The organism is Natrinema longum (assembly GCF_017352095.1).
In the GTDB taxonomy this organism is placed as follows: domain Archaea; phylum Halobacteriota; class Halobacteria; order Halobacteriales; family Natrialbaceae; genus Natrinema; species Natrinema longum.
This window is the reverse complement of record NZ_CP071463.1, coordinates 1,632,865-1,746,733: the sequence shown is the minus strand read 5'-3', so window position 1 is coordinate 1,746,733 and position 113,869 is coordinate 1,632,865. Positions and strand designations below refer to the sequence as shown.

Genomic DNA, 113,869 nt, shown 5'->3' with positions numbered 1-113,869 from the left:
GATATCGGCCGCACCCGGGAAGATCGCGGGAAGATCGACGATCATGCGAGCTGGGGTGCCCGGGAGGGCGGCCGGATCCTGCGGGATCTCGGTGCGGCGACGGAGACGGTCGAACGCGTCCAGCACTGTATCCGCGCACACCGGTACTCGACCGCCACCGAACCCGCGACGCTCGAGGCGAAACTCGTCTCCGACGCCGACAACCTCGACGCGCTCGGAGCGGTCAGAATCGCTCGCGTGTTCACGTATGGCGGCGAGATCGACGAGCCGATCCACGATCCCACCCGGTCGATCGAGGCGGACGACACCGACGCCGGCGCGACGCAGTACAACCACTTCCACAAGAAGATTCTCGACCTGCCAGAACGGATGTACACCGATCCCGGTCGCGACCTCGCCGTCGATCGGGCGGCCTTCGTTCGGCAGTATCTCGACCGATTCGACGGGGAACTCTCGGGCGAGTCGTAACGGAGCCCGGCGCTCCCGCGATTCACTGTGAATAAATAACAAACTGTGGAAAGATTTTTCCTTCTCACGGTCCTATCGTGGCTGCCGAGGTGAGAGCGTATGTACGAGAAACCGATCGGCCATCCCGGCGAAAATCCGTTCGAGGCCCTGGTCGACGTTCTCACCGCGGTGACGCGGTACGATCTCCTGTTGGGGATCATCCCGCTCGCGTTCGCGGTTGCGCTGGTCACCGCGACCATGCTGGGACTGTCGGTGGTGCAGACGCTGCTGATCGCGGGAGTCGTCGGCGCGTTCGCCGTCGTCGACGCCTGCTACCTGAATCCGCCCGTCGACCAGGGTTCAGCGTAGCGGCACCGGCTTTCAACCGTTCGCCGACACGGACTGTTCTCACGAAGCCAGGCTCGCCAGCCGCCGGTGTCTCCCGGTTACTCGATGGTCGACGGCGACGAAGCGACCCCGAACCAATCGAAGCGGGACCTGACTGCCCGTTTACCCCCCGGAACCCTTTTACAACTCACTGGCTTATCCGTATCCAATAATGGGACTGGGCTCCGATATGTACCGACAGCAGATCCTCGACCACTACAAGAACCCCCGCAACTACGGGGAACTCGAGGATCCTACGTTCACGCACATCGGCGAGAACCCGATGTGTGGCGACGAGATTCGCATGGACGTCGAGCTCGCCGACGACGAGGAGACGATCGAGCGGGTCGCGTTCCAGGGCGACGGCTGTGCGATCAGCCAGGCTTCCGCCAGCATGCTCTCGGGCGAACTCGCCGGCAAAACGATCGAAGAACTCCACGAGATGGATCGCGACGACGTGATCGAGATGCTCGGCGTCGAGATTTCGCCGATGCGAGTCAAATGTGCCGTCCTCGCCGAGAAGGTCGCCCAGGACGGCGCGGAGATCTATCAGGGCGAACTCGACGTGGACAAGACGACGACCGAGGACTGACGCGGTTTTCTGCGATCGGGCGATCACCGTTTGCTCGCCTTTCGAGGGGGCGGAGCGCCGAGTCGAGCACAGTCACGACCTGTGAGAGCTTAGAGCGATCGCTCGATGTCGGCACGGGACTTCATCTCGAGGACGTTGTACGGAGCGCCGACGTCGGCGGCGACTGACCGAAACGAGGGAAGTGGATCGTGTGCATCCGTCTCTCCGTTGTTGTCGTGGAGATGGACGAGATGAATCCGGTCCTCGAAGCGGTCGACGAATCGCTCGTACTCGACGTCGCTGGCCTTCGCGTGGCCGACGTCGAGGGTAATTCGAAGCGCGTCCGATCCGACGCCGACATCCTCGAGGAAGGACGCGAGACGGTCCGGGGTCGCGGTGAAGCGTCGGACATCGGACTTGCATCGCTGGTTCTCTAGACAGAGCGGGACATCCACGTCTGCGGCGCGGCGGGCACACGCTCGAACCGTCTCGACGGCCTGAGAACGGACGTACTCGCGGACGCGGGTCGGGTACCGTGTCCGTGCGCCACCGCCGTGGAGGACGACGCCGACGGCGTCGATGGCGGCGGCGAACTCGAGCGCGTCCGTCGTCGCCTCGACGACGCCCGACCGGACGTGGTCGTTGATCGCCCCCGGTGCAACGTCGAGGTGTGGGGCGTGGACGGAGTAGGTTACGTCGTACTCGTCGGCCACGGTCCGGAGTGTCCGTGGATCGGGACCGTCCTCGCGGACGTCGAGATAGCCGGCGCGGAGTTCGACGTGCTCCAATCCCGCGTCGGTCAGAAAGGCGACGAACGACTCCACGTCCGTCTCGAAGCGGATGTCCATCGCAGCGCCGAACCGCGGGGTCGACTCAGACATCGGCAACACCCGCTCCGACGAACCGGTCCGCTTCGGTACGCAACTCCACGACGCTCCGTTTGCGACGAACTGCTGTGTCCATCGTCCGAATGCGACGCGCGCCGATAAGTAAGATCAACTATGAGACATATATATCTCACATGTCGGTAGTACAATCTATTGAACGGGGCCCTCCCGCCGGTTCCGATATGTAGCTCAATTATAAGATTACAAATACGAATCAGGGGACCACTGACCCGTACATGAGTACATCGACAGCTACGGAGAGTCGTTTTACGTTGGGCAAACACGACATGATGGTGTTCATACTCGTGATGTCGCTCACGGGACTGCAAAACGCCGTCACGGAGATCCTGCCGGAATTCACGCTCGGACCGCTCGAATTAGGGGTCGGCGGGTTCGTCTTCATTCCGATCGTGCTGGTTCTCCTGTTTCGGACCTACTGGGCGGCGCTGGCCGTCCCCGTCGGCGAGATCGTCTTCGGCGAGATTCTGCTTGGCGAGTTCGACGGGCTGGGCGCGATGGAAGGATTGCTACTGATCCCCGTCTGTTACTATTTCGCCGCGAAACTCCTGCAGGATCCCGAGAATACGACGCAGCTGGCGCTGGTCGTGTTCCTCGCGGAGGCTCTCGAGGAGTTCTTCGCGATGTGGATCGACATCGGAAAGATCTACGTCGGCGTCGAGGAACTCGAAGCGGTCCCCGGCCTTCCCGAGAGCATCCTCGTGCTCGAGGGGGTCGACTTCGTCACGCAGATGGCGATCACCGGGATCGTCTTCGGCGTGCTCCCCGCACTGTATCTCTATCCCAAGCTCCACGGAAAGGTCGAGCCGCTGCTGGGGATGGAGTCGTTCCGGGGCGAGCGCGGTGCGTCGATGGCCGGCGGCGTCTCGGTCAAAGCGCTCCTGGCACTGCTGATCGCCGTCCCGCTTGCGTTCGTGGCCGAGGCTGCGAGTGAAGTCGGCGGGGCCATCAACGTGATCTGGGAGCCCGAATTCCTCGACGTGTACGGCCAGCCCTTCATCGCGGTCCCCATCGTCGTCGCCGCGGCCGTCGCGGCTATCGTCTGGTACCGAGCGAGCAAGTCCCCACGAGAACGATGACGGAAACGCACGACGCTGGGATCGTCGTCGACGACCTCTCGTTTCGCTACCCGGGGACCGACGATGCCGTCCTGTCGGGCGCGGATCTGGAGATCGACCCTGGCGAATTCGTCGCGGTCGTCGGCGGGAACGGCTCCGGCAAGACGACGCTGTGTAAGTCGTTCAACGGGATCATTCCCCACTTTTACGAAGGCGAGATCGACGGACAGGTGACGGTCGCCGATCTCGACGTGCAGACGAGCTCGGTGTCGGAGCTGTCCCGCCACGTTGGCTACGTGTTTCAGGAATTCGACAACCAGCTCGTCAGTCCGACGGTGTTCGAGGAGGTTGCGTTCGCCCCGCTGAACTACGGGCTCGAGGACTATCGCGAGCGAGTCTACCGGACGCTCGAAACCCTCGACCTCGAGGGGCTCGAGGACCGGTTCGTCTGGGAGCTGTCGGGCGGCCAGAAACACCTCGTCGCGCTGGCTGCGGCGCTCTCGCTCGATCCCGAGATCCTCGTCGTTGACGAGCCGGCCGCGCAGCTCGATCCGATCAACGCCCGCGAGACGTACGATCGCCTCGCCCGGCTCAACCGGGAGCGGGGAAAGACGATCGTCACGATCGAGCACCAGACGGAGTTCATCGCGGAGTACTGCGATCACGTGGTTCTCGTCGACGACGGTGCCGTCAGCTGGAAACTCCCCGTCGACGAGGCGCTGAACAGGCTCGACGACCTTCGAGCGCAGGACGTCCATCCGCCGCAGGTGACCCGGATCGCGGATCGCGTCCTCGACGACGGCGATCCGCTTCCGGTGACGCTGACCGATGGCATCACTCGGTTCGCGGAACACGCGTCCGAGACGGCGGTTCGAACCGACGGCTCCGCCGCGGATGCGCCGCCGGCCGACCGGCGATCCGAGCCCGTGGTCTCGTTCGACGGCGTCTCCCACACCTACCAGACGCTCCGGAGCGGGACGCGAACGGTCCTCGACGACCTGTCGCTGGATCTCTATCCCGACGATCGAATCGCCCTCGTCGGGAGCAACGGGGCCGGGAAGTCGACGCTCTTGCAGTTGATTACCGGTCTCGAAACGCCCGATACGGGGACCGTAACCGTCGACGGCGTCGACACGGGGACGGTCCTCCCGGAACGGCTCGCCGACGATGTCGTCTACGTCCACCAGAACCCCGAGGAGATGTTCATCGACGACTCGGTGCGGGCCGACGTGGCCCACTATCTCGAGGACAGGGGCTATCCCGACGGGGCGGAGCGCGTCGACGACGTGATCGACTTCCTCGATCTCGGTGCGCTACAGGACCGCGACGGACGACTCCTCAGCGTCGGTCAGCAACGGCGTGCCTCGCTGGCGATCGGGCTGGCGACCGATCCGTCGATCATTCTGCTGGACGAACCGACCGGCAGTCTCGACCTCGCGAGTCGTGAAGAGGTCGGCCGGACGATCGACCGGGCTGGAACGCGCGTCGAGACGGTGGTCGTCGCGACGCACGACCTCGAGCTCGCGGCGGCGTGGGCGACCCGCATCGTCGTCCTTGACGACGGCGACGTCATCGCGGACGGCGCTCCCGAGCACGTCTTCGCGGACACCGATGTCCTCGAACGGGCGAACCTTCATCCGCCGCAGATCGTCCGTCTCGCCGCGGAACTCGGTCTCGATCCCGCACCGTTGACCGTCGAGGCGTTCGCGGACCGAGTCCGTGCCGACGGTCCGTCGCCGGCGTCGATCGGGGGGGACGAGCGATGAGATACCTCGACGGGCTCCGGGACGCGGCGTCGGTCGACGCGATCAAGACCGATCTGCTCCGGACGGCCTACGAAAACGAGGGCTCGTTCCTCCACCGCCTCGATCCCCGGGTCTTGCTCCTGTGGTACGCCGTCTTCTTGTTCGTCCCCTGGCTGTTCTACGACACCGGGGTGTTGCTGGGGCTGCTCGCGTTCGTCTCGATACTCGCGGTCCTCTCGCGGGTGAGCGTCTTTCTCGTCGGCGTGATGGCGTTCAGCGTCGCCTCGACCCTCGCGTCCTACGCGGTCGTAACCGCCTTCACCGGCGATCCGGTCGCGGCAGTCCAAGCGCTGATCCCGTTTACGCTAAAGCTGACGATCATCTCGGTCTCGAGTCTGGCCGTCTTCTCGAGCATGGGGCCGAAGACGCTCGCTCACGGCCTGCGCAGTCTCGGGGTTCCACGGCAGTTTACGTTTCTCATCACCTACGGCTACCGGATGCTCCCGGTGTTGTTCGAGGAGTATCACGACCTCGTCAACTCGTATCGATTGCGGAGTGCCGCGCCGGACTCGCCCGGACGGTTCCGCTGGCGACACTACGCGTACCTGCTCAAACTCTCGATGCGAGCGTTCTATCCGATGATCTTCAACGTCGCCAAACGGAGCCGGGTCACCGTCGAAGCGATGGAGACCAGGGGGTTCTCCCACTCGCTCCACGACGAGGCGAGCGCGGAGCTCCAGCTGGCGGACCTCCGGATCCGGCCGGTCGACGTGGGGTTCTTCGCCGGGTCGCTGGCCGTCGTGGCCGCCATCGCACTTCTCCTGTAGGCCACGAACCAACCAGTTTTCGATAGCGACCGTGGAAACACGTCGAGCGACCGCACTCCGCAAGCGGGACGTCGCCTCGTATATATAGCCGATTATAGGCGACCAATCGGCTGCATATCGCTCTTAGTTAGCCTATTATCCGCGGGTGGGAACACGGGCACATGAGCGTCGTTACCGACGATCCACTCGAATCCAAACTGCTAGAGACGATCGTTCCCTCGCGTGTGAGGATCCCCGACGATCCCGCACCGGGAAATTACGTCGTCATCGACGTCGCCCAGTTTTCGACGACCGTTCCCGAGCTATTAGCCAACGGTGCGGAGTACGTCTACATCACCGAAGAGCGGGGGAAGGAGCCGGCGTTCAAAGAGGAGCACCCGCGAGCGAAGATCGGTGGCGGCTCCGGCCCGAACTACGAGGGCGAAGCGGGGTACGACTTCTTCAATTCGCCGAGTTTCGTTCAGGACGTCGACGTGGCCGGGCGACCGACGGCGATGACGTCGACCAACGGCGGAAACGCCGTCACCGATCTCCGGCTGGCCGGCGGCGACGACGTGGAGATCTACGTCGGCGGTCTGACGAACGGCAAAGCCGTCGCGGACCACCTCCGGGACAGCGATCGGGAAACGTATTTCGTCGCCGCCGGCTCGAACGGGAAACCCTCGCCTGAGGACACCGTCGGCGCGCTGTATATCGCCCGCCACCTCCACGGCGTCCCCCCGACCGAGGAACAACGCGAGACCTACCGCGAGGTCGTTCAGTTCGGGAAGGGGCCAAAGTACGAGGAGAAACCGCAGGTCAAGCGAACCGACCTCTACGAGTACACCCTCGCGTTCGACAGCCGGGAGATCGTCCCGAAACTCGAGGGACAGCGCCTCGTGGACGCGGCAGCCTCCGCCGCGCAACGCGATGAACGCCCGTCGTAACTGTGGGAAACAGGTCCGCGATGCCGGTGGCGATCTGGTCTGCTGTCACTGGGTCCCGACGCATCCGCGACCCGCCCTGTGGGTGCGCCGGTACTGACTGACTGGAGTCCGTAGAATCGACGGTGGACGACACCCCAGGCGTCGTCGATCGTCGCGGTCCCGTGTGGTGACACGGGGGATCGCGACAGTAGACGGGGCGATCTTCCCTCGTATAGATGCGGCACCGATAGCGAAACCGAATCCGGCAGTCCGCAGCGAGCGGAACCGCTCTATTCGGGCTTCAGCCCTTCGTCCTGCACGCGCATGACGGCCTCGCCGTCGGCCAGGTTCGGCGCGTCGACCAGTCGGACGATCCGCTTGTCGCCTTTGGACTTGCGCAGATAGATCCGGAACGTCGACTTGTGGCCCAGAATGTTGCCACCGATCGGCTGGGTCGGGTCGCCGAAGTAGGAGTCGGGGTTCGAGGCGACCTGATTCGTGACGATGACAGCGGCGTTGTAGAGGTTTCCGACTTTGTCGAGGTCGTGGAGGTGCTTGTTGAGTTTCTGCTGTCGATCCGCGAGTTCGCCGCGGCCGACGTACTCCGCGCGGAAGTGTGCGGTCAGCGAGTCGACACAGAGCAGCCGAACGGGATACTCCGAATCCTCGTGTTCGCCCGCGAGTTCCTTGGCCTTCTCCGCGAGCAGCATCTGGTGGTTGGAGTTGAACGCCTTCGCGACGTGAATCTTCTCGAGGACGTCCTCGACAAGTGCATCGACCGCCTCCTCGTCGTCGGCCGACCCCTCGATCTCGCGGTCCTCGAGCGTCGCGTCGATGGCCTCGTCGGGCAGTCCCCGAACCATGTCGTCGATCCGCTCGGGCCGGAAGGTATCCTCGCTGTCCACGAAGATGGCGCTGCCGTGGAGGCCGCCGACCTCCTGTGGCAGCTGGACGTTGACGGCCATCTGGTGGGTGACCTGGGACTTGCCGGCACCGAACTCGCCGTAGACTTCGGTGATCGACTGCGTTTCGATCCCGCCGCCGAGCAGGTCGTCGACCTCGTCGATGTGCCAGCTCAGCTTGCCGATCTCGTTTCGTCGCTCCAGTACCGTCGAGCCGGTCTCGAAGCCGCCGATGTCGGCAGCGCCCCGGGCGGCGCGAACGATGTCCGCGGCCGTCGACTCGCCGACGTCGGCCGTGTTCGATAGCTCCGATGGCGCGGCGACGGCGAGGCTCTGATAGGAGTCGAAGCCTGCATCGTGGAGTTTGTCTGCGGTTGCCGGTCCGACGCCGGGGAGTTCCTCGAGATCTGATTCGGGCATACTCCCTCGTTGTGCCGGACCCCCCATAAACCCTCGTTAACAGGGAAGTGAAAGTGAAAGTGCCCGCGGGCGACGGGGTCGATCGAGGGGGAGGCGGTGAATTGAAGTGCGAAGGCGCGTCGAGGAAGGGGAATCGGAGACCGCGTCTCAGTGCAGTTGTTCGTCGGCGTCCCACTCGAGGCAGTAGAGTCGCCCGCCGTCGCTGCCGACGTAGAGCCGTTCGGCCGCGATCGCGGGCGTCCCGCCGATGGCGTCCTCGGCCGCGAACCGCCAGAGCGGTTCGGGGTCGTCGACGGCGACGCCGTAGAGCGACCCGGTCGCGTCGCCGACACAGAGCACGTCACCGGCGACGACGGGACAGGAACGGATCGGGCCGTCGAGTTCGACACCCTTCCGCGAGAACAGCCAGCCGCGCAGTTTGCGTCGACCGACGGTCGTGTCGGTGACGTGGAGGTAGCCGTCCTCGGCACCGATGAACGTCGTCTCGGCGGCCGCGAGCACGGTCGCGGACGTGGTAAACCCCGCCTGAATCTCGTAGGTGAACCACGACTCGCCGGTCCCGGCGTCCAGCGCGACCATCGTGCCGCCATCGTCGCCGACGTAGACCCGGCCGTCGGCGATCGTCGGGCCGCCGGCGACGGCACCGCCGACCGGCGCGGACCAGCACTCCTCGGCGGTTTCGGCCTCGAGCGCCAGCACCGTCCCGTCGGCGGTTCCGGCGAACACGCGTTCCTGAGTCGCCCCCCAGCGGTGCTCGGGATCCGGTCGTCGGTCCGCGTCGAGTTGGGACGGCTCCAGCGACTCGAATGTCTCTTCCTGGTCCCAATCCAGGGCCGAGCGGCGCTGCTCGCCCTCGCGCCCGTCGGCGACCGCCGGCGCGCCGACGACGGCCGATTCGGTCTCGTGGTTCCACAGTTGCGTTCCCGTTTCGGCCTCGAGCGCGGATAGCCCGGCCGAATGTCCGGCGTAGAGTCGGCCCGCCGAGAGGGCGAGCGCGGACTCGAGCGAGCCCGGTAGCTCGGCGCGCCACTGCTCCTCGCCGGTGGCGGGATCGAGCGCGTAGACGGTTCCATCACCCGCTCCGAGAAACAGTCGCTCGCGGGCGAGGATCGGCGTCGCGTCGGTCGCCGCCGCGGTCTCGACGGTCCATCGACGGCGACCGGTCTCGGCCTCGAGGGCGTAGCAGTTCCCGCGAGTCGTGCCGACGTAGACGGTGTCGCGATCGAGTATCGGCGACCCCACCGCACCGGCAAGGTCGGCCGTCCACGCCTCGCCCACGCGGACCGGTCCCTCGAGATCGCGCCGGAGTCCCGAATTGTGCGAATCTCCCTTGTACTGATTCCACTCGGTCACTGCGAAGGGGTACCGACCGAATCGCTATAACAGTGGGTGGGACGGCGACGCGCTGTCCCTCCGCCGCTCTCGCGTCGATAGCCGCCGCTGCTCGAGCCGGCGGCTCGCCACTACGGAAACGGGTGCGGCAGGAAAAGGGGGAGGCAACTGGTGTATGGCGCAGTTGTGATGATGTGGCTTCCTGCCGCGTACCTCTCGTTACGCGTGCCACTGCAATACCGGTGACTCCTACACAGTTTGGGAGAGACCTGCGAGGGGAGGACCGAAACACGAAGCGACAGCCGCCGCTACTGCCGTCTGCCTCCCCAACACCGCGTTCACTCCCAGGGATGGGTCCCGCGCTCGCTGGGCCAGAGCGGATACCAGTACTCCTTCTCTCGCTCGATCTCGAGTTCGCCGTCTAACGCCGACTCGAGGGTAAACTCCGCGCTCGAGTCCCGTTCCCGCCCGGACCGGGGAACGAACGGATAGAAGCGTCCGCGCCGGAAGGAGTAGATCCAGTAGGCTTCCCCGTCTCGGTTTTCGTAGGCGAAGACGGCCGCGAGCAACCGCGAGCCGTAGCCGTGCTCGATGAAGGTGTCCGCGGCGAAGTGCATGCTCGTGATCAGGTCCTCCGGGTCGTCGTCCGCGAGAATCACCCAGTGATAGCCGTGGTCGTCGGACGTGACCGAGAAGTCGGTGCCGGTCTCTTCCTGTCCGGCCTCGAGGATCGCCTCGACCTCGTCGACGGCGTCCCGGAAGTCCGTCGAGTCGACGCCGGAGAAACAGAGCGCACCGACGTCCAGCGACTCGTAGCCCAGATCGGCCTGCATCGTGAGATAGGCGGTGCTCATCCCGAAGAGGTCGTCGGGGTCGGCGTCGCGTCCGGCGTCGGCCTCGGCGCGCGAGCCGAGGATCGCGCGGAGTCCGTCGAGTAGTCCCATAGGTCGTGTGACGGAGCCAGTTCCTTAGAAAGATTGCATTTCGCGCTCGAGGTCCCGAAGCTGCTCGACGCGGCGCTCGGTCGGCGGATGCGTCGAGAAGAGCCGGCCGACGATGCCGGACTTGATCGGGATGATGAAGAAGGCGTTCATCTCGGCCTCCTCGCGCATGTCGTCTTTTGGGACCTTGTCCATCCGCCCGGAGATCTTCAGTAGCGCGGAGGCGAGCGCGGAGGGGTTGCCGGTGATGGCGGCAGCCCCGCGGTCGGCGGCGTACTCGCGGTACCGGGAGAGCGCCCGAATGAGCAGGTAGCTGACGATCCAGACCACCAGCGAGACGAGGATCGCGACGATGATACCGCCGCCACCGCCCTCGCGGCCGCCGCCACGACCGTGCCCCCCGCCGAAGAACGCCCCCCAGCGAACGATCATGAACGCGATCGTCGAGAGGAAGGAGGCGATCGTCATCACCATCATGTCGCGATTTTTGACGTGGGCGAGTTCGTGTGCCAGGACGCCGTCGAGTTCGTCCTGGTCGAGCGTGTTCACGAGTCCGGTCGTCACGCAGACGGCGGCGTTTTTCTGGTTGCGGCCGGTCGCGAAGGCGTTTGGCACGCTCGAGTCGACGACCGCGACCGTCGGTTTCGGGAGGTCGGCCTGCTGGGAGAGCCGTTCGATCGAGGCGTGGAGTTGCGGGTACTCGTTGGCCGAGACCGTCTTCGCACCCATGCTCTTCAGCGTCAGCGTATCGCTGAAGTAGTACTGCACGAGCGAGAACCCGCCGAACAGGACCACGATCATGAGCAGACCGCCGCCGAGATACAGGGTGAGCGCGCCGGCGAAAACGATGTACAGCGCAAACAGCAGGAACATCGTTACGAACATCCGAAACCGCAGCCCCCAATCCGCCTGCCAGTTCATACCTGAACTGAGGGGCTCCGGCGAGATAAGTACCCTGCCGAGACGGTCGCACATCGTCGCGTCCGTCGGCCGTCAGCGCTCCCGTCGGCTCCCGGGACGGCGTCACTCCTCGAGCGCCTCGTCGGGAGCCCAGATCAGGGTCTCCCCGTTCGCGTCGTCCTCGTATTCGATCCGGAGGTCGGCCGGTGTCACGTCGTCGGGAACCTCGAACGCGAGCGCGTTGTGAGAGACGACGCCCTCCGCACCACTCCCCTGTCCGACGGCGTACCCAGCCCTGATCGGTTCGACGACCGCTCCCGTCCGCTCGGGAGCGGAGCGGGGGTGGACGGGCCGACCGTCCGCGCGGACGCGGTATTCGTACGGATCCGGATACGCGACCAGCTCTCCGTCGGGTGCCTCGAGGACTTTCAGATCGATCCGGACGAAGCAGTACTGGGACCCCCGATCGGGCGTCCAGACGACGTCGTCGTCGTCGAACCGGTCGAAAACGACCCGATCGACCAGCCGGACCGACGACGGTCTGGTCGCCGTTCGCTCCGTCACTAGCCCCCACCGCCCGATCCGAAGCGCGTTCTCCGTCGGCGAATCGCCGTCGGAGCCCGCGTTCCCCGTGTCGTCCCCGGTCGGGCCCTCACTGCTGTTTCCGTTGCCGTTCGACCCCGTCTCGGTAGGTCCGAGTCCGGAACAGCCGGCAGCGAGCGAGGCGATGCCGACACAGCCCTCGAGATACCGTCGTCGGTCCATTTATTCACCGATCAAACTCGAGAACGATACGCGTTCCGGTCTGTCGAACGCTCCCGTCGGGAGACGACTCATCGGTCGCCGCGTTCGACCACTGTCTCGAGTCCCACCGGACGCCCGCGCGACCGATCGGGAATCTCGGCGGCGTGTTTAAGGGTCCGCCGCCGAAACTAATCCCTATGAGGAGTTTCCGGATCGGCTCCCTGTTCGGGATACCGATCAAGTTGGATCTGACCTTCCTGCTGGTGCTCCCGCTGTTCGCGTATCTCATCGGGAGCCAGATCGAAGACGTCGCGGGGATACTGAACGACGGACTGGCTGCGGGGATCGATACCGCCACCATCACCAGCGGCCTGATGCCGTGGTTCCTGGGATTGGCTGCCGCGATCGGGCTGTTCGTCGGCGTCGTCCTCCACGAACTCGGCCACTCGCTGACCGCCCGACGGTACGGGTTTCCGATCGATTCGATCACGCTCTGGCTGTTCGGCGGGATCGCCGCCTTCTCGGAGATGCCCGAGGACTGGCGACAGGAACTCAACATCGCCGTCGCCGGTCCGATCGTCAGCGTTCTGGTCGGTGTCGGCTCCTACGCGCTGTTCTTCGTTACCCCCGAGAGCCTCGGCGGCGTTCGGTTCGTTCTCGGTTACCTCGCCGTTTTGAACGTCGCACTCGCCGTCTTCAATATGCTCCCCGCGTTCCCGATGGACGGCGGACGGGTGCTGCGGGCGTTGCTCGCTCGCCGACGGCCCTACGCACAGGCGACCCAGCAGGCCGCCAGCGTCGGGAAACTGTTCGCGGTCTTCATGGGTCTGTTCGGCCTGCTCGCGTTCAACATCATCCTCATCGGCGTCGCCTTCTTCGTCTACATCGCCGCCTCGAGCGAGGCCCAGCAGGTGACGATGAAGGCGGCCTTCCAGGACGTCACCGTCGGCGACATCATGACGACGGCCGAGGACCTCCACACCGTCGAGCCCGAGACGACGGTCGCGGAACTGATTCAGCGGATGTTCACCGAGCGCCACACCGGGTATCCGGTCGTCGAGGGCGACGCGTTCGAGGGCGAGCGGCTGATCGGACTCGTCACGCTGAGCGACGCCCGCGAGGTCGACCCGGTCGAGCGCGAGGCCTACACCGTCGGGGACGTGATGACGACGGAGTTACAGACGATTTCCCCTGACTCGGACGCGATGACGGCCATCGAGCGGATGCGAGAACACGACATCGGGCGGCTGCTCGTGGTCGATAGCGCGGCTCATCGGTCGGCTGACCCTCAGCGCGGCGAGACGCTGCGAGAAGACGACGGTGATCTCGTGGGACTGATCTCGCGGACCGACGTGATGACCGCCTTCGACATCGTCCAGCAAAGCGGCGCGATCGCTCCCTCGAGTCGGCCGGGACGTGCGGACTGAGCGCGGGTGGGTGACGTTCACGAACACGGATTCCAGCGGCAGGTTCTGCGAACCAACGGTTTAACCGTAGCCGGGGCCGACACTGCATCGATGCCACCGGCCATCGAGACGGTCGATCTCGTCAAGGAGTATGGTGATCTACGCGCTCTCCAGGAGCTATCGCTGACCGTCGAGGAAGGCGAGTTCTTCGGCTTGCTCGGCCCGAACGGCGCGGGCAAGACGACGTTCATCAACACGCTGGTCGGCCTGGTCCGCAAGACCGGCGGCGAGGCGCGGGTCTTCGGCCACGATGTCGAAACCGAGTACCAGCAGGCCCGCGACGCGATCGGGCTCGCACCCCAGGAGTTCAACGTGGATCGGTTCTTCCCGATCAAGGAGGTCCTGACGCACAAGGCCGGTTACCACGGGATCCCCGAGGACGAGGCTGCCGACCGGGCCGACGAGGTCCTCAAGCGCGTCGGGATCTACGACAAGCGCGACGAGCGCTTCGACTGGCTCTCCGGGGGGATGAAACGCCGGCTCCTGCTCGCTCGAGCGCTGGTGACCGACCCGGACCTGCTCATTCTCGACGAGCCGACCGCCGGCGTCGACGTCCAGTTGCGTCACGACCTCTGGGAACTCGTGACCGAACTCAACGAGGAGGGGACGACGATCCTGCTGACGACCCACTACATCGAGGAGGCCGAACGCCTCTGTGATCGCGTCGCGATCATGAACGAGGGACGGAAGGTGACCGTCGCGACCCCGGACGAACTGAAAGGCCGGGGGACCGACACCATCGCCGTCCGCCTCGCGTCTGCTCCCGCTACCACACCCGCTCTCGGCGCGTACGCACACGAAACGACGGTCTCCGGGGATCGCCTCGAGGTTCGCGTCGACGACGGCGGCTCGACCGCGCCGCGACTGCTCAACGACCTCGAGGCCAGCGGTCACGAGATCGTCGACCTCGAGATTACCCGGACCTCGCTCGAGGAGATCTTCGTCGACCTGACGCGGAGCGAGGACCGGACCGTGACCCGGTCGTCGGCCGAGAGCGCGGACGGGGGCGACGACGGCCGTGACGACGCGTCGGCGAAACGCAAGCGCGAACAGGAGGGTGTCGCCTGATGCTGTCGGTCGGTTTCCGCGCGCTCTTTCGGCGGGAAATCTTGCGGTTCGTCCGCCGCCCGAAGAACACGTTCATGCCGCCGGCGATCACGAACGTCCTCTACTTCGCCGTCTTCGGCGTGATCCTTGGCAACCGGATCGACAAGATCGCGGGCTTCGATTACATCCTCTTCATCGTGCCCGGCCTCATCGTGCTGGGCGCGATATCCAACGCCTTCGAGAACGCCTCGTTCTCGATCTTCCACGGCAGATGGAACGAGTACATCCACGAGACGCTGACCTCGCCGCTGTCGTACGTCGAGATGGTCGTCGCCTACGTCGGTGCCAGCGCGGTTCGAGGGCTCGTCGTCGGGGTCATCATCGCCGTCGTCGGCCGGCTGTTCGTGTCGATCGGTATCAAGCACGGGCTCTACCTCGTGGCCACGATGGTCGTCATCACGTCGCTGTTCGCCGGCTTCGGCATCATCGGCGGGCTCATCGCCAGGGATTTCGACGACTTGACCGTCATGAACCAGTTCATCCTCCGGCCGCTGGTGTTCTTCGGCGCGGTCTTTTACTCCCTCGAGACGTTCGACTACGCCTGGCAGGTGAACCTCTCCCTGCTGAACCCGATGGTCTACATGGTCGACAGCGTCCGGTACGGATTGCTGGGCCACTCGGACCTGATCGGCGTCGGTATCTTGCCCGCCCCCTATACCGACTTCGCGCCGCTGGTCTCGCTTGGCGTGCTCACCGCGGCGACCGTCCTCGTCCTGGCGATCGACGTCTATCTGTTCAAGATCGGGTACGGACTCACCGACTGATCGAAAACGCGACCCGAACGCGGTTTCGGTCGACGCCGCGAGGTGGCCCATACTGCTGTCCGGTCGTATCAGCTGAACTTCTGGACGGTCACGTCGAGCGTGTCCAGGTCGACGATCGGGGCGAAGCCGGCGTCGGGGTCGATGTTGACGCTCTTCTGGAAGTCGGTCTGGGCCTGCCAGCAACCGGAGTTGATCGCGAGCACGTCGTGGTACTTGCCGAAGCCGAGTTTGTGGACGTGGCCCGTATGGAAGATGTCGGGGACCTCGTCGATGATGAGGTAGTCCTTCTCCTCGGGTGCCAGCCGGGTATGGCCCCCGAACTGCGGCGCGACGTGGCGTTTCTTGAGGAGGTGGTACATCGCCTTGTGCGGATCGTCGTAGCTGGCCTTCGCCTCGGGCAACTCGGCGATGACCTCGTCCAGCGAGACGCCGTGGTACATCAACACGGAGACGCCCTCGAGGGTCACCATCGAGGGGTTGCTCACGATTTGGGGGTCGTGTGCGGACATGATCTCCCGGAGTTCCTCGTCGAATCCCGGCTGGGGTTCGGCAAGCCGAACGGCGTCGTGGTTGCCCGGGATCATGACGACCTCGATGTCGCCGGGTATTTTCTTCAGGTGTTCGCTGAACGCCTCGTATTGCTCGTAGATGTCGACGATGTCGAGTTCCTCGTCCTGATCGGGGTAGACGCCGACGCCCTCGACCATGTCGCCCGCGAGCAGCAGGTACTCGACGTGCTGGGCCTCCGGGGTGTGGAGCCAGTCGGCGAACGCGTTCCACGCGTCGGCCATGAACTCCTGGCTGCCGACGTGGATGTCGCTGATCAGCGCCGCCTGCACGTGACGATCCGCCGTCGACGGCTCGTGGGTCCGCGGAACGTCCGGGAAGTGCATCGAGTCGACGAAAGCGATCCCCGAATCGTCCGCCAGCGTCCCCTCCATCGCCAGCACCTCGTCACAGAGCAACTCGTCGACGAGGTCGACGTACTCTCGGTCCTTCATCACCAGCCACGGGAACGTTCCCGTTGCGTCCTCGAGTTCGATCAACCAGTGGCCGCTGGCGGTCGATCGGATGTCGTTGACCAGCCCGACCATCGCCACCTCGCTGCCGCCCGGCATGTCCTGAATGGCCGTCGCCGGCCGATGGTTGACTCGCCCCCGAAGTTTCGCTCCGAGTCGATCCAACCGATCACGGAAAACCGAGACGAAATCGCTGTACTCGCCCGTTCCCGTGCTCTGTCCCGTCATATCGCCGACGATCTCGAGCGATCGCTGTGCCGGATCGGCCGAGCGGTTCGCGGTGGGTGACCCCTCCGTTTCGACTGGAGCCCGTCCCGCCGATTCACGCCCCAAAGCCGCGCTGGTTCCAGTTGAAACGGAGGGGGGAACATCGGCCGACGGGGATTCGTCGCCGCTGCCGGCGTCGGGCCCGGATTCGGAGCCAGCCGGACCGTCCGTCCCGGCCGTCGAGAGGGCCTTCCGTACGTGGTCGGTTCGAACAACGAGCGCGTCCTCGGGGACCGTCTCGAGGACGCGCTCGAGGGCCGCGGTCGGATCGTCGGCTGCCGCGAGTCGGGTCACAGCCTCCCGTTCCGCGTTGTACCCACGGCTCGTGAGTTCACTGACGATCCGAGCGGGAGCCTCGAGTGGCACACGAACGGATTCGAGGGCGAGAGCAAAAGGATAGCGGATTCCCGTCCGACGGGGCCCAGAGAAGTCAACGGACGAACAATATCGCGGCAGGGATCCGTCGAAGACGGCGCGGACTTGCCGGAAGGTTGATACCGTACTCCCCGAAATCGGCTAGTGATGGAGAGGCCTGACGACGGCGATCGGAACCGTGACCGAGCCGAATCCCGGGCACCGAACCCGGATTCCCCTCCGGCTCCATCGGACGACGCCGACGATCAGGGACCGACGGCCGCGACTCGCACCCGATCACCCAGCGACGAGGGGGTCACGATCGAGGACGACGGGGTCGTCCGCTGGCTGCTCGAGACCGACGATCGAACAGTCTCCGTCTGCCGGGACATCGCCGTGATTCTCGCGCTCGTCGGGGCCGTCAACATGCTCTTGTTCGCGGTCAGTGGGGCCTGGCCGCTGTTGGTCGCCGTCGAGAGCGGCAGTATGGAACCGAACGTTCAGGAGGGCGATCTGGTTTTCATCGTCGACGAAAGCAGGTTCGCGGGCGAGAACGCCGTCGAGGGGACCGGCATCGTCCCCCGCGACATCGGCCGCCAGACGGATCACGAACGGTTGGGTGCCGCCGGCGACGTCATCGTATTCATACCGGACGGTGATCCGACGCGGACGCCGGTGATCCATCGTGCTCACTTCTGGGTCGAGGAAGGCGAAAACTGGGTGCGGACGAAAGGCGAATTCCGTTCGCAAAACGAGGTGACCTGTGCGGAGATCGTCTCGTGTCCAGCACCCCACGACGGGTTCGTCACGAAAGGCGACGCCAACCCCGCCTACGACCAGCTCCCCCGTTCGGGTTCGGATACCACCGTCATCAGCCCGGAGTGGATCACCGGCAAGGCGATGGTTCGGATCCCGTGGCTGGGCCAGATCGGGCTGGGTGTCGATTCCATCCGCGTCCTGACCGGTGTCGGGTCGTCCGCCATCCTCATCGCGACGGGCGTGCTCGCGCTCGTCCTGCTCGGAACAGCCGTCGGCGATCGCGGCCCGTAGTGTCGCTGGAGTGACTTCGACGATCAGTTCCGAACGGATCGGGGACGAACAGAAAGTTGATTGGGAGGCCCGGCAAAACGAGTGACGATGAGCGGTCCTAACCCCGGGGAGCCACCCGGCGATTCCGGTGACGACGATTCCGAGCAGCACGATCGACGTGCCGAGCCTTCGCACCGATCACCTGCGCCCGAGGAATCGTCACGGGACGGGCCCGATGCCGACCGCGACCCGGTCACGATCGAAGACGACGGGATTCTTCGCTGGTTTCTCAACACTGACGACGAGACCGTCATGATAACGCGGGACGTCCTGAGCAGCGTCGCGATCGTCGCGGTCGTCGGGCTCCTCCTGTTTGCCGTGAGCGGGATCTGGCCGCCACTCGTCGCCGTCGAGAGCCCCAGTATGACGCCGAACATGCAGGAGGGCGATCTCATCTTCGTCGTCGACGACGACCGATTCGGCAACGACGCCGCCGTCGAAGACACGGGCGTCGTCACGCTCGAGAACGGCCGGGAAACCGGATACGAGAAGTTCGGCAAGCCCGGTGACGTCATCATCTACCAGCCCAACGGTGATCCGACGCAGACGCCGGTGATCCACCGTGCCCACTTCTGGGTCGAGGAAGACGAAAACTGGGTCGAGACCAAGGCCGACGAGGACGTCATCGGTGACGCGACCTGTGCCGAAGTCGATACCTGTCGCCCGGATCACGCGGGATTCGTCACGAAAGGGGACGCCAACAGCGGGTACGATCAGTACGGGAACGGGATCAGCGACGTCGTCAAACCCGAGTGGGTCACCGGTAAGGCGATGTTCCGGATTCCGTGGCTCGGTCACATCCGCCTGACCTTCGACAGGCTCTTCGGCGGAACGCTCGTCCCGACGTCGCCCGCGAGCCAGCCACTGCAGGGACCGACGCCGGCGACGGCCGGACCGATACCTGCAGGCCCGGGTGCCACAGGGGTCGCCGGTGTCGTCGGAATCGCCAGCGCGGGTGCCGTCGCTGTGATGGCGATCGGTCGGTCTCGTCGCTGAGACGGTCCCCTATCCCGCTGGCCCGGTGCAACCCAGGGCGGTTCGCGGGTGCGCCGTCACTGACGGACCCTCGTCCGTCCGAATCGGTCGCCGAACCGACCGTTCCGATCCGTCTTCTCCGTGTCCGTTCGACTCGTCGTCCGTCCGGTCGTTACGCTCCGACCGTCGGCGGCGCCGATCGACGGATCGCGTCCGCCGCTCTCGACGTCGAACGCCGGACTCGAGAGCGATGCCTGTCCGTAGGCCGGCAGAAACAGTCCAAAAAGCGTGTCCGGAGTGCAGTCGCGACGACAGCACCACCGTCGCTGGCCCGTCGGAACCGTCCGTTCAGTTCTCGAATCGGGCCTGTACGAACGGCTGGATGTCGTCGATATCGCTCAGCCGGGAATCGCTCACGAGGACGGCCTCCGTTTCCTCGAGGGGCACCGACAGGCTGATCTCCTTGGTGCGGCCGTATCGCCCCTTCGAGACGACGACGGCGTTGACGATGCCGAGCATGTCGAGTTCGCTGATGAGGTCGGTCACTCGCCGCTGGGTCAGGACGTCCGCGTCGATCTCCTCGCAGAGGCGTTTGTAAATGTTGAACACTTCGCCCGTGTTGATGCTGTGAACGCCGTTTTTCTCGAGCAGGATGATCGCGAAGAGGACGAGTTTGCTCTGGGTGGGCAGGGTTCGGACGACCTCCACGACGCGGTCGAGTTCGATCTTGTCCTGGGCCTGCCGGACGTGTTCCTCGACGATCGTTTCCGCCTGGGATCGTTCGGCCAGTTCGCCCGCGGTCCGAAGGAGATCCAGCGCGCGTCGCGCGTCGCCGTGTTCCTGTGCGGCGAAGGCCGCACACAGCGGGATCACGTCGTCGGAGAGCGCGTTGCCCTTGAACGCGACCTCCGATCGGTGTTTGAGGATGTCCCGGAGCTGGTTCGCGTCGTAGGGCGGGAAGACGATCTCCTCTTCGCCCAGCGACGACTTGACCCGCGGATCGAGGAAGTCGGTGAACTTGAGATCGTTACTGATCCCGATGATCGATACCCGCGAGTTCTCGAGTTCCGAATTCATCCGCGAGAGGTTGTAGAGGGTGTCGTCGCCGCTCTTCTCGACGAGCTTGTCGATCTCGTCGAGCATGATGACGACGACCCGCTCGTCGTAGTCGACGGCGTCGAAGAAGACGCTGTAGACGCGATCGGTCGGCCAGCCGGTCATCGGCACCTCTTCGAAGGATTCCTTGTCCTCCTCGAGTTCCGCGATTCGGTCGTCGACCTCGGCGCGCGTCCCGAACGGCGTCGACTCGAGGGGGTGGGCCGGTTCCTGCGGGGTCGCGTCGATGGCGGTCTCACCGTCGCGACCGGGGCCGTCGGCGTCTCCGGGTTCCGTTCCGGTAACTGGCGGCGATGCTGGATCCGAAGACCCCCTCGTTTCGGCTGGAGAATCGCCGGACTCGGCGCTCGATTCGGTTCCAGATGAAACGGCTGATCGCGACTCAGTCTCCTCGCTCGAGACGAAATCGAACGGGTCGGATGCCGTCTCCTCGGCCGTTCGATCGGTCGGATCGTCACCCGCGTGGGCGTCGTCGTCCGCGGTGGCGTCGTACTCCTCTGTGGCGTCTCGCAGCGACTCGAGTTCGTCGATTCGGTCGTCGATTCGCCCTTTGTTCTTCTCGATGAACTTGTTCGCGAGCTGTGCGAGGACGCGATACTGGGTATCCGTGACCTCGCAGTTGATGTATTCGACGTCACACGGGACGCTGTACTTCTGGGAGGTGCTCTCGAGTTCTTTGCTGACGAACTTGGCGCTCGCAGTTTTTCCGGTCCCGGTCTTGCCGTAGATGAGAATGTTCGACGGCGTTTCCCCCCGGAGTGCGGCGACCAGGATCGTCGCCATCTTGTTGATCTGATCGCTCCGGTGGGGGAGTTCGTGGGGCGTGTAGGACGGCCGGAGGACTTCCTTGTTCTCGAAGATCGGCTCGCCGCTGAGCAGGTCGTCAAACAACCCCTGGTTCGACTCTTCGTCGCCGAGGTCCGCGTCCTCGAAATCCGTCGAGAAGCCGCTCGTTCCGTCGACGTCGTCCGAACCTGTGATCTCCGAGTTGTCGTCTGACATTCGTCGTACAGCACCCCTCTATTTCGAGTGGAACCCGAACGAGTACAGCGGAATCCGACGGTGTGATAGCTTCCTGGAGAGGATACACCGTTCCAGAGACCCGATGCAGGTCCAGTTGATGCAAACGAAACAGAGGAAAAGCACGCTAATAAATGCTTCCCTTCCCCACCCCCTTTCGGAACGGGACCGGCGTGGGCCGGTCGCTCAACCGCGGTGGCTGCGGGTTACGGGAGGCTACTACCTGCCTCGGCGAGGTGCCCGAGCGGTCGATGCCCGTCCACCGTGAGGTTTCCGTCCGTGGTCGGCGTCTCCATCGAGCAGTGAGTGGCGAGCGTCGTCGGTTCGATGCCGGCCGAACGACTGCACGCGGTCGATACCGTACTCGAGTACGGCCTCGGCTTGTGGTGACGGACGGTGACGACGTGGGGCAACTCGTCGCTCACTGTCGACGCGACGATCTCGGCATCTCATCGGCTGAACCCCTTCGTTTCGGATGGAGACCGCGCGACGTAGTGTCGTCTGACGATCGAACTCGCGCTGCTGTATGGCGCGTGGCTGACGGGTTCGATCGGCACAACCCCTTTGTTTCGCGTAGAGCGACTCGAACGTCACGTGACGGAACCGATCGCCGTCCTCGCGGTCGGCGTTCGCTTCCGCGAACAACTGTCGTAGTCTACGAAGCGGCTTCGCCGCTTCGAGCCTTGCCTCGTGGTTCGAGAGACCAAGGGTCTCTCGTCATCACGAAACGGCTCCGCCGCTTCGAACGACGTTGCTCGGCAAGACGTCCCTCACGCGTCAGCTAAAGAGCTGACGCGCCGGGCAAGAGCTTCGCTCTTGCTGGCGTTCACTCGCTCACTTCGTTCGCTCGCGAAAACGTCGTCGACACCTCCTCGCACTCTGTTGTTCGCTTACGCGAACAACTGTCGTGCGTCTACGAAGCGGCTTCGCCGCTTCGAGCCTTGCCTTGCGGTGCTCGGCAAGACGTCCCTCGCGCGTCAGCTAAAGAGCTGACGCGCGTCATCGATGGCGTCGACCAGTTTGTCGACCTCCGCTTTCGTGTTGTAGACGTAGAAGGAGGCTCGAGCGGACGCCGCCACGCCGAGTTTGTCGTGGAGTGGCTGGGTGCAGTGGTCGCCGGCGCGGATCGCGACCGCGTGATCGTTCATGATCGAGGCGAGGTCGTGGGCGTGGACGCCCTCGAGGTTGAAGCCGACCAGCCCGCCCCGTTCCGGCCCGGGCTCGGGGCCGTAGATCTCGACGTCGTCTTCGGCGGCCAATTGCTCGTAGGCGTAGCGGGCCATCTCCTCCTCGTGGGCTTCGATGCGTTCCATACCGATCTCCTCGAGGTAGTCGATCGCGGCGACGAGGCCGACGGCTTCGGCGATCTGGGGCGTCCCGGCCTCGAACTTCCAGGGGAGTTCGTTCCAGGTCGACTCCTCGAAGGTGACCTTCGTGATCATGTCGCCGCCGTAGAGGTAGGGCTGCATCTCCTCGAGGATCTCCTTCTTGCCGTAGAGTGCCCCGATTCCGGTGGGGCCGGCCATCTTGTGGCCCGAGAAGGCGTAGAAGTCGGCGTCGATGGCCTCGAGGTCGACGGGCCGGTTGGGGACGGCCTGTGCGCCGTCGATGAAGGCCAGGGCGTCGTGGTCGTGGGCGATCTCGACGAGGTCGGAAACGGGGTTGACGGTGCCGAGCGTGTTCGAGACGTGGACCGCCGAGACCATCGCGGTGTCGTCGGTGACGAGCTCTCGCGCGTGGTCCATGTCGAGGCGGCCGTCCTCGTCGATCCGGATGTATTTCACGTCGGCTCCCGTGCGTTTGCCGATCTGTTGCCAGGTGACCAGCGAGGCGTGGTGTTCCATCTCGGTGAGGACGATCTCGTCGCCGGGGCCGAGCTCGTTGAGCCCCCACGAGTAGGCGACCAGGTTCTCGGCCTCGGTCGTGTTCTTGGTGAAGACGATCTCCTCGCGGCCGCCGCTCGCGCCGATGAATTCGGCGACGCGGTCGTGGGCCTCCTCGTAGGCGATCGAGGCTTCCTGGCTCAGGTGGTGGATGCCCCGATGGACGTTGGCGTTGTACTCCCGATAGTAGTCGCTCATCGCGTCGATGACCGGATCGGGCGTCTGGGTCGTCGCCGCGTTGTCGAGGTAGACGAGTTGCTCGTCGTTGAACTCCCGCTGGAGGATCGGGAACTCCTCCCGGATCGCCCCGACGTCGAGCGACTCGAGGTTCTGTTGACTCATTGGTGACTAGGACGGACTGCACACAAAACACTCCTTCGGTCCGGTGACGGCCGTGTTTCCGGACGCGTTCACGCGGCACGGATTGCCCGTTCGATGAGGTGATCGATGGCAGCGGCTGTGACCGTCTCGAGCACCGAGCCCAAAACGGGAGAGCGGGATCGGGTGGCGGGAGGCTCACGGCAGGGGAGTTGGTGGTGGGTGCTCCTGCCGCAACGCCGTCTTGGCGTGTCTCGGTGATACCACTGTTCCCAAACGATTGAGGGATCGGGACGACTGCGGCGTCCCCACCGTCGCCAGTCGCGGCGAACGACGTCGGCCGTCGGTGCTCTCCTATTCCGGCGGTTCGCTGAATATCGACGGTTGGGTGTCCCGAAGCAACAGCTCCGTGTACCGCGCGAACAGCCACGCGACAGCGTTGAACAGGTGGAGAACGACGAGTCCGACTAGCACGCCGATCGCCGAGAGGGCCAGCGCTTCCCCGAGCGAATCGATATAGAACGAGATCAGTTCGCCCTCGGCGAGTGAGAGGGGGACCGGAGAGACGACGTCGATGACCCAGCCGGCGTGTTGGTACGTGAGTTCGGGGACGAACTCGACCGGGCCGCCGAGGTGAATACCGACCAGTTGATTTCGGTAGTGAAGCGGCGCGGCGACCAGCACGAACGTGAACGTGACCCCGAACGCGAGGAGGAAAAACGTGGCCAACCCGAGCACGAACTTGCTACCCAGGTAGCCGACGCCTTTCCACGTCCCCCGATCGAAGACGAGCCGTCGTACCCGCTCGCGGAGCGTCGGAGCCGGGTCGGCCGTCGGGATATCGGTGTCGAGCAACCGATCGGCGAGGACTCGCTCGAGGGCGGTCAACTCGACCGAGGCGAACAGGACGACCAGGACGGTCGGAATGCCGATACACAACAGCACCAGTAGGAGGGGGATGCCGGCGATCAGCAAGGCGACGGGTTCCGTCCTCGCCATGTCGACGAGCCCGAACGTGAGGCCAGCCGGGATCGCGATGCCGGTCACGAGGACCGTGAAGTAGCCGATCCCGAGGGGAAACGCGAGCAGGAGGTACGCGACGTTGGCGTAGGTCCGTTTGCGAACGACGACGCCGACGAACCAGCGAAGCCAGCCTCGAAGGCGGTCGAGAGCGGTTCTCCCTGCGGCAAGCGGTGATGACGTCCGTGTGGATTTCATGCTGAATCAGGCCTCCTGAACGAGCGAACGATCGCGACGAGTCCGACCAGATGGCAAGCAGTGACGACGAGCAGGACGATCGCGTCCGTTACGTCCGCAACCAGATCGACCGCGTACGCGAGCACGAACGGGACGGCCGTCAGGAACGCGACGCCGATAGCCAGGAACAGCATCGGCCGACTGTCGTTGCGAGCGTAGCCCCGATAGGCCGTCCACGCCACGACCGTGCCGAGGGCGGCGCTGGCCAGTCCGGCGAAGAAGATCGTCGTCTCCTCGTCGAGCCCGAAGGCCGTCGGTGCGGCCTCGAGGACGGGGAGCGAACCGACGCCGAGGGCACCGACACCGACGGTCACTCTTCCCACCTCCGAGAGTCGGCTCGAACGGCGGCGATTCCGTTCACGGACGGCCGTAGACGGTATAGAGGATCGCCGTGAGGCCGGCGATCTCGCTGACGCTCGCGAGGACGGTCGTCGTCACCGACGACGCACCGAGCAGCGTCGGCAACAGGAACCGAAGGACCGTCGGGACCGCGGCCAGCAGCGTGATCCCGAGCGCGAGCCACAGCAGGGGCGTCCGGCGGACGTCCCGGTAGCCGTCGTAGGACCGCTTTGCGATCCAACACGCGATCACGAACGCGATAGCCTGTCCGAGGAAGACGGCGACGGCGACCGTCGTCGTTCCGCCTCCGCTTTCGACCGTTTGCAGTGGTGGTCCGAACATGTCGATCACAGGTCCTCGAACAGTCTGGTGAACCGGTCGGCGGGGTCCTCGTCGCGGCGGTACACGTCCATCTCCATCGAGCCCTCGGCGATCTCGATCGCCACGCGCTCGAGTCGCGTGCTGTAGGTCTTGTAGTGGTGTCCATCGGGATCGAGCTCCTGGTATTCGTCGAGGAACCCCTGATCCGCGAGCCGGTCGATCCGCCGGTAGATCGTCGGTGGCGAGGCGTCACAGCACTCGGTGAGTCGCTCGACGGACATGGGTTCCTCACTGGCGGCGATGAGGATACGGCGTGCATACTCGTCGTCGAGTAGGGCGAGCACTTCTCGGTCCTCATCGTCGGGCATTCGGTCGTTCGTATGACAGGAGGATATAAAAGAACCCACAGTTTCGCTGCGTGAAATCGTGGCTGGTGGTTATCCTTTCCGCTGTGGTAGGTCGTCGAGATGACCGCGATCGAGACGAGCGGCTTGACCAAGGAGTACGGCTCCCTCACGGCCGTCGACGATCTCGATCTGACCGTCGACGACGGCGAGGTGTTTGGCTTTCTGGGTCCCAACGGGGCCGGGAAGTCGACGACGATCAACATGCTACTCGATCTCACCCGCCCGACGGCTGGATCGGCGACGGTACTGGGCTACGACGCTCAGGCGGACGCCGACGCGATCAGTCCCCGGGTCGGCGTCCTCCCGGAGGGGTTCGACGTCTACCCGCGCCTGTCGGGCCGACGGCACATCGAGTTCGCCAGCAAGACGAAAGACGCCGACGACGACCCCGACGAGATCCTGCGACGCGTCGGACTTTCGGCCGAGGACGGCGCGCGGCCGGCCGGCGACTACTCCAAGGGAATGCGCCAGCGGCTCGCGACCGGTGTGGCGCTGGTCGGCGATCCCGACCTGCTGATCATGGACGAGCCTTCGACCGGGCTCGATCCCCACGGGATCCGCGAGATGCAGGACCTCGTTCGCAGCGAGGCCGAACGCGGCACGACCGTCTTCTTCTCGAGTCACATCTTGGAACACGTCGAGGCGGTCTGTGATCGGATCGGCGTGTTGGACGACGGCGAACTCGTCGCCGTCGATACGATCGACGGGCTCCGCGAGGAGCTGGGCGGCGGCGCGACGATGACGCTCACCCTCGCGGACCCCGCCGAGTGGGCTCGCGATCTCGTCACCGACCTTGAAGGGGTCGTCGACACGACGGCGTCCGGGCGAACCCTCGAACTATCGGTCGCCGATCCGGCGGCGAAGGCGAGCGCCGTCACCCAACTCGACGACGGTGGCGCGACGATTCGGGACGTGCGGATCGAGGAGGTCTCGCTCGAGTCGCTGTTTACCGCCTTGACGAACGGGGGCGAAAGCGAGCGAACGGGGGAGGCGGCGGAGTCCGGAACGAGCGATGGGGGCCCCACGGGGACGGAACCGGGGGTGGCGCAATGACCGGCCACGTTGCCACTGTCGCGCGAAAGGAGTTCGACGACGCCGGCCGCTCGAAACTCCTCTGGTCGCTGATCGGGTTGCTCGTCGGTCTCGTCGTGGTCGGCTACGTCGGGATCTGGTACACGGTCGACGACGTGACTGCGGCCGAGGCACTGAGCTTCCTCGGAACGCCGTTGCAGGTGATCATCCCGATCGCAGCACTGATCGCCGGTTACATGGCCGTCGTCGGCGAGCGTCGCTCGGGGAGTATCAAACTCCTGTTGGGACTCCCGCCCAACCGGACGGACGTCGTCTTCGGAAAGCTAGTCGGTCGCATGGGCGTCGTCGGACTCGCAATCGCGCTCGCCTTCCTCGTCTCGCTGGTCCTCGGAGCCGTTCTCTTCGGCGCGGTGCCGTTCGTCGACTGGCTGGGCTTTGGGGCCGTATCGCTGCTCTTCGGGACCACGTTCGTCGGTCTGGCCGTCGGCGTTTCCGCCGCCGTCTCTACCCGCGGCAAGTCGATGGCCATCGTCGTCGGCTTCTATATGGTGTTCGTCGCGCTGTGGGAGCTGCTCACCGCCGGCCCCTACTACCTCCTCTACGACGAGGGGCCGCCGGTCGAGGCCGAGACGTGGTACCTGGTCCTCGACCAGTTCAACCCGATCTTCGCCTACACGAACCTTGCCAGTAGCCTCGTCGAGGGATCGCTGTATCCGTTCCAGTTTCAGTACGGCCTCCAGTCGATGGAGGCATACGGGATGACCCCCGCCGAGCGCTACCCGGGTGACGCGCCGTTCTACCTTCAGGACTGGTTCGGCATCGTCGTCTTACTGGTCTGGCTGGTCGTCCCCGTCGCGATCGGCTACGTCCGGTTTCGGCGGACGGACCTCTGAGAGGGGCTGCTATTACTGGGCCCCGGCCCACACGCGAATCGGTAACGGGATCGCTCTCGCCGCGGTCGATCGATCGAACGCCGTTCGGGAACCGCTCGTCTTCCCAGCGCCGCTAACCCACGCTCCGACCGTCACTCGGCGATCGAAACGCCCGCGGAGTCGGCGAGCGACGCTCCGAAAGCGATCTCGATAGTCCACAATCGTGAATGTCAGAACCAAATGAATAAGCCGGATCCACCGGTAGATGGATTCACATGACGAATACGAATGCGGAACCCGCCGACGAGATCGCCGTCGACGAACTCGAGATCGCGCCGGAAACCGGATGGAACGCGCTGTATCTCGACGGGGAGTGGGTTCCCGCGGATGACCGTGACCTGATCGACGTCGAAAACCCCGCGACGCGGACGCGCCTGACGACGGTCCCCTCGGGGACCGAGGACGACGTCGACGAGGCGTACGCGATCGCGGATGAGGCACAGGCGGCGTGGGCGGAGCGGCCACCCCAGGAGCGCGCCAGTATCGTGTCCGAGGCCTGTCGGTTGCTGGGCGAGTACGCCGACGACCTCGCGACGTTGTTCGCGGTCGAGTGCGGCGGCGTCGAGCTGAAAGCGGATTTCGAGACCCAACTCGCACAGGGGACGATGGAGGTCGGCGCCGGGCTGGCGATGCGCGACGGCGGTCGCCGTAAGGACTCGGTTACCCCCGGGAAGGAGAATCTCCTCGTGCGCGAACCGGCCGGCGTCGTCGGCGTCATCACGCCGTGGAACTTCCCGCTGTATCTCTCCAGTCGCGTCGTCGCACCCGCCATCGCGCTCGGCAACAGCGTGGTGTTAAAACCCGACGAACACACCCCGATAACGGGCGGACTCGTCCTCGCGAAGGTCTTCGAGGAGGCCGGTCTCCCGGCGGGCGTCCTGAACGTCGTCCCCGGCTACGGTCACGAGATCGGCGACCACTTCTCGGGTCACTCGGTTCCGTCGGTGATGTCGTTTACCGGCTCTTCGGAAGTCGGACGCGGCGTCGGCCAGCGTGCCGTCGGTGCGTACACGGAACCCGCACTCGAACTGGGCGGAAACAACGCACACATCGTCCTCGAAGACGCCGACCTCGAGCGGGCGATCGACGCCGGCGCGTTCGGATCGTTCACCCATCAGGGACAGGAGTGTATTTCGATCAACCGCCATCTGGTTCACGAATCGCTGTACGACGAGTACGTGGCGGGACTGGCCGACCGCGCCGAGCAACTCCCCATCGGCGATCCCCTCGAGGAGGGGACCCTCGTCGGACCGGTCATCAACGAGAGTCAACGCGACAAGATCGTCGGCTTCCTCGAGGAGTCGGTCGAGCGCGGTGCGACGGTCGAGGCCGGCGGCGACTACGAGGGGCTGTTCGTCGAGCCGACGGTGCTGTCGGATGTCACCAGCGACATGCCGGTCGCCTGCAACGAACACTTCGGCCCGGTCGCGCCGGTCGTTCCCTTCGAAACCGACGAGGAGGCGATTCGGATCGCCAACGACACCGAATACGGGCTGTCGGGATCGGTTCACTCGGCGGATGTCGCCCGGGCGCGTGACGTGGCCGACGCGATGGAGACCGGCATGGTCCACATCAACGACCAGCCGTTGAACGACGAACCGCACGTCGCGTTCGGCGGCGTCGGCGCATCGGGAATGGGTCGGTACAACGACGAGTGGATCCTCGAGACGCTGACGACGGTGAAGTGGATCTCGGTTCAGCGCGAACCGAGAGAGTATCCGTACTGAGTCGGTCACCCCACGTTCCGGAACCGGTGCGATCGGTTCGAACGGCCCCGTCGTCGGTTACGACACGAGACCGCTCAGAGCCATTCGACGCGATACTCACAGCGGTGATCGCCGTCCGATCGACACTGATCGCCGACTTCCTCGACCTGCACGGGGTTGTCGGCGAACTTCTTCGCGACGCCCTTGATGAGTCCCTTGTCGAATTCGCACGGATAGGGGTTCTCACAGATCATCACCCCCTCGTTCGCTCCCTCCTGTCGGAACTCGTAGGAGCCGATCTCGCTGCCGCGGTGGTTCTGGTGGTAGGCCGTATCGATCGCCCGTAACGCGTTATCGACTTCGGAAAGATCCGGCGGAAATTCGACGTGCTGGGGGATGTTCTGGCCCATATTCCGCATCCTGACGTCGCCGTACTCGTCGCGCATGTCGTACAGCATGGCGAGCGGGATCTGGAGCGGATACCACTCGTCGGGTTCGATGTCCTCGAGTCCGTATTCGGCGAGTTTGAAAGAGACCTGTTTTCCCACGAACGACGAGACCGACTCGCCAGCAGCGACGTACGACAGGGGACTTCGACCGATCACTTCCGCGTCCTCGAGTGACGCCTCGAATCCGATTCGATCGTCTACTGCCTGCAGTTCATCGCTCGACTGGGACTCCTCGTCGGCGCTGCCGATGAGTCGCTTGATCCAACTGTTCAGTGTAGCCATAACGAGTACACGACATGTCCGATCTGACTAATAACTTTAGCTGCTGATCCGGTAAGATTATATACCTGGATCGATCGATCCGTCCTTCGATACAGGACTCGGGTCACGGCTCGGGGGCAGCGAATCGAACGAGGTGCCGACTGCCGGATCGTTTCGTCCGACGATACGATCGCATCGGAAGCGAACGGTCCTCGCGAACGGAAGCGCTACCGATCCGAACGCGACCGGATCCGACGCCAGCGTACGTCTCCGGCGACGAAACGCGCTGAAATCGCTTCGTTCCCCCTCGTCGTCGATTCTCGAGCCGTAACGCCGCGCGGAAACGGGTTGCTTAAGTGCCTCCGTCGGATAGCGACGCCCATGGCAAACGGCAAATACGCCGCGCGCAAGCTCAAGAAGGACCGCCAGAATCAGCGGTGGTCCGACTCTGACTACGCGCGCCGCGCCCGCGGACTTCGCGAGAAGTCCGACCCGCTCGAGGGTGCACCCCAGGCTCGCGGTATCGTACTCGAAAAGGTCGGCATCGAAGCCAAACAGCCCAACTCGGCGATCCGAAAGTGCGTCCGAGTGCAGCTGATCAAGAACGGCAAGCAGGTCACCGCCTTCTGTCCCGGTGACGGCGCTATTTCGTTCATCGACGAACACGACGAAGTCACCATCGCCGGGATCGGTGGGGCGAAGGGTCGTGCGATGGGCGACCTCTCCGGTGTCAACTACAAGGTCGACAAGGTCAACGGCGTCGCACTGAAAGAACTCGTTCGCGGGAACGCGGAAAAACCGGTGCGATAACCATGGCGGCAGAAGATCAACCGGATCCGGACGCCCCGGCCGGTGGCGCAGACGTGTCGGCGAAGCTGTTCGGAACGTGGGAGCTCGGCGAACTCGAGTACGCCGACCCCTCGACCGAGCGCTACATCACGGTGACCCCCGTCGCCCACACCGCGGGTCGTCACGCCGGCAAGCAGTTCAAGAAGTCCCAGATCTCCATCGTCGAGCGGTTCATCAACCGCCTGATGCAGACCGAGGAGAACACGGGTAAGAAACAGCAGTCGCTCAACCACGTCCGTGACGCGTTCGAGATCATCCACGAGCGCACCGAGGAGAACCCGATTCAGGTGCTCGTCACGGCCGTCGAGAACGCGGCTCCCCGAGAGGAGACCGTCCGCCTGAAATACGGTGGTATCTCGGTCCCGAAGGCCGTCGACGTGGCCCCGCAGCGACGGGTCGACCAGGCGCTGAAGTTCCTCGCCGAGGGCGTCTACAACGACTCGTTCAAGACGACGACCGACGTCGAGGAGGCCATCGCCAGCCAGCTCATCGGCGCGTCCAACTACGACGTCCAGACCTACGCGGTCAGTCAGAAAGAAGAGAAAGAGCGCGTCGCGGCAGCCGCACGCTAACGCGAGTTCGTCGATTTTTCTCCGGTATCGGATCGCTCTCCACCGAGCGCCGCTCGGGTATCGTCGCCCGCTCCGTCCGTTCGGCTCGAACGGCGCGTGTCCGACAGCCGGCTGTTTTCCCGTCTCAGTCGGCAGCACGTCCCTCGCTGCCGACGTACGAGCGGGTCGCGTCCACGAGGACCTGCCGGTAGGTGCTCGTATCGGGTTCCCGCACGAGCTCCCGGAATCGGTGTTTGAACCCCTCGAAGTCGATTTCGGGGGCGTCCATCGCGGCCGCGTGTGCGAGGTCGTACAAGCGGTGGTCCTCGTCGACGAGGTCGTGTCGTTCCGCGAGCGCCAACGCGAACGCCGCGTTGACGGCCGTGATCTCCGGATCGGCGCTCGCGGAGAGCCGCTCGAAGCCCGGTCGCGGCGGCGTCCCCGGGCGGTCGGCGACTGCCGTCGCGAGACTCGACTCGAGGAACGCGAGCAGTTTCTCGCCGGGGCCGACCGAGAGCGTGATGTCGTCGGCGTAGATGTCTTTCATGTGATTCGCGATCTGGTAACAGTGTGAGAGCTTGCGGCGCTCGACGCTTTTGCCCGCCAGCGCGAGATAGAGGACTTCTTCGGTCGACTGGGTGTGGGAGGGGTGTTGCTGTTCGTGGCGGGCCATGTGGGCGAACTCGTGGAGGGCGAGTTCGCGCGCCATCGCCGAGGAGGCGGCCTGTTTCGAGATGTTGAGGACGTGACGGTCGTCGTAGTGGGCGGCCCAGGTCCGTTCGTCGGGGTCGTCCCGGAGCTGGACGTGGACCGGCAAGGAGAGCTCCTGTTCGGTTTCGAAGAGATCGCGGGCACTGAGAAACGGTGCGGTCGGGCCCGATCCCTGGACGCGTATATCCATGTGTGATCTTAGCAAGGGGCCGACGGAATTTGACTCTTTTGTGCGGTCGTCCGGGGGACGTTCGCGTGTCCCCGCTGGTACCGGTTCCGTCGAACGGCGCTCGAGGGCCGTCGATCGAATCGGATGGCCCCATTATGAGACGGATTCACTCACTCAAATTGGATATTTCACCGTTCGTGACGGGAAACACGACGAAATCCGGCGGGGACGAAACACTACCCTTTTGACCCCGCTGGCGGTATTGGGGGATATATGGGCCGACGCAAGAAGATCGTACAGGAGTGTGAACGGCTGATGGACGACCCGGAGAACATCCGGAACATCGCCATCGCCGCTCACGTCGACCACGGGAAAACGACGCTGACAGACAATCTGCTGGCAGGTGCCGGCATGATCTCCGACGAGACTGCCGGCGAGCAGCTCGCGATGGACACCGAGGAAGACGAGCAGGAACGCGGGATCACCATCGACGCGGCCAACGTTTCGATGACCCACGAGTACGAGGATCAGAACCACCTGATCAACCTCATCGACACGCCGGGCCACGTCGACTTCGGTGGCGACGTGACTCGAGCGATGCGCGCCGTCGACGGTGCGCTCGTCGTCGTCGACGCCGTCGAAGGGGCGATGCCCCAGACCGAGACGGTGCTTCGTCAGGCGCTCCGAGAGGGCGTCAAGCCGACCCTGTTCATCAACAAGGTCGACCGCCTCATCTCCGAGCTCCAGGAGGGGCCCGAGGAGATGCAGGAGCGACTCCTCGCGGTCATCCGCGACGTCAACGAACTCATCCGCGGGATGACCGAGGACATGGACGACATCGACGACTGGACCGTCTCCGTCGAAGAAGGCACCGTCGGCTTCGGCTCCGCCCTCTACAAGTGGGGCGTCTCCATGCCGTCGATGCAGCGTACCGGCATGGACTTCGGCGAGATCATGGAACTCGAGCGCTCCGACAAGCGCCAGGAGCTCCACGAGCGGACGCCGCTGTCGGACGTCGTGCTCGACATGGTCTGTGAGCACTTCCCGAACCCGATCAACGCCCAGCCGCGCCGTATCCCCCGCGTCTGGCGTGGCGACGACCAGTCCGAGATCGCCGAACAGATGCGGCTGGTCGACGAGGACGGCGAAGTCGTCCTGATGGTCACCGACATCGCGATGGACCCCCACGCGGGCGAAGTCGCCAGTGGCCGCGTCTTCTCGGGCACCCTCGAGAAGGGCCAGGAGCTGTACGTCTCCGGGACTGCGGGCAAGAACCGCATCCAGTCCGTCGGCGTCTACATGGGCGGGGAACGCGAGGAGGTCGACGAGGTTCCCGCCGGGAACATCGCCGCCGTCACCGGTCTCAAGGACGCGATCGCGGGCTCGACCGTCTCGAGCGTCGAGATGACGCCCTTCGAGTCGATCGAACACATCTCCGAGCCGGTCATCACGAAGTCCGTCGAGGCGAAGAACATGGACGACCTGCCGAAGCTGATCGAGACGCTTCGACAGGTCTCCAAGGAGGACCCGACGATCCAGATCGAGATCAACGAGGAGACGGGCGAACACCTGATCTCCGGGCAGGGTGAGCTCCACCTCGAGGTCATCACCCAGCGTATCGAGAAGAACCAGGGGATCCCGGTCAACACTGGCGAACCGATCGTCGTCTACCGCGAACAGCCCCAGCGCGCGAGCGATCAGGTCGAGGGAATCTCGCCCAACCGCCACAACCGCTTCTACATCTCCATCGAACCGATGGCCGACGAGATCGTCGAGACGATCCAGCTCGGCGAGGCCTCGATGGACATGCCCGAGCAGGACCGTCGTGAAGCCCTGCAGGACGCCGGTATGGACAAGGACACGTCCCAGAACGTCGAGCACATGCACGGGACGAACATCCTGATCGACGACACGAAGGGGATCCAGCACCTCAACGAGACGATGGAACTCGTCATCGAGGGGCTCGAGGAGGCCCTCGACAACGGTCCGCTGGCCAACGAGCCGGTCCAGGGATCGCTCATTCGCCTGCACGACGCACGACTCCACGAGGACACCATCCACCGCGGTCCGGCACAGGTCATTCCCGCGACCCGCGAGGCCGTCCACAAGGCGCTGATCGACGGCCAGATCAAGATGCTCGAGCCGATGCAGGACGTCCGCATCGACGTGCCCAACGACCACATGGGCGCAGCCTCGGGCGAGATTCAGGGCCGCCGTGGCCGCGTCGACGACATGTACCAGGAAGGCGATCTGATGGTCGTCGAGGGCATCGCGCCCGTCGGCGAGATGATCGGCTTCGCGAGTGACATTCGCTCCGCGACCGAGGGCCGTGCCTCCTGGAACACCGAGAACGCCGGCTTCGAGGTCATGTCCGATTCCCTCCAGCGCGACAAGATCATGGAGATCCGCGAGCGCAAGGGCATGAAACTCGAGTTGCCGCCGAGCATCGACTACATATAACTCGCTGCTGACTCGCTTTCCGATCGCTCTCTATTCGTTCGAATCGGGCTCTCGAGAGCCCCAACTCTCGGTTCTCCGAGCTGGGCCGTCTCCTCCCGCCGGTGGCTCATTCGTCCAGAAACGACGACACCCCGCGTCGTTACGCTGTCAGGATCTTTACGTAGAGCGGAACCATCACCAGCGCAGCCAGCAACGCGAGTAACCACGAAAACAGGAACATCCCGAGGACGATCAGTATTCCGACGACGGATGCGATTACTTTCTGGTGGATACTGATGTGCATACGTATCAGTGCTGTCTCCGGAGTATAGTTTTTCCGCTGTCAGAACGGTGACCGTCGATCACGGCCCTCGCCGTGACATCGCGTTACGCGTCGACCGAAGCGGCGCTCACTCTCGCTCGCCTGCACCCACCGCGCTCTCGCCGACCTTCTCGTGGCCCTCGATGACCTCTTTCCCGCCCATGTACGGCCGCAGGGGCTCGGGGATCGTCACCGTGCCGTCCTCGTTCTGGTAGTACTCGAGGATGGCGACCATGACCCGGGGAATCGCGAGCCCGGAGGCGTTCAGGGTGTGTAGATACTCGGCCGATTCGTGGCGCTCGGGCCGGTAACGCAGGCCGGCGCGGCGGGCCTGGAAGTCCTCGAAGTTCGACGCGCTCGAGACCTCGAGCCAGCGGCCACCCTCGTCGGGGCCGTCGTCCATGTCGTCGCCGGGGGCCCAGACCTCGATGTCGTAGGTCTTGGCGCTGGCGAAGGTCAGGTCGCCGGTACAGAGATCGAGGATTCGGTAGGGGAGTTCGAGCCGTTTGAGAACTTCTTCGGCTTCCCCGAGGAGTTCCTCGAGGCGGTCGTAGCTCTCCTCGGGTTCGACGAAGTTGACGAGTTCGACCTTGTTGAACTGGTGGACGCGGACGATGCCCCGCGTTTCGGTGCCGTGCTCGCCGGCCTCACGGCGGAAGTTCGGGGTGTAGGCCTGGTGTTTCAGCGGGAGGTCGTCGTCCAGCAGGATCTCGCCGGCGTACATGTTGGTGACGGGGACCTCCGCGGTGGGACAGAGCCAGAGGTCGTCGTCCTCGTACGCTTCCTCGTTGCTCCCGCCCAGCCGGTAGGCGTCGTCGGCGAACTTCGGGAGCTGGCCGGTGCCCCGCATGGACGTGCTCTTGACTGGAACCGGCGGGAAGACGTCGACGTACCCCTGCTCGCGGTGGACGTCCATCATGAACTGGATCAGGGCGTGTTCGAGCTGTGCGCCCTCGCCTTTGAGGAAATAGAAGCCGGCACCGGTCGTCTTGGCGGCCCGTTCCTCGTCGATGATGTCCAGTTCCTCGCCGAGTTCGTAGTGGGGGGTGACCTCGTCGGGGAGGTCGTGGGGTTCGTCGAAACCCCACCGTCGGTCCTCGACGTTGTGGCGTTCGTCGACGCCCAGCGGAACGCTCTCGTGGGGGAGCTGTGGGATCTCGAACAGCCGTTCCCGGAGTTCGTCCTCGAGGGCTGTGCCCTCTTCCTCGATTTCCTCGATCTCGGCTTTGAGTTCCCGCGAGCGCTCGAGGGCTTCCTCGCGCTCCTCGTCTTTCCCTTCGGCGACGAGTTCGCCGATCTTTTTCGAGACCTGATTACGGTCGTGGCGCAGGTCGTCGCCGCGGGCTTTCAGCTCCCGCCAGCGTTCGTCGAGTTCGAGGAACTCGTCGATATCGACGTCAGCCCCACGGTCGTCGAGGGCCTCGCGTACCTCGTCGGGGTTCTCGCGCAGATAGGTCCGGTCGAGCATTGATCGTGCGTTCTTCGCGCCCGGGCAAAACCGTGTCGGAAGGGCGTCCGCCGGGCGCACCGCAACCGGCCGGCGGGAAACGCTTTTTTGGTCGGCGGGTCGACTCTCGAGGTATGGACCCGCTCGAGGGCGAGGCATCGTCGGCCCCGATCGAGTACGAGCCCGTCAGCGTCAAGGACGTGCTCGTCGAGATGAAAGACACCGCCGAGCTGTTGATCGACCTCTCGTACTCGGCCGTGCTCCACCGGAGCGAGCCACTGGCGACGGAGGTCCTCCGACTCGAAGAGCGGATGAACGTCCTCGAGCTTCGCGCGCGAATGAGCCTCCTGATGGCCGCCCGGAAGCCGGCCGACGCGGAACAGCTCGCCCCCGTGCTGGGGATCGTCGGGGCCGCGGACGCGATCAGCGACGCCGCAGGCGACATCGCGAAGATCGTCCTCGAGGATATGGGCCTGCCGGAGGCGATGCGGGCCGCACTCCCCGACGCCGCCGAAGCGCTCCTGCGGGGCGTCGTCGCGGCGGACTCCCCCTACGCCGGGCGAACGCTCGAGGACATCGATCTCGAGTCCGAGACCGGCGTGCGCGTGATCGCGCTTCGGCGGGGCAGCGACTGGCTGCTCAATCCCGGCCCGACGACCCGCGTCGAGGCCGACGATGTCGCACTCCTCCGGGGCCCCGACGCGGCGATCGGCGGCGTCTGCGAGACGATGACCGGCGAGGTCTACGAGGCACCGATCGCCGAGACGCCCGACATCGACGACCTCGAGCGGGCCGTGGACACGATCATCCACATGAAGGATTTCTCCGAGCTGGCGGTCGATCTGGCCTACAGCAGCGTCCTCTTCGACAGCGAGGAACTCGCCGAAGAGGTCCGCAATCTCGAGGTCGAGGTCGACGCGATGCAGTCGCGCTTCGAGGCCTGGACGCTCCGGGCGGCCGCCGACGCGCCGGATCCGGTCTCCCTGCGTGGACTGATCCAGTTGGGGAACTGTACGGAGCGGATCAGCGACGCCGCGATCGAGATCAGCGAGGGCGTCCTCCGGGATATCGACGTCCACCCGGTCGTACAGGTCGCCGTTCAGGAGAGCGACGAGATCATCACCCGCGTCGAGGTCACCGAGGGGAGCGATCTCGACGGTACCGACGTGACTGCGGGGGTTCCCGACGCCGAGTCGACGATGTCGGTGATCGCCATCCGCCGGCCGGACGAAGGGTGGCTGCTGGTCGCCGACGCCGACGCCGAACTGCGCGGCGGCGACGTGCTCATCTCGAAGGGGACTCGAACGGCCGCGGCGGCGTTTCGGGAACTCGCGTCGGCGTAACGCGGGCCGTCGACGACTGCCCGCTGCGGCTCCGCTTTAAGTGGTTCCCGTCACAAGGTGAAGATACGACGGGAGAACGTCCCTTCTCGAGCCATCTACTGCCCGCGAGACGCGAGTCGCTTCGCTTGGACCGTCGCCTCGTGCGTGTCCCAGCGGCCGGTCTCAGTTCAGGACGACGATCGCGATCCCAGAGAGGACGATCACGCCGAGGATGTCACAGAGGTTTGTCACGACCGGAATCGTCGTGTCGTCGGGATCGAGCCCCTGCGTGTAGGAGACGTAGGTCGCGGCGATACTGAGGACGATCGCGATCACGGCGAGCAGCATGCCGCTGATGACCGAGATGAGCAGGAGGTCAGTAAGTGCCATCGGTGCCGCGATGAGGTGGCCGACCAGCCAGGCAGTGATGCCAAGCGCCGTGAAGATCGTCGCTGCCAGTCCCAGGATCGCCAGGATGTTCGTCCAGAGAACGTCGTCTCGAGGATCGAACTCGAGGAGCCCCAGGTGGAGCCGCGTCGAGAGCCGCGAGGAGAGGATCGCGCCGAGGTTGCCGCCCATCCCGATCATCACCGGGACGAGCACCAGCAACGTGGGGTTCGTGAGGTAGGTCTCCTCGAGTTCCTCGAGGACGTACCCGGATCCCATCTCGAGCATCGAGAGGACGAGCAGGATGGGAAACATCGTGGCGACGATGCTGCGAATCGCCCAGGTGTCGGTCGGTTCGTCGGGACCGGTGGCCGCCATTAGAAGATCCCTCCCACGACGGTGATGGCGACGAACAGGAAGACGACGCCGAAGACGTCGCCGAGCGTGGTAACGATCGGTCCGATCAGGTTATCGGGGTCGAGCCCGCGCTCGTAGCTCGCAAAGACCAGCGCCAGCAAGCCGAAGATCAGCGTCGTCGAGGTCAGGACGCCCGAGATCAGCATGATACCGACGAGTTCGATCAACCCAGCGGAGTCTCGTCCCAGCACCCACAGGATGGCCCACGAGAGGACGCCGATGAACACCGAGATGCCGATCCCGTTGATGAAGGAGGCGGCGACGGCGTTGACCAGCCGCCGATTCCACGAGAACGACGGATCGATCATCCCCTGGTGGAGCCCACTCGAGATCCGCGCCCCCATCGCGCCGTAGACGTTCCCGCGGGTCGCGAGGAAGGCCGGGAGTAACAACAACAGCCCCGGAAACCGTTCGAACCCTTCGGTCATTCCCTCGGAGCCGAGTACTGACCCTGCGAAAATCCCACCAGCGAGGCTGACGATAAGAATCGGGAGTGACTCGCGGTAGATTTGCCACGCGTCTCGGCGAGCCTCCATGGCGGCGAATGACGGAGTCCAACCATAAACCTACCGTGGATCGAACGCGATCGAATCGCTCGAGACCGTGTGGGTCGGTACCACTTCTGAACGATCGCTAACGGATGCGCTTCCGTTTGCCGGTCGGTTTTCAACCGGGCTGTTGTTGCCGGGTCCCGGTCCACCCCACTGCGGGTCGCGGCTGGGCCGGCACTGACCGACAGTCGGCCGTCTCAGACGGGGGCGACGGCGACGACCCCCCACGCGAGGGCGATCGCCGAGAGCGACCCGGCGAGATTGGCCGTGGCGTTGCCGATCGCACGGACGCGGTCGCCGCGCTCGTACAGCCGAACCGTTTCGACGGAGAACGAGGAGAACGTGGTGAACGACCCACAGATGCCGGTTCCGACGAGCCGGAGCGTCGATTCACTCACACCGGCAAAGACGGCGAGGCCGAAGAGGAAGCTGCCGACGACGTTGACCACGAACGTCGAGAGGGGCAGGCGGTCGTTCGGGACCCGTCCGGCGATTCGCTGGCCGACCCAGTACCGGAGGATCGCGCCGATCGCGCCGCCAGTGCCGACGACGTGGGCCGGTTCGGGATCGAGGGTGACGAGCGCCGTGAGGACCGTTCCGACCGGACTCATGTTGGCTCACCACCTGCCAAGTGCGGGCCCGCGATTCGGCGCGCGATCCCTCGTCCCACGAGCACGCCGGCGGCTCCGAGTCCGTAGTTGGCGGCGACGATTCCCACCACCGCGAGCGGACTCGAGGCGAGCGCGGTCTGGAGCGCGAACGTGCTGTAGGTCGTCAGCGAGGAGAGAAACCCCGTCGTGAAGACGAGCCGGGTTCGGGACGTGAGATGACCCGTATACTCCGCCTCGTACACCAGCACGGCGAGGACGGCGCTCCCCACGGCGTTGACGATGACGATCGACGGCACGTCCGGGAACTGCCCCATCGCGAAGAACCGGAGGTTCGAGCCGGCGAAGCCGCCGACGGCGATCAATGCGAGCGTCTCGAGTCGAACGAGAGGGTGAGCGTCTGTCATGGCGGTGTTCGGCGGGAGCGTCGGCCGATCGACGCGTGACACGTGTTGCGTCGACCGGGGACGTGAGCCGGCACGACCCGCTTGGCGGGTGGATCGGGCGGCCCCCAGCGCCCAGTCGTCTGCTCCCTCTCAGCGGCTCGTCTTGATGATTGCGATGGGGCTGCCATCGACTCGAGGAACGGAACGAAAAGACCCAAGGTTAGACTGGCTCTAGGACCAGTCATGTCCGAAGCCGGTGGCGCGGACGGCGGCCGGAGTGCGTTCGCGCGGGCGTCGTGGGCGAACGTCCTCGGCAACGTCGTGAAGATCGTCGCCGAGGGAGCGGCGGGGTACGTCTTCGGGAGCGTCGCACTGCTCGCGGACGCGGCCCACTCCGTCGCGGATCTCGTCGCGAGCGTCGTCGTCCTCGTCTGGGGGCGAAGTGCGTTCGACGAACCCGACGATACCCACCCACACGGCCACACCCGAATCGAGCCCCTGACGGCGCTGTTCGTCGGTGCGGTGATCGCACTCCTCGGATTGAACCTGCTCTACCGGTCCGTCGAGGGGCTCGTCGCCGGCCCCGATATCGAGTTCAGCGTCCTGTTGCTCGTGGCGCTCGCGTTCTCGATCGCCGATATGTATCTGGTCTATCGCTACACGATCGGCATCAACGAGTCCCTGCAGTCGACCGCGCTCGCGGCGCTCGCGAAAGACTGTCTGAACGACATCTATACCTCGGTCGCCGCGATCGTCGGCGTCCTCGGCGTGCTGGTCGATCTCCCGATGCTCGACCCCATCGCGGGCGGGCTCGTCAGCCTGCTGGTCGTCTATCAGGGGGTCGAGATCGGCAGGGAAAACGTCGATTACCTCATCGGTGCCGCACCCGGCCCGCAGAAACGCGCCGAGATCACCGACTGCCTGGGAGGCCACCCCGCCGTCGAGGGCGTCCACGACCTGACCGTCTTCTACGACGGGACCGTCCTCGAGGTGGAGGTCCACGTCGAGGTCGACGGCGACATGCCGTTCCGGGAGGCCCACGACATCGAATCGGCGCTGGTCGACCGTCTGCGGGGGGTCGAGGACGTCGGAGACGCACACGTCCACCTCGATCCCTCCGGCATCGGCGAATGGAAGCAGTCGACCGAGGACTCGAGCTGTCGTAACCACTGAAACGGGGTCCAGACCGACCCTAGTGCCCTCCTGCGACCGGGTGTGTATCGACGTCGTTCGATCGGGTATTGACGTTGTGCGACCGGGTGTACAGTGACGTCCAGTCGCTGCGATCTGCGGCGGCGGTGCCGTCCACCGTGGCGCGTGGCAACGTCGCCACGAAGACGCGGCCTCGGCGAAATCGACGGTCGCGGACGTCGTCGTCGTCACGGGAGGTCGCCGCGACGCGAGCTTTTATGCTGTCCGATGACAGGCTACAGATATGGCAATCGGAGACGTTCGCGAAGTCACGGCCGGTGACTGTTCGGATCTCTACTATCTCGATACCGGAATGTACGACACGAGCGAATACGGGGCCGTCTACGTCCTCGACGACGACCGTCCCGCCGTCGTCGACACCGGCATCGGAACCAACTACGATTTGCTTCGTGACGCACTCGACGAGGTCGGGATCGCACAGGACGACCTCGAGGTCATCGCACTGACACACGTTCATCTCGACCACGCGGGCGGTGCAGGCTTTCTCGCGGCGGACTACCCGAACGCCGACGTCTACGTCCCCGCCCTCGGGGCCGACCACATGGCCGACCCCTCGCGGCTGGTCGCGGGGACGAAAAACGCCGTCGGCGAACAGTGGGAGTACTACGTGGAGCCGGAGCCGATCCCGGAAGAGCGGATCGTCGAGATCGAAGACGGCGACACGATCGACCTCGGGACCCACGACCTGCGCGCCCACGAGGCTCCCGGTCACGCACCCCACCAGGTCGTCTTCGAGGACCTCGCCAACGACGCCGTTTTCGTCGCCGACGCCGCCGGCATCTGGGTGCCCGAAACCGAGCAGATCAGGGAAACGTCACCGCCGTCGAACTTCGACCTCGAGCAGTGTCTCGCGGACCTCGAGACGCTGGCCGAACTCGATCCGAACGTGTTCTGCTACCCCCACTTCGGGCCGCGCTACATCGGCGACGACGTCGAGGGGGCACTCGAGGAGTACGCGACGGTCCTCGAGGAGTGGGTCGACGCGGTCGCCGCCAAGCGCCGAGAGCTCGCGGACGACGAGACGGTCGTCGACCACTTCGCCGAAGCGGCCGAGATGGACGACGTCTGGGGCGAGGAGAAGTCGAGCGCCGAGGCGAGGCTGAACACCCGCGGCGTCCTCGGCTATCTCGACCACCGGGAGTGACGCCGTTCCCGCTCGTCTCGACCACCCCCCGTCTGTCAGGTTCCGTCGACCGTCTGTCGGTTCCGTCGACCGTCTGTCGGTTCCGTCGACCGTCTGTCGGTTCCGTGGCCGTCGGTCCGTTTCCGTCACGTGGCCGAAACCGGCTATGACCGGGATTTTTCGCCGGTTCGCGGAAGGGTTATAAACGCTATCAACGATGCAACCAGTTTCATCACGTTTTATCGCACGGGAACCACTCGCACGCATATATGGACTGGCGGGATGCCGAACGAGAGTACGAGGACGAGGTCATCGGGGAGACGACGCTCGCACGGATGTTCGAGGACTCGGCCGAGCGTAATGCGAATCGGCCGGCACAGAAGTACAAAGGCGGCGTCTACGACCGGTCGCTCACCGGGTCGGTGCTTCCCGCTGCGACGTCCGGCGAGTTCGGAACGATCTCCTACGCCGAGATGCGCGACGTCGTTCGCATGCTCTCGGCAGGGTTTCGTGACCTGGGAGTCGAGGCGGGGGATCGGATCGGCCTCTTCTCGAACACCCGAATGGAGTGGGCCCAGTCGGACTTCGCCCTGCTGGGGGCCGGCGCAGTCGTCACGACCGTCTACACGAGTTCCTCGCCGAATCAGGTCCGATACCTGCTCGACGACCCCGACGCCGACGGCGTCGTCGTCGAGAACGAGGCCCTCCTCGAGAACGTCCTCGAAGTCGAGGCCGATCTGGACCTCGAGTTCATCGTCTCGATCGACGACTTCGACGGCTACGACGACCGCGACGATATCCTGACGCTCGGTGAGGTATACGCTCGCGGCGAGGAAACGTTCGACCTCGAGGCCTACGAACAGCGGATCGAGGAGACCGAATTCGACGATCTGGCGAGCCTGATCTACACGAGCGGAACGACGGGCCAGCCCAAAGGGGTACAGTTGACCCACAAGAACTTCCGGTCGAACGTCAACGGGATCCGAAAGCGGATCGGGCCGCGGCCGGACAAGGGCGACGACGTACCGGTGTTGGACGACGAGTCGCTGGCGATGTCGTACCTGCCGCTGGCACACGTCTTCGAGCGGACGGCCGGCCACTTCGTGCTCTTTGCGAGCGGTGCCTGTGTCGCCTACGCGGAGAGTCCGGACACGCTCCAGGAGGATTTCAGCACGGTCAGCCCGACGGCGGCCACGAGCGTCCCTCGCGTCTACGAGAAGATCTACGACGCCATCCGCGAGGAGGCCAGCGGATCGGCGATCTCCGAACGGATCTTCGAGTGGGCCACGGACGTCGGCGTCGAGTATCAGCGGACCGACTCGCCGGGAGCGATTCTGAACGCCAAGCAGGCACTGGCCGACAAACTCGTCTTCTCGTCGGTTCGGGAGGCGCTGGGCAGCGATATCGAGATCCTCATCAGCGGCGGCGGGAGCCTCTCGCCGGAACTCTGTCGGCTCTATCACGCGATGGGGCTCCCGATCTACGAGGGGTACGGGCTGACCGAGACGTCACCGGTCGTCACGAGCACCCCGCCCGAGGAGGTGAAGATCGGAACGATCGGTCCGGCGCTCGTCAACGTCGACCTGCGAGTCGACGAGACCGTCGCCGACCAGGAGGCGTTCGAAGACGACCCCGGCGAGGTCGGCGAACTCCTCGTCAAGGGACCGAACGTCACGCAGGGCTACTTGAACAAACCCGGGGCGACCGAGGGTGCGTTCACGCAGGACGGCTGGTTCCGGACCGGTGACATCGTCCACCTGCGGCCCGACGGCTACCTCGAGTTCCGCGATCGGGTCAAACAGATCATCGTCCTCTCGACGGGGAAAAACGTCGCACCCGGCCCGATCGAGGACGCCTTCGCCGCCAGCGAGATCGTCGAGCAGGCGATGGTCGTCGGGGACGGCGAGAAGTTCATCGGCGCGTTGCTGGTCCCCAACACGCCCCACATCCGCGACTGGGCCGACACGGAGGGGATCGATCTGCCCGACGACCCCGAAGCGATCTGTGACGACGACCGGGTCCGCGAATACGTCCAGCAGGAGGTCGACAGAGTCAACGAGAACTTCGAGAAACACGAGACGATCAAGCAGTTCGAACTCGTGCCCCTGGAGTTCACGGAGGAAAACGACATGCTCACCCCGACGATGAAGAAGAAACGACGCGTCATCCTCGAGCGGTTCGAGGACCGCATCGAACGGATCTACGGAGACGATTGAGCGTTCCCGGCGGGGTACGGTCGCGTTCACTCTCTCACGAGGTTCGAGCGGCTCGGTACTGGGTTGCCAACGACAGCACGGCCGGTTCTCACAGGAGTTAACCGGTTGGACTGAGTCTGTCGAGGCGAATGGACGGACCAGCAGCGTCAGTATGTCGACCGAACGCAGGGCGACAGCGACGACTATGACCGGGGCAGAAGGCGGTGCCGATTTGCTCCTCCTGGTCGCCTCGATCGTCGGTCTCGGCGTCGTCTCACAGCTTCTTTCGGCCCGATTCCGCGTTCCGAGCGTCCTCTTTCTCATTGCCTCCGGCGTCGCGATCGGACCGGAAGGGCTCGGCGTGTTGACCATCGACTCCTTCGGCGAGAGCGGACTCTCGACGATCGTCGGGCTCTCGGTCGCCATCATCGTGTTCGAGGGGGCGTTCCATCTCAAGATCGACAAGATCAAAAAGGCACCAGCGGCCGTGGTACGGCTGACCACGATCGGCGCGGCCATCGCGTTTCTCGGCACCGCCGGCGCGGTCCGGTTCTTTCTCGGTGCCAACTGGGACATCGCGCTGTTGATCGGTGCGCTCCTGATCGCGACGGGACCGACGGTCGTCACGCCGATTCTGAAGGTCGTCCCCGTCCGGGATCGGGTCGCAGCAACTCTCGAGACGGAGGGGATCGTCAACGACGTGACGGCGGCGATCCTCGCGGTCGTACTGTTCAAAGCGATGACCGTTCAGGAGACCCACGCCGATATCTACCTGCAACTGTTCGCTGAGCGGCTCGGGACGGGACTCCTCGTCGGCGTCGTCGTCGCCGCGGTCGTCTGGTCGGTGCTCCAGTACGTCGATCTCTCGCCGGACAACGCACCGCAAAACGCCCGGTTGCTCACCCTCGCGGGAGCGATCGTCGCCTTTGGGGCGGCCGATTACGTCTTCTCGGAGGCGGGCGTGGCGGCCGCGGCCACGGCCGGACTGATCCTCGGCAACGCCGGACTCCCCTACGAGGAGGAGATCGAGGCGTTCAAAGGCGACATTACGCTGATCGTCCTCTCGTTCGTCTTCATCACGCTCGCGGCACTGCTCGAGTTCGAGCAGTTGTTCGCGCTCGGGCTCGGCGGCGTGGCCGTCGTCGTGGCTGTGATGTTCGTCTTGCGACCGCTTTTGGTCTTTCTGACGACCCGAGGCGACCGGTTTACGTTCCGGGAGACGCTGTTCATGAGCTTCGTCGGCCCGCGGGGTATTATCCCCGCGTCGGTCGCGACTCTGTTCGCGATCCGGCTGCAGACCGGGGTCTCGGAGGGCGGTGCCCCGCCGACGAACCCGCCTGGCGCGGACCTGCTCGTCGGAACGGTCTTCCTCGTCATCCTCGTGTCGGTCGTCCTCGAGGGCGGCCTGGCCCGGCAGATCGCGGAGAAACTCGACGTGATACCCATGCGTGTACTCATCATCGGCGGCGGCCGCGTCGGTCGCTCGCTGGCAGAACGGCTCGAAGCGCGCGGCGAAAACGTAGTACTGATCGAGGAGGATCGGTCGGTCCTCGAAGAGCTTCGCAACGACGGATTCACTGCCCGCGAGGGCGACGGGACCGATGTCGATGTGTTACGCGGGGCCGGTGCGGAGAACGCCAGAACCGTCGTCGCGGCGACCGGCGACGACGACGCGAACCTCCTCGTGGCACAGCTCGCGCAGTCGAACTTCGACGTCGAGAACGTGATTGCCCGGGCGAACCAGCCGTCGAACGCGTCGGCCTTCGAGAATCTCGGCGTCGAGACGATCTCGGCGGCCGAGTCGACCGCGTGGGCGATCGACAACCAGATCGAACGCCCCGCGCTCTCGAACTGGATGTCCGAACTCGGTCGTTCCGGCGACGTACAGGAAATCGAGGTCACCAACGAGGCCCTCGTCGGACAGCAGATCGTCGATCTCGGCGGGGAGCTCCCGAACGGCGTCCTCATCGCCCTCGTGAGCCGCAACGGGACGAGCGAAGTGCCGACCCCCGACGTCGAACTCCAGCACGGTGATCACATTACGCTCATCGGCCGGACCGAGGCGGTTCGCGAGGCGATCGAACAGTGTGGCAAACCGGTATAAGCGTCAGCTCGAGCTGAGCGCGTCGGTGCGAACGCTGCTCAGGAGTCGTCTACGGGCAGGTGTTCGGCTTCGCCGGGCAGGATATCTCCCAGCGAGCCGCCAAGCGCCATCGCGGTAAAGACGACCGAGACCTGACAGAGATTGATCCACGGCTCGTCCCAGGTTACCCGGCCCCACAGCGTCAGCAGGCCCGCAGCGGTCGCGAACGCGATGAGCAACACCCAGACCGGGCGACGCGGAACCAGACCGAAGTAGGGGTTGTGGATCTGTACCTCCCGGAAGTCGGCGACGTAGAGGATGCCGATGACGAGCGCGACCGTGAACGCGAGGTTCACGACCAACAGGGGCGGGTGGGTCGCGAGGAACGCGCCGATGCTCATGACGCCGTCCTCGACCAGCATCGGGAGGCCGATGACGACGCTGCCCACGAACGCCTCTGCCTTGTCCTTCCGGGTGAAGCCGGTGATGACCTTTCCGACGGTCGGGTTGTGTGAGAGCCGACTGACCAGCCGCATGGTCCGACGGACCTCCGTCCGTTCGTCCGACGTATCGACCGTCTCCTCGAGCGTCTCGAGTTGCTCGTAGATGTCGTCGATGGTCGTCGTCTCGGTCGATTCGTCCGGCTGGGACATGCACGGGACCAGACACCACGGGTAGATAAAGACGCCCACATATCACCGATAGCCGTGGTTCCCCGCTCTCAGAACCTATCATATATCCGTTTTGTTGAGGAGACGCGCCGGAAAAACCGATACCGTTTTGCGGCCGTGTCGATCACTATGGTACTATGAAACACGTACGGGGACCGCTGTGTTCGATCGACGTCGGCGAGCGAACTGCGGAGACCGAGGAGATCGACGGCCTCCTCGAGTCGTATATCGGGGGGCGGGCGCTCGGGACGAAACTCGCACACGATCGGATCCCGTTCGACGCCGATCCGCTGGGGAGCGACAACCGGCTGTACTTCGCGACGGGGCCGATGCAATACTCGACGATGAGTTTCACCGGTCGGATGTCGGCGACGGGTCTCTCGCCGCTGACCGACGGGTTGCTCTCCTCGAACGCCGGCGGGTTCCTCTCGCGGAACTTCACCGGCACGGGATACAGCGCCGTCGAGATCACCGGCGCGAGCGACGAACTCGTGATCGTCCACGTTACCGACGAGGGCGTCGAGTTCGAGGCGGTCCCGGAACTCGAAGAAGCGACCGTTCCCGAGACCTGCGAGTACCTCGAGGACGAACACGACCTCGGCTCGGAGCACACGACGGTTATCGGCCCAGCCGGTGAGAACGACGTTCGCTTCGCCTCGATCATGACCTCCGAGGAGCGAGCCTTCGGCCGCGGTGGGCTCGGTGCCGTTCTGGGCTCGAAAAACGTCAAGGCGATCACCTTCGACGGCGACTCGACCACCGAGATCGAGATCCCGCCGCTCCAGATGGAGATCCACGGCGAGGCCGCCAACTCCGACAGCCCGATGCGGGATCAGGGGACGACCTCCGTCGCCGAGTACGCGAACATGGTCGAGGCCCTGCCGAGTTACTACTTCTCGGAACTCTCCTTCGAGGGCATCGAGGGCGTCAGCGGCGACCGCGTCGAGGAGAAGAAGTACAAGAAAGGCACTTGCTCGTCGTGTGCCTTCGCCTGCAAACTCCCGACGCGAGACGAGGAGTCGGGCCTCGAGACCGAGGGCCCCGAGTTCGAGACGCTGATGGCGTTCGGACCGAACTCGGGCGTCGACGACATCGTCGACGTGATGAAGTCGAACAAGCTCTGTGACGTGTACGGGCTGGACGCGATCTCCTGTGGGGACACCGTCGCGGCCTACCTCGCCAGCGAGGACGAGTTCGGCAACGTCGACCTCATTCACGACCTCGTCGAGAAGATCGCCTACCGCGAGGACGTCGGCGACACGCTCGCGGAGGGCGTCGACCGCGTCCACGAGGACCTCGGCGTCGAGAACTGGTCGGTCAAGGGCATGGAGTTCGCCGCCCACGACGGCCGCACCTTGAACGGCCAGGGACTGGCCTTCGCCACCTCGAATCGCGGTGCCGACCACATGTACGCCGAGTTCTACCCCTACGAGTACCCGCTCGTCGACGCCGACGACGCCTTCGACAAGGACGGTCTCGAGGGCAAGCCACCGAAAGTCGTCGAACTCGAGAACATCAACGCGATCAAGGACAGCGCCGTCTTCTGTAAGTTCTCGCGGGACTTCCTGAGCGAGGAGCGCATGGAGACGCTGCTGGACGCCGACTACGACGAGTTGCTCGCACTCGGCGGCGAGGTCGTCGCGATGGAACGACACTTCAACAACCAGCGTGGGTTCGACCGTAGCGACGACCGACTCCCATACGAGATTCCGGCGTTCGAACAGGGGCTCGACGAGTACTACGCCGAACGCGGCTGGAACGACGACGGCACCGTCCCCGAGACGCGGTTCGAGGGCGGAAGCGGCGCTGCACCGGCCGACGACTGATTTCGACGGCGATTCTTTTCCCGACGAACGGCCGGTCGGCTGCTCGCGGGTGCGTCGAGTACCCGTGACACAGCCCATCTCAGTCGATCGGAATTCGAGTGACCGTTCGATCGGGCGATCTGATCGGAACGATCGGCCGCGGCTCGTCGTCGTGGACCGCCAGCTCCTCGAGCCGTCGCTGGATGCCGTTGTGGTGGCCCGCGCCGATGACTGCGACCACGTCCGCGCCCTCGCGGCGGAGGGCGTGGAGTCGCCGTGCCATCGCTCGATCGCGTCGATCGATCACGACCGCCGCGATCTCGGGGAACAGCCGCCGCAGGTGGTCGATCGCCGGCTGGACGTCGTCGCCGCTCGTGATCTCTTCGAACGGGAGCGCCAGCAGGTCGAACTGCTCGGCGTACTCCTCCGGTCCCATCGACTGCATTCGGACCATCGTTTTCGGGATCGTCAGCGGCCCGAACCGACGCGCGAGGGCCGACACGATCTCGTCGATCGGCTCGTCGACGAGCGCGACGTCGAGATTCCGTTCGGCGGCAGTCTCGATGGCTGCCTCCATGTCGGTCTGCTCGGGATCGAGGCCGTACGACCGGACGATCGTGCGCTGGAGTGCCCGTAGCACGCCGGACGCGGCCGCGGCCGGTGGTGGCAACTGACGGGTCAGGTCGTCGAGAGCCGGGTCGGCGGCGCGCTCGAGGCGCTCGAAACGGGACTCGTCGAGTTCGACGGCGACGAGGTCGGGCTCCGCCTCGCGGATCGTCTCCCGGACGCGACGGCGATGCGTCGGCGAGAAGTGAACGCTGGGGACGAGGGTGATCGTTCCGTGGGTGGACATCACGGTGTTCGTTCGTTCGCCAGCGGCTTGAATCTCCGACCCCCTGGCGGCGCTCGAGCCCGGCCCCTGTCCTCCCTCGAGGGTTACTCGTCGTCTCCCTCCTCGGCCGGCGAGAGCCGGTCGTCACCGCGTGAGGGCAGTGACGTGTCGTCGGCTCGCGAGGGATGAATGTTGACGTTGTTCCCTCGGTACGGATCGTTCTCCGGATCGTACGACAGCTCGCTGCGCTCGAAGAGGTAGATGAAAAAGCCGATCAGCGGGATACAGAAGGTGATCGCCGCCCACTTTTTCGGCGGCTCGAGGCCGACCCGGCCGGCGTCGTAGTAGGCTACGGCGGTCAACCCGAGATGCCAGGCGAGCGGGATCCCGACGAGGATCGCGAGGAGACCCGTGTTCATAGGTGGGCGTAGGACTCGAGCGTATAAAATGACCGGCCACGACGTGCGTTCCGACCTCGAAGTCGGGGAGCATCGCCTTCGAGCCGACGACGTGAACGCCCGTGTCGCATCGAGCGTTGGGACGGACCGGCTGTCGTCGCGGCCGTGAGAGCCGCCGGTTCGGGGCAGTCGTCCGTCGATGGGTGTGGGTTGCCACACCCTCCCCAACCGATTCGCTCGCTCCGGAGTCGCTCGCTCATCCCTCGCGCGGCTTTTTCGGCCGCCCTCGGTATCACTCGGGCGGCCGACAGCGCGCGCCACCACGTGCTTTCGTCTCGCTCGTCACACCGCTCACGGGTCACTTCGTTCCCCGTCTGCTCGCGGGCCGACGGCCCGCTCGCATGGTCCGAGGGACGCAGTGCGGCCCTCGCTATTCGCGTTCCGCGGTTCTCACTCGCTTCGCTCGTTCCGAACCGCGCTCCTCGCTTGCAAAACCTGGACCAAAAGGCCCAGATCAATCGTCTCAGTTGACGTCGAACTCGATCGCCGCACCCTGTCCGAAGCCGACACACAGCGTCGCCAGCCCGAGGCCGCCGCCGCGCTTCTGGAGTTCGTGGATCAGGGTGACGGGGAGGCGAGCGCCCGAGGCCCCCAGCGGGTGGCCGAGCGCGATTGCGCCGCCGTTGACGTTGAAGATCTCGGGATCGATGCCGAGTTCGTCGCGGGAGTAGATCGACTGGCTCGCGAAGGCCTCGTTGAGTTCGACGAGATCGTACTCGTCGACGTCGCGGCCGTTGCGCTCGAGCAGGCCCCGCGTCGCCGGGACCGGGCCGATTCCCATGACGGTGGGGTCGACGCCGGCGACGTTGTTCCGGCCGACCTCGGCCATGATCTCGAGGTCGTGTTCCTCGGCGAAGGCCTCGCTGGTGATCAGCAGGGCGGACGCGCCGTCGGAGATCTGGGAGGCGTTACCGGGCGTGACGGTCCCGTCTTCCTTGAAGACGGTTGGGAGTTCGGCGAGTTTCTCGGGGGTCGTGCCCGGTCGGATGCCCTCGTCTTCCTCGACGGTGCCGTCCTCGGTTTCGATCGGGACGATTTCGTCGTCGAACCGGCCGTCCTCGGTCGCCTCGGTGGCGCGTTGCTGGCTGCGGGCGGCGTACTCGTCCTGTTCCTCGCGGCTGACGCCGTACTCCTCGGCGACTTTCTCGGCGGTCATTCCCATCTGGAGGTCCCCGAGGTCGTACAGCTCGGAGATCTTCGGGTGGATGTGGCCGTAGCTCTCGCCCATCGCGACGCGGCTCATGCTCTCGACGCCGCCGGCGATGATGGCGTCTCGGTTGCCGGCCGCGATGGCGTCGGAGGCGGAGATGACCGACTGCATCGAGGAGGCACACCAGCGGTTGATCGTCGTCGCCGGAACCGACTCGCCCAGCTCGGAGAGCAGGGCGATGACGCGGGCGAGGTTGTTGTCTTGCTCCTCGCGTTGCTGGGCACAACCCCACATCAGATCGTCGATCTCCTCGCCGGAGAGGCCGGTTTCGGCCAGAATCTCGTCGATCAGCGGCACCGAGAGGTCTTCGCTGCGAACGTCGGCGTACACGCCGTCTTCTTTCCCCTGTGGCGTCCGTACTGCCTTGACTACGACTGGCGTCTGTGACATATACTACCGCATGCCCCTCACGAACTTAAATCCGGTCGAACTCTCGAGGGCGGGAAAAGCGTTTATCGGTTTGAACGGCGACGAATGGCCGGCTTTCGCGGTGCGTCCGTCGCCTCGGTGAAAGTGTCCTTTCACCTAGCGGTGCCCCCTTGTTACGGGGCCCGGTGTACGGGAATATGGCAAGTCGACGACGGCTGATCGCGGTCGCCCTCGCGGCGCTGCTCGTGGGATCGGTCCTCGGGGCCGGTCTGACGGCGCTGACGGACGAGGGCACTGCGGGAACCGACGACGAGCGAGCCGGCAGTCCGATCGACGGTGCCGGCGAGCCCGAATTGACGACGTTCGCCTCCGACGAGGCCTTTGCAGCGTACTTCGACGACCAGTCACGAACGGGTCGAGTGAGTGGGCCCTCGCCGATCACTCGCGGGGGTGGGCCCGACGTGACGGTCGAGACCGAACAGGACGTCGCGATGGAGGCCGACGACGCGGCCGACGGCGGGTCGGGCGTCACTACCGCACCCTCGGGCGACGGTGGCGGCGGGGAGCCACGATACTCCGAGACGAACGTCCAGGAGGCCGCGCTGGACGAACCGGACGTCCTGAAAACCGACGGCGAATCGGTCTACTACGCGGGGTATCGGTACGCCTCGAGCTGGGAGGAGACGAGCGTCGTCGACGTGAGCGATCCCGCCGACCCCGAAGCCGTGGGCTCGATCCCGCTGTCCGGGGAGTTGCTCCTGACGGGCGAGACGCTCGTCGTCCTCGGCGACGAGGCGGCCGCCGGCTACGACGTGAGCGACCCGGCCGATCCCCAGCGGGAGTGGCGGACCGACCTCGAGGCGTCCGTCGAGACCGCCCGCCTGTTCGACGGCGACCTCTATCTCGTCCTGGTCGACCGGCCGGGCAGTGACCCCTGCCCGATCGAGCCCTACGGCGACCGGGCCATCGAGTGTACCGACGTCGTTCGTCCGGCCGCCGACGCGGACGCCGACGCCGTCTACACTGCCGCCCGCGTCGACCCCGAGACGGGGACCCTCGAGAGCGAGGAGAGCGTCGTCGGCTCGCGATCGCTGTCGGCCACCTACGTCTCCGAGAACGGGATCTACCTCTCCTACACTCGCTCGACGGGACAGTACGAACTGCGACACTCCTACCTGACGAGCGAGAACGGCACTGCGCTGGTCGACGCCGAGACGCGAGAGCGCGTGGCCGCCCTCGAGTCGCTCGGGATCTCCGACCGGGCGAAAGCGGTCGAACTCCGGGCGATCCTCGACGACTGGTACGCGGGGATGGACGACGAGGAGCGCGACGCGGCCCGCCGCGCGTTCGAGGAGGGGCTGGCGGCCCACGCCGAGGCGAATCAGCGCGACCTGACGACGACCGGGATCGTCCGCATCGACATCGACGGCGAGTTGACCGCCGACGCGAGCGGGGAGGTCCCCGGAACCCCGCTCGATCAGTTCTCGATGGACGAACACGACGCCCACCTGCGGATCGCGACGACGATTCCCCGAACCCACGGGGCCGACTCGGAGAACGACGTCTACGTCCTCGACTCGGACCTCGAGACGGTCGGGTCGGTGACCGGGCTCGGGATCGACGAGCGGGTGTATTCCGTCCGCTTCGACGGTGACGAGGGCCACGTCGTCACCTACCGCGAGATCGATCCCTTCTACACGCTCGATCTCTCGGATCCGACGGACCCCGTCGTCGAGGGGAAACTCAAACTGCCCGGGTTCTCGGAGTACCTCCACCCGCTCGAGGACGATCTCGTGCTCGGGGTCGGCCAGGAGGATCGCCGGCCCAAGGTCACGCTCTTCGACGTGAGCGATCGCGAGGACCCCGTCGAACTCGATTCGAAGATCCTCGAGGACGAGCGCTACAGCGACGTCAGTCGAACCCACACGGCCTTCCTGCAGGACGAGGACCACGGCGTGTTCTTCGTTCCGGGCAGCGACGACAGCTACGTCTTCGACTACCGGGGCGGCGACCTCGAGGAGGTCGCCCGCGTCGACGTCGGCGGTCGCGGCACTCGCGCGATGTACGTCGACGACTACCTCTCCGTCTTCGGCGGCGACGAGGTCGTCGTTCTCGACGAGCGGACCTGGGAGGTGGCGTCGCGGCTCGACCTGTAACCGGATCGTCCCGGCCGCGGACTGTTTCCGGTCGACCGGCGGACCGCTCACGGGGGAGGGGAACGCTTTTGGCCGCCGTTTGGCAAGTCAATCCCATGGATGGCAACGAGGCGGTCGACCGTTCCGACGCCGACCGTCGGGAACGGACCGACCAGTCGGCCGGAACGGACGACGACTCGAGCGGTGACGCGGCCGCTTCGACGGCCGGTGACGAGCGAGCCGACGACAGTGACGGATCGATGCCGGGCGTTCCGGACCCCGAGTCGGCGGCGAACGACGTCCCCGAGGACGTGCAGAAGTACGCTCGATTTACGAAGATGGACGGCGCACAGTACGATCGGGTCAACGAGTTCCTGCGGGATCGGACCTACATCACCGCCCGCGAGTGGGCCATCGCCCGCCTCTGTTCGGACTTTCGGACCGAGACCGGCGTCGAAATGACCAAGATCGGGGAGAACCTGCCCGAGCTGGTTCCGTTCATGACCGACACCTACTCGCCGCAGGCGGTCAATCAGGCCCGCTCGTCGTTCGAGGACAAGGTTCGAACCGCCGGCGCGACCTTCCTCTATGGCGCGATGTGTGACTTCTTCACCGCCGAGGAACTCGACGACGTGATGTACGAGGCCACCGAGGTCGCCAAGTTCCTCCTCGAGGTCGAGGGCGTCGACCTCTCCGTCGAGGACGAACTCGAGGCCGAGGAACGCATCTCGAGTGTCATGCGGGAAGTTCGGGAAGCCAGCGAGGAGCTCCGTGCGGAGGATCTCGCCGACGGCGATGCGTAGGCGACAGGCCCGTTCCCGCGGCGCGTGACCGCGAACTATCTTGTGGGTGCAGTGATTCGGTCACGGTATAGATGTCCGATTCCCCCGATGTCCAGTTGAACTCGACCGAGAACGGACAGCGAATGGCCACGCTGATCGGCATCGGTGCCGGTATCCTCGACGTGCCGGCGTTCGCGTATCTGGGCCTCCTGTTGTTCGACGATCTCGTGTTCGGTGCGTTCGTCGGACTCCTGGTCGGCCTCGGGACGTACCTATTCCTTCCCGTGGCGATGGCGGACGACGGAACTCACACTCCCGAGGAGACACCGCCGATGGACACGTCCCATCCGCTCCGTCGCTTCCACCGGGCGGCGGCTGGGCTCGCACTCATGCCGGCCGGAATCCTCCTGTTCGCCTGGGGACTCGTCTCCCAGACGCTCCTCCTCGGCGTCCTCGCCACGTCCGTCATCGCGGCGGTGATCTACGTGTCGCTTGCGGTACTGCTCCCCCAACGGCTCGCCTGAGGAGTGGCCGACACCACTCGCCGGGCCGCCGATTCGAGCGGGAAAGCCGGTCGAGTGACGGGACGTTCGCCCGGACGTTGGTTGCGACTGCCGGTCTGGTGCTTTTCTTCGCCGGTGGGATAGTGCGCCCGCATGACTGATCTCCCCCTCGAACCCGAAGGCGGCTGGGAGTCGTTGTATCTCGCGGGCGAGTGGACCGACACCGGCGACCGGGACGCGATCGTCGACGAGAATCCTTACACGCGCGAAGAGATCGCGACCATCCCGGCGGGCACCGAGGCCGACGTCGATCGGGCCTACGAGGCCGCCGCCGAGGCACAGGACGCGTGGAGCCAGCAGCCGCCGCAGGCTCGAGCCGGCGTACTCAACGCCGCCATCGAGTTCGTCGACGCACACCGCGAGGAGATCGCCGAACTGCTGGCCGTCGAATCCGGCAGCACGCAGGTCAAGTCCGAGGCCGAGTTGGGAACTGCGCGGGGGATGATGCAGCAGGCGGCGAGCTACCCCTTCCGGATGGACGGCCAGCACATGGACTCGATCACCCCGGGGAAGGAGAACATCGCCGAGCGAGTGCCGGTCGGCGTCGTCGGGGTCATCTCCCCGTGGAACTTCCCGCTGCACCTCTCGATGCGGGCGGTCGCGCCCGCGATCGCGGCCGGGAACGCGGTCGTCCTCAAACCGGCCTCGAACACGCCGATCACGGGCGGGCTCCTGCTCGCGCGGATCTTCGAGGAAGCCGGCGTTCCCGAGGGCGTCCTCAGCGTCGTTCCCGGGCGCGGTTCCGAGATCGGCGACGCGGTCGCCGGCCACGAGGTCCCCCGGGTCCTCGCCTTTACCGGCTCGACCGAGATCGGCCAGCGCGTGGCCGAGAAAGCGGCGGGCAACTGCGCGCTCCCCGCGCTCGAGCTCGGCGGGAACAACGTCCACGTGGTCACCGACGAGGCCGATCTGGATCGCGCCGTCGATGGCGGCGTCTTCGGTTCGTTCCTCCATCAGGGGCAGATCTGCATTTCGACGAACCGCCACCTCGTCCACGAGTCCATCTACGACGACTACGTCGATGCACTCGCCGACCGGGCCGCCTCGCTGCCGACCGGCGACCCGACGGACGGCGATACGGTCATCGGCCCCATCATCGACGAGAGCCAGCGCGATCAGATCGTCGACTACGTCGAACGGTCCGTCGACGAGGGTGCGACCCTCGAGACCGGCGGTGACGCGGACGGGCTGGTCGTCGAACCCACCGTGCTCTCCGACGCCGATAACGGCATGGCGGCGGCGTGCAACGAACACTTCGGCCCCGTCGCGCCGGTCATTCCGTACTCGAGCGACGAGGAAGCGATCGAACTGGCAAACGATACGATCCACGGGCTGTCGGGGTCGGTTCACAGCGAGGACGTGGAGCAGGCCCGCCGGATCGCGGACGGGATCGAGACGGGCATGATCCACATCAACGACCAGCCGATCAACGACGAGCCCCACGTTCCCTTCGGCGGGATGAAGCAGTCTGGCATGGGCCGGTACAACGGCGAGCAGATCTTGGACGAGCTAACGACGACGAAGTGGATCTCGGTTCAACACGAGCCTCGAGAGTACCCGTTCTGACGGCTGGAGGGAGTTCGGCACAGAGGCGTTCGCTTTCGGAACGCTTGAGGCCCGCTGTCGGAAACACCGACTGTGCCTCGTTCCCGACTCTTCGCGTCCCTCTGTGGCCTCGTCTTTCTCGTCAATCTCGCCAGAATCGTCTTCGCACCGCTTCTGGACGTGTTCATCACCGAGTTCCCGATCGGGGAGGCCACTGCCGGATTGATCGCGACGCTCGTCTGGGTCGGGAGCGCATCCCTTCGACTGCCGACCGGCTGGCTCCTGACGAAGGTTCCGAGACACCGCGTCGTGGTCGCCTCCGGGCTCGTTCTCGCGGTTTCGTCCGGACTGGCCGCGACCGCGACGACGGTCCGGCACCTCATGGCCGGTGCCTTCCTCATGGGGATCGCCTCCGGGATATACTTCGTCGCGGCGAATCCGCTCGTGAGCGAACTGTACCCGTCCCGCGTCGGGCGTGTCATGGGAATTCACGGGGCGGCCAGCCAGATCGCGGCGGTGATCGCCGCGCCGTTCGTCGCGCTGACGCTGCTCGTCGACTGGCGACTCTCGCTGTGGGCGATCGCCGTCGGCGCGGCAGTGATAACGGGCTACACGTGGCTCGCTGCGAGGGACACCGAGATGCCGGCGGCGGGCGAAGAAGACCGCGACTTCCTCGGCAGTGCGCTTTCGGAGTGGCGCATCATCGTCACGGGACTGGCGATCGTCGGCGCGGCGGTGTTCGTCTGGCAGGGCGTGTTCAACTTCTACGAACTGTACATGCAGTCGAAAGGGCTCTCCGATCGAACGGCGGGCGCGATGCTCACGGTCGTCTTCGCGTCGGGCGTTCCCGCGTTTTTCGTCGGCGGCGATCTGGCCGACAGACTCCCCCACGTGCCGTACCTGCTCGGAATCGTCGGCGCGTTCTCCGCGTGTCTGCTCGCGCTGACGCTCGTCGAAGGCCTGCTCGCGATCGGCGTGATCACCGTGATCCTCGGGTTCGTCGTCCACGCCCTGTTCCCGGCCACGGACACCTACCTCCTCGATACGCTCCCCGATTCGACGCGTGGCAGCGCCTACGCCGCGTTCAGCTCCGCCTGGATGTTGACGCAGGCGCTCGGTTCCTCCGCCCTCGGAGCCTTCATCGAGCGGGGCTACTCCTACGACGCGGTGTTCGCCAGCGCCGCGCTTTTCCTCGCCGCCACGATCGCCGTCCTCGCCGTCCTCGAGTGGCGGGGACGGCTTCCGAGTTGAACTGTCCGGAATCGATCGTCCGCAGTCGCTCACGATACGTTCGCCGCGACATGCGAGGGTTGGGATTTGAACCACGCCCGAGAACCTGCTCGCGGTGCTCGCAGAACCTCGGTCTGATTCAAATCCAAGAACGCAGTCGCTGCTTGCGAGTTGTGCGCAGCGACATGCGAGGGTTGGGATTTGAACCCAAGGACTCCTACGAGAGCGGGTCTTAAGCCCACCGCCGTTGGCCTGCTTGGCTACCCTCGCACAGAAGTGCACTCGAGGATTGGCCCGGAGTCGGGATGTGCGTTTCGATTCGTGCCCTTACCAGTCGACGCTCAACGTCCCGTCGCCGTGGGGATCCGGCGCGATCTCCTCGTCGGTCCGGCGGTCGACGACGTGGATACAGCCGTCGTCTTTCTTCGCCGGGCAGACCTCCGCGGCGCGGACGTTGTGCTCGAGGTCCTCCTCGCCGAAGAAGTACTCGGTGGGCTGGGCCATGCCGGAGGCGATGGACATCTCCCAGTTGGCGCTGACCTCGGCGCACTTGCCCGCACCGAAGCACTTGTTCGCCTCGAAGATGATCTTGTACGGTTTCTCCGACACCGGCGGCGCGTCGCTCGATCCGACGTCGCTGGCGCGCTGGATGCCGTCGTCGTCGCTCATATGTACTCGTTCGAGCGAGCCGTCTTTCGCGTTACGGTTGGCGAGAGCGACAGCGTGCGGAGAGGGGGTGGGCGAGCAGTGGGCCTCCGTGGCGTCCCTCCCGAAACCGGGCCCCTGTTTCGGCGCTGGTCGACTGTACCGCGTCCTTTAGAAACTATATAGACGTTTATTCTATCCTTCTCCTCTCCATCGAGCCACAAATAGATGCGAAATATGAAATATTAGGCGTATAATAGAACGCGGCAGAGAACCGTCCGAAACGGGGTCGGTCCGGTTCCGTTCCGATCGACGAAACAGTGTTGCGGTCCATCGATCGCTGTTCGTCCGCGGTGGTCGATTCCGAACCGAACGAGAGTACTCACACCGCTCCTGTAGATAAAACACGTCTCCCTTCGGGGCCGCGCCCGGACCCGATGGCGACGACACTGCGGGTTCTATCGATCGCTCCGATTGACCGACGGATATCCGACGGCTCCGTGACTTCTATTTCGGGCGGGACGAGACCTCGAGCGCTGAGACCGCATAGTATGATTGTAATTTACTATTCTTGACTGCTACATCCATTTTTATCAACAAACATCAAAAAAGTTTCCTCGGCCGTTCTGCGTACGATGTTGATTACACTCATATGTGTGTAATGCTATCGGAACAGTTCCGACTCGAGCGACTCGATTTCGTCGAGTAACAGCCGTCCGATCTCTTCCGTGGTCGATTCGTCGACGGCCATGCGGTAGGTCGGACCGCCGATCGAGAACGCGCCGACGACCTCGCCGTCGGGGTTCGTCACGGAAGCGCCGACGGACCGGTACCCGTCGATCAGTTCCTCGTCGTTGATCGCGTAGCCGCGGTCTCGGACCGCCGCGAGTTCGTCGAACAGCGCCGTTTCGTCGGTGAGGGTTTGGTCGGTCGTCGACGGAAGCCCCCACCGATCGAGGATCGCTCGGATGCGGGGCTCGGGCATCGATGCCAGCATGGCCTTGCCCGAGGCGCAGTTGTGCATATAAAACCGGTTCCCCGCCCGAAACGGTCCCAGCTCCGAGAACCCGCGTCGGCTCGACTCGCCGATCGCGTACTCGAGTGAGTACGCGCGGCCGTTCTCTTCGACGATGAAGTCGGCTTCGTGTCCGGTCTCTTCGGCGAGGGAGTAGACCCGTCTTCGGGCCGTCGCGTACAGCGGATTTCGCTCCCGCGCGTGCTCGCCGAACGGGAGGAACTCGAGGCCGACGTGGTAGGTGTCCCCGTCGCGGACGAGAAACCCCTCGTCGACCAGCGTGTGGAGGTGATTGTGGACGGTGCTTTTCGCCAACTCGAGGCGGGTGGCCAGCTCGCTCAGCGTGGCCCCGTCGCTGTTTCGGACCGCCCGAACGAGCGCGAGCGACGTTTTCGTCGTCTTGACCGGCCGGGGGCGTTCGTCCGTCATGGTCCGAAGTCCCGTTCCGTCGACGCATAAGCGTTCGGAATGTGTGAACGCCGTTTCGTTCGATCCGTCACCGATCGACTTTATTTCTCGAAATCGTACTGGAATCGAGTGGCGATCGGGGCGTGGCACCCGTCTCGGTGCGCGTGCTCGGTCCTCCCACCGGCGGTCCCGCCGTCAGTACACGCCTCACCGGGCCCATCTGCGGCGTCGCGTTCGAGACGTGTGAACGGCCGAGCGGCCGTTCCCGTCCTCATCGGGGCAGGGCTCCGGACTGGATCGCCGTCGGGGCCGAGCCCGGATCGTTCACGCTGTCGGAACGCCGCCACTCGAGGCGTCATCTCGATGGGTGTCGGTTCGGGTCAGCCCGTCGGCGCTAGTGGCGGTCTACGCCCGTACTGCAGGGTCGAACGGTACTAGTCGGCTCCGCAGTGCCCCGTCCAGCCACACCGTCGACACCACTCCTCCGGTGCGTCGGTCGATCCCCCACAGAGGCCACAGGTCGTTTCAGTCATCGTCCGTCGTGATGTCCGCGGACAGGCCCTGTGCCATCTCGATGTCGTTCGAGTTGTTCAGCGTCCACGCGGTGCGTTCGGTGACGGCCTCGATCACTTCCCGACCGCTCGGGTAGCCGTTCCCGGACTTCTTGACGCCACCGAACGGCAGGTGAACCTCCGCGCCGATACACGGGAGATTCCCGTATGCGAGTCCGACTTCGGCGTTATCGCGGTAGTAGTTGACCTCGCGGTAATCCTCGGAGATGATCGCGCCCGCGAGCCCGTACTCGGTGTCGTTGTGGATCTCGACGGCGTCTTCGATATCGCCCGAGTACTCCATGAGTGCGACGTGGGGGCCGAAGACCTCTTCCTGGGTACAGCGGAGGTCCGCCTCGTGATCGGCCTCGTAGACGAAGGGGCCGACCCAGTGGCCCTCGGCGTGGCCGTCCGGAATCTCGTCGTCGGCCAGTTCGTCGCGGTCGACGAGGACCTCGACGTCTTCGCTTCGGGCGAGTTCGTTGTACTCGAGGACCTTCTCCTTGTGCTCGCCCTCGACGAGTGGCCCCATGAAGGTGTCTTCCGCGAGCGGATCGCCGACGGCGACGTTCTCGGCGATCTCGACGAAGCGCTCTTTGAACTCGTCGTAGACGTCCTCGTGGACGATCAGGCGCTCGGCCGAGACGCAGCGCTGACCGGTGGTCTTGAACGAACTCATCACGGCCGAGTGGACGGCCGTGTCGAGGTCGGCCTCGTCGGTGACGACGACCGCGTTCTTGCCGCCCATCTCACAGGCCGCGAGCTTGCCGGGCTGTTCGGCGACGGTGCGGGCGACTTCCTGCCCGACTTCGGCCGAGCCGGTAAAGAGGACGGTGTCGACGCGCGGGTCGTCGACGATAGTGGCACCCGCGTCGCCAAAGCCCTGCACCATGTTGAAGACGCCGTCGGGGATGCCGCTTTCCTCGAACATTTCGGCGACGATCTGGGCGCACCACGGCGTCTGTTCGGCGGGCTTCCAGACGACGGTGTTGCCCTCGACCAACGAGACGGCCATGTGCCAGAAGGGGATCGCGACCGGGAAGTTCCAGGGCGTGATGCAGCCGACGACGCCGCGGGGCTTCCGCCGCATGTACGCGTCTTTGCTCCCGATCTCCGAGGGCACGACGTCGCCGTGGGGGTGGCGGGCGTTGCCGGCGGCCCACTCGACCATGTGTGCGGCCTCGACGACGTCGGCTTTCCCTTCCGAGATCTCTTTGCCACACTCCTTCGTGACGATCTCGCCGAGTTCGTCCGTCCGATCGCGAAGCTCCTGGTAGATGTCCCACAGATACTCCGCACGATCGATGTGTGACAGTTCTTCCCACTCCTCTTGGACGCTGTCCGCGGCCTCGAGGGCCGCGTCGACGTCCGCTTCGGTTCCCCGGTGGAAGGTCCGAAGCGTCTCGCCGGTCGCCGGGTTCTCGCTCTCGAACGTGTCGTCGCCCTCTCCGTCGGTCCACTCACCGTCGATGTAATGGCGCTCGGGACGGGCCGTCGTCTGCTGACTCATACGCTATCGGTCGTCGATCGGGGAGGAATAACAGTGGCCTCCCATGGTCGGGCCCCTCTGTCGGGGTCGGACGCCGTCGACAGACAGCATGTTTATAATGCTCACACGAGAACTGACGTTCGAGACCGATAATGAGTAGCACGAGTTCCACGACCACGACGGGGACCGGGACGGCCGACGGGACGCGACTCACGCTCGAGATCTGGCATCCCGATTGCTGGGGATTACAGGCCACCGAGGCGGTCGATGCCGGCCTCCTCGTTCACACGGCCCACCGGACCGTCGACGGGACGGTCAAGGGGCATTTCACTGCCTACGCCGACACGGCGGGTCGACTCGACGAGTTCGTTGCGTTCATCGACGAGTCGCCGTTGACGCACTCGACGGTCGAGCTCGGCCAGGGTACGGGGGGGACGGCATCGGATCCGGGAAACGTGACCCGCGAACTGTTCGTCGAATACGAGCCGGAACACAGCATCAGCGAAACGCTCGTCTCACACGGGTTCATCCACGAGGCGTCGGTCCGCGTCGAGGGCGGCGTCGAACACTGGCCGGTCTTCGTCGCCGACGGTCGGGCGGAGGTCCGGGACCGCCTCGAGGCGATCCGGGCCGAGACCGACGCCACCATCACGATCAGCAAGATCGCTTCACCGGCGGGCGATCCGTCGGGCGTGCCCGACCGGCTCGATCGCCTGACGCCCCGCCAGCGGGAAGCGTTCGAACTCGCCTGCGAACGCGACTACTACGCGTGGCCCCGCGAGGTCAGCACGCGCGAACTCGCCGAGGAACTCGGCGTCTCGAAGACGACGCTGCTCGAGCACCTCCGGAAGGCCGAGGCGAAACTGCTCAACCCTGACGACGCCTGACCGCAGTCAGATCATTTCGTGCCGCTTCAGGCAGAATCTTGTGGTCGGGTATGCATTTAGGGTCGCTCGATCCCAGCGATACGGTATGATTCCGCCGATCGCGAGCCGTTTCGTCGCCGACACGACCGCCTCGGGGACGTTAGATCACGTCGCGGACTGCAACGACGACGGACTGGGCGCTATCGTCAACCTCCTCGGCGAACACTACCACGAGCGCGGCCCCGCGGACGAGGACGCCGACGAGTACTGCCGGCTGGTTTCCGAACTGGCCCGCCGCGACCTCGACGGCTGTATCTCGGTCAAACCGTCCCAGATCGGGATCGACGTCGGGCCCGACGTCTTCGCGGCGAACTTCGAACGGATCGTCGAGGCCGGGGCCGACGAGGACGTGTTCGTCTGGTGTGACATGGAAGATCACACGACGACGGATACGACCTTGGACACCGTCGAAGCGACGGCCCGCGACCACCCCCACGGCGTCGGCGTCGCCATTCAGGCGAACCTCAAACGGACGCGGGACGACTTGCGCCGACTGTCCGACGTTCCCGCCGCCGTTCGGCTGGTGAAAGGGGCCTACGACGAACCGTCGTCGGTCGCTCACCAGTCGAAGTCGGCCGTCAACGACGCCTACGAGGCCCACCTCGAGTACCTGTTCCGCGAGTTCGATCGCGGCGTCGCCGTCGGGAGCCACGACCCGCAGATGCTCGAACTCGCGACCGATCTCCACGAGGAGTACGGCACGCCCTTCGAGATTCAGATGCTCATGGGCGTTCGCGAGGACGCACAGCGGGAGCTCGCCCGGCAGGGCTACGAGGTCAACCAGTACGTCCCCTACGGCGGCAAGTGGATGCAGTACTTCTACCGGCGGATCCGCGAGCGAAAGGAGAACGCGTTGTTCGCGCTCCGGGCAGTCGTCGGCGTGTAACGAGTTCCCCGCCGCCCCGGAGGAACGCCTCGGTCTCCGTCGGAGCGCCGAGCCGATCCGGACCGAGCGGGTCGGAAAACTCACCGTTCGACCAGTGCTAGCGACAGTATTTTGTCATATGAACAGTTTCGCGTCGAAAAGCGGGAGTTCGGTAGTCTTATGTATGGGTAGGAAGCACACGCCAGTATGCCTGAGAGTGGCTCAGTCGAACTGTTATGGTTATTCGGGCCGTTCGCCGTGTATCTGGTACTGCTCGCCGTGTATTACGTCTGGGAAGGAAAGAGAGAACGTCAGCTCCGACGGCGCTACGAGGGGGAGAACCATGGCAACTGACGGGCTTGCCGGGTCGGCGGGCACGTGGGTCCTCGGAACGTTCGCCGTGTACCTCCTCTTTCTCCTCGGGATCGGACTGTACTCCTCTCGACTCATGGACTCCGTCGACGATTACGTCATCGGGGGTCGGAGCGTCGGCCCCGTCGTAACGGGCTTTTCCGAACGCGCCTCCGAGATGAGCGGCTGGCTCACGCTGGGGGTTCCAAGCGACGCGTTCGGTACCGGCGTCATGGCGTTTTATAATGGGCTCGGGATGATCCCCGCCGACCTGTTCGCGTGGGCCGGCCTCGCGAAGCGACTCCGGAAGTATACGGAAGTCGTGAAAGCGGTCACGTTGCCGACGTTCTTCGAGACGCGTCTGCAGGACGATACCGGATACGTCAAAGGCGTCTCCGCGTTCGTGCTGATGATCTTCGAGGGCGGCTACGTGGGCGCACAGATCGTCGCCGCCGGGACGCTGCTGGAGGTCCTCACCGGCGTCTCGTCGCTGGTCGGAATCCTTGCGGGCGGCGTCATCGTCGTCGGCTACACCATGCTCGGTGGCTACTTCGCCGTCGCGTGGTCGGACTACTTCCAGGGCGCGATCATCCTGATCGCGTTCATCATACTGCCGGTGTTGGCGTTTACCAGCTACGGACTGCCGTTCGAGGACCTCGCATCCGTCGGGAGTTCCTACACGAGCGTCACGGCCGGCATGACCGGCTGGGCGGCCATCTTTGGGATCATCAGCTACGCCGCGATCGGGCTCGGCATTCCCGGGAACCCGCACGTGATGGTCCGGTTTATGGGCATCGACGAGGTCAAAAACGTGCGCCTCGCCGCGCTCGTCGCGCAACTGTTCATGTTCATCGCGTACATCGGGGCCGGATTCGTCGGACTGTACGCACTCGTCGTCTTCGGTCAAAGCGGGATCGAAGACCCGAACAACGTTATGCCGATGCTCACGCTCGAGTTCTTCCCCGGTGCGATCGCGGGGATCATTCTGGCGGCCGCACTGGCCGCGATGATGTCCAGCGCCGACTCGCAACTGCTCGTTGCGACGAGTGCCATCGTCGAGGACGTCTACCACGGCTACGTCAATCCGGACGCGAGTCAGGAGTCGCTGGTGCGATACTCGCAACTCGTCACGCTCGGCCTCGGCGGGGCGAGCATCGTCTTCGCGTACATCGCACAGAACACTCCCATCTACACGCTCGTCCTCGATTACGCCTGGGGCGGCCTCGGAGCGGCCATCGGCCCGACGCTCATCGCTTCGCTGTGGTGGAAGCGGGTTTCTGCGGCCGGCTCCGTCGCGAGCATGATCGTCGGCACCGCGACGATGTTCCTGTGGACCCAGCTCTCGACCGTCCTCGAGCTCGTCGGACTCATGGGTGCAGTCGACGGATCGGCGTTCCTCTCCGGGCTCGTCGGCGTGTACGGACTGTTCCCGGCGTTTATCCTCTCGACGACGACGCTCATCGTCGTCTCCCTGTTCACGAGACCTCCGGAGGGCGTCGACGACCACTTCGACACCTTCGACAAACCGCTGTCGGCGCTCTCGAGCGGCGACGATCCGACCGGCACTCCCGAGTACGTCACCGACGGCGGGCGCGACGTCGAGCCGAAGGCGATCACGGAGACCGACAACATCCGCGCCCACGTCGCGGCCAGCGACTACTGGGAGACGGGTGAGGAATAGATGAGCGACGCGCGCCGAGGTGGCGTCGAGCCGGCGACGCGCGACCGGCAACACCGGGAGCGGGCGGAGCTGACCGTCATCGAACCGACGGTGGCCCGCGCGGACGTCGTTTCGACCGGTCGCGTCGGCGCGGTCGCCTATCCCTACCGGGTCGTGGACGCCGTCGCGACGATCGAGCGGCCGCTGCTCTCGGACCGCGACATCGAATACGTCGTCAGCGTCGACCGCTCCCGTCGCCTCGCCGTCCGAGCCGACGTGTTCCCCGAAACCGTCGCGACGACCCTCGAGGACGTGCTCGTCGTCCCCGCTGCCCTCTCCGGGGACCAGGCCCTCGAGAAAGCGGAAGACGCCGTATTCAAGTGGACGCTCCGGAAGGTCGCCGTCGGCTCCGCGCCGGCGGTCACGTTCGAGCAGTCGGTCGACGCCCACAAACTGTTCTGGATCGCGTCCCGACCCGACGGCGACGTCATCGTCGACAGCGTTCGCGGTACCGAGACGCCGCTGACGGACTGACGGCCCCGAGCGCTCGGTTCGCTGCCGACCGATCGATCCCACGCGTCGGATCTCGGATCTTCGGATCCGCGCGGCGAAACCGCAGTTACGCGAGCGGTATCAGTACGTGCCGTCGTGGTGATCACTCGCGCTCGGAGCGGCGGTGAACAGATCGTATATCAGATTTAAAGCTATAATTCGTATCCGACACGACCCGTACTCAACTCCGTTCGGCGGCCGACTGCTCGAGGGGGGAGCACCACGGAGTCGAACCCCGCCTCGAGTCGCCCGAGAACTCGGAGCACGGCGGCAGTAGGACGGAAACCGGTCGCCGTCGCGGCGGCGACGCCGCGTCGATTGGTCCGGCGTCCGTGAGCGATGGTCGACGAAATCGGATCCGGCCCGATCGATGATGCGAAGGTTTCGTGCGTATCGGACGTTTGCAGGCCGCTAGTAGCGGATCTCTTCGAACGGTGCTGTCGTCGAGAGACCGCCGTTCCCGCCGCGCTCTCCGCGGGAAAATCGGCTGCGATCTACTATGTGAATCTGATGTAATCGGGAACTTCTTTGGAAACGTACCTGAACCAGGGTACTCACCGTACGATCGTCGGCGACTGCCCCGTCGAGCCTCTCAGATCTCGTCGGTCGGCTCCGGCAAATCGTACGTGACCCCCGTCAGTTCCCTCGAGACGTCCCAGAGCTTCCGGGCCGTCTCCTCGTCGTCGGATCGATCGGAGGAGGCCTGTCGTTCGGGTGTCCCCCGCATGTTCATGAACCCGCCGGGGCCGTAGTAGGCACCGCCCTCGGCTTCGGGCGCGGTCGCGGCGTACAGGGTCGGTAGCGCGCCCATTTCGGCCGACTGCGCGACGACCGCGTTCAGCACCGTCATCGCCGCCTTTCGGAGGGTGCTGCCGCTCTGTTCGGGCCCGCGAAACTGCAATCGCGTGTTCGCATAGCCCGGATGGACCGCCATACTCCGGGCGTTCCGGCCGTCACTGCGGAACCGTCGGTCGAGTTCGTACGCGAAGAGCACGTTCGCCAGTTTCGACTGGGCGTAGGCGTCCCACTTGTCGTAGGACGCCTCGCTTTGGAGGTCGTCGAAGTCGATCGCACCCCGTTCGTGGACGCCGCTCGAGACGGTGACCACCCGCGCCGGCTCCGCGCCGCCGGTCGCGAGTGCGTCGAGCAACAGGCCGGTCAGCGCGAAGTGGCCCAGATGGTTGACGCCGAATTGGGTTTCGAACCCGTCTTCGGTCTCCGATCGGGGGACCGCCATGACCCCGGCGTTGTTGATCAGGACGTCGATCTCCTCGTCTTCGAGTCCGTCTCCGACGGCTCGAACCGACTCGAGATCGCCCAGGTCGCACCGCGCGATGCTGAGGTCGGCGTCGGGAACCTCCGCCTGCACGTCTCGGGCTGCCGTCTTGGCGCGCTCGACGCTCCGGCAGGCCATGATCACCCGCGCCCCGTTGCGCGCGAGTTCGCGGGTCGCCTCGAGACCGATACCGCTGTTCGCGCCCGTGATGACGATCGTTCGGTCGTGCTGGTCGGGAACGTCGGCGGCAGTCCATCCCATACGTCGTCCCTCACCCGCACGCGGCTAAACGGATTGGGTTCCCCTCGAATTCGCCGGCTTCGGATGTATCGACGGTGCTACTGTGTGTGGGAGGCCGGTAGGGTAAAGGAGAACGTCGCCCCCTCGCCGGGGTCGGCGTCGACCCAGATCTCGCCACCGTGGCGCTCGACGATTCGTTCACTGAGCGCGAGCCCGATCCCCGTTCCCTCGTACTCTTCGCGGCTGTGGAGGCGATTGAAGATGGTGAACACCCGCTCTTGGTCGGCGGGATCGATCCCGATCCCCTCGTCGGCGACCGAGAGCACCCATTCCTGGTCCCGCCGTTCGGCGTCGACGTGAACCCGCGGCGGGCCGTCGCCGCTGTAGGTGATCGCGTTCGACAGCAGGTTCTGGAAGACCTGCCGCAACTGGCTGGAGTCGCCCTCCACGCGGGGCAACTCGCCGACCGTGATCTCGGCGTCGGTTTCCTCGATCCGGAACTGGAGATCCGCGAGGACGTCGTCGACGAGGTCCCCGAGGTCCGTTGGCTCGAACGGATCTCCCTCAGTTTCGACGCGGGAGTACTCGAGGTGCCCGTCGATCATCTCGCGCATGCGCTCGGCACCGTCGACCGCGAACGCGAGGAATTCCCGCCCGTCCTCGTCGAAGGCGTCGCCGTAGCGGCTCTCGAGCAGGGTGAGATAGCTCGTGACCATCCGGAGCGGTTCCTGCAGGTCGTGGGAAGCGGCGTAGGCGAACCGTTCGAGGCGTTCGTTCGACTCCTCGAGTTTCCGTTCGTACTCCCGGCGCTCGGTGACGTCCTGCACCATGACCATCCCTGCGACGATCTCGTCGTCCTCGTTGCGGACGGGCACGGTATGCGCCCAGACGTCCCGGCCGCGGACCTGATACTCGAACGTGTTCGACTCGCCGTCGAAGACGGCTCGGAAGTGTGGTTCGATCTCCGCGACGAGGTCGTCCGGATACCGTTCGTCGAGGGTCACACCAGTGACCTCCTCCTCCGAGACGCCGAGATCGTCGAACGCTTCGCCGCCGACGACGAGGTACTCGAGGTCCTCGTCGTACAGTCCCACTGCCCCGTCGGGGAAGTTCTCGACGAGCGTTCGATACCGGCGTTCGGATTCTTCGAGTTCCCGTTCCCGCGCCTTCCGCTCGCTGATGTCCCGGGTGATGCCGACCCGATGCCACGCGCTGTCGTCGTCGGGCAATATCGCGAAAGTGGCCTCGACGGGAACGAGATCGCCGTCGGCCGTCCGGAGTTGGGCTTCCACCGTCGACCAGTCCGTGTCTTCCGTCGCCGTCGCCTCGAGTTCGCGAACGCGATCGATCACGTCGTCGTCGACGACCCGGGAGACGTGTTCGCCGACGAGGTCGGCGGGCTCGTAGCCGAGCATCTCGGCGTACGTCTCGTTGGCCATCGTGAACTGGCCCTGCCCGTCGACGACGTAGACGCCGTCGTTGACCACCTCGACGATAGTCTCGTAGCGCTCGAGGCGGTTCTCGCGTTCGACCTGCTCGGTGACATCGCGGTCGGAGACGATGACCGAGGTGACTTCGCCCGCCTCGTCCGTGACGGGTCTGAAAACGCCCTCGAGCGCGTACTGCTGGCCGTCCGGCCGCGTGAGGGCCGCCTGAAAGGTCACGTATTCGCCGGCGGCGGCCCGCTCGGTCCACTGCCGGACAGCGTCTCGCACGTCGTCCTCGTCCCACCACGGCGTCTCCCAGAACGGCTCCCCGGTCACGTCGTCCAGGTCGGCGTCGATGTACTCCATCGCCGTCCCGTTGATGTCGACGACCGTGCCGTCGGGTTCGAGCAGCCCCAGGAGAACGTTCGGGTCCTCGAAAATCGCCTCGAATCGGCGCTCCGTCCGCTCGAGTTCGCGTCGCGCCCGCTCGGTTTCGATCGCCGACTCGAGAAGGGCCGCGACGCGCTCGAGGAAGTCGACGTCGTCGTCGGTATACACGCACTGGTCGATGGCATAGGCGCTCAGGACGCCCCACGGCTCGTCGACGGGCCCGATCCGTGCGGCGGCAGCGCTGACGGCGTCGCGATCGCCGAGTGGATCGGGGAGGGTGGCCCGCGATTCGCCGTCGAAATCGTCAACGACGACCGGGTCCACAGCTCGAATCGCGGTTCCGATCTGCGAGTCGCGGTCGGCAGCCACCGTCGTCGATCCGAGCCGGTCCGGCGGCCAGCCGGCCCCCTGTCTGAGTACCGCGTCGGTGCCGTCGACCGGCCGCTCGAAGACGGCACAGTATTCGACGTCGAGCGTTGCTGCGACGGCCGCCGCCGCGTCCTCGAGCACCGTGTCGAGATCTCCGGTCTCGAGGGCTTGCTGGCTGAGGTCGGCGACGACCTCCTGTCGACGAAGCCGCGCGCGGTGGTCGGCGTCGGTGGACGACGATCCCATTCACCCCTACACACCAGCCCGGATCGTAAAACGTCTTGGCCCGATATCGTCGACCGGAACCGTCGACGGCGACTCGCAGCGATAGCGCCGCTGCGACTCGAAAGCGGCGGGTGTCGTCACGCGGAATCGATCGTCACCGACTCGAGGACGACGTCCTCTTTTGGCCGGTCGTCGGCGTCGGTGTCGACGTTACCGATTTCGTGGACGACGTCCATGCGGTCGGTGACTTTCCCGAAGACGGCGTGGCGGTCGTTGAGGTGGGGCTGGGGCGCGAGCGTGATGAAGAACTGCGAGCCGTTGGTGTCGGGTCCGGAGTTGGCCATACTGAGGACGCCCGCGTCGTCGTGGCGCAGTTCGGGGTGGAACTCGTCGTCGAAGGTGTAGCCGGGGCCGCCGCGACCGGTGCCGGTCGGATCGCCGGTCTGGATCATGAACCCCTCGATGACGCGGTGAAAGAGCACGTCGTCGTACAGCGGTTCGCCCTCGATCTCCGCGCCCGTTTCGGGATCGATCCACGTGCGCGCACCCGTCGCGAGGCCGACGAAGTTGTCGACGGTTCGGGGCGCGCGTTCGTCGTACAGTTCGACCTCGATGCTGCCCGTACTCGTCTGCAACGTCGCTCTCGTCCCCTCGTTTGCGGCCCCATCCGCGGTCGAATCGCTCGTGTCGGGGCTCCGTTCCTCCGGGTCGTCCGGACTATCGCTCGCACAGCCGGCGAGGGGCGCGGCGAGACTCGAGGCGGCTCCAGCCAGTCGCAGTCGTCGAGAGTGCGTGATACCGCTCCTGTGGGCGGCGTCGAACTAATGGTATCGAACCTCCGTCGGTGACCGAGTCCGCTCGAAGCGAGCGTACGAACCGCGGAACGCAGCGTGAACGCGGTTGCGATCGGTCTCCGACGACTGAGACGGTTTGCTGTCCCGATTTCCCGGTGGGGCCCCACAGGGCGGTCCCGGTCCCACCGACACTGACGGACAGGTGACCGTATTACTCGTAGTCGACGTCGACGGACTCGAGGACGACGTCCTCTTTTGGCTGGTCGTTGGCGTCGGTGTCGACGTTGCCGATTTCGTGAACGACGTCCATACCGTCGGTGACTTTCCCGAAGACGGCGTGGCGGTCGTCGAGGTGAGGCTGGGGCGCGAGCGTGATGAAGAACTGCGAGCCGTTGGTGTCGGGCCCGGAGTTGGCCATGCTCAGGATGCCCTCGTCGTCGTGGCGCAACTCGTCGTGGAACTCGTCGTCGAACTGGTAGCCGGGGCCGCCGCGACCGGTCTCGGTCGGGTCGCCGCCCTGGATCATGAAGTCCTCGATGACGCGGTGGAACGCGACGTCGTCGTACAGCGGTTCGCCCTCGATCTCTTCGCCCGTCTCGGGGTCGGTCCAGGTCTTGCCGCCGGTCGCGAGGCCGACGAAGTTGTCGACGGTTCGGGGCGCGCGTTCGTCGTACAGTTCGACCTCGATGTCGCCTTTGTTGGTGTGCAGCGTCGCAGTAACGTCTCCCATACTCACCGGGATGGCAGGACGAGTGAAAACGGTAGTGGTCTAGCACGACGAGCGATCGCCGGTCGTCCGTTCGTTTCCGATTCGGTTCGGAACGTGAGGGGAGCCACCATCGACAGTCGGCCGCAGCTACATACCGCCGGCCGTGGAACGCCCGTCCATGAGCGACGGGACGCACACGGCGGAACAGGTGACCCTCGCCCGGCTGCCCTCGGGCGTGGCGCTGACGACGACGGTCCACATCTATCGCGGCGACGCACCGGGACCGACGCTGTACGTGCAGGCGGCCCAGCACGGCCGCGAGGTCAACGGAACGGCGGTCCTCCGGCGGTTTCACGAGCGAGTGCCCCTCGAGTCGCTGTCGGGAGCCGTGATCGCCGTCCCGGTCGCGAACCCGCTGACCTTCGATCGCGTCTCCTACACGACGCCGGAGCAGTTCGACAGTATCAATCCGAACATGAACCGCATCTGGCCGGGCGACGGCGGCGGGAGTCTCCACCAGCGCATGGCCGCCCGCCTCTGGGAGTACGTCGCGGCTGCCGACGCCGTCGTCGACCTCCACACGGGGAGTCCAGACATGCTGCCCCACGTCGTCTATCGCGAGGGCGACGAGCGATCTCGCCGTCTCGCCGACGCGTTCGGGACGGAGCTCCTGCTCTCCGAACGGACCGGCGAAGACGCCCCCGACGAGTGGCATCGACGCGGTTTCGGGGGGAAGCTCCGGGTCGCCGCCGCCGAGGCAGGAATCCCGTCGATCACGCCGGAGCTCGCCCACAACAAACAGATCCTCGAGGCGGTCGTGGCGGACGGCGTCGACGGACTGCTCGATGTCTGTCGGGCACTCGACCAACTTCCCGGCGACGTTCCCGAACGCGATCGGTCGTCGCTCGGAACCATCTGGGACAGGTCACCGCCGACACGTCCGGCCTCTTCCGGCCGGCACCCGCCCTCGAGATTGGGGAATCGGTCACGGAGGGGACGACGATCGGGACGGTCTATCACCCGACGACCTACGAGCCGCTGCAGGAGGCCCGTATCGATCGTGACGGGGTCCTCTACGCGCTCACCCACGAGGCGACCGTGACCGCGGGCGACCAACTCGCGAGCGTCGCGGCGGTTCGCGAGGAGTGATCGACGGCGGTCACGCCACGATCTCCGGGAGCGCCGACAGCGTCTCGATGTCGTAGGTCGGCGTAACCGAGAGCGCGCCGTCGGGACAGTGCTGGCGACGGACGAACGCCGAATCGATTCCAGCGCGGTGTGCCGCGATCACGTCGTGTTCGCTGTCGCCGACGTAAAGCGCCGAGCCAGCCCCGAGGTCGGCGAGTGCTCGCTCGAGAAAGTGGGGATCCGGCTTTTTCACTCGGAGGCTCTCGATCGTTTTCGGGCGACCGTAGTAGGTCTCGAACAGCGACTCGAGATCGAACGCGTCCAGGACGAACTCGATCGTACTGTGATGGTTGTTGCTCACGACGCCTCGGTCCTGGGGAAGGTCCGCGATCGTCGTCACGTCGTCGTATCGGTCTCGAGTGCCGGCTCTGAACGCGTCGAACTGGGATCGTTCGTCGTGGCGTTCACGGGCCTCCCAGAAGTTCTCCGGATCGAGGTCGTAGTCGGCACAGATCTCGTGTAAGTCTTCGACGGTCACGCCGCTCACGATGTCGTCGAGGTGCCGTCGGGCGACGTCGTCGACGCCCGCTTCCCGAAACGCGGCCCGCGTCGCAGCGACCTGGGTTTCGGACGCCGGCGGCTCGACGAGTACCCCGTCGCTGTCGAACAGAACTGCGTCGTATCCTGTCACGCGTTGGACCAATTAGAATAGCCACTTGCGTGTTTCGATTCACCGGCTCGCGGCGGTTCCGAACGACGACACGGGTTCGTCGTGATCTCCGAACTCCGTTAACAGGTCGAGAACCCGCCGTCGACGACAAGCCCGTGGCCGCTGACGAACGACGACTCGTCGCTGGCGAGGAACAGGATCGCGTCGGCGATCTCGTCGGGCTTCCCGAGTCGCTTGAGCGGGTAGTCCGCCGCCATCTCCTCTCTGGCCACTTCGGGGTCCTCCTGCTGTTCGAGGTAGCCCTCGAGCATCTGAGTCTCGGTGAAGCCGGGGCAGACGGCGTTGGCGCGGACGCCGTAGGGGCCCGCTTCGGCGGCGACGGTCCGTGTCATGTTCAACACGGCGGCCTTGCTCGTCGAGTAGGCGGCCTGCTTGGGGAGTCCGAGGATGCTCGCCAGCGAGCCGACGTTGACGATCGCACCCGAGCCCTGCTCTTTCATGTGGGGAAGCGCCGCGTCGCAGCCGTTCCAGACGCCCTTGATGTTGATGTCGATGACGAAGTCCCGCATCTCTTCGTCGATCTCCTCGAGGCTGCCGCCGGGATGGCCCGTGCCAGCGTTGTTGACCATTACGTCCAGTCCGTGGGCGTCCGCGACCTCGTCGACGACGGCCCGAAATCGGTCGCTGTCCGTCACGTCCAGTTCGTGGAACTCGGCCTCGCCCCCGTCTTCCTCGATCGCCTCCGCGACTGCTTGCCCGCCCTCGGTATCGATGTCCGTCACGATGACGCGTGCTCCTTCCTCGGCACAGCGTTCGGCCGTCGCCTGCCCGATTCCCGACGCCGCACCCGTGATAACAACTGTCTTGTTGTCGAGTCGCATAGGTTCGGTATCGGACGGGTGCTACATAAATTCGTTCATAATTTTCCCCTTCGGACACGAGGCTGTTTACGAAACAGTCGATACGGACGAACACTGGTAACCGTTCTTCGGCGGATCAGTGCTTTCCCTTCGACTCATCCCTCGACCACCGCTGGCACAGTTCGTCGCCGCTACACTCGAACGCCACACGAGTACGCCAGTCGACATAATCGTACTACTATAACTTTGCTTAGAAGTCAGATCCTCGTTGTTCGCTCCTGGTTCGTTGTCCGTCTCGACTCTCGATTCTATAGTAGCAACTGAAAGTCATTGCGCACCTGATCGTACGACGGTGTTGCGATCAGTGTGTAACTCGTTTCAGTTGCTACTATCGCCCCCGAACGGACTGGTCCGCGGATCGTCGGCGTTCGACTCGTTCTCTCTCCCACGACTGTCGTCGGCGAAATCGACTTCTGTGTGGCTTCAAATGACGGAACCGATGCGTTCCGATACTTCGAACGCCGAGAGATGTCGGCTCACGGACCGCTCCTCGTCACGCACGGTCGGCGTTTCCAAGCGGTGGCGGGTGACCGATCCGGTGACGGATGCAGTCGTCGCAAATATATCTCTCACTCGAACTGTATGTGTTATCGGTAGGTAGTATCGGAGTATCGTCGTGTCTGCCGGGATCAACACGTTGATCCGGCGGATTCTCGTTGCCGAACGATGTATGGCCGAGTTCGGCGGCCGCGTTCGGAGCGTCTGGCTGCGGACGGTGTCGCTCTCGTGGCCGATCGCGATTCAGCAGACGTTCAATACGCTGATGCGGACGGTCGACGTCATCGTCACCGGCCTGTTTTCGCCGGCAGCCGTCGCTGCGGTCGGGCTCGCGGACCTCTACGCCCAGATACCGTTGCGGGTCGGACTGGGACTCGGGACCGGTGCGATCGCCCTCTCGAGTCAGGACACCGGCCGCGGTGCGAAGGCGACCCGTAACCGGGCGATCACACAGGCCCTCCTCATCGGGGTCCTGGCCGGAATCCCGCTGACGATCGTGGGGCTGACGGTATCGGAGCCGCTGATCGCCCTGCTCGGTGCCGAACCGGGCGTCGCCGAAATGGGCGGACGCTACCTCGGACTGGTCTTCGCCGTCGCGCCCATGCGCATCGTCGGCCTCGTCGGCGCGCGGTCGTTACAGGGGACGGGCGATACCCGAACGCCGATGCTCGTCAACGTGGGCGCGAACGCCGTCAACATCGGGGCGACGGTCGGGTTGGGACTCGGTCTCGGCGTCCTCCCCGAACTGGGGATCGTCGGCGTCGGGCTGGGGACGGCGATCAGCCGAACGCTCGAGGGCGGCGCGATCACGGCCGCGATCGCGATCGAACGGACGGCCCCGTCGTTCGCTCGCCCGCGGAGCCTCACGATCACGCGCCAACTCGTTGCCGTGAGTCTCCCGAATTTCGCCGAGGGAATGAGCACGTCCCTCGCGAACTTTCCGTTCAACGCGCTCTTGCTCACCTTCGGGACGGACGTGACGGCGGCCTACCACATCGGCCGCCGAAGCTACCAGCAGTTCAGCGGTCCACTCTACCGCTCCTACAGCGTCGCCGCGAGCGTCGTCGTCGGACAGGAACTCGGGGACGGCCGCCCCGACGACGCACGGTTTTCCGGACTGGCTATGACGGCGCTCAGCGTCCTGACGCTCAGTTTCGCCGGAGGCGTCCTGATCGTCGGCGCATCCCCGATCGCGGGACTGTTCACGACCGATCCGGCGACCCTCGAGTACGCCGCGACCTTCACTCGCATGTTCGGCGTCTCGATGTTCTTCTTCGGGTTCTTCTTCCCGCTGTCGGGGAGTCTCCGCGGTGCGGGCGATACGCGGACGCCCTTCTACGCCCGCCTCACGGGAACCGTCGGCTTCCTGCTTGGCTTTTCGTACCTCGTCGGGGTCACGTTCGGCTACGGTCTCCCCGGCGTGTACGCCGGAATCGTCCTCAACTACGCGTGGTGGACACTCGTCGTGGGAGCCGGCTTCCTGTGGGGTGGGTGGGCCGACACGGCGGCGACGATGCTGTCAGAACGAGCGAGCGATCCGAACTAACTGTCGTTCGATCAGCATCGAGCCGTTAGACACATATGTTAGCTAGTAGCTTCTACTATTGATACGATATTCGATAGATATCGAGTCGGTCTCTGAGTATCGTAGCAACCGACAAACGGACTTGGAAACTCGGGGATGCGGTCGATAGCGACGAAACGGTACGTACTGGTCGACGATGCTTCGAACGAGCGGTGAGCATCCCGATATGCGGCTGTGTGCGGTCTCACTGGGGAAATACGTAGATCCGCCGGATAATGATCGTACAAACTTTATATTGATATTGTGGTGTATGCAAAACTGACATTATTCCGTCCGACGGTTCGGATCGATACCCGAATTCGACCGCGCCGCGCTCGCGGAGCGGACCAGGCTTCTATCTCGAGTGCGGAGAGCCGCCGCTGCATTACAACCTTACGTTTGTAATACCAGTCCGGTGTCGAACGATGGACGGCTCGTTCCACTGGGCTCCGTTCGCGTCGGGGCACCGATCGTGGCGTTCCGCGGTGCGTTCGTTCTGGTCGAACGACTACGAGAACATCATGTTCACTTCGATCGTGTTCGCCGTCGACAGCAATCGGGTACGGAGATCGTTTTGCTCCCACTCGTTCTCGAGTCGATGGTGGGGTCCGGCGACGGTGACCGCTCCGTAGACGGTCCCGTCGTTGTCCAGGATCGGGGCTCCGATGGCGCTGATCCCCGGCAGATACTCCCCGCGGTTGTAGGCGACGCCCTCCTCGCGAACCGTCGCGAGTTCGTCGAAGAGGGTCGCTCGATCGGTGATCGTCTCCTCGGTGAACGCCGGGAGTCCCCACTTCGCGATCGTCTCGTCGACTCGCTCCTCGGAGAAATGAGCGAGCATCGCCTTGCCGCCGGCGGAACTGTGAAGGTAGGTGTGGGTCCCGATGTCGATGTCGCTGGTGAACGACCGCGTCCCCTCGCTGACGTTGAGTATCGTCCCGAGGCCGTTCTGGTGTGTCGAACAGAGGACTCGTTCGCCGACTTGCTCCGAGAGTTCGGCGATGGGTGAGTCGGCGGCCGCGTACAGCGGTTCTGCGTGTTTGACGTGCTCGCCGAACGAAAGGAATCGAAGGCTCAGCCGGTATTCGTCGTCTTCCTGAACCACGTACCCTTTCGAACGGAGTGTCGTCAGGTGGGCGTGGACCGTCCCCTTCGCGAGTCCCGTTCGCTCGGTGAGTTCCGTGACGCCGGCCCCTTCGGCCTGCCACAGCGCCTCGAGGATGTCGAGGGTTTTCACTACCGCCTCGATCCGATTTTCGCCGTTCGTGCCTGTTGTTCCCATACACTATCTTCATCGAAACGAAATAAAACTGTTCTGCTCTACTGAACAGCGACAGTCCTCGAAAAAACCGATCCGAATCGCGCCCGACCGTTTCCGTCGCTCCTGCCTCCGGTATCGGGCGACTGGCCGTTCATTCGCCGATTGAAAACCTGTCACACGGTAACGCTTAAGTGGGCCGTCATGTAAGACCGATTATGGACTTCAGCGAACCGTCCGAAGCCGTGCAGATCTCGAAGGCGCTGGACGATTTCATCGAGCAGGAAGTCGCCCCCCTCGAGAACGAGTACGAGCAGTTCCTCGGTGCGGATTACGAGAAACACATCGTCGACGACGAGCACCGACAGGTCCCCGAGTACCGAAACATCGTCGAGAAGATCCGCGAGAAGTCGGTCGAGGCCGGTTTCTACGGCATGACGATGCCCGAGGAGGTCGGCGGCGGCGACGTCGACATCCTCACGCGGGCCATCGTGGGCGAGCACATGTCCAACCGGCCGCCGGGATTCCACAGTGCGATCTTCGGCGGTGCCGGCGGCCCGACGCCCATCCTGCTCTCCTGTGACGAGCGCCAACGCGAGGAGTACCTCGAGCCGCTGATGGACGGCGAGATCACGACCTGCTTCGCGCTGACGGAGCCGGGCCACGGCAGCGACGCCCACCACATGGACACCCGTGCGGAGAAGGACGGCGACGAGTGGGTGATCAACGGGCAGAAGGTCTACATCACGAACGGCCCCTACGCCGACTTCGCGATGGTTTTCGCCCGGACGAGCGGCGAGGACGGCGACCTCGAGGGGATTACGTGTTTCCTCGTCGACGACGACACCCCCGGGTTCGAGGTCGGCAAGATCCACCGGGCGATGGGAATGACCCCCGGAACGCACGCGGAACTCCACTTCGACGACTGCCGCGTCGGCGAGGATCAGGTGCTCGGCGAGGTCGACCAGGGGTTCCAGGCCGCGATGAGCTGGATCGGCGGCGGCCGGATCAACATCGCCGCCGGCGCGGTGGGGACGGCCCAGTTCCTGCTCGACCTGTCGGTGGAGTACGCCCGCGACCGGGAGACGTTCGGGAAACCCATCGGCCACCGGCAGGGGGTCTCCTTCCAGCTGGCCGAACTCGCGACGGACATCGAGCAGGTCCGACAGCTCTACCGCTACGCCGCCTGGAAGATGGACGAAGGCGAGCGAGCCCGCAAGGAGGAGTCGATGGCGAAGCTCCGCGGCGCGAAGCTCGCCAACGACGCGGCCGACGTCGCGATGCAGGTCCACGGCGGTGCCGGCTTCATGAAGGACCTGCCCATCGAGCGCAACTATCGCGCGGCCCGCGTGTTCCGCATCTTCGAGGGGACCGACGAGATCCAGAAACGGACGATCGCCCGGGAACTCATCTGATCGGCCACGATGGACGACCCGACGCAGCGAGACTCCGCCACCGCCCCCTCGCAGGTCTCGAGACTCGACTTCGACATCGAGTGGCCCCCGAAACACGCCGCGGCGTACCTGATCGACGAGCCGGCCCCGATCCTGGTCGATACCGGCGATCCGGGGGACCGCGCCGAAGCGACGATCCGCGAGGGACTGGCCGCGACGGGGTACGAGCCGGACGACGTCGAGGCAGTCGTCGTCACCCACCCCCACAGCGACCACATCGGACAGGTCCCGTTCCTGCGCGAGGCCGGGGCTGGGGTGTACGCTCCCCGTCCGGTGCTCGAGCAACTCGAGCGCGATCCCGCCGACCTCGCCGCGGGGGTCCGCGAGGTCGCCCGTTCGACGGGCTACCACGGCGAGGCGATCGACCGCGCGGTCGAACACGCCCAGTCGTCCCTCGAGCGCAATCGCGGCCTGCTCGCACCCGAGGCGGCCGTTCCCTTCGAGTTCGGCGAGCCGTTTTCCGCCGCGGGTCGCGAGTTCGAGCCGATCCACACGCCCGGCCACCAGATCCACCACGCGAGCCTGGCGACGGAACTGAACGGCGAACGCGTGCTGTTCAGCGGTGACGCGCTCATCGAGCCGTTCCGGCCCGGCGCGATCCACGTCGGCATCGATTACGGTGCCTACGACGCCGTCGAGGCGTTCCACCGCGCGATGGACCGGCTCGAGGGCCGGGACGTCGATCGCGTCTTCCCCGGCCACGGCCCGGTCTTCACCGACTATCGGGGCGTCATCGAGACCACCCGCTCGGCACTCGAGACGCTCACGGGGGAGGTCCTCGAGGCGGTGACGGCCGTCGGTCCCGCATCGCCGACGGAGCTCACCCGCCACCGCGTCGGCGAGGCCCGACACCCGGCGCAGTTGCTCGACACGCTGGGTGCGCTCGGCACGCTCGAGGAACGGGGACGAGTCGAGTACGAGGATTGCGACGGCGTTCGGTACTACTCGGTCAGGAAGGCGTCGCCGTGATCCAGCGGGAGGACGACCCGGTCCGCGATGCCGCCGTAGCTTTCCCGGGCCGCCGCGAGCAGTTCGTCGGGCCGTGCTTCGATCGCGAACGTCGCCACCATCTCGTCCGTGACCAGTTCGGCCATCTCCTCCCATCGTTGGTCCTTCGAGAGGTCGTGTAGCTCCTCGCCGACGTCCCGCCAGCCGTGATGCTCGAGGACGTCGTGGTAGGTACGAGTACTGCCGTAGAAGGCGATGCGCCGGCGCACTTCCTCCCGGGACCGCTCGCGCTCTTCGTCGGTTTCCCCCGTTACGACGAACGGGCTCGCGGAGAGGGCGACGTCCTCGAGCGAGCGGTCCGCTCGGTCGGTGCCCTCGGCGACGGTCGGAGCGACGACGTCGTCGGTGTAGCTGGGCGTGTTGAACGGATGCATCGCCAACCCGTCACAGAGCTCTCCCGCGAGCCGGATGTTGTACTCGTTGACGCCCGCGATGTAGATCGGGATCTCGGGGTGGTCGATCGGGCCGGGATCGAACGTCTCGGTCATGAGCGAGAACGAGTAGTGGTCGCCCTCGTAGTCGAGTTCGGCCTCCCCCTGAAAGACGGCGAAGATGTGCCGGAGCGACTCGACGACCTCGCGCAGCCGCGGCCCCGGCGACTCCCAGTCGACGCTGAACCGGCGCTCGTTGTGGCCTTTGACCTGCGTGCCGAGGCCGAGCACGAACCGGCCGTCGGACTGTCGCGCGAGATCCCAGGCGGTGTAGGCGAGCGCCATCGGACTGCGAGTAAAGGCGAGCGCGATCCGCGTTCCCTGCTGGATCTCCTCGGTTCGGTCGGCAATGAGCGGGTGCGGGAGGAACGCGTCGTTGTCCGTCTCGGGCGTCCAGACCCCGTCGAAGCCGAACTCCTCGGCACGCTCGGCGGCTCCACCGGCGTCGCCTGCCAATCCCGGTACCATCGCGTCAATGCGAAGGTCTGACATACACGGTGGTCGACGGGGGACCCCTTCAATCTATGGACGCGTCGTGGCTCGAGCGGCGAACCACCCTCGAGTCCCGGACTCAGACGACGCGGTTCTCGAGGGCCGCTCCCTCGCGAAACCGCTCGTAGTTCCGGAGGAAGACGTCGGCACACCGCTCCCAGTAGTGGGGCGTGCTCCCGGCCATGTGGGGCGTCACGAGCGCGTCGTCGCGGTCCCACAGCGGCGAGTCGTCGGGGAGCGGTTCCGCCTCGAAAACGTCCAGCGCAGCGCCGCCGAGTTCGTCGGCCTCGAGCGCGTCGACCAGCGCGGGTTGATCGACGACCGCGCCGCGGGCGACGTTGACGAGGATCGCCTCGTCGCGCAGGGTCGCGAGGGCGTCGGCGTCGATCAGCCCCCGCGTCTCGTCGGTCAGCGGACAGGCGAGGACGAGATAGTCGCTCTCGGCGAGCACCGCCTCGAGGCCGTCGGGACCGTAGATGTCGTCGACGGCGTCCGGCGCACTGGTCGGATCGCGTTTGGTTCCGATCACGCGGGCGTCGAAGGGCCGGCAGTAGTCGGCGACCTGCGAACCGATCGCGCCGACGCCGACGATGCCGACCGTTCGGTCACCCAGTTCGCCGCCCGTGTAGCGGTCCCACTCCCGCCGTTGCTGTTGGGCGACGGCGCGATCGAACCCTCGCTCGAAGTGAAACAGGTAGCCGAGTACCTGCTGGCCGATCGGTTTCGCGTGAATCCCCGAGACGGTCGTCAACGCGACGTCGCGGTCGGCCAGCGCGTCGTGATCGTAGGCGTCGGTACCCGCGCTGAGCGCCTGCACCCACTCGAGGTCGGTGGCCGCCGCGAGCACGTCCTCGGGGAGTCGATGCGTGAGGAGTACCTCCGCGTCGGCGACGGCGTCGAGCAGGTCGTCCTCGTTCTCGACGTGCTCGAGGTCGATATCCGGCCGCCGCGCGCGAATCTCCTCGGTGACGATCGGGCCGCCACCTGCGAGGACGTGGGGGGTGACGACGACCGTCACGAGCTACTCGTCCCCCGACTCCTCGCGTTCCTCGAGCTTGTACTTCTGGATCTTCCCCGACGTCGTCCGCGGGAGTTCGTCGATGAACTCGACCTCGCGGGGGTGCTTGTAGGAGGCGACGTTGTCGAGGAAGAAGTCTTTGATCTCCTCGCTCGTGACGTCGACGCCGGGTTCGACCCCCGGCTTGGTGACGACGTAGGCCTTCGGAACCTCGTTGCGGCGCTCGTCGGGGATACCCACCACCGCGCCCTCGGCGACCGCCTCGTGCTCGGCGAGGAGTTCCTCGAGTTCGCTGGGGTAGATGTTGTAGCCGGCGGAGTTGATCATGTGCTTCTTCCGGTCGACGATCTCGTAGTAGTTGTCCTCGTCCCGCCGGGCGATGTCGCCCGTGCGGAACCAGCCCTCTTCGGTAAAGGCCCGCTCGGTCGCCTCGGGCATCCCGTGGTAGCCCTTCATCACCTGCGGACCGCGGACGAGGAGTTCGCCCTCCTCGCCGATACCGACCGTCTCGCCGCTCGAGTCGACGATCTTGGCTTCGGTCATCCGAGTCGGCTGGCCGATCGTGCCGTGGCGCAGGCCGAACGTCGAGCCACGCTGGGAGTGGGTCGCGCCGTTCGTCTCCGTCAACCCGTATCCCTCGGCCATTTCGACGCCGGCGACCTCCTCGAACTCCTCCTGGACGGCGACGGACATCTTCGCGCCGCCCTCGCCAGCCGACTCGAGGCTGGTGAGATCGTACTCGTCGAAGTCCTCGCTGTTGATCATGTCGACGTACATGGCGGTGACGCCGACGTAGTGGGTGATCCCCTCCTCGTCGATCAGTTCCATCGCCGCGTCGGCGTCCCAGTTGGCCGCACTCCGCAGGTAGACGCTCCCGCCGCGGACGAGCGGCTGCCAGGCGGTGTGGGTGAAGCCGGTGATGTGGTACAGCGGCAGCCAGACGAGGCTGCGGACGGCCTCGTCCTCGAGGGCGTGGTCCTGGGAGAGGATGGCGAACGTCTGGGCGCGGAAGTTGCGGTGGGTGAGCTCGACTCCCTTGGGCTTGCCAGTCGTTCCCGAGGTGTAGGGTAACAGCGCCACGTCGTCGTCGGCCCGCTCGACGAACGTCTCCTCGTCCCGGACGTCGGCGAAGGCGTGGAAATCGTCGGCATCCGTCCCGACCGAGATGACGACCGGGTCCCAGTCGATCTCGGCGAGTGCCTCCTCGAGGAACGGTTCGAGGGCCTCGTGTGTCAACACGACGGTCGCCTGGGTGTCCTCGAGCTGGTAGGTCAGCTCCCGCTTGCGGTACTGGGGATTGACCGGCGAGACGATCACGCCCGCTTTGAAGGCCCCGAGCGCGCCGATCAGGTACGGCGGACAGTTCGGCAGGTACTGGAGCAGTACGTCGCCGGGTTCGATCCCGAGGTCGGCCAGGCCGCCGGCGAACCGCGAACTCTCGGTCTGGAGTTCGTCGTGGGTCAGCGTCTCTCCGTGGTACTCGATCGCCCGTGCGTCGCCGTGGTGGCGCGCCGTCTCGTCGTGCAGTCGCGCGACGTTTCCTTCTCTCGCACTTTCGCTAACGCTTGCCAAATCCATGCGCCATGATATCACGCAGTAATATAAAATAGTACCCCTGACGGGGAGAGGGCGTCGGAATCCGCAGTTCAGTCGGTCAGTACCGATTCGTCGTCCAAGCTCGAAGCGGGTTCTCGACTTCGTCTCCCCACGTGTCCGTCTCCGATGTACGGGACACGCGTATGGCTCAGCAGTGTACCCGAGGCGCGGGTACCGGCCTCGATTCAGTAGCGGCCGGCGCGGCCGGCCGCGAGACGAATGCTGTGACATAACCTACCACAACTTATTTGCGGTCGGTCGGGATATCGGGAGACCATGGCACGATCCGAGAGGCGGAGGGACGCCTGTGACTGAACCGATCGTCGCGGGCGTCGCCGAAAGCGAACTCGGCGAAACGCCCGACCGGAACTGGCTCGATAACGCGGCGATCGCGACCGTTCGCGCGCTCGAGGACGCCGGCTGTACTCTCGACGAGGTCGACGGCGTCGCGGTCGCCGGCGGCGACGACTACATGCCGGCGCTGGTACTCGCGGAGTACCTCGACCTCGACGAACCCTCGTTTCTCGAGGGGACCGAGATCGGCGGCTCGTCGTTCGAGCACTTCTGTGGCCACGTCGGCGACGCGATGGCCCGCGGCGAGGCCGACGTCGTGGTCGTCGCCTACGGCTCGACGCGCAAGACGGGCCCCGACAGGGAGCAATCGCTCGAGGAGACCCACCCGATCGACGGCTTCGTCCGGCCGACGGGCCTCTTCAGGCCGCCCGGAGCCTACGCGATGGCCGCGCGGCGACACATGCACGAGTACGGGACGACCGAGGAACAGCTCGCCGAGATCGCCGTCTCGACTCGGGAGTGGGCGTCGATGAACCCCAAGGCGGCCCATCGAGAGCCGATTACGGTCGACGACGTTCTCGAGTCCCGACGGATCGCCGAGCCGTTCGACCTGCTGGACTGTTGTCTCGTCTCGGACGGCGGCGGCGCGGTCGTGCTCGTGAGCGAGGAGCGGGCCCGCGAACTCGACGTGCCGGAGATCGCCGTCGCTGGCGTCGCGTCGACGAGCACCCACCGTCAGGACGTAAGCGAGATGCCCGACATGACGACCACCGGCGCGGCGGTCACGGGACCGAACGCCTTCGAGCAAGCGGGGATTACCCACGACGACGTCGACGTCGCCGAGATATACGACTCCTTTACGTACACCGCGCTGGTCACCCTCGAGGATCTCGGTTTCTGCGAGAAGGGCGCGGGCGGCGCGTTCGTCGAAGGCGGCACCACCGCTCCCGGCGGCGAGTTACCGATGAACACGCAGGGCGGCGGCCTCTCGTACTGTCACCCCGGTCACTTCGGCGTGTTCGTCCTCGTCGAGGCCGTCCGCCAGCTCCGGGGCGAGTACACGGGCGACCGGCAGGTCGACGACGCCGAGGTCGCCGTCGCCCACGGTACCGGCGGCCTACTCTCTTCGAGTAGCACGGTCGTCCTCCGGAGGGAATCATGACGGGGCAGGTCGAGGACTGCCGCGACGAATGGGAGGGGCCAGTTCCCGTCCCGACCGGTGCGACGGTCCCGTTCTGGGAAGCGACGCTCGAGGGCAGACTCCTGTACCAGGAGTGTGACTGTGGTAACCGCCAGCTGTACCCGCGAGCGGTCTGTACCGCCTGCGGGGCCGAGGACCCGCCGTTCGAGGCGAGCGAAGGCGTCGGCACGATCTACACGTACACCGTCTGCTACGTGCCCGGCGAGCCGGGGTTCGCCGATCGGACACCCTACGTCGTCGGCGCGATCGAGCTCGCGGAGGGGCCGCGCCTGCTCGCCCTGCTCGATGCCGATCTCGAGCGTCTCGAGATCGGCGCGGCCGTCGGCGTCACGTTCTGGCAGATCTCCGAGGAAGCAGCGATTCCGGTGTTCGTCCCGGAGTAACACGTTCGGCGCGCGTCTTTTTTATTCGAGGTCGGCCGTCGCCGTTCCGGTCAGCAGCGTCTCGCCGTCGGTCGTCCGCGCCTCGAGTGCCGTCTCGACGGTTCCCGAATCGCGATCGACTTCGACGACCTCGCCGGTGGCGACGACGGTGTCGCCGGGGAAGACGCGCGACTGGAACCGGAGGCCGAAACTCGCGACGTCGGCGAGGTCGAACCACTCAGTGACGACCCGCGAGGTGAGTCCGGCGGTGAACATGCCCTGCCCGAAGACGCTCTCGTTGCCCGCGGCCGTCGCGTAGGGCTCGTCGTAGTGGATCGGGTTGAAGTCGCCGCTGGCACCAGCGTACTTGACGAAGTGTTGGCGCTCGAGGTCCTCGACGACGACCGTCGGTCCGGCGTCGCCGACCGCGAGGTCGTCGACCGTGTGGACGCGCTCGAACTCGGCGGTCGTCTCCGACGGCGCTGTCGGCTCCGTTCGGGCGGCTCCGCCGTTCGTCTCGGCCGCGGGGTCGTCGGTCGGTTCGCCCGCCTCGCCGTCGCCGTTCCCATCGCCGTCGTCGACCGCACCCTGCGTTTCGATCGCGGTCGAGCGATCGGTGAGGACGAGGTCGCCGTCTCGCGTCCGGTACTCGGTCTCGAGGACGGCGAAGGTCATCGTCCCCGCGCGGCCGCCCTCGCGCTGGAAGACGTCCGCGAGGGTGGTCGTTCCCTCGAGGACGTCGCCGACGTAGATCGGGCGCTCGTACTCGTGGGCCTGCTCGCCGTGGAGGACGTACTCCGGCTGGAAGCCGAGGTCGAAGCCCTTGCCGTCGACGTCGGCGGGGGTGTACCGCGGGAACCGGGCGACCTGCGTGTAGGTCAGCGGTGCGGGCACGCGGTCGTGGCCCCGCTCGGCCGCTGCCGTCTCGTCGCGGAACACCGGGTCGTCGGACGTGATCGCTCGCGCGAACTCCTCGACCTTGCCGGGTTCGATGCGGAACGCTTTGGCGGTGACTCGGGAGTCGCCGACCATCGCCTCGAGTTCCTCGAGGGGCTTATTCGGCATCGTGGCCCTCCGTGGCTTCTGGGGCGGTCGCGGGCTGGTCGGTCGTCGCGTCGCGTCGCACCTCGGTGCGGTGTCCGCGTTTCATTGGCGACATGGTTTGCGGACGACTGACATAACAGTACCCTTCTCGGATGCGAGTCGCGTGAGACCGTTCGGCGGATCTGGATTCACCGGCTGAAGTCGTCCTCCCAACGGTGATGAGTGTCCTGTTACCGTGGTAACACTGAAAGGCCACGCCCTCCCCAACCGATTCGTTCGCTCCTTTCAGTCGCTCACTCATCCCTCGCGCAATGTCGGCCCGCGTCTCACTCGTCGTTCGCCGCGGGCCAGCGCGCGCCACCGCGTGCCGACCGGTCGAATCGCTTATACCGGCGGTCGATGAACCCGTAGACGCTCATGGCAGAGAGTATCATACTCGGCTCGAGCGAACGGTCAGTAGAACGGACGCGCGTCGCGGAGGCGCACCGATGACGACGGCACAGTTCAGCGTCGACGGGGAGACTGCGATCGTCACCGGCTCCTCGAGTGGCATCGGGAGGACGATCGTCGAGCGCTTCGCCGACGACGGCGCGAACGTGGTCGTCACGTCTCGCGAACTCGAGAACGTCGAGCCGGTCGCCGACGCGATCAACGAGAGCGATCGGCCGGGCGAGGCGATCGCGATCGAGTGCGACGTGACGGATCGGGAGGCCGTCCAGCGACTCGTCGACGAGACCGTCGCGGCGTTCGGCGCGCTCGACGTGCTGATCAACAACGCGGGGGCGAGCTTCCAGGCCCCGCCGGCCGAGATCAGCGAGAACGGCTGGAAGACGATCGTCGACATCAACCTCCACGGCACGTTCCACTGCTCGCAGATCGCCGGCGAGTACATGCGCGAGCACGGCGGCGGCCGGATCGTCAACTTCGCCAGCGTCGCGGGCACCCGCGGCTCGCGGTCGATGAGTCACTACGGGGCCGCCAAAGCCGGCGTCGTCAACTTCACGACCTCCGTCGCGGCCGACTGGGCCGAGGACGACATCTGGGTCAATTGCATCGCGCCCGGCCTCGTCGCGACCGAGGGCGTCCGCACTCAGATGGGCGTCGACGACGATGCGGACGAAATCGCCCGAACGACCCCGGACCGCACCATCGGCAGCCCCGAGGAGGTCGCCGACCTCGCGCAGTTCCTCGCCAGTCCCGCCTCCTCGTACATGGTCGGCGAGACGGTCACGATCAAAGGACGACCGCGCCTCGAGGAGTAACCCGGCGGACGCTCACCTCGCGTATACCGCCGTGGGGGCTCGCCCCTCGAGTTAGGGACAGGTGTCTCGAAACATGTTCACTGTTACCAGTACCCGCATACTTTTCAGGTCGAACGACAAACCACTGGCAATATGGAGCTCGATATCGTCCCTGCGGAGACGCTCCTCGAGCCGCCCTACGACGGGAACGTCGCCAACTTGCTCGACCGAGCGATTACGAAATTCCCTGATACGATCGCGATCGAACACGCCGGCGAGACGATCACCTACCGCGAGTTCGGCGATCGCGTTGCACGGATTGCGAACGGGCTTCGAGAACTCGGCCTCGAGGCCGGCGACCGGGTCGGCGTCTACATGCCGAACGGCATTCCCTTCTGTACCGCCATCTGGGCCTGCTGTCACGCCGGTGTCATCGCGAGTCCGCTGAACCCCGAATACCGCCGTCGCGAGATCGAATACCAGCTCGACCACGCCGACGCGGAGGCGGTGCTGGTCGAGGGCGCGGCGCCACGCGCCGCGGGAGATGCGAGCGGGTATCGCCCGCGAGCCGACGCCTACGTCGTCGAGGCCGTCGCGGACCTCGAGACGGAGATCGTCGGCGCGACGCCGGGTAGCGACCACCCGTCACTGCCGGAACTCGGCGGCGATACGAACGCGGCGATCGCCGACCGCGAGGACGACGATGTCCTCCTCCAGCCCTACACCTCGGGGACCACGGGCGAGCCCAAGGGCGTCCTGTTGACCCACCGCAACTTCCGGGTCCAGATCGCACAGGGCGTCTCGAGTTACAGCGCGAGCCCGATCGACGGCGACGGGCTCATCGTCCTGCCGATGTACCACATCACCGGGCTGCTCGGGATGATGGCGTCGCTGTGTGCCGGTCGGACGCTGCACCTGCTCCGCCCGGATCAGTGGGACCCGGAACGGGTCCTCCGCACGCTCGACGAGCACGACGTGCCGTCGTTTACCGGCGTCGCCGCGATGTTCGTCGATCTGCTCGAGGCTTCCGATCCCGACGAGTACGACCTGTCGACGCTGGTTCGGGCGGGACAGGGTGGCGACAAGCTCCCGGCACCGACCCAGGAGCGATTCGAGGAGGCCTTCGACGTCCCGCTCTCGGAGGGGTACGGCCTGACCGAGACGACCGCGACGACCCACACGATCCGGTGGTCGTCGCTCGGAAACAGGCCCGGCAGCGTCGGGCAACCCGTCGGCCACACGCGCTCGAAGATCGTCGACGAGGACGGGACCGAGGTCGGCCCCGGCGAGGAGGGCGAAATCCTCGTTCAGGGACCACAGGTGATGAAGGGCTACTACGAGAACCCCGAAGCGAACGACGAGGTATTCACGGCGGAGGGGTGGTTCCGCACGGGCGACATCGGGACGCGGGACGCGGACAACTACTACTACATCAAGGGACGCGAGAAAGAGATGATCCTGACCGCGGGGTACAACGTCTATCCGCGGGAAATCGAGAACGTGCTCTACGAGCATTCGGCCATCCACGAGGCGGCGGTCTTCGGCCTTCCCGACGACCGCCGGGGCGAGACCGTCGCCGCCGCGATCACGCCGAAAGCGGGCGCGGACCTGACCGCGGACGACGTCGAGGCGTACGTCCTCGACGAACTCGCACCCTACAAACACCCGCGAGTCGTCGAGATCCGTCCCGACCTCCCGAAGACGGGGAGCGGAAAGATCCGCAAGACGGCGTTACGGGACGAATTCCTCGAGGAACACGGGCCCGAATCGTGAGCCACTTGTACGCGAGCGCTCGAATCGGTAGCTACTGCTTGAATGTCTGAACAGTCCCCCTATTCGACGGCCGAGATCAGGACGATCGCCCTCGCAGTCATCGCCGGCGTCTTCTTCGGCGGGGTGGCGACGGGCGTCGCCTTTCCGACGCTGCCGCTGCTCGACGAGAAACTCGTGATCAGCGCGGTCATGCTGAGCGTGATCCTCTCGGCCAACCGGATCGCGCGACTGTTCATGAACACGCCGGCCGGGACGATCATCGACCAGGTCGGCGCGCGGAAACCGATGATCTTCGGGCTGTTCACGCAGGCGCTGGCCCCGTTTGGCTACATCGTCGGCCTCCACACGCCGCCGACGGATCTCGGAACGGTACCGTTGCTCGGCGACGTGTCGCTGCCGGGGGTCGTCTTCGTTCTGGCGCGGCTGTTCTGGGGCGTCGGGAGCGCGTTCGTCTTCATCGGGGCGTTCGCGACGATCACGTACGTGACGACCGCCGACAACCGCGGCCGGTGGGTCGGCTACATGCGTGGCGGGCAGTCGCTGGGCTTCCCGACCGGGCTCGTCGTCGGGGGCGTGCTGACCGATCTCGCCAGCATGCAGACGGCGTTTCTCGCTGCCGGCGTGCTCGCGTTGATCGCCGGCACCGTCGCGACGCTCGTCCTGCCGGACGTCCACGGGGGCGCGGAAGGGCGAGCCGCCAAGCTCCGGGAGGTCCCGTCGCTGCTCGCCGGCAACCCGACCGTCGTCCTGATCGGGTACGGGAACTTCACCCTTCGATTCCTCTGGGGCGGGATCATCCTCTCGACGCTCGCCCGCTACGCCAGCGACGCCGGCCTCGAGCTCTCGGCGCTCGGCGCGGCGGGCGTCAGCGGGATCGTGATGGGGCTGGGCGTGCTCACGTCGGGATCGATGACCATGGTCACCGGCTGGGTGTCGGACATGGTCAGCGATCGGACGCTGCTGACGGTGCCCGCGTTTCTGGCGATGGGCGCGGGCTTTCTGATCATCGCCTACGTCCCGACGATCGAGGCGCTGCTCGGAGCGATCGTCCTCGTCGGCGGCGGGATGGGCGCGGCCGCACCGGCGCTGCTCGCGATCATGGGCGATCTCACCCCTGGCGACGAACTCGGACGGATGGGCGGCGTCTACCAGGTGATGGGTGACGTCGGGCTCAGTCTCGGACCGCTGATCGCGATCCCCGCCGTCGACCTCTGGTTTGGCTACCAGTTGACGTACGTACTCTGTGCCGCGCTCGTCTTGAGTTGCCTGACGATCGTCTCGCTCCCGCTGTTGCGAAACCCCGACGTCTCGAGGGCGGGCGCGAAAGCGGACGAAGGGTAGCGTCGGTGCCTCGTCCGTGCCGCTCCTCAGACGGTCCGCTGTCGGTTCTCGGTGCACTCGCACGGCTGGGCGGGGCGTCGGCACTGACCGATAGGAGTCCGTCTCACGGCCGGTCCATCTCACAGCCCACGAGCCAGCGGCGTTTGGGGAAGCTTTCATAGCCGCCGAGGCGATATTGGTATATAATGTCTCCCATACGGAGAACGGCCGCTCGCGTGCGTCCGTGGCTTCCCCCGGTCGCCGTGGCACTCGCGGCGGGACTCGCCGCCGTGGGGGGCTCGTACTTGGCCGTCGGCCGACGGCCGGCGTTCGTCGCGACGCCGATCGATCGACTCGTCGTCGCACTCAGCCCCGACGCACTCGTGGCCGTCGCGATCACCGAACTCGGCACGCTCGGCCACCAGTTGGCCTTCCTGACGGCCATCGCACTGACGTGTGTCTGTTTCGGACTGGCGGCGCTGCCCGGCGTCTTGCTCCTGTGGGGACGCGGTCCCGTCCGCGAGACACTGGCCCGCCGAGGTGCCATGCCCGCTGCCGGCGTGGTCGTCGGAACGGCGCTGCCGGGTGCGATCGCGTTCGGGCTGACTGGGTCGCCGATATCGAGCGCCGCCACTGCCGCCGGAGCCGGGCTCGTCTCCCTGGTGACGGTTGCGGTGGCCGCGCTCGCCGCCGACGGGGACGCCACCCTCGGCTCTCTCGGCCGGCGGCGCGTCCTCGGGGCCGTCGGATCGGCGGTCGGCCTGAGTGTGCTCGGCGTCTTCGTTCGCGGAACCGGGGAGGAGTCGGTCCCGCCGGGTCTCGAGATCCCCGCGGACGCCCGGCCCGCGGTTCGAGAGTCGCTCACGCGGGCGAAAGAGCAGTCGCTCGCCGTCGAGGGACTCGAGCCGCTGGTCAGCACGGACTTCTACGAAGTCGACATCGCCAACGTCGACCCCGCCGTCGACCGCGAGGAGTGGTCGCTCTCGATTACGGGGGCCGTCGAAGCGGAGGCGGAGTACGAGTTCGCGGACATCGAAGCCATGCCCCTCGAGGACCGGTTCGTCACGTTACGCTGCGTCGGCGACCAGCTCAACGGCCGGCAGATGGATACGGCCCTCTGGAGCGGCGTGCCCGTCGAGGCGCTCCTCGAGGAGGCAACTCCCCGTGGGACTCGCGTTATCCTGCACGGCGCGGACGGCTACTACAACGAGTTCCCGCTCGAGGCGCTACGGCCGGGGCTGTTGGCCTTCCGTATGAACGGTCGCCCGTTGCCGCGGGCACACGGCGCTCCGCTGCGTGCACTGGTGCCGGGTCACTGGGGCGAGATCAACGTGAAGTGGCTGACCGAGATCGAGGTTCGCGACGAGGAGACGATGGGCTACTGGGAACACCGCGGCTGGCACGGCACCGGCCCGGTGGAGACGGTCGCCAAGCTCTGGCAGGTCAACCGCCTCGGCGGCGGGCGTATCGAAGTCGCCGGCCACGCCTATGCCGGCACCAGGGGCATCGAGGCCGTCGAGGTCTCGACCGACGGCGGCGACACCTGGGTCGACGCCGAACTGTCCGACCACCTTCCGGGCGAGGACGTCTGGCGGCAGTGGCGACACGAGTACGGAGCGGGCGGGAGACACGACGTGATCGTCCGGGCTCGAGACGGGAACGGCGACCTCCAGATCCCCGAGGCGGACGGTCCGAAACCCGACGGCGCGACGGGCTGGGTTTCGGAAACTGTCGGGACACGGTAAGCAGGACGCCGGTATCCGTGACCCCGGTTCGCTCGGGACGATACCGACCCGTCCCGTCGCGTTCGGCCGGCGAGCCTTCGGGGGAATTACCGCTCCGCATCCCCGATCGGTGGGTTTCCCCATCCGTTATCCCGACAGAATGTAATCACCGCTCCGTATATCTGAAAAAATAGTGAACTTTTATATGTCTGCCCGAAGCCGTTAGCACTGTGTAGTGGGACTTGATAGCAGATGACAAGAAATACCTTCAATCGACGTCGGGTCCTTGCAGGGGCCGGTGCAGGAATAACTGGTGTCGTGGCTGGCTGTTTGGGCGGCAGTGGTGGTGGTGACGACGAGGTCCACTTCATCACGGACTACTACAACGACTCCTGGGAGCCCCTCTGGGGCGACCTCGAGTCGGAGTTCGAGGACGAGACCGACACCTCGTTGAACATCGAGGAGGGCGGCATGTCCGGCACGCAGGAAGGGCGGCTCGCCCAGCTGATTCAGGCGGGCGAGCCGCCGGACGCCAACACGTCCACGTTCGACCAGGTGGCCGACATCTGGGAAACCGGGCAGCTCGAGACCGTCAACGACGTGGTCTCGTCCATCGAGGAGGTCAACGGGGAGATAAACACCGAGGCGTTCCTGGGGGAGGGCGACGACATCTACCAGATCCCTCACGGGTTGTACGTCTCGAACTTCCAGTACCGGGCGGACATCTACGAGCAACTCGGGCTGGACGAACCGGAGACCTTCCAGGACGTCCTCGACAACGCTCAGGTCATCGACGAGTCGGACGAGGTGGACGCTCGCGGGTACGGGTTAGCGGGAATGCCGACCGGCAAGAGCCAGGACGAGTTCCTCGTTCTCCTGTCGAGCGCGGGCGTCTCCGGGATCGGCCTCCGGTGGAGCGACCCGGACGCCCGCGAGGAGCTCGAGGTGTACTTCCCCGAGGAGGAGGTGACGATGGTGTTACAGTACATGAAGGACCTCGCCGAGTACTCGCCGGACCCGACCAGCATCGGCTGGGCGGAGTCGCTCAGCCAGTGGGTCCAGGGCCAGTACGCCCAGTGTTATCACCTCAACGCCTGGCCGGTCGGCGTCACCGCGCTCACGGCCGAGGCCCAGGACAACGACGCCCTGCGCGGATTGGCCGAGGCCACACAGGTGCGGGCGTATCCGACCTGGGGAGAGATCGATAAGGACGACAACTGGCTGTCCGCACCGGCACCGGACGGCTACCACGTCTTCTCGAACGGCACGAACACGGCGGGTGCCAAGGAGTGGTTCGAGTGGCTCTACGCCGATAGTATGGAGCGAACCGTGAGCTTCTACGAGGCGGATCCGGGCCGGTTCCTGCCGACTTACAGCGACGTACTCGGCTCCGACGCCTTCCAGAACCAGGACATCTTCCAGGCCCACCCCCACCTGCTCGAGAAACTCGAGTACTGCCAGAACGAGATCTGGGGCAACCACTACGGCAGCGTCGACGAGGCCAACATCTCCTCGCCCGAGTCGCTGTACATGCAACGGCAGTGGTTCTACGGCGAGATGGTCAACCGAGTTGTCACCGAGTCGATGACCATCCAGGAGGCCTACGAGTGGGGCCGCGGGGAACTCGAGGACGCCTTCGCGGCCGCCCAAGAGCAGTTCGGATAACCGATCCGACTCCGTCAGGTCCCCGTTTAGTCACGTTCGGGGCTGAACGGGTTGTTTACAGATGACCGTGAGATTAACATGCATGGATGGAGAACGAACGTAAATATGGCCAGTGAAACCGGAGAATCGATTCGACCTCGCAGGACGTATATCCCGTGGGACGAGCTGCCCGTGGAACGGGAGACCGTCGCCGGGTTCGGGACCGTCCTCCCAGTCGTCGTACTGTATACACTTATCGCGGTGTTTCCGATCGTCTTCGCGTTCTGGGCATCGTTACACGACATCCACACGCTCAACCCCGAGTGGGAGTGGGTCGGCCTCGCGAACTACGCCGAGGTCCTGAACATTTCCACGTTCTGGGGGTCGCTGTGGCGCGGGGTCGTCTACATGGTCGGCAGTACCCTCATCCAGCTCGCCGTTGGCCTCTGGATGGCACTCGTCCTCAACCGCATCACGCGGGGCCAGAAGTTGCTCACCGCGGTGGTCTTTACGGCCTACCTGATCCCGACGATCATCGTCTCGCTGGTGGCGCTTCGGGTATTCGACCCGCTCGGGGGCGTGTTCCAGATGTACGGTGCCGAGTGGTTCGGCCTGTGGGGCGCTCAGGAAGCGCCGCTTGGCTCGCGCGATTGGGCGATGCGGCTTTTGATCCTCGTCGGCAGCTGGAAGTTCGCCGTCTTCGTTACCATCTTCACGCTCGCACAGTTGCGCGCGATTCCCGATCGGTTCTACGAGGCGGCGAAGGTCTGTGGCGCGAACCGGTGGCAGATGTTCCGCGATATCACGCTGCCACGTCTCATGGGGATCGTTCTGGTCGTCGTCTTGCTCCGGTCGGTGTTCATGTTCAACAAGTTCGACATCATCTGGCAGCTCACACAGGGTGGCCCCGGTAACGCCACGACCACGCTCCCCGTGTTGGCCTACAAGACCGTCTACACGGACCAGGCCTACGGGCTCGCCAACGCGATCTCCATCGTCATGTTCCTCTTCCTCTTGGCGTCGGCGATCGTCTACTTCAAACTCTTCAACCCCAGCGAGGAGGTGGAGACGACGACATGAGTCAGAGTGAGCCACCGGGAGGGGTGTTCGGCCTCTCGTACGACGACGAGACTCGAGTCATCGAACTACTGAAACTCCTCAGCACTGCGATCATCGTCCTCGTCGGTGCCTGGCCGATCTACTGGCTGACTCAGCTCGCGTTCACCGACTACGAGACGGTCGAGGACGCCATCACCTACTTCCCCACACCCGGGATATTCACGCTCGACAATTTCACGGTCCTGACGGACCCGGAGATGTATACCTACATGTTCAATACGGTCGTCGTGGCCATCGGGACCATCGTCACGGTGGTCATCGTCTCGCTGATCGCGGGGTACGGTCTCGCGCGACTGGAGTTTCCCCACAAGGAGAACTTCGCGCGAATCCTCCTCGTCGGGTATCTCTTCAGTCCCATCGTCATCGGCATTCCGCTCTACCAGATCTGGCGGTCGATCGGACTGCTCGGAACCCGCGTCGGACTCATCATCGCACTGTCGGCGATCTCGATGCCCTTCGCGGTGTGGCTGATGTGGAAGTACATCATGACGATCCCCGAGGCTCACGAGGAGGCCGCGTGGGTCGACGGTGCCTCGCGCTGGCGGAGCTTCCGCGACGTCGTCGTCCCCCAGTGCCGGCCGGCGATCATCGCCGCGGCGCTGTTCGCCTTCGCACTCGCCTGGAACGACTTCACGTTCGCGCAGATCCTCCTGCCGTCGACCGACACCACGACGTTCGCACCCGGCATCCTCCGGGCGATGGGGCAGGCCCAGTTCCTCCCGGACGCCTACCTGATGGCGGTCTCGCTGGCCATGACGCTGCCACCGCTGCTGTTCGCCTACTTCATGCAGAGCTACCTGCTGAAGGGGTTCCAGGTCAGAGCCCTCTGAGAGCGTGTCCTACGTTCGCAACCAAAACAACGATCCAAACTAACATATGACAGCTATCGAGATTCGGAACCTGACGAAAGTGTACGAGGAATCGGGCAACGACATCGTCGCAGTCGACGACGTCGACCTGACCATCGAGGACGGCGAGTTCGTGACGCTCGTCGGCCCCTCGGGGTGTGGGAAGACCACGACGCTGCGGTGTGTCGCGGGACTAAACAAGCCGACCAGCGGCACGATCAGGTTCGGCGATCGGGACGTGACGGACACGCCGGTCCAGGAGCGCAACATCGCGTTGCTCTTCCAGGACATCGCGCTGTACCCCCACATGAGCGTTCAGGAGAACATGGCCTACGGTCTCAAGATCACGGGCTTCTCGCGGGAAGAGCGCATGGCTCGCGTCCGGGAGGCCGCGAAGCTCCTCCAGATCACCGACCAACTCGAGAAAATGCCCGCCGACCTCTCGGGCGGCCAACAACAGCGCGTCGCGCTCGGCCGATCGCTCGTGCGCGATCCGGAGGTCTTCCTGTTCGACGAACCCATGTCGGATCTGGACGCCAAACTCAAGGCCGAGTTGCGGCCGGTCGTCGAGAAGGTGACCGATGAGATCGGCTGCCCGACGCTGTACGTGACCCACGATCAGGAGGAGGCGATGACGATGTCCGACCGCGTCGCGGTCATCAACGACGGCGAACTCGAGCAGGTCGCCCCGCCCAAGGAGGTCTACGACGAACCGAGTTCGCAGTTCGTCAGCCAGTTCATCGGCCAGCCGTCGACCCAGTTCTTCGAGGGCACCGTCAGGGCCGTCAACGGGACCGCCGAACTGGTCGTCGGCAACTACGAGTACGACCTCGCCCGCGAGGGGCTCGAGGGGTGGGCCGGCGACGACGTCCGCGTCGGGCTCCGCCCGCAGTATATCACCGTCAGCGACGACCCCGAGACCGGCATTCCAGCGACGCACTTACTGGACGAGCCCTTAGGCGATGCGACGCACAGCTTCTTCGAGACGGAGTTCGGCGAAATCGTCGTCGTCACCGATCCCGACTTCGAGGGCGGCGGCGAGGAGTACGGACTCGTCTTCCAGTCCGAGTCCATCCAGCTGTTCGACGACGACTCCGGCGTCCGGATCGCCTGAGGCGGTCGCCGTGTCGCCTCGGAGCGGTCAGTTCTCTCGTGGTTCGTCCGCTCGAGCGGCCGCACTCGTCTCACCGTCCGCTGAGGCCGCCGCGTTGCCATCCGTCGGTGCCGTCGACTGAACGACGACCGTCCCGGCCGCGCGGTCGCCGAGGCGACGGCCGTCGGTCGCCAGCGCCGCCACGAGGCCGACCACGACCGGCGGGACGCCGAGCAGATCGACGTATCGAAAGAGGTTCCGCACGGCACTGGCGCGGTAGGTGCACGGACAGCCGTCCGCCATGACGACCAGCAGGCCGCGGTTTACTTTCCCGGGGGTCCGGCCGTAGCGCCACTCGAGAACGAACGAGTAGCTGGCGTAAATCGGCGCGAGGACGACCAGCGACAGGACGATCGCGTACCCGCCGAGGGCCTCGTACGGCCCGCTGAAGACCACGCTGAAGCCGTATATCAACGGAAGTTCGATCAACACGTAGCAGACGAACAGGTCGATCGCCGCCGCACTGCCGCGGGCGAGCAACACGTCGAGGTCGTCGGCGGTCTCCAGTACCGGAGCCGGTTGCCGCTGGGTCGGCAGGAACCCGTCCAGTTTCCAGTCGATCACGGTGCCGTCGCCCCGCCGTTCATGAGGGAAGCATTCGGCAGAGTGTACAAAATACCTGCCCCTCGGTCGGTAACGGGCGTCGTCACTCCATGCTGACGTCCGTGCGAAGCGTCGCGAGGAAGTAGATCAACAGGAGGAGGGTGATCCCGGCGAACACCTGTACGTCGATAGACAGGCCTTCGTCCACGCGGAACAGCAAGACGCTGGTGACAGCGAGCACGAAAATAGCGCTGGCGGTTCGCCACCGTTCTCGAACCTTCTCGAGGGTTATCGCTATCGGGGATTTCTCCACCGCGTCCGACGCCTCGCGAATGTTTTCCAGCCCGCCGCCGTCCGACCCTCGGCTAGTCGTATCGCTGCTCATATGTAACGGTTGTTCCCGTGTAGGCGTAAATAGCTACGGGTGCCGGGAACCGAGCAGCGATGCCGCTCGAAACCGACCGTCCCGAACACGAAATACGAAACGGACGCCTCGCGCCAGCCCTCGGACTACTCGTCTAAGGCGTCGATGCGAAGGTCCTCGTCGAACCGGAGCGCGTCCTCGACTTCGGCTTCGTCGACGTCGTCGAACGCCCAGCGCGCGATCGACCGGCGGTGGACCTCGTCGGCCCCGTCGACGATCCGGAACGCGCGCACGTTCTCGTAGAAGTGAGCCAGCGGCAGGTCCTTCCCGATGCCGTTACCGCCACAACACTGGACGGCGAGGTCGATGGTCTCGTTGGTGATGTTCGCGGTGTACATCTTCGCCATCGCGACCTCGATCCGGGCGTCGCCGCGATCAAGTTCGCGGGCCGCGTGCCGGACCATCGTTCGGGCCGCGTGCAGGCGCGTCTCGGCGTCGGCGATGCGGTGGCGCAGCGCCTGTTTGTCCTCGAGGGCCGAGCCGAAGCCCTCGCGCTCGCTGAGGTAGGCTTTCGCGATCTCGAGGGAGCGTTGGGCCATCCCGGAGTAGCGCATACAGTGGGTCAGCCGGCCGCCGCCGAGTCGCATCTGGGCGATCTGGAACCCCTGTCCTTCTTCGCCGATGGTGTTCTCGACGGGGACGCGGACGTTGTCGTACTTGATCTCCGCGTGGCCGCCCGCCCGTTCGACGGGGCCGTGGTCGCCCATGTGGTCGATGTTTCGCACGACGTTGACGCCGTCGGCGTCCCTCGGAACGAGGATGATCGAGGTCCCCTCGTAGGGGTGGGCGTCCAGATCGGTTCGGGCCATCACCAGGTAGAAGTCGGCGTCCAGCCCGTCGGAGGTCCACCACTTGTGGCCGTTGATGACCCACTCGTCGCCGTCCTTGACGGCCGTGGTCTGGAGCATCTTCGGATCGGAGCCGCCGCCCTGCATCGGCTCGGTCATCGAGAACGCCGAGGAGATCTCGCCCTGGACGAGCGGGCGCAGCCACTCCTCTTTCTGCTCGTCGGTGCCGACCATCTCCAGCGTGTGCATGTTCCCTTCCTGGGGCGCGTTCGCGCGGATCGACAGCGCGCCGATGAGCGAGCGCCCGACCTGTTCGAAGGACGGCAGCATGTCGCTGAAGTCCAGTCCCTGGCCGCCGTACTCCTCGGGAACCTGCGGCGCGAACAGGTCGCGATCCTTGGCCTGCTCCCAGAGGTCCTCGATCTCGTCGTTCGTGATCTGCTCGCCCGTCCTGAGCGCTTCCCGTTCCCGCGGGATCACGACCTCGTCCATGAACGCCTCTACGCGGCCCGCAACGTCCTTCGCTTTCTCGGAGTCGTGGTACTCCATATCACTCATGACAGGATACAGCATTGTAAAGCTATAGGTAGCGGATCGCATACATTGGCAACTAGAAGGGGTGGCTAGCGCTATCAACTCGAGACCGCGTCGGTCTCCGTCGCTTCCCGAATCGCGTCCGAACCCACCTCAGACCCGCTCGAGGATCGTCGCGACGCCCTGCCCGAAGCCGATACACATCGTCGACAAGGCGGTGTCCTGGCCGGTGCGCTCGAGTTCGTGGACCAACTTCGTCAGGAGCATCGCCCCGGTCGCGCCCAGCGGGTGGCCGTGGGCGATCGCGCCGCCGTTGACGTTGACGTCTTCCCAGGACGCGCCGGTCTCCTCGAGCCAGGCCCCGACGACTGCGGCGAACGCCTCGTTGACCTCGAAGAGATCGACGTCGCCGACGGTCATGTCGGCCTTCTCGAGGACGTTTTCGGTCGCCGGAATCGGCCCTTTCAACATCGTAATCGGGTCGACGCCGACGACCTCGGTCTGGCGGATCCGGGCCATCGGCTCCCAGCCGTGTTCTTCGGCGGCTTCTTCGCTCGTGATCAGCAGCGCACAGGAGCCGTCGACGATTCCCGACGAGTTGCCGGGGTGGTGGAACCCGTTGCCCTCCTCGCGGAACGACAGCGGGAGTTCCGAGAGCGTCTCCACGTCGGTGCCGGGACGGGGGTGTTCGTCCCGCTCGACGACGACGTCCTCGCCGTCGAGTTCGGTCTCGACCGGCGTGATCTGGTCGTCGTAGCGGCCCTCGTCCCAGGCCTCCTTCCAGCGGCGCTGGGAGTCGACGGCGATCTCGTCGAGTTCGGTGCGTGTGAGGCCGTACTCCTCGGCGATCCGTTCGGCCCCTTCGCCCTGCGTCGTCAGCTCGTCGAAGTACTCGAAGTACGTGTCGGTCGGTTTGTCGCCGTCCGATCCCATCGGCACGCGGGTCATGTGCTCGACGCCGCCCGCGATGAGCACGTCGTGCTGGCCGGCCATGACGTTCGCCGCCGCGAAGTTGGCCGCTTGCTGGCCCGAGCCGCACATTCGATTGAGCTGGACGCCGGGAACGATATCGCCCCAGCCGGCGACCATCGGCGCGAGCCGCCCGATGTTCAGCCCCTGCTCGTCGACCGGCGTGACACAGCCGTAGATGACGTCCTCGATCGTTTCCGGCTCGAACCCGTTGCGCTCGCGCAAGGCCTCGAGGGGCTCTGCGGCCAGATCCTGTGGGTGCGTGTCCCTGAACGAGCCGTCGCGTTTCCCGAAGGGCGTCCGGACGGCATCGACGATGACTGCGGAGTTCATGACGTGTCTTTGAGTATTTCTCCATTCCTCATAGATGTTGTGCATATATTCGTGATCGTCCGTACTGGACTCTTTCCGCCGCTATCGGGGTTTTCCCCCGCCGTGGACCCTGCTATCAGTCCACAATAATTAAGTCAAATAACGAAGTAGTCAATCGAGCAATGGACCTTGGCATTCAGGACAGGACCGCGGTCGTCACTGGCGGTGCGGGACGGATCGGAAGCGCCGACTGCCGACTCCTCGCCGAGGAGGGCGCGAACGTCGTCGTCCTCGACGTCGATGCCGACGGCGCGGCGGAGGTCGCCGAGGAGATCGACGAAACCGCCGACAGCGGCGCGGCGATCGCCCTCGAGTGTGACCTCACGGACCGCGAGGACGTCGCCGACTCGATGGCCGAGGTTCGGGACGCCTTCGGCGGCGTGGACGTCCTCGTCAACAACGCGGCGATGGTCGACGCCCGCTCGCGCATCGGGGACTACGACGACGGGATCTGGGACCGGGACATCGAGATCAACCTGACCGGGACCTACAACATCAGCACGGAACTGTTCCCGCGGATGTGCGACCGCGGCTGGGGGCGGATCGTCAACATGTCCTCGATGGCCGGCTGGTACGGCGGCTTCGGCCAACTCTCCTATTCGGCGACGAAAGCCGCCATGATCGGCGTCGGCCGGACGATGGCCCTCGAGGGTGCCCAGTCGGGTGTCACGTCGAATATCATCGCGCCGAACATCGTCGTCGGCGACTGGGCCGACATGAACCCCGACGAACTCCGGGAGCACGTCGACGAGTACTTCGCTCGCATCGCCGAGGCCACCCCGATGCGTCACCTCGGGACGGAGGAAGACGTGGCCAACATGGTCACCTACCTCTGCTCGGAGCAGGCATCCTACGTCACCGGGCAAGTTATCGGTGTCACGGGTGGGATCGACCTCTTTAGCTTCTGAGGGGCGCTCAGGGACTCGAGTCAGCCAGCCGTGTCCCACTCACGGTTGCGCTCCGTGAGGCGACCACGTCGAGACCCGGGCTGTAGTAGTAGACGGGGTCGGGGTCCGGCTCCGCGAAGCCGTGTGCCGCCAACAGCGTGTTCGTCTCGATTTCGGCGGCGGCCGGGTACAGCGTCCAGGGGTCGTGGTCGACGTCCGTGTATCGGATCGATCCGTCCTGGGCCTGCGTGTAGAACCGATAGCGCTCGACGAGAAAGTTCCCGAACGGATCGTCGGGTGCCGAGAACGGCTCGCCGGTCGGCCAGTACGTTCCCTCGTAGTGAACGGGCCGTGCGCCCGGATGGCGACGGCGACTGCCGAACCGGACCCGACCGTCTGCCCACTCCAGGGAGATCCGCGCGTAGTAGTAGGGGAGGTGGTGGAAAACGCGGGCTCCGAGGACGCTCGCGATACCCTGTGCGTCGAGGCTGAAGAAGTAGACGCTGGGGACGCCGTCGCGAGTGACGTACGTTCTGAGGTTGAGTTCGGGCAGCCGGATGCCAAGCGGTTCGGGAAGTCCCTTCGGCCGGACGGCGACGTTGGTAAACGGGACGACCGAGAGCCACGCCGAGCCGTCGTACACGTCGGGGTCCAGTCCGTCGGGAAGATGGGCGTCCATCACCGCCGGGTCGACCGGCCAGTTCTCGAACAAGAGATGCCGCCACCCCATTTCCAGCGGGACAACCATAGAAACACTTCGGAATCTGTACAAAAACGCTTTCCGGTCGGATTCCAGTGTGGTGCGTCTCGTGGAGACCGATACTCCCGGATACCACTCGTACACTCCCGTTCTCAGTCCTGTTGCAGAACCGCGCGTTCGAGGCGGAGAACGCGGTGGGCGCTTCGAGAGGGGGTCCGATAGCCCTGCCTCATACGGTTTGCTGTCCCGGTGTCCCGGTGGGACCGCAGGATAGTCGCGGTCCCACCGGCACTGACGGACAGGAGACCGTCTCAGTCCACGATCCCCATCGTCTTCGCGATCGTGTTGAGCTGAATTTCATCGGTGCCCTCGACGATCCGCAGGATCCGCGCCTGATGGACCAGGTCCATGTAGGGGTGTTCCTCTGCCAGCCCGTTGGCTCCGTGCACCTGTACGGCCGCGTCGGCGACCTCCCAGAGGACGTTCGTGGCGAACCACTTCAGCACGGACGAATCCATCACCGTCCGCACGTCTTGGGCCATCTTCCAGGCGAGTTTCAGCCCCGCCGCGTCGGCCGCGTAGGTCTTCGCCCGCCCCCGCGCGAGCTTCGCGGAGACCTGCTGGAAGTTCCCGATCGTCCGCCCGAAGGCCTCGCGCTCGGTGACGTACTCTGTCGCGTCCTCGAGCAGGTACTCCGCGTATCCCACGGCTTCGGCTCCCAACTCGAGGCGGCCAAGCGAGAGGAACTCCATCGCGGCGTAGAAGGCCTCGTCGACCTCGCCGAGCACGCGATCCTCGGGGACGCGAACGTCGTCGAGCACGATCTCGGCCTGCGTTCCCTCGGCACCGACGGCGTTGTTGTACGAGCCGAGTTCGTACTCCTCGCGCTCGAGGATAAAGCACGTAATACCGCCGTAGCGGCCGACCTCCTCCTGTGGGGTCGTCCGGGCGAACAGCTGGACGAAGTCGGCGTAGGGTGCGTTGGTGATCCACTGCTTGCGCCCGTTCAACACCCATTCGTCGCCGTCTTTCTCCGCGGTGGTCTCCATATTCGGCGAGTCCGACCCGTAGCCGGGCTCGGTCTGGGCGAACGCCGTCGACTTCTCCGCGCGGACGGTCGGCTCGAGGTACCGCTCTCGCTGCTCGCCCTCGGCCTGCAACAGGAGCGGCTTCGGCCCCTCCGGCCCGGCGAGGACGTAGCGCTCGAGGCCGCCGCCGTGGGATGCGAGGTGTTTCTTCGCCCGGTACCAGGTGACCGGCGAGACGCCCTCGCCGCCCGCGTCTTCGGGCAGGTTCATCGCGTAGAAGCCGCCCTCCGCGGATCGACGCCGTATTTCCTCGCGGGCCTCGAGCAGCTCGTCGGTCCAGCGGCCGTTCTCGTGGCGTCCTTTTCGGGGATTGGTGTACGTGTCGCCGAGTTCCTCGACGATCGGCTCGACTTCGCGCTCGATGAAGTCGTCCAGACTGTCGAGGATCAGTTCGGTCTCGTCCTCGGTGTCGAAACTCACGCCGCCTGTGGTGTTTGCTCCCATAGTGAAATACGTCGGTGGAACCGCTTACTGTTGTGGTGCCGGCTCGTCGTCTTCGGCCTCGAGGACCACGTCGAACCGGTCTCGCAGCGTCTTCTTGTCGAACTTTCCGGTCGAGGTCTTCGGAATCTCCTCGATGAACTCGTAGGAATCGGGCAGCCACCACGAGGGGAACGTCTCCGAGAGGTGGGTCTCGAGGTCGTCCGCGGTGAGTTCCGCCCCCGATCTCGAAACGACGATGGCCAGCGGCCGTTCCTGCCAGCGCTCGTGCTCGACCGCGATAACGGTGGCCTCGGTGACGTCCTCGTGGCCGATCAGTTCGTTCTCGAGTTGGACCGACGAGATCCACTCCCCGCCGGATTTGATCACGTCCTTGTCGCGGTCGACGACGTCGATGTAGCCCAGTTCGTCTCGCGTGGCGATGTCGCCGGTCCGCAGGAACCCGTCCTCGGTGAAGGCCTGCTCGTTCTCGTCCGGCCGATTGTGATAGTGATCGATCACCCAGGGGCTGCGGACCTGCAACTCGCCCATCGTCTCCCCGTCGGCGGGGACTTCGTCTCCGTCGTCATCGACGACGCGAGTCTGCATTCCCGGCACGGGCAACCCCGCCTTGGCACGGTACTCGTACTGTTCGTCGCTGGGCAGCGCCGCGGTCTCCTTCCGGAGCGTACTGAGTGTGCCAAGCGGCGAGGTCTCGGTCATCCCCCAGCCCTGGAGGATGGGCGCGTCGTACTCCTCGTCGTACTTCCGGATGAGCGATTCGGGCGGCGCGCTCCCCCCGACCGTCAGCCGATCGATGTTCGAGATGTCGACCTCGGGGTTCTCGTCCAAGAACTCGGCCATCTCGAGCCAGATCGTCGGCACCGCTGCCGAGAACGTCACGCCCTCCTCGTCGATCAGGCGGGCGATCGATTCGGGGTCGGTGTGGACCGAGGGGAAGACCTGCTTCGCGCCGACGAACGTCGCGCCGTAGGGGATCCCCCAGCCGTTGGCGTGGAACATCGGCACCACCGGGAGCACGGTGTCGCGCTCGCCGATGGCGTTCGCGTCGACGTGGCCGCCCATGACGCTGTGCAGGTACATCGCTCGGTGGGAGTAGGGGACGCCCTTGGGCAGCCCCGTGGTCCCCGAGGTGTGGCACATGCCGTACTCCGCGTCCTCGTCGATGTCGGGCCAGTCGTACGCCGTCGGTTGTCCCTCGAGCAGCGACTCGTAGTCCGTCACCGGCTCGAGGCTCGTCTCCGGGACCTCGTCGTCGAGGACGACGTACTGTTCGACCGTCTCGAGGTCGTCGGCGTTGGCCTCCACTTTCCCGATGAGACCGGGATCGACGAAGATCACTCGGTCCTCGGCGTCGTCGATCGTGTGGACGAAGTGGTGATCGGGCAGCCGCATGTTGCACATGTGGATCGACCGCTCCGAGCAGGCCGGCCCGAAGTACAGTTCGAAGTGCCGGTAGTGGTTCGTCGCGACGACGCCGACCCGATCGCCCGCCTCGAGACCGAGGTCGTCGAGCGCGCCCGCGAGCTGGTTGATCCGCTCGCCGGCGTCGGCGTACGTGTACCTGTGCGTGCTCCCGTCGGGCAGTTTCGTCACCAGTTCCCGGTCCGGGAACAGGTCGACCGCCCGCTCGAGAAGCTTGTCAAGTGTTAACTCGACACCCATCATGGTCGTCCCACCTATTCTGTCCAGTACCTTATGAGTTGGGGCGAGGACGTCCTCGTGACGGGAACGGGTCGTCAGCGGATGACGTCCGCGTCCCGAAGGGCGGCTCGCTCGGCGTCGTCGTACCCCACCGACGCGAGCAGTTCGTCGGTGTGTTCCCCCTGGTCCGGGATCGATTCGTCGTGTACTTCCGGCACGTTCGACCCTCTCGCGGGAAAGCCGATCCGCGGCGGCGCGTCCGCGGGCCGTTCGATCAGTCCGCGGGCCTCGAGCTGGGGATGCTCGAGGGCTTCGGCCGGCGTACACACCGGCCCGACCATCGTCTCCTCGCTCAGATCCGCGAGCCACGCGTCCCGCGAGCGGCTGGCGAACAGCGCCTCGAGTTCCTCGCGGACGGCGGCCAGTTCGGCGGGGTCCTCGCTCCCGTGGGCGTCGACGAGTTCCTCGCGGTCGACCTCCTCGCAGAAGGCGGTCCAGAACTTCGGCTCGAGTGCAGCGAGAGTCACGTATCGCCCGTCAGCGGTCTCGTACACGTCGTACCAGGGCTGTTCCCCGGTGAGTGGGGTCTCGCCGGGGCGGGGATCGTCGCCGGTAAGCGCCTCGTGGGCAACGGTCTGGGAAAAGGAGGCGACCACGTCGGTCATGGCCACGTCGATGTATTCGCCGCCGTTACCCAGCTCCCGCGACAGCAGCCCGCCGACGATCGAAAAGGCCGCGAACAGCCCGCCTCCGAGGTCGCCGATCTGGTAGCCCGGGAGCTGCGGTGCCATGGACTCGTCTTCGCGGGTCATGTCCAGCAGGCCCGCGACCCCGACGTAGTTGAGGTCGTGGCCCGCCCGTTCGGCGTCAGGCCCGGTCTGTCCGTAGCCGGACAGCGAGCAATAGACCAGCTCCTCGTTGTACTCGACGAGCGTCTCGTAGTCGATCTCGAGCCGGGCCGCGACGCCGGGGCGAAACCCCTCGAAGACGACGTCGGCGTCCTCGACCAGTCGGTAGAACGCGGTCCGCCCGTCCTCGGACTTGAGATCGAGGGCGATGCTTCGCTTGCCGCGATTGACGCCGTCGAAGAGCGCGCCGACGCCGCGATCGGTGGTCGGCGGCATGTGCCGTGCGTAGTCGCCCGCGTCGGTGTCCTCGACTTTGACGACGTCCGCGCCGGCGTCGGCGAGCAGTTGCGTCGCGTACGGTCCCGGAAGTAGACGGGACAGATCGAGGATTCGAACGGAATCGAGCTGCATGGTCCCACGTCCCGATCGGGTTTCAAAAACCTACCGTCGTCGAGCAGCCAGGACGGCCGTGGGGTCGGCGGTCCGTCTCGTACGGTCTCCCGTCGGTCAGTGCCGGTGGGACCGCGACTATCCTGCGATCTCACCGGGAAATCGTTACAGCAAACCGTCTCAGTCGTCGCCCTCGAGTGCGACCAGTTCGTCGACGTCCGGAATCTCCGCCGCCGCGTCGGTGATCTGTTGCATTCGATCGGTGTGTTTCTCGACCGCGTAGGCGGCCAGTTTCCCGTCCTCGAGGCCGGGGCGTTCCTCGGGGTCGTCGGGTTGAAACCGGTCGTCCTCGGTGATCCCCTGGACGAGCGGGACGAGTTCGTCGACGGTGTCCTGGATGAGTTCCGGATCGACGCCCTCGGCGATGAGCTTCTTGAGCTGGTTCATCCCGAAGCCGACGTGGCGGCCCTCGTCGCTGCGGATCTTCGTGAAGCCCTGGACGAGCCCCGGCAGATGTGGCAGGTCCTCGAACTCGCCGCCGTAGGAGGTCTGCATCCCGTAGTAGCCCGTCTGGGCCAGAATGCCCTCGACCGTGAGGTGGTAGTGACAGTACGCCTTCGCCCGGTTTTCGGGGGTATCGTCCTCGAGCAGTCGGAACTGCGCTTTCCGGTTGCGGTCGAACAGTTCGATGTAGGGCTCGTTGAACCACCGCTCGTGGCGCGGATCTGACCGCTCCCAGCCCAGTTTGTCCTCGACCGTCCAGACGACCTCCCGCCAGTAGCGGTCGAAGAAGTCCGCGTGTTTGGCCTCCTCGTACATCTGGGTCGTCAGGAACAGCTGATCGTCGATGGTATCGAGCACCGCTCCCAGCGGTGCGAGGTCCTCGGTGACCGCGTCCTCGCCCGCGCCGAACTTGGCGATGCCGTTGAGCGTTCCGTACCAGGACTCCTGATCGTACGCTTCGGCCCCGTCGATGTAGGTCAGCAGGTTCTCGACGTCCTGCTCGAGGTCGATCTCGCCGGGATCCCAGTGGCGCTCGACCGCGTTGCGATAGTATCGGTTCGACCTCGAGTCCCGATCCATCATCTCCGTTGGCGTGTACTCCGTTGCCATATACCAAGTATTGGCGAGTCGACTATTAAATGTGCGGTCGTTGTCGTCTGTGTCCGGTTCGCCTCGGTACAGGGGTGGCTCAGTTCGGCGATCAGTCGTCGCGCTCGCCGGTGTCGTCGCCGACTCGCTCGTGGACGGCGAGGGTGGTCATCGTCCGATAGAGCTCGATCCGATCGATTTTCCGGAGTCGGTATCGATAGTAGCCGTACGCGACGGCGAACCAGCCGATGAGGACGACGCCGACGACGGGTCGCTGGGAGAGCGTGACGAGCCAGAACGCGCCGGTGACGATCGCGCCGCCGAGCACCGCAGCCAAGAGCCCGCGGTAGCGCCGGAGTCGAAACGGCGCGGTGGCGTAGTGGTCGGGGAACTCGCGGGGCAGGTTCCAGAGGCCGATCGCACAGAAGAAGTAGGCGGTGAGACTGGCCAGTCCGATGAACGCGGAGAGACCGACGATCTCGTCGGCGAGGGGAACGAGCAGGAACGGCGGCACGCCGAGGACGGCGACGGCGTAGTGTGGCGTGTCGAAGCGCGGGTGAATCCGGGACAGCGACGCCGGGAGCACGCCGTCGCGACTCGCGCGCATGAGCGTTCGGGAGAAGACGAGCAGCGTCGTGTTCACCGTGGTGACGACCGCGAAGATCGCGCCCGCGGCGACGACGTACTCGCCCCACCACGGGAGGAATCGCGAGGCGGCGAGTGCGAGATCTGCTTCGTTGCCCAACTGCGTGTACGGGACGACGCCGACGAGGACGGCGATGAGCGCGACGTAGAACAGCGCGACGATGCCGATACCGAGCCCCAAAACGAGCGGGATCGTCCGTCCGGGGTTCTCGATTTCCTCGCCGAGTTCGACCAGTAACCCGAACCCGAGGAACGGGTAGAACAGCGCAACGACGGCAAGAGCGAAGGCCCCGTAGTCCGGAAAGAACGGCGCGTAATTGGCGGTCTCGACCGCACTCGCGCCGGGGAGGATGAACGTCAGGAGGGCGAGTAGGAGGCCGACGAAGCAGACGATCTGCACCTGCGCGACGACCCTGAGTCCGATCAGGTTGACGAACAGGACGAACCCGAGCAAGACGTAGACGAGCACCATCGACGGGAGGTCGAAGAAGATGCGGGTGTATTCGGCGAAGCCGGTCGCCGTGATCAGCAGCGACGCCCACGCGACGAGGGGGATCGTGAACGGCACCAGGAATCCCCAGTAGGGTGCCGTGAGCCGAGAGATGTAGACGTACAGGCCGCCGGCGACCGGCATCGCCGAGCCCAACACGGCGTTGTACAACACGACGAACCCCGCCGGGATCGCTGCGAGGGCGATCGCCAGGACGACCGCCGGTCCCGCACTCCCCGCCAGCGGTCCCGGCAGGACGAATATCGGGACCGAAATCGCGTTCCCGACCAGTAACGCCAGGACGCCGACGATGCCGATACTCGAGGGAAGCCGCTCGGACGCACCGTCACTGCCCCCGCTCATTCCGTCGACGCGCGGGCGGCCCGCCGCCGACGGATCGCGGCGTCGCGAACCCGCCGGCCGAGGGCGAATCCGACGACGCCGCCGAGGACGGGCGCGACGAAGAGCAACGCCTCGAGGGTCACCAACGGGAGGACGATTCCGAGTCCGAGCCCGACCACCAGTCCTCCCTCGGGGTACTGTGCCGCGGCCACTTCGCGCTCGACGTCGTCCATCTCCGCGGGATCGTCCCGATACTGTCCGATCGCCATGTCACGGCCTACCATATGAAGGGTGAAATACGTTCGGGTGGCTGACATCTGCTGTGATCGGCGACCCGACTGCGGTTTCCACACCTGCTGGTGTCGCCGGCGGAGCCGATCGGCCACGGGATATCCCCCTCGACAAGAACTAAGTCAGTACCTGTGAAGGTTGCTGGCATGGCACGAAAGCGTGCTGCCGTCGTCGGCGGCGGCATCATGGGCGCCGGTATCGCACAGGTACTCGCACGGAACGGCTACGAGGTTGCGATCCGCGAGATAAACGAGGAACTGGCCGGGGAGGCCCGTGAACGGGTCGTCTCGGGCAACTACGGCCTCGACGACGCCGTCGAGGGCGGCTACCTCTCCGAGGACGAGAAAGCCGACGTTCTCGAGCGACTGTCGTTCACGACGGACCTCGACGAGGCGACGAACGGCACGGATTTCGTCATCGAGGCGGTCACGGAGGACCTCGCGATCAAGGGGCAGGTCTTCCGCGAGCTGGACGAGGTGACCGACGACCAGCCGCTGTATTCGAATACGAGCGGGTTTTCCGTGACGTCGATCGCGAACGGCGTCTCCGATCCCTCGCGGGTCGCGGTCACACACTTCTTCAACCCGGTGCCGGTCATGTCGATGGTCGAGATCGTCCAGGCTCCCCAGACCGACGCGGCCGTCGTCGAGCGGGCCGAGGACCTCGTCGACGAACTCGGAAAGACGAGCGTCACCATCGACGACGCGCCCGGCACCTACGGCTTCCTCGCCAACCGCTGCCACGCGGCGATGCGCGAGGAGGCCCAGAAGATCGTCGACGAAGGGATCGCGACCGAAGAGCAGGTCGACAAAGCGCTCGAGGAGGGGTACAACCTCCCCGTCGGCCCGTTCTCGCTGCGCGGCATCGGCGAAGAGTGGGACTGACGGCTCGGTTCCTCGAGTCGCTGCGAATGGTCGTCTCGTTCTGGACTGACCAACCGGCTGCGGTGGCGCGCGCTGTGTCGCGGTGAGGACTGCGAGGGCTGAGCGGAGCGAAGCCCTCGGAGACACGAGCGGTGACCAGCGGGAACCGCGAGTCGGAACGAACCGCGACACAACCTTGCGCGAGGGATGAGCGACCGACTGAACGGAGGGAGCGAATCGGCTGGGGAGGGTGTGGCCACTCCCTGCTGCCACGATAGCAAGGCGCTCTCTGTCGTCGGTCCCGAACGAAAAAAGAGGGGACGGGTGTCCCACTACCGTGACAACATGGACTTACCACGCCCTCCCCAACCGATTCGCTCACTCACTCGCGTTCGTTCGCTCATCCCTCGCGCAACGTCGTCGACTGCCCTCGCTGTCACTCGGGCAGCCGACAGCGCACGCCACCGCAGGTTGCGAAATCGATCCGAAGTGGGACGCCGTCCGTTCGTCTTCCCCGCTACTTCCCTTCGAATTCGGGCTCGCGGTCCTCGGCGAACGCCGCCGCGCCCTCCGCGTGGTCCTCGGTCTCGAGGAGTCGCTTGAAGAGCTGGTAGTCGTACTCCAGTCCCTCCTCGAGGCCGGAGTGAACCGCCATATCGGCGGACTTCTTGATCCCCTGAATCGCCAGCGGGGCCTGCCCGGCGAGGTCGGTGACGAACGCGTCCACCTCGTCTTCGAACTCGTCGTCGGGATAGACGTGGTTGACGATGCCCTCCTCGTCCGCCCGCGCCGCGGAGATGTGCTCGCCGGTCATCGCGAGCTCCTTCGCGACGGCGGGGCTGGCCAGTTTGCTGACGTACTGCACGCCGCCGGCACCGGGGAGGATCCCGAGGTTGACTTCGGGGAAGCCAAAGGTGGACCCCTCGCTCGCCAGTCGGAAGTCACAGGCAAGCGCGGTCTCGAGGCCACCGCCCAGACAGTAGCCGTCGATCTTCGCGATCACGGGCGCGGGGAAGTCCCGGATGACGTCGTAGTGGGAGCGGGTCGAGGAGCCGCCCGCTGACTCGTCGGAGAAGCCGCCGATGTCGGCCCCTGCACAGAAGGCTTTCTCGCCGGCCCCCTCGAGCACCACTGCTCGCAAGGCGACGCCCTCGTCGTCCTCGTTTCGCGCCTCGAGGGCCTCGAGTCCCGCGATAATGTCGTCCCTGAGCTGGCCGTTCAGCGCGTTCAGCGCGTCCGGCCGGTTCATCGTGAGGGTTCCGACACCGCGTTCGTCGTCGAACTCAACCAGGACGGTGTCCAGTGATTCGTCCATAGACGGTGGTCACGGGCAACGATCAAAAAATTCACTATTAACTACTACATAAAAACATAATATTAAGTAGTGTATAGTTATTAGTATTGTCTAGTTGAGCCAGTCTGAGTAGGGGGCTAGTCGGAAAGTTGAGTTGGTTGATGCTCGCAAGCCTGTTCAGCGAGAACTGTGAGGCGGATTCAGAAAACCTTGGGAGAACAAGCGGATGGAGATGCCCGTTAGGACGTTCGCCGTCTGCCTCCATCACACTGGTTATTTCCTTTAGGAAACAACAACTCTTGGCGAATCAGGTGTTGAACGCCTCCTGGAGCAGTTTAGGACTGGTTCATCGGCTAGTTGACAGTAGACACGACCCGCCGATGGCGACGCCGTCGCAGGTCACTATCAACGAAACTGCTGTCAAGATCAGCACCGAGGTGTATTGACTATAATACATTATTTAGGATAAGCTAATCTCGATGCTACGTTGTTTAGTCGACATAGAACTGATTTGGCGGCTGCATTTCTGCAGAAACTCTGCAAGAAAGACGATCTCTCCAAGGCGGAGTCTCTCGTCGATCAATTCAGCTATCAGACTACCCTCTTCTGGGTAGGGCTGAATGGTCGGGTCTACTGTACCGAAACCTCATGGAAAAGTGGTCATGTACACTCAAAACGCGAATTGACGCTTTCATAATTCAATGGGACAGTCGGGCGGGCGTCCGAGTGTAGCATTGGACAATTTATGCTCCACTATAAATATCAAAAATAATATGTTAGTAGGAAAGTGACGGCTGCGGAGGTGTAGAAATAGTTAGTGACGATTCCTCTATAGGATTAAGTCAAATATAAGTCTTCAAAGCTGGAATTCATAACTACGAAAATGAATAGTCGTCGCAAATTTGGACAACTCTTTGGATCAGCACTCTTGTTCCCTATAACGGGTTGTACGCTCAATAGCGGTGCTTCAAAAGTGGAAATTGATGAGATATCTGTGGGCAATGCGGATTTAACATCACACCGCATTCACGTCT

Annotated in this window: 101 protein-coding genes, 1 tRNA gene and 1 pseudogene (2 of these 103 running past the window's edge); 51 read left to right on the top strand and 52 right to left on the bottom strand. The window is 65.3% G+C overall.

Translation table 11 applies throughout. The features are described from left to right. The 3 genes from J0X27_RS08630 to sufU form a co-directional block, all read left to right on the top strand. Positions 1 to 468, top strand: the 3' portion of a protein-coding gene (locus J0X27_RS08630) for an HD domain-containing protein (RefSeq protein ID WP_207271948.1). Its footprint begins 165 nt before the window's first position; 468 of the gene's 633 nt are visible here — the last part of the coding sequence; its start codon lies beyond the left edge, outside the window; the stop codon is at positions 466 to 468. A 99-nt stretch (positions 469 to 567) separates the two neighbouring features. Further along, on the top strand, positions 568 to 816 hold the full coding sequence (locus tag J0X27_RS08625) for a DUF8015 family protein (RefSeq protein ID WP_207271947.1): 249 nt from the start codon (positions 568 to 570) through the stop codon (positions 814 to 816). 190 nt (positions 817 to 1,006) lie between these two features. After that, entirely contained in the window at positions 1,007 to 1,426 is a 420-nt protein-coding gene (gene sufU / locus J0X27_RS08620; protein ID WP_207271946.1) for a Fe-S cluster assembly sulfur transfer protein SufU, read from the top strand. Between the two features lie 89 nt (positions 1,427 to 1,515). On the opposite strand, the gene J0X27_RS08615 is transcribed toward sufU, so the two are convergent. After that, positions 1,516 to 2,286, bottom strand: coding sequence for a sugar phosphate isomerase/epimerase family protein (locus J0X27_RS08615; RefSeq protein WP_207271945.1), 771 nt, complete (start codon positions 2,284 to 2,286; stop codon positions 1,516 to 1,518). Between the two features lie 242 nt (positions 2,287 to 2,528). Between J0X27_RS08615 and J0X27_RS08610 the strand changes: the two genes are divergently transcribed. The 4 genes from J0X27_RS08610 (at position 2,529) to J0X27_RS08595 (ending at position 6,866) form a co-directional block, all read left to right on the top strand. Then, positions 2,529 to 3,389, top strand: a complete 861-nt coding sequence (locus tag J0X27_RS08610) for a DUF8171 family membrane protein (protein WP_224214609.1) — start codon at positions 2,529 to 2,531, stop codon at positions 3,387 to 3,389. Beyond that, a complete protein-coding gene (locus tag J0X27_RS08605; RefSeq protein ID WP_207271944.1) occupies positions 3,386 to 5,134 on the top strand; it encodes an ABC transporter ATP-binding protein in 1,749 nt (582 codons plus the stop codon). The genes J0X27_RS08610 and J0X27_RS08605 overlap by 4 nt, the downstream gene beginning before the upstream one ends. Next, on the top strand, positions 5,131 to 5,940 hold the full coding sequence (locus J0X27_RS08600) for an energy-coupling factor transporter transmembrane component T family protein (RefSeq protein WP_207271943.1): 810 nt from the start codon (positions 5,131 to 5,133) through the stop codon (positions 5,938 to 5,940). The genes J0X27_RS08605 and J0X27_RS08600 overlap by 4 nt, the downstream gene beginning before the upstream one ends. A 161-nt stretch (positions 5,941 to 6,101) precedes the next feature. After that, a complete protein-coding gene (locus J0X27_RS08595) occupies positions 6,102 to 6,866 on the top strand; it encodes a 2-phosphosulfolactate phosphatase (RefSeq protein WP_207271942.1) in 765 nt (254 codons plus the stop codon). 269 nt (positions 6,867 to 7,135) lie between these two features. Here J0X27_RS08595 and radA read toward each other — a convergent pair whose 3' ends face one another. The 5 genes from radA to J0X27_RS08570 form a co-directional block, all read right to left on the bottom strand. Next, on the bottom strand, positions 7,136 to 8,167 hold the full coding sequence (radA, locus tag J0X27_RS08590) for a DNA repair and recombination protein RadA (protein ID WP_207271941.1): 1,032 nt from the start codon (positions 8,165 to 8,167) through the stop codon (positions 7,136 to 7,138). Positions 8,168 to 8,314: 147 nt separating this feature from the next. Further along, positions 8,315 to 9,520, bottom strand: coding sequence for an outer membrane protein assembly factor BamB family protein (locus tag J0X27_RS08585; RefSeq protein ID WP_207271940.1), 1,206 nt, complete (start codon positions 9,518 to 9,520; stop codon positions 8,315 to 8,317). A 317-nt stretch (positions 9,521 to 9,837) separates the two neighbouring features. Continuing rightward, entirely contained in the window at positions 9,838 to 10,443 is a 606-nt protein-coding gene (pspAB, locus tag J0X27_RS08580; RefSeq protein ID WP_207271939.1) for a PspA-associated protein PspAB, read from the bottom strand. A 24-nt stretch (positions 10,444 to 10,467) separates the two neighbouring features. Continuing rightward, a complete protein-coding gene (gene htpX, locus J0X27_RS08575; protein ID WP_207271938.1) occupies positions 10,468 to 11,361 on the bottom strand; it encodes a zinc metalloprotease HtpX in 894 nt (297 codons plus the stop codon). A gap of 102 nt (positions 11,362 to 11,463) precedes the next feature. After that, complete coding sequence (locus J0X27_RS08570) at positions 11,464 to 12,105, bottom strand: hypothetical protein (RefSeq protein ID WP_207271937.1); 642 nt, start codon at positions 12,103 to 12,105, stop codon at positions 11,464 to 11,466. Between the two features lie 176 nt (positions 12,106 to 12,281). Between J0X27_RS08570 and J0X27_RS08565 the strand changes: the two genes are divergently transcribed. From J0X27_RS08565 to J0X27_RS08555, 3 genes are all read left to right on the top strand, one after another. Further along, positions 12,282 to 13,511, top strand: a complete 1,230-nt coding sequence (locus J0X27_RS08565; RefSeq protein ID WP_207271936.1) for a site-2 protease family protein — start codon at positions 12,282 to 12,284, stop codon at positions 13,509 to 13,511. 90 nt (positions 13,512 to 13,601) lie between these two features. Next, positions 13,602 to 14,618, top strand: coding sequence for an ABC transporter ATP-binding protein (locus J0X27_RS08560; RefSeq protein ID WP_207271935.1), 1,017 nt, complete (start codon positions 13,602 to 13,604; stop codon positions 14,616 to 14,618). Further along, positions 14,618 to 15,421: an ABC transporter permease gene (locus J0X27_RS08555; protein ID WP_207271934.1), complete on the top strand. Its 804-nt coding sequence runs from the start codon at positions 14,618 to 14,620 to the stop codon at positions 15,419 to 15,421. Before J0X27_RS08560 ends, J0X27_RS08555 begins: the two co-directional genes overlap by 1 nt. A gap of 68 nt (positions 15,422 to 15,489) precedes the next feature. On the opposite strand, the gene J0X27_RS08550 is transcribed toward J0X27_RS08555, so the two are convergent. Further along, positions 15,490 to 17,073, bottom strand: a complete 1,584-nt coding sequence (locus J0X27_RS08550; RefSeq protein ID WP_207271933.1) for a DNA-directed DNA polymerase II small subunit — start codon at positions 17,071 to 17,073, stop codon at positions 15,490 to 15,492. A gap of 156 nt (positions 17,074 to 17,229) precedes the next feature. On the opposite strand from J0X27_RS08550, the gene J0X27_RS08545 reads away from it, so the two are divergent. Then, on the top strand, positions 17,230 to 18,111 hold the full coding sequence (locus tag J0X27_RS08545; protein WP_207271932.1) for a S24/S26 family peptidase: 882 nt from the start codon (positions 17,230 to 17,232) through the stop codon (positions 18,109 to 18,111). A gap of 87 nt (positions 18,112 to 18,198) precedes the next feature. Next, entirely contained in the window at positions 18,199 to 19,146 is a 948-nt protein-coding gene (locus J0X27_RS08540) for a S24/S26 family peptidase (protein ID WP_207271931.1), read from the top strand. Positions 19,147 to 19,473: 327 nt separating this feature from the next. On the opposite strand, the gene J0X27_RS08535 is transcribed toward J0X27_RS08540, so the two are convergent. The 6 genes from J0X27_RS08535 to J0X27_RS08510 form a co-directional block, all read right to left on the bottom strand. Beyond that, the gene (locus tag J0X27_RS08535) at positions 19,474 to 21,243 is read right to left on the bottom strand and encodes a Cdc6/Cdc18 family protein (protein WP_207271930.1); all 1,770 of its coding nucleotides are present in this window, start codon (positions 21,241 to 21,243) and stop codon (positions 19,474 to 19,476) included. 995 nt (positions 21,244 to 22,238) lie between these two features. Then, positions 22,239 to 23,486 carry an aminotransferase class V-fold PLP-dependent enzyme gene (locus J0X27_RS08530; protein ID WP_207271929.1) on the bottom strand — a complete coding sequence of 416 codons (1,248 nt, stop codon included), beginning with the start codon at positions 23,484 to 23,486 and terminating at the stop codon, positions 22,239 to 22,241. Positions 23,487 to 23,816: 330 nt separating this feature from the next. After that, positions 23,817 to 24,680, bottom strand: a complete 864-nt coding sequence (locus tag J0X27_RS08525; protein WP_207271928.1) for a sensor domain-containing protein — start codon at positions 24,678 to 24,680, stop codon at positions 23,817 to 23,819. Further along, positions 24,677 to 25,033, bottom strand: coding sequence for a DUF7521 family protein (locus tag J0X27_RS08520; RefSeq protein WP_224214611.1), 357 nt, complete (start codon positions 25,031 to 25,033; stop codon positions 24,677 to 24,679). Before J0X27_RS08520 ends, J0X27_RS08525 begins: the two co-directional genes overlap by 4 nt. A 43-nt stretch (positions 25,034 to 25,076) precedes the next feature. Continuing rightward, on the bottom strand, positions 25,077 to 25,400 hold the full coding sequence (locus J0X27_RS08515) for a hypothetical protein (protein WP_207271927.1): 324 nt from the start codon (positions 25,398 to 25,400) through the stop codon (positions 25,077 to 25,079). 5 nt (positions 25,401 to 25,405) lie between these two features. Continuing rightward, the gene (locus tag J0X27_RS08510; RefSeq protein ID WP_207271926.1) at positions 25,406 to 25,747 is read right to left on the bottom strand and encodes a winged helix-turn-helix domain-containing protein; all 342 of its coding nucleotides are present in this window, start codon (positions 25,745 to 25,747) and stop codon (positions 25,406 to 25,408) included. A gap of 99 nt (positions 25,748 to 25,846) precedes the next feature. Between J0X27_RS08510 and J0X27_RS08505 the strand changes: the two genes are divergently transcribed. From J0X27_RS08505 to J0X27_RS08495, 3 genes are all read left to right on the top strand, one after another. Continuing rightward, on the top strand, positions 25,847 to 26,839 hold the full coding sequence (locus J0X27_RS08505) for an ABC transporter ATP-binding protein (protein WP_207271925.1): 993 nt from the start codon (positions 25,847 to 25,849) through the stop codon (positions 26,837 to 26,839). Beyond that, positions 26,836 to 27,711: an ABC transporter permease gene (locus J0X27_RS08500; protein ID WP_207271924.1), complete on the top strand. Its 876-nt coding sequence runs from the start codon at positions 26,836 to 26,838 to the stop codon at positions 27,709 to 27,711. Before J0X27_RS08505 ends, J0X27_RS08500 begins: the two co-directional genes overlap by 4 nt. A gap of 254 nt (positions 27,712 to 27,965) precedes the next feature. Beyond that, entirely contained in the window at positions 27,966 to 29,477 is a 1,512-nt protein-coding gene (locus J0X27_RS08495) for an aldehyde dehydrogenase family protein (RefSeq protein WP_207271923.1), read from the top strand. A gap of 74 nt (positions 29,478 to 29,551) precedes the next feature. On the opposite strand, the gene J0X27_RS08490 is transcribed toward J0X27_RS08495, so the two are convergent. Continuing rightward, positions 29,552 to 30,187 carry a 4-vinyl reductase gene (locus tag J0X27_RS08490; RefSeq protein WP_207271922.1) on the bottom strand — a complete coding sequence of 212 codons (636 nt, stop codon included), beginning with the start codon at positions 30,185 to 30,187 and terminating at the stop codon, positions 29,552 to 29,554. Positions 30,188 to 30,547: 360 nt separating this feature from the next. Here J0X27_RS08490 and J0X27_RS08485 point away from each other — a divergent pair, with 360 nt between their 5' ends. Both J0X27_RS08485 and J0X27_RS08480 read left to right on the top strand, forming a co-directional pair. After that, positions 30,548 to 30,976, top strand: coding sequence for a 30S ribosomal protein S12 (locus J0X27_RS08485; protein WP_004267302.1), 429 nt, complete (start codon positions 30,548 to 30,550; stop codon positions 30,974 to 30,976). Positions 30,977 to 30,978: 2 nt separating this feature from the next. Next, positions 30,979 to 31,587 carry a 30S ribosomal protein S7 gene (locus J0X27_RS08480; RefSeq protein ID WP_207271921.1) on the top strand — a complete coding sequence of 203 codons (609 nt, stop codon included), beginning with the start codon at positions 30,979 to 30,981 and terminating at the stop codon, positions 31,585 to 31,587. A 124-nt stretch (positions 31,588 to 31,711) separates the two neighbouring features. Here J0X27_RS08480 and J0X27_RS08475 read toward each other — a convergent pair whose 3' ends face one another. Next, positions 31,712 to 32,467: a DUF5781 family protein gene (locus tag J0X27_RS08475; RefSeq protein WP_207271920.1), complete on the bottom strand. Its 756-nt coding sequence runs from the start codon at positions 32,465 to 32,467 to the stop codon at positions 31,712 to 31,714. A 252-nt stretch (positions 32,468 to 32,719) separates the two neighbouring features. Here J0X27_RS08475 and J0X27_RS08470 point away from each other — a divergent pair, with 252 nt between their 5' ends. Beyond that, complete coding sequence (locus J0X27_RS08470) at positions 32,720 to 34,906, top strand: elongation factor EF-2 (protein ID WP_207271919.1); 2,187 nt, start codon at positions 32,720 to 32,722, stop codon at positions 34,904 to 34,906. Between the two features lie 139 nt (positions 34,907 to 35,045). Here the strand turns inward: J0X27_RS08470 and J0X27_RS08465 are convergent, their stop codons facing one another. After that, on the bottom strand, positions 35,046 to 35,189 hold the full coding sequence (locus J0X27_RS08465; protein ID WP_207271918.1) for a hypothetical protein: 144 nt from the start codon (positions 35,187 to 35,189) through the stop codon (positions 35,046 to 35,048). A gap of 106 nt (positions 35,190 to 35,295) precedes the next feature. Continuing rightward, positions 35,296 to 36,675, bottom strand: coding sequence for a serine--tRNA ligase (gene serS, locus J0X27_RS08460; protein ID WP_207271917.1), 1,380 nt, complete (start codon positions 36,673 to 36,675; stop codon positions 35,296 to 35,298). 113 nt (positions 36,676 to 36,788) lie between these two features. Here serS and J0X27_RS08455 point away from each other — a divergent pair, with 113 nt between their 5' ends. After that, entirely contained in the window at positions 36,789 to 37,997 is a 1,209-nt protein-coding gene (locus J0X27_RS08455) for a potassium channel family protein (protein ID WP_207271916.1), read from the top strand. Between the two features lie 162 nt (positions 37,998 to 38,159). Here J0X27_RS08455 and J0X27_RS08450 read toward each other — a convergent pair whose 3' ends face one another. The 4 genes from J0X27_RS08450 to J0X27_RS08435 form a co-directional block, all read right to left on the bottom strand. Next, positions 38,160 to 38,741, bottom strand: a complete 582-nt coding sequence (locus tag J0X27_RS08450; protein ID WP_207271915.1) for a magnesium transporter — start codon at positions 38,739 to 38,741, stop codon at positions 38,160 to 38,162. Next, positions 38,741 to 39,316 (bottom strand): magnesium transporter, encoded by a 576-nt coding sequence (locus tag J0X27_RS08445; protein ID WP_207271914.1) that lies wholly within the window; start codon positions 39,314 to 39,316, stop codon positions 38,741 to 38,743. The genes J0X27_RS08450 and J0X27_RS08445 overlap by 1 nt, the downstream gene beginning before the upstream one ends. A gap of 212 nt (positions 39,317 to 39,528) precedes the next feature. Beyond that, entirely contained in the window at positions 39,529 to 39,942 is a 414-nt protein-coding gene (crcB, locus tag J0X27_RS08440; protein WP_207271913.1) for a fluoride efflux transporter CrcB, read from the bottom strand. After that, positions 39,939 to 40,346 carry a fluoride efflux transporter FluC gene (locus J0X27_RS08435; RefSeq protein ID WP_207271912.1) on the bottom strand — a complete coding sequence of 136 codons (408 nt, stop codon included), beginning with the start codon at positions 40,344 to 40,346 and terminating at the stop codon, positions 39,939 to 39,941. Before J0X27_RS08435 ends, crcB begins: the two co-directional genes overlap by 4 nt. A 222-nt stretch (positions 40,347 to 40,568) precedes the next feature. On the opposite strand from J0X27_RS08435, the gene J0X27_RS08430 reads away from it, so the two are divergent. The 4 genes from J0X27_RS08430 (at position 40,569) to J0X27_RS08415 (ending at position 46,959) form a co-directional block, all read left to right on the top strand. Continuing rightward, positions 40,569 to 41,498, top strand: a complete 930-nt coding sequence (locus J0X27_RS08430; RefSeq protein ID WP_207271911.1) for a cation diffusion facilitator family transporter — start codon at positions 40,569 to 40,571, stop codon at positions 41,496 to 41,498. A gap of 262 nt (positions 41,499 to 41,760) precedes the next feature. Next, positions 41,761 to 42,681, top strand: coding sequence for an MBL fold metallo-hydrolase (locus J0X27_RS08425; protein ID WP_207271910.1), 921 nt, complete (start codon positions 41,761 to 41,763; stop codon positions 42,679 to 42,681). A 248-nt stretch (positions 42,682 to 42,929) separates the two neighbouring features. Beyond that, the gene (locus J0X27_RS08420) at positions 42,930 to 44,876 is read left to right on the top strand and encodes an AMP-dependent synthetase/ligase (RefSeq protein ID WP_207271909.1); all 1,947 of its coding nucleotides are present in this window, start codon (positions 42,930 to 42,932) and stop codon (positions 44,874 to 44,876) included. Positions 44,877 to 45,060: 184 nt separating this feature from the next. Then, the gene (locus tag J0X27_RS08415; RefSeq protein WP_207271908.1) at positions 45,061 to 46,959 is read left to right on the top strand and encodes a cation:proton antiporter domain-containing protein; all 1,899 of its coding nucleotides are present in this window, start codon (positions 45,061 to 45,063) and stop codon (positions 46,957 to 46,959) included. A gap of 38 nt (positions 46,960 to 46,997) precedes the next feature. Here the strand turns inward: J0X27_RS08415 and J0X27_RS08410 are convergent, their stop codons facing one another. Next, positions 46,998 to 47,591: a DUF2391 family protein gene (locus J0X27_RS08410; RefSeq protein WP_207271907.1), complete on the bottom strand. Its 594-nt coding sequence runs from the start codon at positions 47,589 to 47,591 to the stop codon at positions 46,998 to 47,000. 155 nt (positions 47,592 to 47,746) lie between these two features. Here J0X27_RS08410 and J0X27_RS08405 point away from each other — a divergent pair, with 155 nt between their 5' ends. After that, positions 47,747 to 49,435: an aldehyde ferredoxin oxidoreductase family protein gene (locus J0X27_RS08405; protein ID WP_207271906.1), complete on the top strand. Its 1,689-nt coding sequence runs from the start codon at positions 47,747 to 47,749 to the stop codon at positions 49,433 to 49,435. A 79-nt stretch (positions 49,436 to 49,514) separates the two neighbouring features. Here J0X27_RS08405 and J0X27_RS08400 read toward each other — a convergent pair whose 3' ends face one another. The 3 genes from J0X27_RS08400 to J0X27_RS08390 all read right to left on the bottom strand — a co-directional run bounded on the left by J0X27_RS08400 (position 49,515) and on the right by J0X27_RS08390 (position 52,304). After that, on the bottom strand, positions 49,515 to 50,267 hold the full coding sequence (locus tag J0X27_RS08400; protein ID WP_207271905.1) for a TraB domain-containing protein: 753 nt from the start codon (positions 50,265 to 50,267) through the stop codon (positions 49,515 to 49,517). An 83-nt stretch (positions 50,268 to 50,350) separates the two neighbouring features. Then, positions 50,351 to 50,665, bottom strand: a complete 315-nt coding sequence (locus J0X27_RS08395; RefSeq protein ID WP_207271904.1) for a hypothetical protein — start codon at positions 50,663 to 50,665, stop codon at positions 50,351 to 50,353. A 502-nt stretch (positions 50,666 to 51,167) separates the two neighbouring features. Then, positions 51,168 to 52,304: a thiolase family protein gene (locus J0X27_RS08390; protein WP_207271903.1), complete on the bottom strand. Its 1,137-nt coding sequence runs from the start codon at positions 52,302 to 52,304 to the stop codon at positions 51,168 to 51,170. A gap of 176 nt (positions 52,305 to 52,480) precedes the next feature. Between J0X27_RS08390 and J0X27_RS08385 the strand changes: the two genes are divergently transcribed. From J0X27_RS08385 to J0X27_RS08365, 5 genes are all read left to right on the top strand, one after another. Then, a complete protein-coding gene (locus tag J0X27_RS08385; protein ID WP_207271902.1) occupies positions 52,481 to 54,439 on the top strand; it encodes a beta-propeller domain-containing protein in 1,959 nt (652 codons plus the stop codon). A 95-nt stretch (positions 54,440 to 54,534) separates the two neighbouring features. Further along, the gene (locus tag J0X27_RS08380; protein WP_207271901.1) at positions 54,535 to 55,221 is read left to right on the top strand and encodes a DUF5806 family protein; all 687 of its coding nucleotides are present in this window, start codon (positions 54,535 to 54,537) and stop codon (positions 55,219 to 55,221) included. 71 nt (positions 55,222 to 55,292) lie between these two features. Next, positions 55,293 to 55,724 carry a hypothetical protein gene (locus tag J0X27_RS08375; protein WP_207271900.1) on the top strand — a complete coding sequence of 144 codons (432 nt, stop codon included), beginning with the start codon at positions 55,293 to 55,295 and terminating at the stop codon, positions 55,722 to 55,724. Positions 55,725 to 55,856: 132 nt separating this feature from the next. After that, complete coding sequence (locus J0X27_RS08370) at positions 55,857 to 57,329, top strand: aldehyde dehydrogenase family protein (RefSeq protein ID WP_207271899.1); 1,473 nt, start codon at positions 55,857 to 55,859, stop codon at positions 57,327 to 57,329. A gap of 72 nt (positions 57,330 to 57,401) precedes the next feature. After that, positions 57,402 to 58,559, top strand: coding sequence for an MFS transporter (locus tag J0X27_RS08365; protein WP_207271898.1), 1,158 nt, complete (start codon positions 57,402 to 57,404; stop codon positions 58,557 to 58,559). 165 nt (positions 58,560 to 58,724) lie between these two features. Here J0X27_RS08365 and J0X27_RS08360 read toward each other — a convergent pair. The 4 genes from J0X27_RS08360 to J0X27_RS08345 form a co-directional block, all read right to left on the bottom strand. Further along, positions 58,725 to 58,808, bottom strand: a tRNA-Leu gene (locus J0X27_RS08360). Between the two features lie 57 nt (positions 58,809 to 58,865). Continuing rightward, positions 58,866 to 59,207 carry a ferredoxin gene (locus tag J0X27_RS08355; protein ID WP_207271897.1) on the bottom strand — a complete coding sequence of 114 codons (342 nt, stop codon included), beginning with the start codon at positions 59,205 to 59,207 and terminating at the stop codon, positions 58,866 to 58,868. A gap of 640 nt (positions 59,208 to 59,847) precedes the next feature. Further along, positions 59,848 to 60,627, bottom strand: a complete 780-nt coding sequence (locus tag J0X27_RS08350; RefSeq protein ID WP_207271896.1) for an IclR family transcriptional regulator — start codon at positions 60,625 to 60,627, stop codon at positions 59,848 to 59,850. A 504-nt stretch (positions 60,628 to 61,131) separates the two neighbouring features. Further along, positions 61,132 to 62,667, bottom strand: a complete 1,536-nt coding sequence (locus J0X27_RS08345) for an aldehyde dehydrogenase family protein (protein ID WP_207271895.1) — start codon at positions 62,665 to 62,667, stop codon at positions 61,132 to 61,134. 131 nt (positions 62,668 to 62,798) lie between these two features. Here J0X27_RS08345 and J0X27_RS08340 point away from each other — a divergent pair, with 131 nt between their 5' ends. From J0X27_RS08340 to J0X27_RS08320, 5 genes are all read left to right on the top strand, one after another. Continuing rightward, positions 62,799 to 63,533: a helix-turn-helix domain-containing protein gene (locus tag J0X27_RS08340; protein ID WP_207271894.1), complete on the top strand. Its 735-nt coding sequence runs from the start codon at positions 62,799 to 62,801 to the stop codon at positions 63,531 to 63,533. An 85-nt stretch (positions 63,534 to 63,618) separates the two neighbouring features. Then, on the top strand, positions 63,619 to 64,458 hold the full coding sequence (locus J0X27_RS08335) for a proline dehydrogenase family protein (protein ID WP_207271893.1): 840 nt from the start codon (positions 63,619 to 63,621) through the stop codon (positions 64,456 to 64,458). Positions 64,459 to 64,644: 186 nt separating this feature from the next. Then, positions 64,645 to 64,791 carry a hypothetical protein gene (locus tag J0X27_RS08330; RefSeq protein ID WP_175480136.1) on the top strand — a complete coding sequence of 49 codons (147 nt, stop codon included), beginning with the start codon at positions 64,645 to 64,647 and terminating at the stop codon, positions 64,789 to 64,791. Further along, on the top strand, positions 64,781 to 66,469 hold the full coding sequence (locus J0X27_RS08325) for a sodium/proline symporter (RefSeq protein WP_207271892.1): 1,689 nt from the start codon (positions 64,781 to 64,783) through the stop codon (positions 66,467 to 66,469). Before J0X27_RS08330 ends, J0X27_RS08325 begins: the two co-directional genes overlap by 11 nt. Then, a complete protein-coding gene (locus J0X27_RS08320; protein WP_207271891.1) occupies positions 66,470 to 66,982 on the top strand; it encodes a hypothetical protein in 513 nt (170 codons plus the stop codon). Positions 66,983 to 67,592: 610 nt separating this feature from the next. Here J0X27_RS08320 and J0X27_RS08315 read toward each other — a convergent pair. The 4 genes from J0X27_RS08315 to J0X27_RS08300 all read right to left on the bottom strand — a co-directional run bounded on the left by J0X27_RS08315 (position 67,593) and on the right by J0X27_RS08300 (position 72,451). Continuing rightward, positions 67,593 to 68,537, bottom strand: a complete 945-nt coding sequence (locus J0X27_RS08315) for an oxidoreductase (protein ID WP_207271890.1) — start codon at positions 68,535 to 68,537, stop codon at positions 67,593 to 67,595. A 77-nt stretch (positions 68,538 to 68,614) separates the two neighbouring features. Further along, on the bottom strand, positions 68,615 to 70,948 hold the full coding sequence (locus J0X27_RS08310) for a PAS domain S-box protein (RefSeq protein WP_207271889.1): 2,334 nt from the start codon (positions 70,946 to 70,948) through the stop codon (positions 68,615 to 68,617). Positions 70,949 to 71,064: 116 nt separating this feature from the next. Then, a complete protein-coding gene (locus J0X27_RS08305; RefSeq protein ID WP_224214612.1) occupies positions 71,065 to 71,562 on the bottom strand; it encodes a peptidylprolyl isomerase in 498 nt (165 codons plus the stop codon). 370 nt (positions 71,563 to 71,932) lie between these two features. After that, on the bottom strand, positions 71,933 to 72,451 hold the full coding sequence (locus tag J0X27_RS08300; RefSeq protein WP_207271888.1) for a peptidylprolyl isomerase: 519 nt from the start codon (positions 72,449 to 72,451) through the stop codon (positions 71,933 to 71,935). A 157-nt stretch (positions 72,452 to 72,608) separates the two neighbouring features. Here J0X27_RS08300 and J0X27_RS08295 point away from each other — a divergent pair. Further along, a pseudogene (locus tag J0X27_RS08295) lies at positions 72,609 to 73,579 on the top strand (succinylglutamate desuccinylase/aspartoacylase family protein). 10 nt (positions 73,580 to 73,589) lie between these two features. Here the strand turns inward: J0X27_RS08295 and J0X27_RS08290 are convergent. Both J0X27_RS08290 and J0X27_RS08285 read right to left on the bottom strand, forming a co-directional pair. After that, on the bottom strand, positions 73,590 to 74,249 hold the full coding sequence (locus J0X27_RS08290; protein WP_207271887.1) for an HAD family hydrolase: 660 nt from the start codon (positions 74,247 to 74,249) through the stop codon (positions 73,590 to 73,592). Between the two features lie 98 nt (positions 74,250 to 74,347). Then, entirely contained in the window at positions 74,348 to 75,109 is a 762-nt protein-coding gene (locus J0X27_RS08285) for an SDR family NAD(P)-dependent oxidoreductase (RefSeq protein ID WP_207271886.1), read from the bottom strand. A gap of 709 nt (positions 75,110 to 75,818) precedes the next feature. Between J0X27_RS08285 and J0X27_RS08280 the strand changes: the two genes are divergently transcribed. Further along, positions 75,819 to 77,192 (top strand): MATE family efflux transporter, encoded by a 1,374-nt coding sequence (locus J0X27_RS08280; RefSeq protein ID WP_207271885.1) that lies wholly within the window; start codon positions 75,819 to 75,821, stop codon positions 77,190 to 77,192. Positions 77,193 to 77,718: 526 nt separating this feature from the next. Here J0X27_RS08280 and J0X27_RS08275 read toward each other — a convergent pair. Next, complete coding sequence (locus tag J0X27_RS08275; protein WP_207271884.1) at positions 77,719 to 78,492, bottom strand: IclR family transcriptional regulator; 774 nt, start codon at positions 78,490 to 78,492, stop codon at positions 77,719 to 77,721. Positions 78,493 to 78,686: 194 nt separating this feature from the next. On the opposite strand from J0X27_RS08275, the gene J0X27_RS08270 reads away from it, so the two are divergent. Both J0X27_RS08270 and J0X27_RS08265 read left to right on the top strand, forming a co-directional pair. After that, on the top strand, positions 78,687 to 79,883 hold the full coding sequence (locus tag J0X27_RS08270) for an acyl-CoA dehydrogenase family protein (RefSeq protein ID WP_207271883.1): 1,197 nt from the start codon (positions 78,687 to 78,689) through the stop codon (positions 79,881 to 79,883). 9 nt (positions 79,884 to 79,892) lie between these two features. Then, complete coding sequence (locus J0X27_RS08265; RefSeq protein ID WP_207271882.1) at positions 79,893 to 80,891, top strand: MBL fold metallo-hydrolase; 999 nt, start codon at positions 79,893 to 79,895, stop codon at positions 80,889 to 80,891. Here the strand turns inward: J0X27_RS08265 and J0X27_RS08260 are convergent. The 3 genes from J0X27_RS08260 to J0X27_RS08250 all read right to left on the bottom strand — a co-directional run bounded on the left by J0X27_RS08260 (position 80,864) and on the right by J0X27_RS08250 (position 84,449). After that, positions 80,864 to 81,853 carry a TIGR03617 family F420-dependent LLM class oxidoreductase gene (locus tag J0X27_RS08260; protein ID WP_207271881.1) on the bottom strand — a complete coding sequence of 330 codons (990 nt, stop codon included), beginning with the start codon at positions 81,851 to 81,853 and terminating at the stop codon, positions 80,864 to 80,866. The two genes, J0X27_RS08265 and J0X27_RS08260, sit on opposite strands and share 28 nt — an antisense overlap. 79 nt (positions 81,854 to 81,932) lie before the next feature. Next, on the bottom strand, positions 81,933 to 82,871 hold the full coding sequence (locus J0X27_RS08255; protein WP_207271880.1) for a D-2-hydroxyacid dehydrogenase: 939 nt from the start codon (positions 82,869 to 82,871) through the stop codon (positions 81,933 to 81,935). Positions 82,872 to 82,874: 3 nt separating this feature from the next. After that, positions 82,875 to 84,449, bottom strand: coding sequence for a class I adenylate-forming enzyme family protein (locus J0X27_RS08250; protein ID WP_207271879.1), 1,575 nt, complete (start codon positions 84,447 to 84,449; stop codon positions 82,875 to 82,877). 325 nt (positions 84,450 to 84,774) lie between these two features. On the opposite strand from J0X27_RS08250, the gene J0X27_RS08245 reads away from it, so the two are divergent. Together J0X27_RS08245 and J0X27_RS08240 are read left to right on the top strand one after the other, a co-directional pair. Continuing rightward, the gene (locus J0X27_RS08245; protein WP_207271878.1) at positions 84,775 to 85,923 is read left to right on the top strand and encodes an acetyl-CoA acetyltransferase; all 1,149 of its coding nucleotides are present in this window, start codon (positions 84,775 to 84,777) and stop codon (positions 85,921 to 85,923) included. After that, positions 85,920 to 86,345, top strand: a complete 426-nt coding sequence (locus J0X27_RS08240) for a Zn-ribbon domain-containing OB-fold protein (RefSeq protein ID WP_207271877.1) — start codon at positions 85,920 to 85,922, stop codon at positions 86,343 to 86,345. Before J0X27_RS08245 ends, J0X27_RS08240 begins: the two co-directional genes overlap by 4 nt. A 21-nt stretch (positions 86,346 to 86,366) precedes the next feature. Here J0X27_RS08240 and J0X27_RS08235 read toward each other — a convergent pair whose 3' ends face one another. Continuing rightward, positions 86,367 to 87,389: an FAS1-like dehydratase domain-containing protein gene (locus J0X27_RS08235; protein ID WP_207271876.1), complete on the bottom strand. Its 1,023-nt coding sequence runs from the start codon at positions 87,387 to 87,389 to the stop codon at positions 86,367 to 86,369. Between the two features lie 467 nt (positions 87,390 to 87,856). Here J0X27_RS08235 and J0X27_RS08230 point away from each other — a divergent pair, with 467 nt between their 5' ends. The 8 genes from J0X27_RS08230 (at position 87,857) to J0X27_RS08195 (ending at position 98,151) form a co-directional block, all read left to right on the top strand. Continuing rightward, positions 87,857 to 88,630 (top strand): SDR family NAD(P)-dependent oxidoreductase, encoded by a 774-nt coding sequence (locus tag J0X27_RS08230; RefSeq protein ID WP_207271875.1) that lies wholly within the window; start codon positions 87,857 to 87,859, stop codon positions 88,628 to 88,630. 132 nt (positions 88,631 to 88,762) lie between these two features. Beyond that, on the top strand, positions 88,763 to 90,382 hold the full coding sequence (locus J0X27_RS08225; RefSeq protein WP_207271874.1) for a class I adenylate-forming enzyme family protein: 1,620 nt from the start codon (positions 88,763 to 88,765) through the stop codon (positions 90,380 to 90,382). Positions 90,383 to 90,424: 42 nt separating this feature from the next. Beyond that, entirely contained in the window at positions 90,425 to 91,723 is a 1,299-nt protein-coding gene (locus tag J0X27_RS08220; RefSeq protein ID WP_207271873.1) for an MFS transporter, read from the top strand. Positions 91,724 to 91,908: 185 nt separating this feature from the next. Beyond that, positions 91,909 to 93,447 (top strand): molybdopterin-dependent oxidoreductase, encoded by a 1,539-nt coding sequence (locus J0X27_RS08215; protein WP_207271872.1) that lies wholly within the window; start codon positions 91,909 to 91,911, stop codon positions 93,445 to 93,447. Between the two features lie 231 nt (positions 93,448 to 93,678). Further along, positions 93,679 to 95,091, top strand: a complete 1,413-nt coding sequence (locus J0X27_RS08210; protein ID WP_207271871.1) for an ABC transporter substrate-binding protein — start codon at positions 93,679 to 93,681, stop codon at positions 95,089 to 95,091. Positions 95,092 to 95,196: 105 nt separating this feature from the next. Next, positions 95,197 to 96,150, top strand: a complete 954-nt coding sequence (locus J0X27_RS08205) for a carbohydrate ABC transporter permease (protein WP_207271870.1) — start codon at positions 95,197 to 95,199, stop codon at positions 96,148 to 96,150. Further along, positions 96,147 to 97,019 (top strand): carbohydrate ABC transporter permease, encoded by an 873-nt coding sequence (locus tag J0X27_RS08200; protein ID WP_207271869.1) that lies wholly within the window; start codon positions 96,147 to 96,149, stop codon positions 97,017 to 97,019. The genes J0X27_RS08205 and J0X27_RS08200 overlap by 4 nt, the downstream gene beginning before the upstream one ends. A gap of 46 nt (positions 97,020 to 97,065) precedes the next feature. Beyond that, positions 97,066 to 98,151, top strand: coding sequence for an ABC transporter ATP-binding protein (locus J0X27_RS08195; RefSeq protein ID WP_207271868.1), 1,086 nt, complete (start codon positions 97,066 to 97,068; stop codon positions 98,149 to 98,151). Positions 98,152 to 98,178: 27 nt separating this feature from the next. Here the strand turns inward: J0X27_RS08195 and J0X27_RS08190 are convergent, their stop codons facing one another. The 4 genes from J0X27_RS08190 to J0X27_RS08175 all read right to left on the bottom strand — a co-directional run bounded on the left by J0X27_RS08190 (position 98,179) and on the right by J0X27_RS08175 (position 101,781). Continuing rightward, positions 98,179 to 98,754 carry an RDD family protein gene (locus tag J0X27_RS08190; protein WP_207271867.1) on the bottom strand — a complete coding sequence of 192 codons (576 nt, stop codon included), beginning with the start codon at positions 98,752 to 98,754 and terminating at the stop codon, positions 98,179 to 98,181. Positions 98,755 to 98,836: 82 nt separating this feature from the next. Continuing rightward, positions 98,837 to 99,118: a hypothetical protein gene (locus J0X27_RS08185; protein ID WP_207271866.1), complete on the bottom strand. Its 282-nt coding sequence runs from the start codon at positions 99,116 to 99,118 to the stop codon at positions 98,837 to 98,839. A 125-nt stretch (positions 99,119 to 99,243) separates the two neighbouring features. Continuing rightward, positions 99,244 to 100,494 (bottom strand): acyl-CoA dehydrogenase family protein, encoded by a 1,251-nt coding sequence (locus tag J0X27_RS08180; protein ID WP_207271865.1) that lies wholly within the window; start codon positions 100,492 to 100,494, stop codon positions 99,244 to 99,246. A gap of 138 nt (positions 100,495 to 100,632) precedes the next feature. Then, positions 100,633 to 101,781 (bottom strand): thiolase family protein, encoded by a 1,149-nt coding sequence (locus J0X27_RS08175; protein WP_207271864.1) that lies wholly within the window; start codon positions 101,779 to 101,781, stop codon positions 100,633 to 100,635. Between the two features lie 161 nt (positions 101,782 to 101,942). On the opposite strand from J0X27_RS08175, the gene J0X27_RS08170 reads away from it, so the two are divergent. Next, positions 101,943 to 102,728, top strand: coding sequence for an SDR family NAD(P)-dependent oxidoreductase (locus tag J0X27_RS08170; RefSeq protein WP_207271863.1), 786 nt, complete (start codon positions 101,943 to 101,945; stop codon positions 102,726 to 102,728). A 7-nt stretch (positions 102,729 to 102,735) separates the two neighbouring features. On the opposite strand, the gene J0X27_RS08165 is transcribed toward J0X27_RS08170, so the two are convergent. From J0X27_RS08165 to J0X27_RS08135, 7 genes are all read right to left on the bottom strand, one after another. Beyond that, positions 102,736 to 103,455, bottom strand: a complete 720-nt coding sequence (locus J0X27_RS08165; protein WP_207271862.1) for a YqjF family protein — start codon at positions 103,453 to 103,455, stop codon at positions 102,736 to 102,738. A gap of 263 nt (positions 103,456 to 103,718) precedes the next feature. After that, positions 103,719 to 104,939 carry an acyl-CoA dehydrogenase family protein gene (locus J0X27_RS08160; protein WP_207271861.1) on the bottom strand — a complete coding sequence of 407 codons (1,221 nt, stop codon included), beginning with the start codon at positions 104,937 to 104,939 and terminating at the stop codon, positions 103,719 to 103,721. Positions 104,940 to 104,963: 24 nt separating this feature from the next. Next, on the bottom strand, positions 104,964 to 106,601 hold the full coding sequence (locus J0X27_RS08155; RefSeq protein WP_207271860.1) for a long-chain fatty acid--CoA ligase: 1,638 nt from the start codon (positions 106,599 to 106,601) through the stop codon (positions 104,964 to 104,966). A 74-nt stretch (positions 106,602 to 106,675) separates the two neighbouring features. Then, positions 106,676 to 107,839 carry a CaiB/BaiF CoA transferase family protein gene (locus J0X27_RS08150; protein WP_207271859.1) on the bottom strand — a complete coding sequence of 388 codons (1,164 nt, stop codon included), beginning with the start codon at positions 107,837 to 107,839 and terminating at the stop codon, positions 106,676 to 106,678. A 159-nt stretch (positions 107,840 to 107,998) separates the two neighbouring features. Further along, on the bottom strand, positions 107,999 to 108,931 hold the full coding sequence (locus J0X27_RS08145) for a ferritin family protein (protein ID WP_207271858.1): 933 nt from the start codon (positions 108,929 to 108,931) through the stop codon (positions 107,999 to 108,001). A gap of 91 nt (positions 108,932 to 109,022) precedes the next feature. After that, the gene (locus J0X27_RS08140) at positions 109,023 to 110,408 is read right to left on the bottom strand and encodes an APC family permease (protein WP_207271857.1); all 1,386 of its coding nucleotides are present in this window, start codon (positions 110,406 to 110,408) and stop codon (positions 109,023 to 109,025) included. Next, on the bottom strand, positions 110,405 to 110,656 hold the full coding sequence (locus tag J0X27_RS08135) for a hypothetical protein (RefSeq protein WP_207271856.1): 252 nt from the start codon (positions 110,654 to 110,656) through the stop codon (positions 110,405 to 110,407). The genes J0X27_RS08140 and J0X27_RS08135 overlap by 4 nt, the downstream gene beginning before the upstream one ends. A gap of 168 nt (positions 110,657 to 110,824) precedes the next feature. Between J0X27_RS08135 and J0X27_RS08130 the strand changes: the two genes are divergently transcribed. Continuing rightward, the gene (locus J0X27_RS08130; RefSeq protein WP_207271855.1) at positions 110,825 to 111,562 is read left to right on the top strand and encodes a 3-hydroxyacyl-CoA dehydrogenase family protein; all 738 of its coding nucleotides are present in this window, start codon (positions 110,825 to 110,827) and stop codon (positions 111,560 to 111,562) included. Between the two features lie 496 nt (positions 111,563 to 112,058). Here the strand turns inward: J0X27_RS08130 and J0X27_RS08125 are convergent, their stop codons facing one another. Then, the gene (locus J0X27_RS08125) at positions 112,059 to 112,856 is read right to left on the bottom strand and encodes an enoyl-CoA hydratase/isomerase family protein (RefSeq protein WP_207271854.1); all 798 of its coding nucleotides are present in this window, start codon (positions 112,854 to 112,856) and stop codon (positions 112,059 to 112,061) included. An 862-nt stretch (positions 112,857 to 113,718) separates the two neighbouring features. Here J0X27_RS08125 and J0X27_RS08115 point away from each other — a divergent pair. After that, positions 113,719 to 113,869 carry the beginning of a hypothetical protein gene (locus tag J0X27_RS08115; protein WP_207271853.1) on the top strand. The gene runs 290 nt beyond the window's last position, so the window shows 151 of its 441 coding nt (coding positions 1-151); the start codon lies at positions 113,719 to 113,721; its stop codon lies beyond the right edge, outside the window.

Bases quoted from the DNA above. Each gene is read 5' to 3' on its own strand.
- J0X27_RS08350 (WP_207271896.1), bottom strand. From the start codon at position 60,627: ATGACGGACGAACGCCCCCGGCCGGTCAAGACGACGAAAACGTCGCTC.
- J0X27_RS08125 (WP_207271854.1), bottom strand. From the start codon at position 112,856: ATGGACGAATCACTGGACACCGTCCTGGTTGAGTTCGACGACGAACGC.
- serS (WP_207271917.1), bottom strand. From the start codon at position 36,675: ATGCTCGACCGGACCTATCTGCGCGAGAACCCCGACGAGGTACGCGAG.
- J0X27_RS08260 (WP_207271881.1), bottom strand. From the start codon at position 81,853: ATGTCAGACCTTCGCATTGACGCGATGGTACCGGGATTGGCAGGCGAC.
- J0X27_RS08445 (WP_207271914.1), bottom strand. From the start codon at position 39,316: ATGGAGGCTCGCCGAGACGCGTGGCAAATCTACCGCGAGTCACTCCCG.
- J0X27_RS08325 (WP_207271892.1), top strand. From the start codon at position 64,781: ATGGCAACTGACGGGCTTGCCGGGTCGGCGGGCACGTGGGTCCTCGGA.
- J0X27_RS08355 (WP_207271897.1), bottom strand. From the start codon at position 59,207: ATGAGCGACGACGACGGCATCCAGCGCGCCAGCGACGTCGGATCGAGC.
- J0X27_RS08525 (WP_207271928.1), bottom strand. From the start codon at position 24,680: ATGAAATCCACACGGACGTCATCACCGCTTGCCGCAGGGAGAACCGCT.
- J0X27_RS08235 (WP_207271876.1), bottom strand. From the start codon at position 87,389: ATGCCGAATAAGCCCCTCGAGGAACTCGAGGCGATGGTCGGCGACTCC.
- htpX (WP_207271938.1), bottom strand. From the start codon at position 11,361: ATGAACTGGCAGGCGGATTGGGGGCTGCGGTTTCGGATGTTCGTAACG.
- J0X27_RS08135 (WP_207271856.1), bottom strand. From the start codon at position 110,656: ATGGCGATCGGACAGTATCGGGACGATCCCGCGGAGATGGACGACGTC.
- J0X27_RS08265 (WP_207271882.1), top strand. From the start codon at position 79,893: ATGGACGACCCGACGCAGCGAGACTCCGCCACCGCCCCCTCGCAGGTC.
- sufU (WP_207271946.1), top strand. From the start codon at position 1,007: ATGGGACTGGGCTCCGATATGTACCGACAGCAGATCCTCGACCACTAC.
- J0X27_RS08455 (WP_207271916.1), top strand. From the start codon at position 36,789: ATGGACCCGCTCGAGGGCGAGGCATCGTCGGCCCCGATCGAGTACGAG.
- radA (WP_207271941.1), bottom strand. From the start codon at position 8,167: ATGCCCGAATCAGATCTCGAGGAACTCCCCGGCGTCGGACCGGCAACC.
- J0X27_RS08370 (WP_207271899.1), top strand. From the start codon at position 55,857: ATGACTGATCTCCCCCTCGAACCCGAAGGCGGCTGGGAGTCGTTGTAT.
- J0X27_RS08330 (WP_175480136.1), top strand. From the start codon at position 64,645: ATGCCTGAGAGTGGCTCAGTCGAACTGTTATGGTTATTCGGGCCGTTC.
- J0X27_RS08225 (WP_207271874.1), top strand. From the start codon at position 88,763: ATGGAGCTCGATATCGTCCCTGCGGAGACGCTCCTCGAGCCGCCCTAC.
- J0X27_RS08250 (WP_207271879.1), bottom strand. From the start codon at position 84,449: ATGGATTTGGCAAGCGTTAGCGAAAGTGCGAGAGAAGGAAACGTCGCG.
- J0X27_RS08210 (WP_207271871.1), top strand. From the start codon at position 93,679: ATGACAAGAAATACCTTCAATCGACGTCGGGTCCTTGCAGGGGCCGGT.
- J0X27_RS08310 (WP_207271889.1), bottom strand. From the start codon at position 70,948: ATGGGATCGTCGTCCACCGACGCCGACCACCGCGCGCGGCTTCGTCGA.
- J0X27_RS08435 (WP_207271912.1), bottom strand. From the start codon at position 40,346: ATGACAGACGCTCACCCTCTCGTTCGACTCGAGACGCTCGCATTGATC.
- J0X27_RS08380 (WP_207271901.1), top strand. From the start codon at position 54,535: ATGGATGGCAACGAGGCGGTCGACCGTTCCGACGCCGACCGTCGGGAA.
- J0X27_RS08565 (WP_207271936.1), top strand. From the start codon at position 12,282: ATGAGGAGTTTCCGGATCGGCTCCCTGTTCGGGATACCGATCAAGTTG.
- J0X27_RS08510 (WP_207271926.1), bottom strand. From the start codon at position 25,747: ATGCCCGACGATGAGGACCGAGAAGTGCTCGCCCTACTCGACGACGAG.
- J0X27_RS08480 (WP_207271921.1), top strand. From the start codon at position 30,979: ATGGCGGCAGAAGATCAACCGGATCCGGACGCCCCGGCCGGTGGCGCA.
- J0X27_RS08545 (WP_207271932.1), top strand. From the start codon at position 17,230: ATGGAGAGGCCTGACGACGGCGATCGGAACCGTGACCGAGCCGAATCC.
- J0X27_RS08130 (WP_207271855.1), top strand. From the start codon at position 110,825: ATGGCACGAAAGCGTGCTGCCGTCGTCGGCGGCGGCATCATGGGCGCC.
- J0X27_RS08155 (WP_207271860.1), bottom strand. From the start codon at position 106,601: ATGGGTGTCGAGTTAACACTTGACAAGCTTCTCGAGCGGGCGGTCGAC.
- J0X27_RS08450 (WP_207271915.1), bottom strand. From the start codon at position 38,741: ATGGCGGCCACCGGTCCCGACGAACCGACCGACACCTGGGCGATTCGC.
- J0X27_RS08395 (WP_207271904.1), bottom strand. From the start codon at position 50,665: ATGAACACGGGTCTCCTCGCGATCCTCGTCGGGATCCCGCTCGCCTGG.
- J0X27_RS08430 (WP_207271911.1), top strand. From the start codon at position 40,569: ATGTCCGAAGCCGGTGGCGCGGACGGCGGCCGGAGTGCGTTCGCGCGG.
- J0X27_RS08530 (WP_207271929.1), bottom strand. From the start codon at position 23,486: ATGAGTCAACAGAACCTCGAGTCGCTCGACGTCGGGGCGATCCGGGAG.
- J0X27_RS08340 (WP_207271894.1), top strand. From the start codon at position 62,799: ATGAGTAGCACGAGTTCCACGACCACGACGGGGACCGGGACGGCCGAC.
- J0X27_RS08220 (WP_207271873.1), top strand. From the start codon at position 90,425: ATGTCTGAACAGTCCCCCTATTCGACGGCCGAGATCAGGACGATCGCC.
- J0X27_RS08615 (WP_207271945.1), bottom strand. From the start codon at position 2,286: ATGTCTGAGTCGACCCCGCGGTTCGGCGCTGCGATGGACATCCGCTTC.
- J0X27_RS08610 (WP_224214609.1), top strand. From the start codon at position 2,529: ATGAGTACATCGACAGCTACGGAGAGTCGTTTTACGTTGGGCAAACAC.
- J0X27_RS08200 (WP_207271869.1), top strand. From the start codon at position 96,147: ATGAGTCAGAGTGAGCCACCGGGAGGGGTGTTCGGCCTCTCGTACGAC.
- pspAB (WP_207271939.1), bottom strand. From the start codon at position 10,443: ATGGGACTACTCGACGGACTCCGCGCGATCCTCGGCTCGCGCGCCGAG.
- J0X27_RS08515 (WP_207271927.1), bottom strand. From the start codon at position 25,400: ATGTTCGGACCACCACTGCAAACGGTCGAAAGCGGAGGCGGAACGACG.
- J0X27_RS08345 (WP_207271895.1), bottom strand. From the start codon at position 62,667: ATGAGTCAGCAGACGACGGCCCGTCCCGAGCGCCATTACATCGACGGT.
- J0X27_RS08535 (WP_207271930.1), bottom strand. From the start codon at position 21,243: ATGTCAGACGACAACTCGGAGATCACAGGTTCGGACGACGTCGACGGA.
- J0X27_RS08175 (WP_207271864.1), bottom strand. From the start codon at position 101,781: ATGAACTCCGCAGTCATCGTCGATGCCGTCCGGACGCCCTTCGGGAAA.
- J0X27_RS08205 (WP_207271870.1), top strand. From the start codon at position 95,197: ATGGCCAGTGAAACCGGAGAATCGATTCGACCTCGCAGGACGTATATC.
- J0X27_RS08390 (WP_207271903.1), bottom strand. From the start codon at position 52,304: ATGTCACAGACGCCAGTCGTAGTCAAGGCAGTACGGACGCCACAGGGG.
- J0X27_RS08625 (WP_207271947.1), top strand. From the start codon at position 568: ATGTACGAGAAACCGATCGGCCATCCCGGCGAAAATCCGTTCGAGGCC.
- J0X27_RS08375 (WP_207271900.1), top strand. From the start codon at position 55,293: ATGTCCGATTCCCCCGATGTCCAGTTGAACTCGACCGAGAACGGACAG.
- J0X27_RS08570 (WP_207271937.1), bottom strand. From the start codon at position 12,105: ATGGACCGACGACGGTATCTCGAGGGCTGTGTCGGCATCGCCTCGCTC.
- J0X27_RS08280 (WP_207271885.1), top strand. From the start codon at position 75,819: ATGGCCGAGTTCGGCGGCCGCGTTCGGAGCGTCTGGCTGCGGACGGTG.
- J0X27_RS08500 (WP_207271924.1), top strand. From the start codon at position 26,836: ATGACCGGCCACGTTGCCACTGTCGCGCGAAAGGAGTTCGACGACGCC.
- J0X27_RS08470 (WP_207271919.1), top strand. From the start codon at position 32,720: ATGGGCCGACGCAAGAAGATCGTACAGGAGTGTGAACGGCTGATGGAC.
- J0X27_RS08150 (WP_207271859.1), bottom strand. From the start codon at position 107,839: ATGCAGCTCGATTCCGTTCGAATCCTCGATCTGTCCCGTCTACTTCCG.
- J0X27_RS08485 (WP_004267302.1), top strand. From the start codon at position 30,548: ATGGCAAACGGCAAATACGCCGCGCGCAAGCTCAAGAAGGACCGCCAG.
- J0X27_RS08300 (WP_207271888.1), bottom strand. From the start codon at position 72,451: ATGGGAGACGTTACTGCGACGCTGCACACCAACAAAGGCGACATCGAG.
- J0X27_RS08475 (WP_207271920.1), bottom strand. From the start codon at position 32,467: ATGGATATACGCGTCCAGGGATCGGGCCCGACCGCACCGTTTCTCAGT.
- J0X27_RS08240 (WP_207271877.1), top strand. From the start codon at position 85,920: ATGACGGGGCAGGTCGAGGACTGCCGCGACGAATGGGAGGGGCCAGTT.
- J0X27_RS08320 (WP_207271891.1), top strand. From the start codon at position 66,470: ATGAGCGACGCGCGCCGAGGTGGCGTCGAGCCGGCGACGCGCGACCGG.
- J0X27_RS08495 (WP_207271923.1), top strand. From the start codon at position 27,966: ATGACGAATACGAATGCGGAACCCGCCGACGAGATCGCCGTCGACGAA.
- J0X27_RS08270 (WP_207271883.1), top strand. From the start codon at position 78,687: ATGGACTTCAGCGAACCGTCCGAAGCCGTGCAGATCTCGAAGGCGCTG.
- J0X27_RS08385 (WP_207271902.1), top strand. From the start codon at position 52,481: ATGGCAAGTCGACGACGGCTGATCGCGGTCGCCCTCGCGGCGCTGCTC.
- J0X27_RS08140 (WP_207271857.1), bottom strand. From the start codon at position 110,408: ATGAGCGGGGGCAGTGACGGTGCGTCCGAGCGGCTTCCCTCGAGTATC.
- J0X27_RS08410 (WP_207271907.1), bottom strand. From the start codon at position 47,591: ATGTCCCAGCCGGACGAATCGACCGAGACGACGACCATCGACGACATC.
- J0X27_RS08425 (WP_207271910.1), top strand. From the start codon at position 41,761: ATGGCAATCGGAGACGTTCGCGAAGTCACGGCCGGTGACTGTTCGGAT.
- J0X27_RS08505 (WP_207271925.1), top strand. From the start codon at position 25,847: ATGACCGCGATCGAGACGAGCGGCTTGACCAAGGAGTACGGCTCCCTC.
- J0X27_RS08145 (WP_207271858.1), bottom strand. From the start codon at position 108,931: ATGGCAACGGAGTACACGCCAACGGAGATGATGGATCGGGACTCGAGG.
- J0X27_RS08605 (WP_207271944.1), top strand. From the start codon at position 3,386: ATGACGGAAACGCACGACGCTGGGATCGTCGTCGACGACCTCTCGTTT.
- J0X27_RS08560 (WP_207271935.1), top strand. From the start codon at position 13,602: ATGCCACCGGCCATCGAGACGGTCGATCTCGTCAAGGAGTATGGTGAT.
- J0X27_RS08275 (WP_207271884.1), bottom strand. From the start codon at position 78,492: ATGGGAACAACAGGCACGAACGGCGAAAATCGGATCGAGGCGGTAGTG.
- J0X27_RS08185 (WP_207271866.1), bottom strand. From the start codon at position 99,118: ATGAGCAGCGATACGACTAGCCGAGGGTCGGACGGCGGCGGGCTGGAA.
- J0X27_RS08490 (WP_207271922.1), bottom strand. From the start codon at position 30,187: ATGGCTACACTGAACAGTTGGATCAAGCGACTCATCGGCAGCGCCGAC.
- J0X27_RS08230 (WP_207271875.1), top strand. From the start codon at position 87,857: ATGACGACGGCACAGTTCAGCGTCGACGGGGAGACTGCGATCGTCACC.
- J0X27_RS08415 (WP_207271908.1), top strand. From the start codon at position 45,061: ATGACCGGGGCAGAAGGCGGTGCCGATTTGCTCCTCCTGGTCGCCTCG.
- J0X27_RS08400 (WP_207271905.1), bottom strand. From the start codon at position 50,267: ATGTCCACCCACGGAACGATCACCCTCGTCCCCAGCGTTCACTTCTCG.
- J0X27_RS08405 (WP_207271906.1), top strand. From the start codon at position 47,747: ATGAAACACGTACGGGGACCGCTGTGTTCGATCGACGTCGGCGAGCGA.
- J0X27_RS08335 (WP_207271893.1), top strand. From the start codon at position 63,619: ATGATTCCGCCGATCGCGAGCCGTTTCGTCGCCGACACGACCGCCTCG.
- J0X27_RS08465 (WP_207271918.1), bottom strand. From the start codon at position 35,189: ATGCACATCAGTATCCACCAGAAAGTAATCGCATCCGTCGTCGGAATA.
- J0X27_RS08215 (WP_207271872.1), top strand. From the start codon at position 91,909: ATGTCTCCCATACGGAGAACGGCCGCTCGCGTGCGTCCGTGGCTTCCC.
- J0X27_RS08165 (WP_207271862.1), bottom strand. From the start codon at position 103,455: ATGGTTGTCCCGCTGGAAATGGGGTGGCGGCATCTCTTGTTCGAGAAC.
- J0X27_RS08540 (WP_207271931.1), top strand. From the start codon at position 18,199: ATGAGCGGTCCTAACCCCGGGGAGCCACCCGGCGATTCCGGTGACGAC.
- crcB (WP_207271913.1), bottom strand. From the start codon at position 39,942: ATGAGTCCGGTCGGAACGGTCCTCACGGCGCTCGTCACCCTCGATCCC.
- J0X27_RS08170 (WP_207271863.1), top strand. From the start codon at position 101,943: ATGGACCTTGGCATTCAGGACAGGACCGCGGTCGTCACTGGCGGTGCG.
- J0X27_RS08285 (WP_207271886.1), bottom strand. From the start codon at position 75,109: ATGCGACTCGACAACAAGACAGTTGTTATCACGGGTGCGGCGTCGGGA.
- J0X27_RS08160 (WP_207271861.1), bottom strand. From the start codon at position 104,939: ATGGGAGCAAACACCACAGGCGGCGTGAGTTTCGACACCGAGGACGAG.
- J0X27_RS08595 (WP_207271942.1), top strand. From the start codon at position 6,102: ATGAGCGTCGTTACCGACGATCCACTCGAATCCAAACTGCTAGAGACG.
- J0X27_RS08195 (WP_207271868.1), top strand. From the start codon at position 97,066: ATGACAGCTATCGAGATTCGGAACCTGACGAAAGTGTACGAGGAATCG.
- J0X27_RS08555 (WP_207271934.1), top strand. From the start codon at position 14,618: ATGCTGTCGGTCGGTTTCCGCGCGCTCTTTCGGCGGGAAATCTTGCGG.
- J0X27_RS08420 (WP_207271909.1), top strand. From the start codon at position 42,930: ATGGACTGGCGGGATGCCGAACGAGAGTACGAGGACGAGGTCATCGGG.
- J0X27_RS08600 (WP_207271943.1), top strand. From the start codon at position 5,131: ATGAGATACCTCGACGGGCTCCGGGACGCGGCGTCGGTCGACGCGATC.
- J0X27_RS08315 (WP_207271890.1), bottom strand. From the start codon at position 68,537: ATGGGATGGACTGCCGCCGACGTTCCCGACCAGCACGACCGAACGATC.
- J0X27_RS08180 (WP_207271865.1), bottom strand. From the start codon at position 100,494: ATGGAGTACCACGACTCCGAGAAAGCGAAGGACGTTGCGGGCCGCGTA.